The sequence below is a fragment of the Enterococcus sp. GPZ-007 genome, from assembly GCF_059374735.1.
Genome location: NZ_JCAFYN010000014.1, coordinates 1 through 83,620, shown reverse-complemented (window position 1 = coordinate 83,620; position 83,620 = coordinate 1). Strand labels below are relative to the sequence as shown.

Genomic DNA, 83,620 nt, shown 5'->3' with positions numbered 1-83,620 from the left:
AAGAAAAAAATTTTTTAACACATATTCGACTTTTATGGTTATTTGAAAATTGATTGATAACCGAAAACAATTGATTTATGCTGATTGAGAGAATGAAAAGCTACTTGATCTTTTTGAAACCAAAGAAAAAATCAGTACTTAATAGCACTTCTTTCTTTATAGAAGCATTCTGTTTACTTTAATCAGAAATTCAACGTTGGTATATAGCGAAAATCAGCAATGATACCCTGATCATTGCTGTGCTAAAAAAAGTAAAATTTTTAAACCGGTTGAACTAGCGGGGGGATTTTGCGAGGCTGATTTTGCGTAGTTTTTTTAACTATTTGCATAATAGTCAACGAGCCAAGTAATTTCCCTTTACCTTGAATCCTCAAACACTCCCCCAAATGTTCACTTCTTATTTTTCCTCATACCTGAGACTTTTCATCACGCTTTTTTTCACTTATACTGGAGCTATCGGATTTTATCTGACTTAGAATCGAAAATAGTTTTTTTAGAAATTGTTTAAAAATCTAGTTCATTGAATTTAAAAAATGAGTTCAATAGTAAGGAATAAGGAGCAGCCGAATGGGAGAACGGGCAGATATTTTTTTAAGTACCTTTAATCGGATTGAAAAAGAACTAAAACGCCAATTGGGCAATCCCGCGAATATGAGTTTTAGCGAAGCGGTTCGTCGTCTGTCTAAACGACGCGACAATATCATTGGTGGAAGTGAGAATGATTTATTGCAATTAGCACAATTACGTAATGCGATTGTGCATGATCAGGTAGCGGATGATTTTGTTATTGCTGAGCCAAATGAGTGGGCAGTCAAACGAATTAAACAAATTGAAGAGAGCTTGCTGCGTCCGGAAAAGGTGTTACCAAGGTTTGGCAAAAAGGTCACTGGATTTGAGCGAAGTCTGCCATTGGTAGAAATCATGAAAATTATCACGGAAAAACGGTTTTCGCAGTTCCCGGTCTATGACTCCGGGAAATTCATGGGCTTGATTACTTTGAGAACCATCGGATTTTATTTTGCGCAGGCCAGTTTGTCTGGTTCGGTCAGTCTTAAGGGACGGGTAGCTGAGGATTTATTACTGGCAAATGGCAAACGTGCGAATTTCAAATTTGTTTCTGCTGATACGAAAGTGTCTGAGGTAGAAAAAATGTTTCAAACAGAAGCCATTTTAGAAGCGATTTTGATTACCAAAGATGGAAATTCGGATGGCAATCTGCTGGGTATCATTCGTCCACGGGATATTTATAATCAAGAAGGGGAGCAATAAGCTTGTTAGTCATTTATTTATTATTAAGCGCAGGAATTATTGCGCTCGATCAATGGTTCAAATGGTGGATCGTCAATCAGTATAATTTTGGTGATAGCCAATCGATCATTCCAAATGTTTTGTCATTAACACATATCCGCAATACGGGCGGTGCGTTCAGTTTATTTGAAGGCCAGCAGATTTTCTTTATTATCATTACCATAGTAGCTGTCGTTGCGGTGCTTTACTATTTAGTCAAACATTTACATGAGAGTAAGTGGTTGACTCTAGGCTTAAGCTTCTTTTTGGCTGGTGCGATCGGTAATTTTATTGATCGTTTCCGCTTAGGTTATGTCGTGGATATGTTCCGCTTGGATTTTATCAACTTTCCGATTTTTAATATCGCTGACATGGCTTTAGTCGTTGGTGTCATCATGATTTTTATTTATATTCTATTAGATGAGAGAGACAAGAAAAATGGATAATCAAATTGAAGTAATTATTAAGGAAGAAACTGGTCGGATCGACAAAGTCTTAAATGACCGATTGGCTGATTTTTCCCGTTCACAGATTCAACAGTGGATCAAGGAGCAGCATGTTTCGATTGATAGTAAAGTTGTTAAAGCGAATTACAAGGTGAACGCAGGCGATAAAGTTCTGATCGAGATTCCTGAACCAGAGGAATTAGATCTTGTGCCGGAAAATCTTGATTTGGAGATCGTTTATGAAGATGATGATGTGGTTATTGTAAATAAACCTCAAGGCATGGTAGTCCATCCTTCAGCTGGTCATCCCAATGGTACGCTAGTAAATGGATTATTGTATCAAATCAAAAACCTTTCAACGATTAATGATGTGGTTCGTCCAGGAATCGTCCATCGGATTGATAAGGATACTTCTGGTTTATTGATGGTGGCGAAAAATGATCGCGCCCATGAAGCGTTGGCAAAACAGCTTAAGGACAAGACATCGCTAAGAAAATATGTAGCGCTGGTTCATGGCGAGATTCCTCATGAAAAAGGTCGCATCGAGGCTCCGATCGGTCGTTCGAAGGTTAATCGTAAGATGCAAGCTGTGATTGAAGACGGCAAACCGGCTGTGACACATTTCGAAGTTTTGAACCGTTTTGAAGGCTTCACATTGATCGAGTTACAGTTAGAAACGGGGCGGACGCACCAGATCAGAGTCCACATGCAATATATCGGTTACCCGGTTGCCGGCGATCCTTTATACGGACCAAAGAAAACCTTGAAGGGCAATGGGCAATTTTTACATGCGAAATTATTAGGCTTTGAACATCCGACAACCGGCGAGATGATGGTCTTTGAAGCACCGCTGCCAGAAATTTTCAAAAAAACTTTGAAGCAGTTAAAAGAAAAAGATTGATTTCTTAAATAAGGAATAGTATAGTGTCTGTAGTAAGAAATAAATAACTAAATAGTAATCCTTTAAGAGTAGTCCCGTGAGGCTAAGAAGGAAGTAGATAGTGATTTGGACTGGGTGCGCCTAGGTGAACACTATCATTTTGACGAAGTCGATAACATTCCTCCTACCTAAATACGGGTAGGAGTTTTTTTATTGGAAAATTTAAGGAGGAGACAGGATGCATAAAAAAGAAGTTGTAGATGAGGTAACAATGAAACGGGCATTGACTCGAATCACTTATGAGATCATCGAACGAAATAAAGGAGTTCAAGATATCGTCTTGATTGGGATCAAAACCCGCGGGATTTTTATTGCCCAACGAATTGCTGAACGTTTAAAACAACTGGAGCACATCGATGTACCAGTTGGAGAACTAGATATCACGTTGTATCGAGATGATGTGGATGTAGCAGAAGCTGAACCAGAATTGCATTCTTCAGACATTCCTTTCTCAATCGAGGGCAAGGAAGTGATCTTGGTTGACGATGTATTGTTCACCGGCAGAACGATTCGCGCAGCGCTAGATGCTGTCATTGACTTAGGACGTCCAAACCGTATCTCATTAGCCGTTCTAGTTGACCGCGGTCATCGTGAATTACCAATCCGCGCGGATTATGTTGGAAAAAATATTCCAACAGCATTAACGGAAGAGATCGTCGTTGAAATGGAAGAAAATGACGGACAAGATCGCATCTTAATTCAAAAAGAAGACTAATTAGACAACTGTTTAGATACTAGAAAGAGGAAGTTTCATGCAAGAGTTTCATAATGATGACGTTGTTTTAGATATCCACGACCGCCCAAGTGCAGGACACTGGGTAGGCTTAAGTATTCAACATTTGTTCACCATGTTTGGCGCGACTGTATTGGTACCGATCTTAGTTGGAATCAATCCGAGTATTGCACTGGTTAGTTCAGGGCTAGGAACACTGGTCTACCTAACTGTAACCAAAGGCAAAATCCCTGCCTACTTAGGCAGCAGCTTCGCTTTTATCGCAGCGATGAAATTATTGATGAAGAGTGACGGCTATCCAGCAGTCGCCCAAGGTGCTTTGACCTGCAGCTTGGTTTACCTGATCGTTTCCTTCATTATTAAAAAAATCGGATCTGGCTGGTTGGATAAAATCCTTCCGCCAATCGTCGTTGGACCAGTTGTCATGGTTATCGGCTTAGGTTTAGCCAGCAACGCCGCTCAAAATGCGATGTATAACAATGGTGAATACAGCTTCAAATATGTATTAGTCGCTTTGATTACTTTAGCTTTAACGATTTTCTTCAACATGTTCTTCACTGGATTTTTGGGCTTGATCCCAATCCTGTTAGGAATTGTTGGCGGCTATGTGACGGCAATGATCTTCGGCATCATCGATTATCAACCGATCATCGACGCCAAATGGTTGGCAATGCCCGCTTTCAGCGTACCATTTGCTACTTACCAGCCAAAACTGTACGTCAATGCGATTACCACGATGGCCCCCATCGCTTTTGTCACTATGACTGAGCATATTGGTCACTTGATGGTCTTGAACAAGCTAACAAAACGTAACTTCTTCGAAGATCCTGGTTTGGATCGTACCTTGATGGGCGATGGATTAGCGCAAATCGTCGCAGGTTTAGTTGGCGGACCGCCAGTAACCAGTTATGGCGAAAACATCGGTGTCCTTGCAATCACTCGCGTACACAGCGTGTTCGTTATCGGCGGTGCAGCAGTCTTCGCAGTCTTACTAGGATTTGTCGGCAAACTCAGTGCCTTGATCTTAAGTATCCCGGGGCCGGTGATCTCAGGTATCAGCTTCATCTTGTTCGGAGTCATCGCAGCCAGCGGATTGAAAATCTTAATTGAAAACAAAATTGACTTTGATAAGAAAAAGAATCTATTGATTGCTTCGACCATCCTTGTCATCGGTATTGGCGGTTTGGTCTTTGAAGCGGGGACCTTCACCTTATCTGCCATGGCGTTAGCCACAGTTTTAGGAATTATCTTGAACTTAATCTTGCCGGAACAGGCACGTAGCGAGAAATAATCACTTTATCTAGGAATTAAAGGAGGAAATTTCATGATCATCCAGTCTGAAGAGATCAGTCTGAAACATTTATTGACCGTCGAAGCTTTAACCGATCAAGAGGTAATGGGACTGATTCGCCGAGCGCAGCAGTTCAAACAAGGTGCGCGATGGACACCCCATAAGGACCAATATTTTGTCTCTAATCTTTTCTTTGAAAACAGTACCCGGACCCATAAAAGTTTTGAAGTCGCTGAGAAAAAACTCGGACTTGATGTGATTGATTTTGACGCCAAAACCAGCTCGGTTCAAAAGGGCGAGACATTGTACGATACTGTGTTAACAATGTCGGCACTAGGTGTTGACGTCGCGGTGATTCGTCACGGAGATGAAAATTACTACGATGAATTAATTCAAAGCAAAACGATTCAATGCTCGATCGTCAACGGCGGGGACGGAAGCGGGCAGCATCCAACGCAATGTTTGCTTGACCTAATGACGATTTATCAAGAATTTGGCCGCTTTGCCGGGTTGAAGGTCGCGATTGCAGGGGATATTACCCATTCGCGCGTCGCAAAATCTAATATGCAAATGCTGAAACGTCTAGGTGCAGAAGTATTCTTTTCTGGACCGGAAGAATGGTACGACGCAAGCTTTGATGTCTATGGGACTTATCGCTCATTGGATGAACTTGTACCTGAGGTGGATGTCATGATGCTCTTAAGAGTACAGCACGAACGGCATGATGGACAGGAAAGCTTTTCGAAAGAAGAGTACCATCAAAAATACGGATTAACGATCGAACGCGGCAAGCAATTGAAAGAAAAAGCGATCATCATGCATCCGGCACCTGTGAACCGTGATGTCGAAATTGCAGACAGTTTAGTTGAAAGTTTACAGTCACGAATCGTTCCACAAATGACCAATGGTGTCTATATTCGGATGGCTATTTTAGAAGCAGTACTTAACGGAAAAGCGTAAAGGGGCAGATAATATGAAAACATTAATTAAAAATGGAAAGATCGTAACAAAAGACAATCAAACAATGGCATGTGACCTTTGGCTGGAAGACGGGATTATCGTCGGTATCGGCAAAGATTTTTCGGACATTTCGTTTGATCAAGAGTACGATGCAAACAATCAATTAGTCACACCAGGTTTAGTTGATGTTCATGTTCATTTACGAGAACCAGGTTTTACCTATAAAGAAACCATCAAGGATGGCTCAAAAGCGGCAGCTCGCGGCGGCTACACAACAGTCTGCGCGATGCCGAATCTTGATCCAGTCCCTGACACCGTCGAAAAATTCAACGACGTAAAAGCGATCATTGATAAGGATGCAGTCGTAAAAGTCCATCAATACGCACCGATTACAGAAGAGCTTCGCAGCGAAACCTTAACCGATCAAAAAGGCTTGAAAGCCGCCGGCGCCTTCGCCTTCACGAACGATGGAGTAGGGGTACAAACAGCTGGAACCATGTACTTAGCGATGAAGGAAGCCGCGGAAAATAATATGGCGCTAGTCGCTCACACCGAAGATGAATCCTTATTATTCGGCGGCGTGATGCATCACGGAAAAATCAGTGAAAAGCTTGATTTACCAGGGATTTTAAGCGCGACTGAATCTTCGCAAATCGCTAGAGACTTGATCTTAGCAGAAGAAACCGGAGTTCACTACCATGTTTGCCACGTTTCTACTAAAGAAAGCGTGCGTGTTATCCGCGACGCGAAGAAAGCCGGTGTGCACGTAACCGCAGAGGTTTCTCCGCATCACTTGATCTTAGTCGATGAAAATATTCCAGAGGATCACGGCTACTGGAAAATGAATCCCCCGTTACGCGGGGTTGAGGATCGCGAAGCCTTGATCGAAGGTCTGCTTGACGGTACGATCGATTGCATCGCAACCGACCATGCGCCTCACGGCTTTGAAGAGAAGAATCAAAGCTTCTTGAAATCACCATTCGGAATCGTTGGCAGCGAAACGGCCTTCCAATTAATCTATACACACTTTGTTGAAACAGGACGCTTTACTTTAGAACAAGTGATTGATTGGATGGCAGTCAAGCCAGCAGAAATTTTCGGAATGACAGTGGGAACCTTAAACATTGGTCAGCCAGCGGACATCGCGGTATTTGACCTGAGTCACGAAGAAAAAATCGATGACAAAAAATTTGCTTCATTAGGAGTGAACACGCCTTTCACTGATTGGCCAGTCAAGGGTGCGACACTGATGACCTTCGTGGACGGTCAGTTGGTATACAACAAGGAGGACTAAGACGTTGAAAAGACTTTTAATATTAGAAGATGGCACAGTATTTGAAGGGGAAGGCTTCGGCGCTGAAGCAAATGTGGTCGGCGAAGTGGTTTTCACCACAAGTATGACCGGTTATCAAGAAACGATTACGGACCAAAGCTTCAATGGACAAATCATTACCTTCACCTATCCAATGGTCGGAAATTATGGCGTGAACCGCGATGATTATGAATCCATCGCGCCCACCTGTAAAGGCGTGATCGTAAAAGAACATGCCCGTTTAGCTAGCAACTGGCGCAACCAAATGACGCTAGATGAATTTTTGAAGCGTAAAGGGATTCCAGGGATTTCCGGAATTGACACTCGCGCATTAACAAAAAAATTACGCAGCGTTGGAACCATGAAAGGCAGCATTGTTGATCCAGCCGATCAGTTTGAACATTCGTTTGACCAACTAAAAGCAACAGTCTTACCAACGAATCAGGTTGCACAAGTTTCGACAGTTACGCCTTACCCAAGCCCAGGCGTAGGCCGCAATGTGGTCGTGATCGACTTCGGCTTAAAACACAGTATTCTGCGCGAATTGTCACGTCGAGAATGTAATTTGACTGTAATGCCTTATAACACAGATGCTCAAACGATTTTAGACCTTTGTCCAGATGGCGTGATGCTGACCAATGGCCCTGGAGATCCGAAAGATGTGCCAGAAGCAATCGAAATGGTTCAGCAGATTCAAGGAAAAGTGCCGATTTTCGGGATTTGTCTTGGACACCAGCTGTTCTCATTAGCTAACGGAGCGGATACTTATAAAATGAAATTTGGACACCGTGGATTGAATCATCCGGTGCGGGAAATCGCTACAGGTCGCATCGATTTTACTTCACAAAATCATGGATTTGCAGTGGATGAAAAAACAATTGATCCAGAAATATTAATGGTGACCCACGTAGAAGTCAATGACGGCACGGTTGAAGGTGTTCGTCATCGAAATTACCCAGCCTTCAGTGTTCAGTATCATCCTGATGCTGCGCCGGGACCACATGACGGGGTTCATTTATTTGATGAGTTTATGGAAATGATGGATGCATGGAAGGAGCAAGCATAAATGCCAAAACGTACAGATATTAAAAAGATCATGGTGATCGGTTCTGGACCTATCGTGATCGGACAAGCCGCGGAATTTGATTACGCCGGCACACAAGCTTGCTTAGCGTTAAAAGAAGAAGGCTATGAAGTTGTTCTGGTGAATTCAAACCCAGCAACAATCATGACCGACAAAGAAATCGCGGACAGTGTTTATATCGAACCAATCACGCTCGAATTTGTTTCTCGTATCCTGCGAAAAGAATTGCCAGATGCGATCCTGCCAACATTAGGCGGGCAAACTGGCTTGAACATGGCAATGGAATTAGCAGATTCAGGCATTTTAGATGAGTTAAAAATTGAATTGCTGGGAACAAAATTATCAGCGATCGATCAAGCAGAGGACCGCGACTTGTTTAAGCAATTGATGGAAGAGTTGAACCAACCAATTCCTGAATCTGAAATCGTGAATACTGTTGAAGAAGCGGTTGCCTTTGCCAATACCATCGGTTATCCGATCATCGTTCGTCCAGCCTTTACACTTGGTGGAACCGGCGGCGGGATGTGTGACAACGAAGAAGAGCTTCGGACTGTCGCTGAAAACGGCTTGAAGCTTTCACCAGCGACGCAGTGTTTGATTGAAAAATCAATCGCCGGCTTCAAGGAAATTGAATATGAAGTGATGCGAGATTCAGCGGACAATGCGATCGTGGTTTGTAACATGGAAAACTTTGACCCTGTTGGTATTCATACCGGCGATTCGATCGTCTTCGCACCAAGCCAAACATTATCTGACTACGAATATCAAATGCTGCGGGATGCGTCATTATCGATCATCCGCGCCTTGAAAATCGAAGGCGGCTGTAATGTACAGCTGGCCCTTGACCCACATAGCTTCAACTACTATGTAATCGAAGTAAATCCGCGAGTTTCTCGCTCATCCGCTCTAGCAAGTAAAGCAACGGGTTATCCAATTGCGAAGCTGGCAGCAAAAATCGCGGTAGGATTGACGCTGGATGAAATGAAAAATCCAGTAACAGAAACGACGTATGCAGAATTTGAACCGGCTCTAGACTATGTCGTTGCCAAAATTCCGCGTTGGCCCTTTGATAAATTCGAAAGCGGCGAACGTGTCTTAGGCACACAAATGAAAGCCACTGGTGAAGTCATGGCGATCGGCCGGAACATCGAAGAATCATTATTAAAGGCCGTGCGTTCATTAGAAATCGGAACCTATCATGCGGAATTACCAGAACTAAGCGAAGTTACCGATGATGAATTAACTGAAAAAATGGTCAAGGCACAAGATGATCGCTTATTCTATCTAACTGAAGCGATTCGTCGCGGCTATTCGATCGAGGAAATCAATGAGCTAACCAAAGTCGATCTTTTCTTCCTAGATAAGCTACTTCATATTGTTGAACTAGAAACAGCTTTGGCCCAAAACAAAAAAGATGTTGAGCTATTGAAGAAAGCCAAACAGAATGGTTTTGCGGATGTGAAGATCGCACAGCTTTGGGACATGACAGCCAATGAAGTGCGGGAATTCCGGACTGCCGAAAAAATTGTTCCAGTCTACAAGATGGTAGATACCTGTGCGGCAGAATTTGAATCCCAAACGCCATATTTTTACAGCACCTACGAATTTGAAAATGAAAGTGTTCGTTCTGATAAAGAATCTGTCTTGGTTCTTGGTTCAGGTCCGATCCGGATCGGACAGGGAGTGGAGTTTGACTATGCGACCGTTCACTCGGTAAAAGCCATTCAAGCAGCTGGTTATGAAGCGATCATTATGAACAGCAATCCAGAAACTGTTTCGACTGATTTCTCCATCTCAGACAAGCTCTATTTCGAGCCGTTAACCCTTGAAGATGTGATGAACGTAATTGAGTTAGAACAACCGATTGGCGTGATCGTCCAATTCGGTGGACAAACCGCGATTAATTTAGCTGAACCTTTAGTTAATAACGGGGTTAAAATTTTAGGAACAACCATCGAAGACTTAGACCGCGCGGAAGACCGTGATCAGTTCGAACAAGTGCTGAAAAGTCTATCCATTCCGCAACCGCCAGGTGATACAGCAACGAGCGCGGAGGAAGCAGTTAAGATCGCTGAAAGAATCGGTTATCCAGTCTTGGTTCGTCCAAGCTATGTCTTAGGCGGACGGGCGATGGAAATCGTTGAAAACCAATCCGATTTGGAAGACTATATGGCCCACGCGGTTAAAGCCTCTCCAGAACATCCTGTTTTAGTGGACAGCTATTTGGTTGGTAAAGAGTGTGAAGTAGATGCCATCTGTGACGGTGAAACCGTCTTGATTCCAGGAATAATGGAACATATCGAACGCGCAGGGGTACACTCAGGTGACTCAATGGCGGTCTATCCGCCACAAACCTTCTCCGATGAGTTGAAGGCAACGATTGAAGATTACACACGCCGGTTAGCATTAGGCATGAACTGCATCGGCATGATGAACATTCAGTTTGTCATCCATAACGATGAAGTCTTTGTCATCGAAGTCAATCCTCGTGCGAGTCGTACAGTGCCATTCTTGAGTAAAATCACGAATATCCCGATGGCGCAGATCGCAACAAAAGCAATCTTGGGCCAAAGCTTGAAGGAGCTTGGCTATGAAGATGGCCTTTATCCTGAAAGCGACATGGTTCACGTCAAGGCACCGGTCTTCAGCTTCACGAAGCTGCAAAAGGTCGATACTTACTTAGGGCCTGAAATGAAATCGACGGGTGAAGTCATGGGAACTGATCGTAATTTGGCAAAAGCTCTATATAAAGCCTTCGCAGCGTCTGGCTTGCATTTACCAGATTTCGGCGCAGTCCTATTCACGGTAGCTGATGAAAACAAGGATGAAGCGCTAGATTTGGCAAAACGCTTCAAGGCTGTCGGCTACAGTTTAGTTGCGACAGAAGGAACAGCCAATTTCTTAGAAGAAAACGGCTTGAGTGCGGAACGAATCGCAAAAATCTCTGAATCAGATGATCACAATGTGATTGAGTTGATTCGCACGGGCAAAGCACAAGTGGTCATCAATACGACCGATAAAAATCGCCAAAACTCATCCGAAGACGGCTTTATCATTCGCCGCGAAGCAGTTGAGCACGGTGTGCCATTGTTCACATCCTTAGACACAGCGGATGCCATCTTAAGAGTCATGGAATCACGTGCATTTTCAATCCAAGAAATTTAATTCATCCAGAGTGGAGCATGCTTCACTCTGGCGATTTATAGGGAGGCCGTTATGAAGCAGGAAATGATGACGATTGTTCGTCAACAAGAGTTAGCACCGAGAATCTATGAGCTGGTTTTAACCGGAGAATTAGTCAAAGAAATGACGATGCCTGGGCAGTTCTTGCATATTCGCGTACCAAGAAGTGATTTATTATTGCGCCGTCCCATTAGTATTAATCAATACGATCAATCCGCAGGCACCTGCACGATCATTTATCGTGTCGAAGGTGATGGGACCAGCTATTTTTCTGAAATGTCCGCTGGCGAACAGCTGGATGTGATGGGACCTCTGGGCCATGGCTTTGAGATCGACAGCTTGAATGCCGGAGACACTGCCTTTATCGTGGGTGGCGGGATCGGAGTTCCCCCTTTATACCAGCTTTCAAAAGAACTTAAGGCAAAAGGGGTAAAGGTCATCCATTTCTTAGGATTTGGGACACAGGAAGTGGTTTATTATGCGGATGAATTCCAAGCATTAGGTGAGACGCAATTTTCAACCGATGATGGAACGTTCGGTATCCAAGGCAATGTCGGTAATTTATTGTTGGCAGAAGAACGCCAACCAGACGCGGTCTTTGCTTGCGGCAATAACGGTCTTTTAAAAACAGTCGAACAATTATACAGCGAAGTCGCCAATGTGCAGCTTTCATTAGAATCCCGCATGGCTTGCGGGATGGGCGCCTGCTATGCATGCGTCTGTCATGTACCTGAGGATGAAAACAAGAGTGTCAAAGTATGTGAAGACGGGCCCGTTTTCCAAGCAGGGGAGGTCATCTTTTAATGAGTATTGCAGTGAAGTTACCCGGATTAGATCTGAAAAATCCGATTATGCCGGCAAGCGGATGCTTCGGATTTGGTAAGGAGTATGCGGATTACTATGATTTGAATCAATTGGGCGCCATCATGATCAAGGCGACTACACCAAAAGAACGCTTTGGAAATGCAACTCCGCGCGTAGCCGAAACACCAAGCGGGATGCTAAACGCGATTGGTCTGCAAAATCCCGGCATGGACGTCGTGCTAGAAGAGATCCTACCAAGTTTAGAAAAGTATCAAGAACTGCCCATCATTGCCAATGTGGCAGGTGCTTGCGAAGAAGACTATGTTGAAGTTTGCGCTAAAATCGGTGACGCACCAAACGTCAAAGCCATCGAATTAAATATTTCATGCCCAAATGTAAAACACGGCGGAATCGCTTTTGGGACCGATCCAGAGGTTGCTTATCGATTAACGAAGGCAGTTAAAGAAGTTGCCACTGTTCCCGTCTACGTCAAATTAAGTCCCAACGTGACCGATATTGTACCGATCGCTAAAGCCATTGAAAAAGGTGGAGCGGATGGTTTCACTATGATCAATACCTTACTTGGCATGCGGATCGATTTAAAAACGCGCCAACCAATCTTAGCCAATAGAACCGGCGGCTTATCCGGTCCAGCCATCAAACCAGTCGCAATCCGGCTGATCAACCAGGTGGCTGCCGTTAGCGAACTGCCGATTATCGGCATGGGCGGTGTGCAAACCGTTGATGATGTCTTAGAAATGTTTATGGCTGGAGCAAGTGCCGTAGCAGTTGGAACTGCCAACTTTACCGATCCATATATTTGTCCAAAACTAATCGACGAGCTGCCGATTCGCATGGCAGAGCTTGGGATCGAATCTTTGGAGCAGCTAAGACAAGAGATTAGAGGAGGGATCTAATGGAAAATCGACCAATTATTGCTTTTGACTTCGCTTCAAAACAGGAAATTGAAACCTTTTTAACCCATTTTCCCATCAGTGAAAAACTATTCGTGAAGATCGGGATGGAACTTTTTTATCAAGAAGGACCAGCAATCGTTAATTTTTTACGTAGTCAAGGACATGACATTTTCCTTGATTTGAAGCTTCACGACATTCCTAATACCGTACAAAAAGCAATGCGGGGGATTGCAAAGATGGGCGTGAAAATCACGAATGTTCACGCAGCCGGCGGTGTGGAAATGATGCAAGCAGCGAAGCAAGGGTTGACTGAAGGAACAAAAGAGAATCAAACAATTCCTGAATTAATCGCTGTCACACAATTAACCTCTACCAGCGAAGAACAAATGCATGAGGATCAGCTAATCGAGGTCAGTCTGCAAGAAAGCGTGCTGCATTATGCAAAATGTGCAGAAAAAGCTGGATTAGAGGGCGTGGTTTGTTCGGCCCATGAAGTAGAAAAAATCCATCAAGCAACAAATGTTAATTTTATCTGCTTAACCCCGGGAATCCGTCCGCAAGGTGCCAGTGTCGGCGACCAAAAACGCGTAATGACACCGGCTAAAGCCCGTGAGATCGGCTCAAATTATATCGTAGTTGGAAGACCCATCACGCAAGCTGAAAATCCTTATGAAAGTTATTTACAAATCAAAAAAGAATGGAACGGTGAAGCATAAATGATCGCAGAACAAATCGCTAAAGACTTATTATCAATCGAAGCAGTCTCTTTAAGCCCCGACGAGCCTTTTACTTGGGCAAGCGGACTCAAATCACCTATTTACTGTGATAACCGTGTAACGATGAGCTATCCAGAAGTACGCCGTGCAATCGCGCAAGGCTTAGCCGCAAAAATTAAAGAAGAATTCCCCAATGTTGAAGTCATCGCAGGAACAGCAACGGCAGGTATCCCGCATGCTGCTTGGGTAGCAGAAATCCTAGATTTACCAATGGTTTACATCCGCAGTAAGGCCAAAGATCACGGTCGCGGCAACCAAATCGAAGGCCGGATAACTGAAGGACAGAAGATGGTTGTGATTGAAGACTTAATCTCTACTGGTGGCAGTGTGCTAGAAGCTGCTGTTGCGGCAAAACGCGAAGGCGCAGATGTCTTAGGAGTTGCAGCAATCTTCACCTATGAGCTAACTAAGGGCAAGAAGAATTTCGAAGAGGCTAACACACCTTTGGTTACCTTAACCAACTACTCAACCTTGATTGAAAGTGCCTTACAAGAAAATTACATCAATCAGGAACAGCTTGAGCTGTTAAAAAAATGGCGGAAAGATCCTGAGAACTGGTTGAACTAACTAAAAAGCATCTTCGGGTGCTTTTTTTGCTCCACCTTGTATTGAAAAAGATGTTGTTTTATTCATCATATTAATGACCAGTAACAGGATTGTTACTGGTCTATTTTTAATTCCCTCATGCTATTTTCCTCTTATAAGTATATTAGAAGCCCAAAATAACGTTTAATGGTATAGTATTTTCAGTAGATTTTTAAACTAGCATGTCGTCAACTTTATTAGTTTGGATGGAAATAGTTTGCAGATTGAGAAATTTGCTATTGTTCTGTCCGACATGTAAGAAACACATTTAAATGAATAAGAGGGTTTAGTATGTACGAAAACTTTGTAGGCAATCTTCGTTTACGAAGATTCACGGTCTTAGCACTGGTTATCTTCATTTTATTTTTAGTTAGGGATTTTATGACACCGATATTGTTAACGTTCATTTTCACGTTGATCTCGGTCAAAATCGTCAAATTTGTTCAACGCTATATTAAAGCACCGACATTCTTACTGGCGACCATTCTTTATCTGTTTGAATTGTGGCTTTTGTATCTTTTAATCTCAAGATATTCAACTATTTTAATTGATCAAGTCATTTCAACCTACAATTCAATCGTTCATTTCTATCAACATAAAGAATTCAATTCTGACGTGGTAACGAACTTTATTTCTAGTTATTTTAAGAACCATAACTGGCAAGATAAGGTTGAAAGCGGTGCTGGAATCATTTTGGAACAACTTCAAAATGTTGGTCGCCTAGCCATCGCTTTTATTGTCTCGTTTATATTGAGCTTTTTCTTCATGGTAGAGAAGGAGAAAACGATCCTGTTTTCAAAGAATTTTCTGAGTAGTAATTATGCGTGGTTTTTCCAGGATTTGTTTTACTTTGCCAGAGTCTTCGTTGAAACATTCGGTGTTGTCGTGGAAGTACAATTACTGATTGCGATCGTCAATACAGTGATTACCACAGTTGGTTTAGGGCTGATTGGTTTTACGCAATTACCGACATTAGCGATCATGATTTTCTTCTTAAGCTTAATCCCTGTTGCTGGAGTGATTTTTTCTTGTATTCCGTTAACGCTGATTGCTTATTCAACCGGGGGAATACAGACCGTCATTTACGTATTGATTTTGATCGTGGTGGTTCATTGTATTGAGGCCTATATCTTGAATCCGAAGTTTATGTCGAGTCGGACAAAGCTGCCAATATTTTATACTTTCGTTATTTTACTAGTTAGTGAAAAATTCCTAGGTGTATGGGGATTGATCGTAGGTATTCCAATTTTCAATTTCTTCTTAGATATATTAGGGGTAAAAATTCGTACGAAATTGACACAAGGCTAGGACAAAAAAATGGAGCAGCCAGATTAGGCTGTTCCATTTTTTCGTAATTGCTCAACAACTGATTCTTCTGGGGTCACGAACAATGTCTTTTGATTTTCATATATCACAAATCCAGGCTTAGCACCATTCGGTTTATGAACATGTTTGACTGCGACATAATCAACAGGGACCTGTGCCGATTGCCGGAATTTTGAGAAGTAAGCCGCTAATTCAGCAGCTTCTAGCAACGTTTCTTCACTAGGGGTATCATTCTTTACAATGACGTGCGAGCCCGGAATATTTTTGGCATGCAGCCAAATATCGCTTTTCCGCGCTTGTTTCAAGGTCAATTGATCATTTTGCAGATTATTTTTTCCAACAAAGATTTCCGTTCCATCACTTGCAACAAAGCGTTCTGGCTTAGAAGGTGCCTGCTTGCGATTTTTCTTGCTGCGTTTCTTCTTTAAGTAGCCGCTGGCAATCAGCTCTTCTTTGATAACTTCAATATCCATTGGTCCAGCGATTTCTAATTGAGCTAAGACGGATTCGAGGTAGGCAATTTCATCCTTAGCCTCAGCAATTTGATCGTAAATCAATTTAACCGCATTTTTCAGCTTTTGGTATTTTTGGAAATACTTCTGTGCGTTTTGATTAGGGGTTAATGCGGGATTCAATTTGATCGTTATTGGCGCATTGTCCTCATAGTAATTCTGCAATTCAATGCTTTCCGCTCCCCGTGGCACTTGTGCCATGAAGGTGGTTAGTAATTCACCATCACGACGAAAATCTTCTGCATTCTCTGAATCTTTCAAAGTTTTTTCGCGTTTAGCTAACTTGGTTTGATTGCGCTTGATCTCATTTTCAACTTTACGAATCAAGTCATTTCCTAATTGCTTTACGCGATCCTTTTCTGCTTTTTCTCCATAAAAACCATCAAGTAAAGCGCTCAAGCTATTGTACGCGGTACTTTCTTCGAAGGTTTCAAAGTCCAGCGGCGCAAAAAATTCCTTGTTATTTTTGAGTCCCAACGTCGGTATAAGTTCGGATTGAACGGTATCCCAAAAATCAGCCCAAACAACCATTTTTTCATTAGGTCTTTTCTTTAAGCGATAAACCAGTTCTTCTGCAGTATCGCGACCCAATCCTTGGAAATTTTGCTGCAAATATCGTCCATCCAACGTTTCGGCAGTTGAAAGAATCTGGAACACTTGCTCCTTATTCACATGAAACGGATTCAGCTGCTGTTGCTTCGGCGGTTCAATATATTCGCTGCCAGGCAAGATAGAGCGGTAAGTATTCTGTGAATGCCCAATATGTTTGATGGCATCCAAAATTTTTCCCGTTTGCTTATTCAACAGGATAATCGTTGAGTGACGTCCCATTAATTCAACGATCAGAACGATATTTTGCAAATCACCTAATTCATCACGCTTACTGAAGGTAAAGTGAACCACACGATCATTTTCGACTTGATGAATATCCTCTAAAATTGCTCCTTCTAAATGTTTCCGCAACATCATCGCAAAATTAGGCGGATTATCAGGATTCGTATAGGCAATTTCAGTTAGTTGGATTCGAGCATAACTAGGATGCGCTGAGAGTAGTAACCGTCTATTTTTCCCTTGAGCGCGAATAACTAGTATAACCTCATTTTCATAGGGTTGGTGGATCTTAGATATTCTTCCAGTAACGAGTTGTTCTTTCAATTCGTGTACCATTGCATGGGTAAAAACTCCATCAAAGGACATTTTTTATCCCTCATTTCTATTCATTGTAGGTCTATTATAAACAAAAAAACGCCAGTGACCAAGCAAGTCACTGGCAAAATCCTAGACTGTAATTGTTTCCTTGTAATTATGAAGTTGATCTAATAGATATAGGAGCATTTGTTCTGCCTCATTTGGCAGGCGATCATAACCGCCTTGATAGGTCTTACGGGATTGAACAAATGCTAGTCGAGTCTCTAAACGAGTCATTAAATGAATCAAGTAGTGGTGGCTGTTAAAGTCTGGTTCATGTTTTTTTACTGGTAGATAACTAATACCTGAAAGTGGACCAAAAGGCTTGAAATCTGCAGAGCCGTCAATGATTTTCTCAATACTGCCGAGCGTCTCATCTGGCGTTACTTTTCTTCCTTTAAAATCACCAGTATTTAAGATATAGCAGTCAGTTTTCATTTTCTCAAACAATTCTTTGAAGTCTTGATAGTCTTCTTGCAAAGGATAACATCGGAACGGATTGGCAAATGGTTCGATAACTAACTGATCAGCTGTTTCACCAACCACATTTTCTGCGGTTGAACGTTTTGTAGCAAGAGTCGCACCAAATACAGCAGCAAGTGATGGATCTTCAATCTTGATTAGTGGCGGCAAGCTGTCATCTTTCATAATCCAAAATAGACCATCAACCTTTTCGGCAATGTGATCGACTCGATTTGGTGTAGCATAGCGGCTCTTGATACTGCGCCCATTACCATTACGGATATCTTCGGTCACTAGTACTTTTTTGTTTTCCTCATCCAAGGTGACACCGACATTTTGCGCAGTAACAATATATTTGATTTGTTCGCTAGACATCGGATAGTCCTGTGTCTTATCAAAATAAGCTGGTTCAAGAGCGGTAGTCGATCCTTTTTCTTTTGAAATAACAAAGGCATCATCATGAAGAACATGAACTTCTCCTTTATTTTTTGGTTTAGCTAAAGTAATAGTGGACTTGCCTGAGCCTGATAAACCAAATGCAGCCATTGTATATTTTTTCTTGTCAAGCAAATATTGTTTCATGCCACCGTGACAAGCAATAAAACCATTGCGATGTGCTGTTGCCCATGCTAACGTCAAAGTCGCCTTTTTTAATTCGCCAAAATAACGCAGTCCCAATATACCAGCACAATTATGCAGCGGATCAATCACAACTACGCCATCAGGGAAGTCAGGGTGGTGCCAGTCTGGATCCGCAAAAATAAAAATATCACCAGTATGAATCTCGTCAGATTCCTGATAAAACTGATGCTTTGCATCACCAATTTGAAAATTCAATAAATAAGAATAGAGGTTCGGACTATAATCTGCAGGGACCATCAAATGTGATTTGACGGTGAATTCCTCATCTAAACCTACGATGACTTCCCCGGAATAGAATTTTTTTGAACGTGCTTGAAAAACTGCTTCTCGCAGAAGCTCACTGTAAAAGTCCGCATCAATTCCCTGCTGACCGATGATTCTGCGCGCTGCTGCTGTTCGACCTACAATATTGCCATCATTAGTTACTAAAACCTTGGCGTCAGTAGGTAGCTGTAATCGGCTGGTGTAGGCGACATCAAGGTCAGTCGTAATCGTTCCAGGGCTGGACTTCGCTAATGCATAAGCATCTGTGAGATGCCGGATACGTGTCACGTTATTTCCGTAGAACGCTGTTTCGATTACACTGCGAATATTGGAAAACAGACGGTTCTTCTTGTTGATGTCTTTGTGCGAAAAATGTTCAATGCTGCTCATCATAAAACCTCCTCATAATAAGTTGTCATTATTATAATATCATTAAAATAAAACGCTCACAATCAAATATAGAACACGAAATTTTTTTGATTTACGCAAAAAAATCATTATGCTTGTTGCTGGTAGCGTTTTTAAGATAAAAATAATATAATGATAAGTAGGGAGGCGTTATCATGGAACGATATTTAGTATCAGTAAAAGAGAAAATGATTATATTTTGGCGTAAATTCATAATTATAGTATCTGAAAATGAACGTCGATCCTTAATCATAGCCGCAAGTTTAGTAATTTTTGCAGTAGTATTTTCAACATCTGCCGCCTTTGCTCAGAAAACGATTCGCCAAGATCAATTAGATGAATTAGTTTTTGATGCTTTAAAATCTGATCATTTGATTCCACTTGATTATCAAATGGTGGATAAAAAGATCCAAGATACTAAAGCAATTTCCATCATGTTCAGTCAGCCAGATGGGACATCTTTTAAGAATGTAATGACTATTCTTGACGACCCCAATCAAAAAATGATGTTGAATCGTAAATTCTATTATTATCCAGTCGTCTACGATAGTGAGACGATCGCAAAAAAGTATAAACTCGATCCTCGGCAAGTGACATTCATTTTCTTTCACAATGGGAAGGAAAAAAATCGCTTTGTCGTCGAAAGTTTAAAGGATTTAAACAACGAGTTTATTCCCGAACTTAACCGATTACCAATGTGGGACCTTAAAAATTAAAATGAGATTTCGAATAAAATAAATGAGTTTTTTTTAATAAAAAGAGTTGACAGCCGATTTTTTTTCCGCTAAACTAACTTCAACATAAAAAAAGAGGAGTGACATTCATGAGACATGCAAACTTATCTAATCAATTGAATAGCTGGCAAAACTGGCGTAGATAAGTTGTATTTATGAATTCACTCATAGATACAACGTTTAGACAACTTCTAAATTTTGTATCTATGCTGGATATTTTTCATGCTTATTCCCGCATAGAGACCATCTATGCGGTTTTTGTTTTTTTAAGACAACTACCGTGAAATTTTGGGTAGTTGTCTTTTTTGCGAGTTCCTCTTCGTGCTTTAGCAGGATTAGAGGAATCGTATGCGTACGAAAATAGAATTATTTTTCTGATTTGTAGAAAAATAATTTCCTTAGTTCTGAGCTAGCTTTCATCAAATCAGTGGAAAATCAAAAAAATCGGAGGAATAAACAATGAAAAATAAAGGAATTATTGGATCAATCATCGCATTAGCAGTTGTACTTATCGGAGTTTTTGCTTATCAAATGGGGTCACGACAGACAGGAGCCTCAACCGAAAAAGAAGAAATGAAAACAGTTGGAATTTTACAATATATCAGCCATCCATCGTTGGATCAAATCAAAGACGGCGTGATTCAAGGATTAAAGGACGAAGGATATGAAGAAGGTAAAAATATCAAGATTGAGTTTTTAAACGGTCAGGGAGATCAAAGTAAATTAAATAGTATGAGTCAACAACTACTGGAAAAAGATTCAGATGTTTTAGTTGGGGTCGCTACCCCAGCGGCAAAAGCGTTGGCAAACGCGACCAGCGACAAACCAATCATTATGGGAGCAATCAGTGATCCAATTGGTGCAGGCTTGGTCAGTGATCTGAAAAAGCCAGGGGGCAATGTTACTGGTGTTAACAACTTAACTCCAGTGGATCAGCAATTAGATATGGCTAAAGAGCTGTTTCCTGATGCAAAAACAGTTGGAATGATTTATTCATCTTCAGAAGAAAATTCAAAATCACAAATCGAACGAGCGGAAAAACGGGCGACAAAAGATGGCTTAACGGTTAAAAAATATGCAATCAGTTCAAGTAATGATATCGCTCAAATTACACAACAAGCTTGTCAGGAAGCCGATTACCTTTACATTCCGCAAGACAATACAATTGCCAGCGCGTTTCAAACGCTAATCAACGAATCAGATAAAGCGAAAAAACCAGTATTTGTCTCTGTTGACAACATGGCTAAAGAAGGCGGAATCGCTACAGTTGGACAAAATCAATTTGATTTGGGAGTTGAAACTGGAAAAATGGCTGCTGATGTTTTAAGCGGTAAATCTAACCCATCAGACACTCCAGTTAATGTAATTGATTATGGTGATATGATTATTAATGAAGACAAAGCTAAGGAATTAGGTATCACGATTCCAGAAAAAATTAAAGAGAAAGCAGAAGTAGTTAAAGGGGAGTAGACAGATGGTAATTTCAGCGATAGGACAAGGATTTTTATGGGGAATCTTAGGTTTGGGAATTTTCATGACGTACCGAATCTTAAATTTCCCGGATATGACAACAGAAGGTTCGTTCCCATTAGGTGGTGCAGTCTGCGTGACTGCCATCACTAATGGCGTATCTCCGTTTCTTGCAACTCTTTTAGGAATTGTTGCAGGAATGTGCGCCGGTTTTATTACCGGCATGCTTTATACAAAAGGAAAAATCCCGGTCATTTTAGCTGGAATTCTAGTCATGTCGGGACTGAACTCGGTGATGCTGTTCATCATGCAAACACCTAACCTTTCATTACTTAAGCAGCCTAAAATTCAAGATTTCTTTACAAGTTTAAACTTACCAGACCATTTTGATATCGTCTTGTTAGGCTTGATCGCAATTTTAATCATCATCGCGTTATTACTATTTTTCTTCTTCACCGATTTTGGACAGGCTTATATCGCTACTGGTGATAACGAAAACATGGCTCGCTCAATCGGTATCAATACTGATCGTATGAAGGTGATCGGTCTGACTTTGTCAAATGGTGTCATTGCTCTATCCGGTGCGTTGATTGCACAAAATGACGGTTATGCAGATATTGGTAAAGGAGTCGGCGTGATCGTTATCGGATTAGCTTCTATCATCATTGGTGAGGTATTGTATGGCGAAGTAACCTTCATTGAACGACTAGTTGCTATTGTTTTGGGTAGTATTATTTATCAATTATTGATCTTGCTCATCATCAAAGCTGGTTTAGACACGACTTACTTGAAGATTTTCTCTTCAATCATTTTAGCACTTTGCTTAATGATCCCTCGTCTAAAAGAAGCATTGAATTTGAAGACTGGGCTAGAGAAGGAGGAGTGATCGTATGAATGCAGTTGAAGTAAAAAAAGCAAACAAAACCATCAGCAATGGAATCAATGACAAACGGAAAATTTTGAATAATGTTGATTTAGCGATTGCTCCCGGCGAATTCGTCACTGTTTTAGGGGGGAATGGTGCTGGAAAAAGCACATTATTCAATAGCATTTCCGGCAGTCTGCAATTAGACAGCGGAACGGTCTCAGTGATGGGGAAGGATTTGACTAAACTCTCTGAAGAGCAGCGAGCGACATCAATATCCCGAGTGTTTCAAGATCCGAAAATGGGAACTGCACCGCGACTAACGGTAGCAGAGAATTTAGGCCTAGCAGAGAAACGCGGTAAAAAGCGCCGATTACGCCAACGTCAACTCAACCAGAAGAAAGAAATGTATCGGGAATTGTGTAAATTAGTTGGAAATGGACTAGAAAATCATCTCGATACGCCAACAGGATTTCTTTCCGGTGGTCAGCGGCAGGCCTTAAGCTTGTTGATGGCAACGATCACGAAACCAGATTTACTATTACTTGATGAACATACAGCTGCGCTAGATCCTAAGACGGCAAAACATTTAATGCTGCTGACGGATCAACGGATTAAAGAAGAAAATCTAACCTGTTTGATGGTCACCCATAAAATGGAAGATGCTTTACATTACGGCGATCGCGTGATCGTGATGGAAAAAGGGGAGATCATTAAAGATATCAGCGGAGAAGAGAAAATGCGCATGACGTTAGCGGATTTATTCCTGCTTTTTGAAGAGGGCGAAACAGTAGCTGAAGTAATGTAAATAAACTTTTTTTACAGAAAATTAAAATAATGGGTTGACTTATCGGAAAAACAAATCTATACTAAGTTCAATCTTAAATCAGTTTGGAGCGATTTTTATGAATACGAATAAGAGTACGCACACACAACTGAATAATTATTACTTTAGCTATTTTAGATAGGTTTGTGTTCATGATTCATGGATGCAAACGACAACAAGTTTGTATCTATGATGGCTAAGGATTTTAAGTTCGACTTAATGCCACATAGATGAAAATCTATAGTGGCTTTTTCTTTGGTATTATTTTGGGAGACTAGGCTCATTGTAGATTTTCTACAGTGGGCCTTTTTCGTTTTCAAAATGGCTGATTGAAGGTTGACTACTATTTATAATGAAGGAGTGAGGAAAGATGGAGAATGAAATTTCAGGAAAGACACGATTAGCCGGATTGTATGCACTACCTGCAAGACACAGTTTTTCACCAATCATGCACACAACAGCGTTTCAAGCAACAGGGGTGGATGCAGTTTATCTGAGCTTTGACGTACAGCCAGAGAGACTTGGCGATAGCATTCAAGCCATTCGTGATCTTGAAATGCTGGGAGTTAACTTATCGATGCCTCACAAGATGGCAGCCATCAACTATGTGGATGAGCTTAGTCAAGCTGCTCGTTTGATCGGAGCAATCAATACTATTGTGAATCAAGACGGGAAGTTAATTGGACACATCACCGATGGAATTGGGTGTATGAAAAGTTTAAAACAAAACGGTATTGAAATCATTGGTAAAAGAATGACGATTCTTGGTGCTGGTGGTGCTGCAACTGCGATCATCACTCAAGCAGCAATCGATGGTGTAAAAGCAATTGATGTTTTCAATATTAAAGATGATTTTTATCAAAAAATCGAACCCAAGCTTGCAATAATCGCTGAGGAAACAAATTGTCAGATTCAGCTACATGACTTAGCAGATGAACAGCAGTTATCCGACTCTTTAGCAGCAAGCAGCTTATTAGTCAATGGAACAAGCATTGGAATGGCGCCAAATACAGATCAAATGCCGTTACCTGATGCCACAATGTTAAGAAAAGACCTACCGGTGTTCGATGTCATTTATCATCCAGGCGAGACAAAACTCTTAAAAGCAGCAAAAGCGACTGGAGCAACTGCTGTTAACGGCTTAGGAATGTTGCTATTCCAAGGAGCTGCGTCTTTTGAATTATGGACCGGCAAGGAAATGCCAGTCGATCAAATCCAACCGTTATTGGAAAATGAACTAAAAAAATAAAAAGTGAAGGAAGTTATTATTATGATCTTAATTATTAAAAAAGGGATTCAAGAATCAGAATTATCTCCTATCTTATCTCGTATTAAAGAAGAGGGTTTAGGTGTACAAATCAATCATGGGAAAGATCGTTTAGTACTTGGTCTACTAGGTGATCCAAAAATTATTCAAAATGTACCTTTCCAAGCATACAGTGTGGTTGAACGAGCAGTAGCTATTTCAAATACCTACAAGATCACCTCAAGAGAATTCCATCCACAAGATACAGTTGTTGATGTAGATGGTGTAAAAATCGGTGATGGCAGCTTTGTAACAATGGCTGGTCCTTGTTCGGTTGAAGGTGAAGAACAAATCATGGAAACTGCTCGGATGGCAAAAGCTGGTGGCGCACAAATTCTACGTGGCGGAGCTTACAAACCTCGGACTTCTCCATACGCTTTCCAAGGATTAGGCGAAGAAGGATTGAAAATCATGCGTAAAGCTGCGGATGCTCACGGCTTGAAAGTAATCACAGAGGTGATGGATGAAGCCCACATTGATGTTGTCTGTCAATACGCGGATATTATCCAAATCGGTGCCCGCAACATGCAAAACTTCCGTCTTTTAGAAGCAGTTGGTAAAACCGGAAAACCAATTGGATTAAAACGGGGCATCTCAGGTACGATCCAAGAGTGGTTGAACGCTGCGGAGTACATTGCAGTTCAAGGAAATTCAAATATTATTTTCATTGAACGCGGGATTCGGACTTACGAAACGGCGACTCGGAATACGTTTGATTTAAGTGCTGTTCCATTGATTAAGAAATTGAGTCACTTCCCAATCATTGTTGACCCAAGTCATGGTACTGGTGTATGGGATCTAGTTGCACCGATGGCACGGGCAGGAGTTGCAGCTGGGGCAGATGGAATGATCGTGGAGATTCATCCAGACCCATTACACGCTTGGTCAGATGGAGAACAATCATTGAATGAGAAAAATTACCTGCAAATGATGAGCGAAGTTGAGATTATGGTAGATGCGATGAAGAAAATCAAAGAGTTAACTAAAGAAACGTCACTTATCTAGTCGGGAGGAAACCTTCATGGAAATTGTTTTACCAGATAAGAGCTATGAGATCATCGTAAAACGACACGGCTTAGATTCAGTTGGTGAATGGATTGCCTCACTTTGGCAAAATAAAAAAATCGCCATCATCAGCGATGAAAACGTCTTTCCAATCTACGGTGAGAAAATTCGCCAACAATTATCCGAATATGAGGTTTGTTATTACACGGTTCCAGCTGGCGAAAGCAGCAAATCATTAGAGATGGCAAATAATCTTTATGATTTTTTAGCTGATAACCAATTTACCCGCAGCGATGCAATCATCGCATTGGGTGGTGGGGTCGTTGGAGATTTGGCTAGTTTCGTCGCATCAACTTATATGCGAGGGATTGCTTTTGTACAAATTCCGACCTCTTTACTGGCTCAAGTCGATTCGAGTATTGGCGGGAAAACAGCCGTTAATTCTAGTAAAGCCAAAAATATGATTGGCACCTTTGCCCAACCAGATGGCGTTTTGATTGACCCAGAAACATTGAACTCTTTGCCGGAATTACGAGTACGAGAAGGAATTGCTGAAATCATCAAATGTGGTGCAATTAGTGATGCTTCACTATGGAAGGATCTTGAAAAACTAACAGGAATTCAAGATCTTCTGGAGCATAGTGAAGCGATTATTCAAAAAGCTTTACAGGTGAAGAAAACAGTCGTCGAGGAAGATGAATTTGATAATGGCTTGCGTTTGTTATTAAATTTCGGCCACACAATCGGACATGCAATTGAAAATACCGCAGGATATGGAGTAATTAGCCACGGAGAAGCTGTGGCGATCGGAATGGTAAAAATATCCCAAATAGCTGAAGAAAAAGGACTATCTCCGGTAGGAATGACAGAAAAAATTAAGATGATGAATCAAAAATATCACTTACCAAACGAGTACCAGCCTTGGGAAGCCGAAAAATATTTCAATGCGATCACCCATGATAAAAAAGCACGAGGAGATAGCTTGAACATCATCTTACTAAAAGAAATTGGACAGGCCTACATTCAGAAAATCAATATGACAGAAATCAAAGACTTTTTAGTAGAAGGGAAGTAGTTTATGCGTTACTTAACAGCTGGAGAATCTCATGGACCAGAATTAACGACGATCATCGAAGGTGTTCCAGCCGGACTTACACTTTCCGTTGAAGCGATCAATCAAGAGTTGTCTCGCAGACAAGGCGGTTACGGGCGCGGCGGGCGTATGAAGATCGAAAAAGATCAAGTTCGAATTACATCTGGCGTTCGTCACGGCAAGACATTGGGCTCCCCAATTACCATGATCGTAGAAAACCGTGACTGGAAAAATTGGCAGAAAGTCATGTCCGTTGAACCCGTCGAAGAAAAAGCGGAGAAATTACGGCGAGTAGCAAAACCACGACCAGGCCATGCTGATCTTGTTGGTGGCATGAAATACCATCACAGTGATCTGCGAAATGTATTGGAACGGTCATCTGCTAGAGAAACAACGATGCGGGTTGCTGTGGGTGCCTTAGCTAAACAAATACTGGCTGCCGTAGACATCGAAATCGTCAGTCATGTAGCAGTACTTGGCGGAATTGAAGCAACTGTACCAGAAAAACTAAGTGTTAAGGAAATCCAAGCTAAAACAGCCGTCTCTGAAGTCAATATGGTGGATGTAACGGTAGAAGAATCCGTCAAAGAATTGATCGATCAAACCAAAAAAGCGGGAGATACCATCGGTGGAGTTGTGGAGGTACGAACTGATAACGTACCAGCAGGACTAGGAAGCTACGTTCAATGGGATCGCAAGCTTGATGGCAAGATCGCACAAATCATGCTAAGCATCAATGCCTTTAAAGGAGTTGAATTCGGCATCGGATTTGAAGCAGCTCATCAACCTGGCTCTAAAGTCATGGATGAAATTGTTTGGGACGAAGGCTACAGCCGAACAAGCAATCATCTTGGTGGATTTGAAGGTGGGATGACTAATGGTGAGCAAATTATCGTTCGCGGTGTCATGAAGCCAATCCCAACATTATACAAGCCACTTATGAGTGTTGACATCGACACGAAAGAACCTTACAAAGCTAGTGTTGAACGTTCAGATAGTACTGCCGTTCCAGCTGCTTCAGTGGTAGCAGAACACGTCGTGGCAACCGTATTAGCGGAAGAAATTTTAGAAAAATTCTCATCAGATACAATCGATGAGCTACAGCAAGCAGTAGCTGAATATCGTCAAGCTATCAAAAACTTTTAAGAGAGAGGGTGCGTCTATGAGAAAGAAAGTGTTCGTCTTAGGACTTGGTTTAATCGGTGCTTCACTTTGCAGAGCAATCAAACATCCATCTATCGAATTGTTTGGCTGGGATTATTCAGAAGAAACCCGAGAAATTGCTCAAGAAGTCGGACTGGTGGATCAAATTGCTTCTATTGAAAGAGCACCTGAGATGGATGTCATTATTTTAGCCGTACCCGTCCTATCAACATTGCATTATTTACACGAACTGGCGCGATTACCGCTACGGCAATCTGTAATCGTTACTGATACCGGGAGTACAAAAAACGAGGTTATGAGATTAGCGAAAACATTGCCATTTACCTTCATCGGCGGACATCCAATGGCGGGATCCCATAAATCAGGGGTTAAGGCGGGAAATCCAAATCTTTTTGAAGAAGCCTACTATATTTTAACACCTCCTGAAGGAACTGATGTAGAACCCTTAATCGAACTGCTAGAACCAACGCGAGCAAAATTTGTTGTGATTGAACCAGACTCCCATGATGAAATCGTTGGTGTGCTAAGTCATTTACCACACATCGTGGCATCTGGTTTGGTAAAAATGAGTGATCAGTTAACAGAAACTCACCCGCGAGCAACACAACTTGCAGCCGGCGGGTTCCGTGACATCACAAGGATTGCTTCATCAGATCCGCAAATGTGGACGGATATCCTATTAACAAACCGTGAGATCTTATTGGAATTAATTTCAGGATGGCAGGCTGAAATGTCCAAGATACACGAAAGCTTATTGCAGGAAGATCAACCAGCAATTTATGACTTTTTCAGTCAGGCTAAACATTCTCGTGATCATTTGCCAACTAAAGATCGTGGTGTCATTCCAGCGTTCTATGATCTGTATGTTGATATTCCAGATATTGCAGGCGCAATTGCGAAAGTGATGACACTCATCAGCGAAGCGAATATCTCAATTATAAACTTAAAAATTCAAGAAACTCGTGAAGATATCTTTGGTGTTTTAGAGCTCTCATTTAAAAATCAAGCGGACTTGGAAAAAGGGCAAGCTTTAATAGAAAAAGCGGATTTTCGTTGTCGCAGAAGGAGTTGAACAAATGAAACTATTAAAAACAAAAGCAGGATTAACTGGAGAGTTGACTGTCCCAGCAGATAAATCTATATCGCATCGCAGTATCATGTTCGGCGCAATTAGTCATGGAAAGACGACTGTTCATAATTTTTTGAGAGCTGAGGATTGTCTGAGTACAGTTGCTGTTTTTAAAGCCCTTGGTGTCACCGTTCATGATGATGGCACAGATATTATTGTTGAAGGCAAAGGATTTGAACAGCTTCAAGCGCCAAATAATATGCTAGATGCTGGTAACTCTGGTACTACACTACGTTTGGTGCTAGGAATCTTAGCAGGACAACCATTTGATTCGAAAATCGCAGGAGACGCGTCTTTGAATCGCCGTCCAATGGAACGAGTGATGGGACCATTGCGAAAAATGGGAGGGAATCTTCAAGGAAAATCCGGAAGTGAATTCCCACCTATTGAAGTGCATGGAAGCGAGCTATTTGCTATTACTTATGAAATGACAATCGCAAGTGCGCAAGTAAAATCCGCGATTTTGTTGGCCGCATTACAAGCCGATGGTTTGACCACAATTATTGAGAAAGAAAAGTCACGCAATCATACAGAAGAAATGATCAAACAATTCGGCGGGGAAATTTTAGTAGAAGAAAAAACAATCACAGTATCCGGAGGACAGAAGTTAACAGGTCAGGAAGTAACTGTTCCGGGCGATATCTCTTCCGCTGCCTTTTACCTAGTAGCAGCAACTCTATTACCAGAAAGTGACCTTCGATTGAATCATGTCGGGGTAAATCCAACACGTACTGGAATTTTAGATGTTCTAGCGGAGATGGGGGCTGATATTCAACACGTTGCATTAGATAAAAAAAATCAGGCAGCCGATCTGTTAATTAAAACAGCCGCACTTAAAGGTACAGAGATCGGCGGGGAAATCATTCCACGCTTGATTGATGAATTGCCAATCATTGCTTTAGCGGCAACTCAAGCAGAAGGAACAACTGTGATTCGCGATGCGCAAGAACTGAAAGTCAAGGAAACGAATCGGATTGACGCAACTGCTCTGGAGTTAAACAAATTAGGAGCCAACATTGAAGCAACTGACGATGGAATGATTATCCATGGTCCAACCCCTTTACATGGAGGAGTCGTTGATAGTCACGGGGATCATCGTATTGGAATGATGCTGCAGATTGCGGCTCTACTAACAGATGAGAGTGTCGAGTTGAACAATCCTGAAGCTATCAATATTTCTTATCCGGATTTTTTTACTGATTTAAGCTCATTAATCTAGCTGTTTTAAAAATTGTTCACAATGAAATATCAATCGAGTCATTGGTATAAATAGTATATGGCACATTACAAGTATCTTCAAAAAGGAGAATGTTTTATGGAATCAATCGTCTTGATCGGTTTTATGGGAGCCGGAAAAACAACAATTAGTAAAGAACTTGCCACTACGTTAAACACGCATTCAGTAGATATGGACGATGTCTTAGTCGAACGAATCGGCCAACCAATCAGCGACTATTTTGATGATCATGGAGAAGCATCATTCCGTGAGCATGAGACTAATCTCTTGAAAGAAGCGTTAAATGAGGACTCAGTCATCGCTACTGGTGGTGGAGTAATTTTGCAAAAAGAAAATCAAGAAGTCCTATCAGATAAACTGGTGGTTTATTTAAAAGCTGACGCGAACATTCTCGTAAAACGGATTCGTGAAGATAAAATTAATATTCGACCACTAGCAATCAAAAATGATGACGGCGATCTAAAACGATTGTTCTTTTCAAGAGAAAAACTCTATGAGAAACTTGCAAAAATTACTGTGGATACTTCAGAGAAAACACCAAAGGAGATTGTCAACGAAATCATCCAACAGGTTGAGGTCGTATCCTAATGAAAGTTGGTTATTTAGGACCTAGAGGGTCATTCACCTACAGTGCGGCAACCAATTTTTTTGATGACAGTGTTTTGTTTCCTTATGAGTCTTTGACTGCACTGCTAGAAGAACAAAGAAAAGGAACACTAGATTATTGTGTCGTTCCAATCGAAAATACAATCGAAGGCTCTGTGCTGCCAACATTAGATTTGATTTTCCAAACACTGCCAACGATTCAAGCTGAAATTGTTTTGCCGATTCAACAACAGCTAATGGTTCATCCTGCACATGCGGATAGCTGGCAAGAAACAGAATTGATCTGCAGTCACCAGCAAGCTTTGGCACAATCACAGGTATTTTTAATGAATCACTTCCCGACTGTTAACATTGAACAAATGGGCTCGACTGCTCAAGGTGCCCAAAAAGTAGCCGATCATCCCGATAAAAGATATGCCGCAATTGGCTCAAGAGATGCGGCAGAACAATTTGGACTTACAATCGTGCAGGAAAATATCCAATCAATCGGTGAGAATGAGACGCGGTTTTGGGTGTTAGGCGGAATTCCAGTAGAAGGAAACTTAATTCAGGGGAAAAATAAAGCAACGGTGCTTTTTGATCTGGCAGCCGATCACCCAGGAGCGCTGTATCAGTGTTTAGCAAATTTTGCGTCAGAGAAAATCAATCTGACTAAAATCGAATCTCGTACCCAAAAAACTAAACTGGGGGAATACTTCTTTATTATTGATTTAGAAACACCAGAAGCTGGAAAACTACAAAAAGTTTTGCAGCAATTTAAAGAGCAAAACTTTACGGTCACGCTGATCGGAAATTATCCTACCTATATTCCAAACGTTAGAAAATCTTAGTGGTTAAGGTTTTCTAATTTTTTTGGTGAAAAATAAGACAAAGTCCAGATGATTTGCTATTTTAATAATAATAGTAACGAGATGAAGAGGTGCACTATGAGCCGGATGGATAAATATAAGAAGATTCACGAAGAGAGTCAGAAGGAAGAGAAAAAACCTTTTGGCTTTCGTCGTGAGATGAAGAAAGATGAACAGGTAGAACCAGAGAAACCTACGTACAAAGAAACTAGTTACGAAGAACCCCAAAAAACGTATCAAGAACCTGAAGAAGAGTTTTACTATGAAGATCATTATCAGGAGCCAAAGAAAAAACGATTCAATTTTAAACTTCCTGCATTTAAAAATCCATTTAAACAAAAACCAAAGAATCCATATGAACAAAAAAACAAAAAAAAGCGCAGTTGGAAAAGAATTCTAGTCATGATTTTGATCACGCTTTTAAGCTATTCTGTAGTTGCTTTTGGTGTGGGAAATTTTGTTGCAAAACATGATTCTTCGATGCCGAAAATGGAAACCCAAGAATTTAACGGAGCAGCGTCAGAAAATGGTACAAAAAATATTTTGCTTTTAGGTAGTGACACACGTGACAATATTAGTGGTCGATCAGATTCCATGATGGTGCTGCAGGTAGATGGTCGAGGAAAACCAAAATTAGTTTCTTTCATGCGGGACATGTACGTTAACATACCAGGTGTCGGAGAAAATAAACTGAATGCGGCTTATGCTTATGGCGGGGCTGATTTAGTTCGTCAAACCTTGAAGGAGAACTTTGGCATCGATTGTCGTTATTATGCAATGGTGGATTTCCAGACTTTCGAAAAAGGAGTGGACGCTCTATTTCCACGAGGGGTCCAGATTGATGCTGAAAAAGATATGAGCGCTTATATTGATGAACCAATCACTAAAGGACCGCAGCGGATGAATGGTCACACACTTTTGAATTATGCTCGTTTCCGGATGGATGAAGAAGGCGACTTCGGTCGTGTTCGGAGACAGCAGCAAGTGATGCAATCAGTCTTCAGTCAACTAAAAAATCCGCTGGTTCTTTTAAGAGGACCTTATGCGGCAGGAAAAATCTGGGGGTATTTGTCGACAGATATGCCAAATACTTTTGTTTTGGCTAATTTGTTTGGTTTCGCCAAAGCTGTAGGGGGAATCGACCGCTTGACTTTGCCAGTCGATGGCTCATGGTCCTATATCGATACAGCGAATGCCGGCAGTGCTCTAGCCGTTGATACAAACCAGAATGCACAAGCTGCTCAAGAGTTTTTAGGGAAGTAATAGGAATTTGATTCCCATGATTCTAGGAATATGCTATATTATACTTATTGTAAATTTTGATTGAAACGAGGAAGCGATTATGAAATTAGCGATTGTGACAGATAGTACCGCCTATCTGAATGAGCGCATACGCAATCATAAAGATCTATTTATCATCCCAATTCCGGTCATCATTGATGATCAGCCTTTTGAAGAAGGTGTAGATATCGGTTATGAAGAGTTTTATCAGAAGCTGAAAAATAGCAAAGACTTCCCAAAAACTTCACAGCCAGTACTTGGAGAAGTTTACCAGTTGTATCGCTCAATCAAAGAACAAGGTTATGATACTGTTATCAGTATTCATTTATCTGAAGGAATTTCTGGGTTTGTGCGTACGTTGACAGCCATAAAGGAAGATATCGAAGGACTGCAAGTCATTCCTTACGATTCGAAAATAACTAGTGTCCCGATGGGCTATATGGTAGAAAAGGCACTAGAAATGAGCGATGAAGGAAAATCTTTGGATGATGTTTTAGGCGCGATTGACGAAATTCGTGATACGACCAACGCTTATATCATAGTTGATGACCTAGACAACTTAGTTCGCGGCGGACGTTTGACGAATAGCGCAGCAATCATTGGTGGATTATTAAAAATCAAACCGATCCTTACTTTTGAGGATGGCAAAATTGTTTTAGCCGAAAAGATTCGTTCATTGAAGAAAGCTTTGCAGCGCACGGAAGAAATTATCGAAGAACGCCGTCTAGCAAATAATAATGACTTGCGAATCTTTGTAATTCACGGCAATAACCCTGATTTGGCTCAACAAGAGTATGATAAGCTAAGTCAAAAATATCCAGACGCAACAATCGATGTTGGAACATTTGGTCCAGTAATCGGCACTCATCTAGGTGATAAAGCAATCGCACTAGGAGTCGCAAGATAGTTTTAGTAATTGATTGTAAAGCATTTAATAAAAATACATTACGAAATGAAAGCCGAACAGGTATATTACTTTCCATTCAGAAAGTGTATGCCTGTTCGTTTTATTTGGCCCCATTTTGAACGTTTAAATGAAACACCGTATGTTTAACAAATACTGGGATAGAGCAGTTTAGTTTGACGATGCGCGCGAGGAAAAGATCACTTTTTTTGGAGGCTTAAAAAAAATGAAACCATTAATGGGAGTTAGTTGCAAAAATTGATTTTATTTCGTATTCTTTTTTCATTAGTAGTTTAGTAATTTACTAAATTAGTAAACATAACTAGGAGGAACAAAATATGAAAATACCAACAAATTTGAAGCATAAACCAGTCTTCTTAGTCGAAGATTACGATAAAATTGATGGACATCATGCATGGGATAGTGACGCAAAAGGTCTAACATTAGGTTTGGCACAATGGAATGATCGAGGACGTGTCGATATTTCTGGAAAAGTTTGGCGCCATACTGGTGAAAAGTGGTCACGTCAATCAGAGGAATTACCAATCACTCGTATCTTAGATTTAGCGATTTTGGTTGCGCAATCAAGTATTTACCTGCAAGATGCTTATCGTTATAAAAAATTTTATGATCCAGAAAACCCTAAAGTAGAGATCATTGGTTTGCAGGGCGGTAGAATGGAAGTTCAAGTAGATACCGAAAATCCAAAGATCGATGAAGATATCATTTTATTCAATGATACGATGAATAAAGATGGGGACTTGATCGCACAACGATATCGTACGTTGAAACGTCTTTTAGATGAACTAGGTTATTAAGTCATATTCGGAGGTGAGCAAAGATGAATCAACCTTTTGTCGTAACAGAAGGACGAACATTTACAAAAGTTGAAGAGCAAATGATCTGGCGGAAGCCGGCTAGTCATAAAACAAGTCAAGAAGAACTGAGAATCGCGACAGAGATAAAAAATAATTGGCTGGATCCAGAAATGAAGATTATGAATGTCTTATTAGAAGGCGATGCTGGTTCTGGCAAGACGCAGCTTGCACGAGCTTTGTCTGATGATCTACAGCTGCCATATACTAAGGTGACTTGTTTTGCTGATATGGATAAGACAGATGTGTTTGGTGCCCTATTGCCAGTAGTAACGGCGGATGATAGCGATGATCAGGAATTACTAGAAGCGATTTATCAGACGGACTCGTTACAAGACGTTCTCACAGTGATCGAAAATCACTTTCAGATCGATGCTTTTGAAGCAAAAGAACGTTTAAGTAAGTTGATTGAGCGAATTGATCAGGATGAGAATTCAACGATCGTCGAATATAAGTTTTACCCTTCAGAGATCGTTCGAGCAATGCAAAAAGGTTATTTGCTGGAAATCCAGGAACCAACCGTTATTCGCGATGCCTCAGTACTGGTAGCTTTGAATTCAGCCTTGGAACCAAATGGTTTGTTAAACATACCGACAGGGATTATCCGCCGTCATTCTGATTGTGTTGTAATCATCACAACGAATCGTAATTATCAAGGAAATCGACCTTTGAATGAATCTTTACGTGATCGAGTTCAGCATGCGGAAAAAATGGATCTTCCGACAATTGACGTGATGATCGACCGGGCAATTGCTAAAACCAACTTTACTGATCGAGATTATCTAGAAGTAATGGCGAAAATAATTCAGTTGTTGGATGAAACAGCTAAAGCAAATGCGATTAAAGGGGTCGCAGGTATGCGTTCATATTTCTTTTGGGTAAATAGCTTGAAACAAGGACAAAATCCTTTAGAAAGCATTTTTCCGAAGGTTTTGTATAAATTGACCACTGATGAAACTGAACTGAAAATACTACAGGACGCGCTAGAACAAAGTAGGCTGCTCACAGAATTTCAACAAGTGAAGAACCAGCAAAAATTTAATCAAGGCAGAAAAATTAGTCAAGCTGAAGCAGACCAACGTAATATTTTAGAAGAAGCTGAAAATGCTACATTAAAAAGCGAAATATTGGAGACAGAAACTTCCACTGAAAATGAAGATTCTGACTTAACTGAAGATACTTCTAATAATGAAGAGCAGCCAGAAGCTGCAACGATTGATGATGAAGCGACCAGAAGCGATTCCGAAGCTGAAAGTACATCTGCTTCACTGGACGAAGAAGACAAGATCGGATCAGCCATGTCATTAGACGAAATGACCGAGATTGATAAATCCAAGCGTAAAGAACTCAATCGCGAGATTCGTGAAACTCTAAAGGACACGATCCACGCAAAAGAAGGAACAATCCTTCATCGGCCAGTTATCAATGAGACAGCCATCAAAAATGGGCAAGAGTTGACGCAAAAGGTTCTACCTGAGGTTGAAAGTCTGAGTCGAGTGATCAACGATCTATTAAATAAAGAAGTCAGTAATGATTTTTCTAGCGGAAAGTATTATGGCGCTCGCTTTAACCCGAGTCACGTTGCTTATGGCGATTTGCGGAATTTCGATAAGAAAAATCCACCAAGTGAACAGCCGTCTTTAGCATTGGCAGTGAGAGTCGATGAGTCAGGTTCAATGTTACGAGATGATCGTATCCAAAATGCCAAGTTAGCAGCTGTAGCCCTAAGCTTGTTTGCCGAAAAAACAAGTATCCCTTTAATGCTTTATGGCGATTCAGCCGATCTCAGTCAACGAGAAAAAACTTCTATCTATTCTTATAAAGAATTCGACGATAGCTATGATTTCATGGCAGCTAAACTTTCTACGATGAAACCACGGCAAAACAATCGGGACGGTGTTCCGTTACGTTTGCTAGCGGAAAAACTTAGCCAGCAAGCTGCTGATACGAAAGTACTATTGTCCATCAGTGATGGACAGCCGAAAGCCTTGCCGGATTATACTGGAGAAAAAGCCAAGCAAGATATTCAGAATGTTTTGGCTGACTATGAGAGAAAAGGAATTCTTTTCATCGCTTGTGCCATCGGCGAAGACAAAGAACAGCTGCGGTCATTATATGGTGAGAATAACTTCGTAGATATTTCAGATATCTCAACATTGCCTCAGCAATTACTACAACTAATCGCCCGGTTCGTTTAAATAAAAAAGGCGAACGCCCATACACTTTCCTATTTGGAAAGAAATACGGGCGTTCGCTTTCTTTTTGTAAAGTTTTTATCGAAATTTCTTTATGATTATTATTGATCTAATAAGTCGCGCGGGGACCGCCAATATATTTTGGTCGACTCCGCAAAGCGGTGACATGCGCACCGCCCAGTTCCTTAATTGATGGGCGCACAGGAACCTGCACATATTTTACGTGCATGCCAATTGAAGTATCACCGATATCAATTCCAGCTTGTGCAACGATATGCTCAACTTCAACGGGATCAGCGAACTGTTCAAAAGCAGCTACGGAACAAGAGCCCCCAGCATGCAATGCAGGCTTGACTGAAACGATTTCCCAATCTTTTTTCTCAGCAATCTCCCGTTCAACTACTACAGCCCGATTGATATGCTCACAGCCCTGAACACCTAGATATATTTTTTGGGGATCAAGGATTGATTTCAATGTCTCAATCACCCATTGGCCGACTTCTTGACTAGAATTTTTACCGATCGTACCGCCGACAATTTCACTTGTGGTACAGCCGAGTACGAAAACATCGCCGGCTTTGAGATTTGCTTCGTTTAGCACATCATTGACGATCGTTGTTAGATCTTGTTGAATTTTTTCTTTTTCCATTTGAATGACTTCTTTCTATTTACTATTTATACTGAGGATGGCGTAAGACTCTCTGCAAAGCATGGAAAAGAGGGACTGTCACCGCGATACCGAAAATATTTTGAACGAGATTGCTTGGCAATGAAGCCAAACCTGCTGGCCAGCCGAATAGCAAGGCCGTCGCTAAGGCATAACCAATAATCATAAAGAGACTAGCAAATATAAATCCAAAGGTAAGACCCTTTTTATTCGGATGCTTATTATAAAGATAACCTAAAATCAATCCTTGGATACCATGAATAATAATCGAAAAAATTGCCCACTCAGGATAACCAGAGATCAAATCAATTAAACCGCCACTTAAAGCACCGACTAGAAAGCCGCCAGTTGGACCAAAAAGCATAGCGGAGGCATAAATTCCAACTTCACATAATGTCACGAATCCCTTGGTTGCTGGAATAGGGATGATAAACAAGATCGAAAGTGTTACAGTTAATGCAACCATCATTGCTATTTTTGTCATTTCTCTTGTTTTCATGTCCTAACCTCCGTCTTTATGCTATCCCCAAACCAAACATTTCCTTCGCCATTGCTTAAAACAACTCCGTTCTTAATTCCTTGATATACATATTCTTTACTATCATGAATTGCTGAAAGCAAATCCTTACCTAAAATAAGATTTGATGTAATAGCAGAAGCAAATGAACAGCCAGCCCCATTGATCGATACATTCGTCAGTTTTGGCTTGGAGAAGTATTCAAAATGGTCACCATCGTAGAATAGGTCGGATGCCAGATCACCGGAAAGTCTTTCTCCACCTTTTATAACAACGGATTTAGCGCCGAGGGCGAAGATCTTTTGAGCAGCTTGCTCCATCTCGGCTAGGTTGTTGATTTTTTGCTGACTTAAGATTTCGGCTTCCTTTAAGTTCGGAGTAATGATTGTAGCATAAGGAAACAATTCGATTAATTTCGCTCGATAAGTAGCGCTGTAAACACGATCAGTCTCTTTGAAAGCCATGACTGGATCCAATACAATTGGTCCAACAAAATCCCGTAGAAAATCCTTAACGATTTCAAGAGAGTCTAGCTGATGCACCAATCCGATCTTTATACCATCCAAAGAAAGACCTTCTTTAATGGTAGCTAGTTGGTCACTTAAAAGATTAGAGGGCAAATCATTAATTCTAAACTGATCATCTTTTATTACCGCAATACAAGTAATGGCGGTCAAACCAAATAAGTGGTGGTTCTCAAATGTTTTCAAGTCTGATTGCAGACCCCCGCCTGCTAAAGTATCAGAACCTGCGATAGTTAACGCTGTTCTTGTCATAGAAAAACTCCTCATTCTATTTAATGCCTTTTTCTTATAATTGAAAAAGCTCGATTTCAAAAACGATGTTAGAGTGTATAAAGCTGAATCACTTATAATATATTCGCTTGTGCCTCATTTCTTTGATTGCCATTAAGCGTAAAGAGAATAGATTGAGGGCTTTTTTTTGATTATCATTCCTAATCAATATTGTTAATGATTCTTATTATAAAGTTGCGAAATAAAAAGAAAACAGCCAATTGGTTGTTTTCTATCTCATCCAATTCCAAGTGAAAATAGTTGTTCCTTCAGAATAAATGCGGTAGCATATCCAATGAGAAAGGGGCTCGTTATCATGAAAATATTTATCGTTGGAGCAACTGGCAGAGTGGGCGAAGAGCTAATCAAAAACTTAGTCAAAAAAAGGTCATACTATTTATGCAGGCGCACGTCGTGACAAAGATATTGCAGGAAGCGAATCAGTTACACCAGTTCATTTAGATCTTCACGGCACAATAGACGAGATCGCAGACACATTGGCAGATGCCGAAGCAGTTTATTTTGTTGCTGGATCAAGAGGCAAGGATTTGCTACAAACAGATTTGTTTGGTGCTGTTAAACTGATGCAGGCTGTCGAACGGAAGGGAATCAAGCGCTACATTCACCTGAGTTCATTATTTGCTTTACAACCTGAGAAATGGAGAGGAACACTAACTGATTATAACATCTCAAAATTTTTCTCTGATAATTGACTGATTGATAAAACGAAGTTGGACTATACAATCCTTCAACCAGGAAGCTTGAAAGAAATACCAGGAAGTGGAAAAATAACTACTGACATCACTGAAGTATCAGAAAATTCGATTGAAAATGTTGCAGCTGTTTTAGCAGAATTACTTAGTCAAGATAACACTATAAAAAAAGTAAGTCTTATGGGAGATGGCGAAACACCCATCGAAGAAGCAGTAAAGAAAATATAAAAAAATGGTCCACTCGACGAGAATCCTAGTCTGAGTGGATTTCTCTTTTCTTAATTCAGACACGGCGAAAAATATTAAATAATTTCTTAGTCTTTCTACTAACTTAATGATAAAATAGAGACTGCCGAACAGAGAATTCCGTGATTAAGGAGAAGTCTTATGAATCTTCAAAATATCCATGATCTTAGAATCGAAGAGGGGGTTCAAATGATCAGAAAAAGGAAAATTACGAAATATTATATAAAAGAGCAAGGCTTCGATAAGAAAGAAGCACAGGAGACAGCCAAAAAATCACAGCCAGAGTTTACTGAAGCTCGAAGACTTTATCTCGCTTTGTTTTACGAAGCCAAACCAGTATTCGCCGACCGCAATGAAAAAGAGAAGGTGTTGAGAGTTTATCAGGTTTTCAGTTTTCTCGCTTTGATTTGCTTTGTTATTTGGTTATTTAGTAACGGATATTTAAATGGCTCGAATGTGACCGATAACTTTCTTTTAATTGCCTTAGTGATCAATTTTGCTATCATTAGTTATTTTGATGAAAAAATAACTGAGCGCATCCATGTGCGAAAAACAAAAGAGCTTTTGCGGCATGAACCAGATGCGATAGCCAAACTGGCACAAGTCGAAGAAATTAAACGTAATATTTTTCGTGCCGAGCATCGGGGAATCAAATTGGTTGAAGAGCAAAAAGAAGAAGCAGCTAAGAATCCAGAAACTTCATCGAAAGTAATTACTATTGATAAAATCAAAGCATTTCGCGGAAAAATCAAAAAATAGCCAACTGCGTTTAAGGAAAGCGTGATTGGCTATTTTTGTTTTCAATCATAAAGTAAGTTGCTTTTTCTCAAATGCTTTGCAATAATTCATTTCATAGATAGGTAAAGGGGGAGGCATTAATGATCAAAGCAATTGTTTTTGATATGGACGGAGTTATCGTTGATACAGAGTATCAAGATTTCAGAATCCAGCAAGAGTTTATAAAAAAAGAAAATCCCGCGATTAATACACATGAGACTGATTTTAGCGAATTGATCGGTCAATCATATGAGATGCTTTATCGAACGCTAAGAAAATTTATCGGCAGCAATGATACATTGACAGATATTAAGGATCGGTTTGAAGCGTATAATGAGACTGCTTATAAATCAATCAATTACCAGCAGCTATTCCGCAAAGATATTCATTTGATCTTGAATTGGGCCAAAGTCAATAATATTTTGCTAGCGGTCGCTTCATCTTCAACACATGAGCATATCCTCGAAGTTTTGGAATCCTGCGAGATTAAAGATTACTTTGATGTAATTTACAGCGGAGAATTTGTTGAGGAAAGCAAACCAAATCCAGCCATTTATCTAAACACATTAAAAAAATTAGCTGTGAAACCAAATGAGGCGATAGCAATTGAAGACTCATTTTACGGAATTAGCGCTTCAAAGGCAGCAGGTATCCCAACAATTGCTTATGAAGAGACACGTGCAGTAATCGACCAAAGCGCCGCAGACTATTTAGCTGCGGATATGGTAGAGATTTATCATCTCATCCAGACTTTAAATAGATAATAGGAGAGTGAAGTATGTTTGAAAAGGACCCGTTCATTTTCAAAAAAATATCCCTTGATGATTTTGATTTTCTAAAAAGTATTCTTCAGGATGAAGAACTAATGAAGCTTGGTTGGGGAAAAACTTATTGTGATCTTGAAGTAAAAGGGTGGATTAATAAAATCATTCAGCAATATGACAGTTACGGCTATAGCTATTTCATTGTTGAAGAAGCTGATAATAAAAGAATACTGGGAATTGCTGGTATCATCAAAACCACAATTAATTCAGCTACATTAAATGAAATCGCATACATTGTAAAAAAAGACTATCAAGGCTTAAGCTATGGAACCAAAATTGTTCAGCAGATCATCGATTTAGCATTTGATAATTTCAATTTGCTGCAAATCGTTGCGCAATTTATTCCTGAGAACATTGCATCAAAAAAAATACTTGAAAAAAATGGTTTTACATACGAATTTAGCTATCAGCGTAATCAAAATGGATTGTTAAAGGATCATTCAGTTTATCAATTGAAAAATCAATCTCTGAGTGAAGATAAAAAGAATATGCGTAATGAATTTTAAACAAAATCTGAGGAATAATATATAAATTCAGATAAATTAAGTAAGCTAAGATTAATACAAAGATCATCCGATTTAAAGTGATAATCGGAATGTTTTTAACTATGTAGCTTTTGTTAATGTATATTATGTAAACTAAAATAAAAATTTAAAGGAGCTATTGTTAAGCTCCTTATTTGTGTTTCTACCTTTTTATCTATGCTTTTTCTTGCAACATCTTAGAAATGTTTCCATAACCAAGTTCATTCGCATAATCTTTTGCTGATTTTCCATAATTATCGACAATGTTTGGATCTGCGCCGTGATTAAGTAATTCAGCGACTATATCTTGGTAAACTTGCGAACCGTCTCTTAATGCAACAGCTTCAATTAACGCTGTATAGCCGTAATCATTTTGATGATTGATATTTACTTGACCATCCATTAAAAGAATTTTTACATTTTCGAGATGACCTTTTTCTGCTGCGGGAATCAACGCATTTCCGCCAAAGCGGTTCGTAATTGCTTGATTTGGCGTACTTTTCGCTAACATATAGGATAAAATATCCGTTCGTCCTTCAGCTCCCGCAAACAAATATGGGCTATCCTGAATATTATCTTGTTGATTAACATTTGCACCGGCATCAATCAACTTTTTAGCGAGTTCAATTTGATTATTATGAACAGCGATCATTAAAGGCGTTTCCGCTTTTTCGTTCACTTCATCTATTTGATACGATTTATCTTTAAGAATCTCCTCTGCTTTTTTTAGATCGTTTGCTGAAGCCGCTTGCAGCAAACTTCCTGACGGATAAGTCACAGTACTCTCCTCCTTCGTCTGTTTTATACTAGATGTGTCAGATGTTCTCGAGCTAGATTGATTTATCGAAGAAGTATCCACTGATTCATTATTTTTTTGATTGAGCTGACAGCCACTAAAAATAAATAGACACATTGCTGCGATAATGATTTTTTTCATAATTCCCCACCTCAGATATCTTAATTCTTATAACTCTCCGGTCAAGAACTGCGCACGTCCAAAACCAAAGCTCCAATCTTCATCAGTGTTCACTGTAAGAGTGATCATGATATCTTCAATACGAATACCTAATTGTTCGTTTAATTCTTTGACTAGTTCTGAATAAAAGTTTTGTTTTTCCTCAGTAGTTCGCGGACGTGTTACTAAACTGAAGACAATTACTTGATCCGTTCGTTCAAAACCTAGTCCCGTATCAAGGATTTGCATTTCGTAGGGCTCATGTTGAGTAACTAGTTGATAGCGATCTCCATTTGGTGCATGAAAGGCCTTTAGCATTACCTGGTATGAAATATCTAAAATTTGCTTGATTTCATCTTCAGAGCGTCCTTTGATCATATCGATTTCCATTAATGGCATGGGTCATTCCTCTTTTCATTTTTTGTAATTATAGCATTCAAGAAATGATTCAGCAGTAAAGACAACTTCTAGGTTAAATAAGAATCATTTTAGCTCATCACCTGTGTTTATTAAGAATTATTTATATTCTATTAGATAACTAATAGAAAAGCTGGTATATCAGCGATTCTCACACTAATCAGTTTGACCTTCCTTAAAAAAACCGATAAACTATTTAAGTATATGAAAAATAAGTTTAAGGAGCATGAAAATGTCTCATTTAAAAAAATATAAAGACTTCATTAAAACTAGGATTGGCTTCTTCAGCCTGCTAATGGGCCTACTTTGGCTGAAAAATATGTTCGCGTATGTAGTCGATTTTCATTTAGGAATTCAGAGTCCAATGCAATTATTCATTCTATTAATCAATCCTCTGAGTGTTTCAATGCTGCTGCTTTGTATCGGGCTTTTTATTAAACGCTCAAAGGTGGCGTACACGACTCTATTTGTCATCTATGGTTTGCTGACGATCTGGCTCTTTTCGAATGCAGTATATTATCGCGAATTTACTGATTTTATTACGATAAATACGATGCTGGGTGCTGGCCAAGTTTCAACGGGTTTAGGTGAAAGTGCTGTAAGATTGTTCCGTTGGTACGATATTGTCTATATCCTAGATCTGTTGATTATTCCGATTCTTCTATTCAGAAAGAACATCCCATTGGACGATAAGTACCCTCGGTTTCGACAAGCAGCTGCTTTGTCTGCCCTTTCCTTGTTGATCAGTAGCGGAAATATATTCCTGGCTGAGATTGACCGATCCGGCTTATTAAGCAGACAATTTTCCCGAGAAAATTTGGTGAAATATCTCGGCGTGAATGCATTTACTGTTTATGATAGTTATCAGACGTATCAAAACAACCAAATTCGCGCTGAAGCAAGTCCCAACGATTTGAAAGAAGTGGAAAGCTATGTCAAGGATCACTATGCTGAGCCAAATGATTCAATGTTCGGTATTGCAAAGGGAAAAAATGTGGTCTACATTCATTTGGAAAGCTTCCAGCAGTTCTTAATTGACTATCAGCTACCAGATGAAAATGGTGAAAAACATACAGTAACACCATTTTTAAATAGCTTGTATCATGGCGAAAGTACTTATAGTTTTGATAACTTCTTTCATCAAGTCAAAGCTGGTAAAACATCCGATGCTGAAACACTAATGGAAAACTCACTATTTGGTTTGAATCAAGGAGCATTGTTCACCCAAATGGGCGATAAAAATACCTTTGAGGCAGCGCCGAATATCTTGAATCAAAAAGCTGGTTATACCTCAGCAGTGTTTCATGGACATTCAGCTTCATTTTGGAATCGCGACAAGACCTATAAACATTTAGGCTTTGATTATTTCTTTGATTCTTCCTATTACGATATTAATGATGACAACTCGTTCCAATACGGTATGCATGATAAACCATTCTTGAGTCAGTCTGTTCAGTACTTGGAGCGTCTACAACAGCCGTTTTACGCGAAGTTCATTACAGTTTCGAATCACTATCCGTATTCTCGTTTCAAAAATGAAGAAGATGGATTCCCGTTAGCGAATACCAAAGATGAAACGATTAATGGATATTTTGCTACGGCTAACTATTTGGATACAGCTTTAAAGGAATTCTTTGATTATATGAAGGCCAGTGGACTTTATGATAATTCAATCTTTGTCCTGTACGGCGATCACTACGGAATCTCTAATACACGGAATCGAGAACTGGCTCCGCTGCTCGGAAAAGATTCCGACAGTTGGACTGATTTCGATAATGCTCAATTGCAGCGAGTGCCATTTATGATTCATGTACCAGGTGCAACGAATGGCGGTGTCAATCACACTTATGGCGGACAAGTCGATGCCCTCCCTACTCTGCTTCATTTATTAGGGATTGACTCGAAGAAATATCTGCAGTTGGGACAAGATCTATTTTCATCTGAGCATAAGCAAGTCGTAGCCTTCCGCGATGGTGACTTTGTTACACCGCAATACACCTTCTATGGTGGAAAAATGTATGACAATCAAACAGCTCAAGTCATTGACGAGCCAACACCTGAACAAGAGCAGCTTTTCGTTGAATTAAATCAGGATGTTGATCAACAATTGATCACCTCTGATAAGATTACGAATAGTGATCTGCTGCGGTATTATCAAGACAGTGGATTAGATCCGATCGATCCGAGTTCATTTGATTATCGTGATCAAAAAGCTCGTTTAGAGGAAATCGAAGGGCAAAAAGGCTCGCGGTCTTCAAGCTTATATAGTGAAAACAACCAGAAGTCAACTGTTGGTTTGTATAAAACTAAAACATATCAACAATATGAATAATCAAAAACTCCTCCAGCGTTTTTACTGGAGGAGTTTTTTAATCTTGTCTTCTGTTTATGGCTTCTTTTCTTAATTTGCGTTGTGCTTTTTTCGATCCGCGATCGATATCGCGACGTTCTTTTCGAATATGGAAATCTTCAAATAAGTTTTCAATCTCATAATCCGCTGGATAAAGCTCAGATGCACGGAATTCAAGTTTGATTCGTCGTTTTGGAACTTCAATAAATTGATCTTCTAGGAATACTGTTACATTGTCAGTGAATGGTACCTCCTGATAGACGAGCGCAGATTTTTGTTGTTCTAATAAGAAAATTTTATCCCCTTTGAAATAAGTCATTTCAACAGCTTCAGTTAGCTGTTTTTTCATTTTCTTTTTAAAGATTTTCTTCTCTAGACTGTAATTGCGATCAGTAAAATAATTCTGCGCTTTAGTAATGATCTGCTCAGAAATCGCCATTTTTTTTGCAATCCATAACGCGTTACTTTCACCTGTTTGGCCAATTAGTAAGCGATACTTCGGTGTCAGATGCTCAGCGTCAAAATCCATAGCAGCAGTAATGAAATCTGGATGCTGTTCGGCAAATCGTTTGATTTCACCGTAATGCGTCGTAGTGATCAAGATACTGCCTTTTTGATAAAACTCCTCCATGATCGCAATTGCTAGTGCTGCTCCTTCATTTGGTTCAGTACCGCTGCCCAATTCATCCAATAAAATCAGACTATTCTTGCTTGTTTGTCGCAAGATATCCGAAATGTTCTGCATATGACCGGAAAAGGTACTCAAGGCATTCTCAATGCTTTGAGCGTCGCCGATATCTACAAAAATCTGATCAAAAATCGCGATCTCTGTTCCTTGTTTTGCAGGAATTTGTAGGCCGATCATAGTCATCAATGACATTAGGGCGACTGTTTTCAGCACAACTGTCTTTCCGCCAGCGTTTGGTCCAGTGATCGTCAATCCGCGGTACTCGTCACCAATTGTCAGATCAAGCGGTACAGCATTTTCAATCAATGGATGGGTCGCAGCTACTAGATGTATATAACCATCTGCATTTATCTCTGGCGTAATTCCTTTCAACTCACGACTAAACTTTCCGCGAGCAAAAATATGATCAAATTCAGCAATGATTTCGATGTTTTGTTGGATCAGCGGCAATGCTTCTGCTAATAAACCTGTTAACGTGGCCAAGATTTGATATACCTCTGCTTCTTCAACCATCTTATGATAAGCTAATTGCTCATTCCAGCGGCTAACATTGCTAGGTTCAATATATGCAGTAGTGCCTTTACTAGATAGTTCAACGATCGTTCCTTTGATTTGCTTCTTGTAAGCCGCTTTGATCGGCACAGTGAAAATATCATTTCGTTTAGTGATGATCGCTTCTTGCAATTTTTCCTTATTTTGCCGGATGAATTTCTTCAATAATTCTTGTATCTTGTCTTGTGTCTCAGCAATGTCTCGACGTGCTCGACGTAATTCGCGGCTGGCATCGTCAATGATTCTTCCGTTTCGAATTACTTGATAGATTTCAGCTTCGATCTCATTGAAGTCATTTAATCCTTGACCGTAACGATTCAATGTCGGTGCGATACTTTGATTTTTCTCGAAGAACTGTTGAATCAAGCGCAGGCTGCGCAAGAAATCCGCGTATTCTAATAATTCTTGCGGTGTTAAGACAAACCCTTTTTCAAGTTGGTTCGTAATATGTTCGATACTTTGCAACCCCATAAATGGAACATGCAAGTTACTATCTAATAATTGTTTTGCCTCAGTCGTCTCTGTGAGTCGTTTTTCTACTACTGACAGTTTTGAATGAGGTTTGGTAGCAGCGATTAATTTTTTTCCAAAACTGCTGATTGCATAACTGCTTAGTTGTAGTTTAATATCGTTAAATTGTGTTTTAATAAAAGTTTCGTTATTCATGGTCTCTTCCTTTCAATCTGAAAAGATACCTATCGAGGCCGGGGGAACTTAACAAGAAATATCAGATTATGAATTCTAGGTGCATACGTCTTCGTCAAACATGTTAGAAGTTTAAAATGCCTGACAGCTAGCTCACTCATAAGAATCAACTTTTTTTGACGAAAAAGTTGTACGCATACGTTTCCACTAGATGCGCTAAAGCGCATAGTGGAACTCGCAAAAAAGCTGTGAAGATTCCTCTTCACAGCTTGACTTCGAATTCATCAGCTTTGATAGGTATCATCTAATTTGGCATGCGAAATAAACCTGTGTTTACAGTCCATTTTCGCTATCTAGTTACTCCAAATTAAATATCTACACTCACCAAGACACCTCATAATTTTTGTTAAGTTTCCTTAGTAATAGTCTAACGTGACCTTTTACATTTGTCAATTCTAAATAAAATTTTACGCGATCGTGGCTGGTACTGGTTTTACCCCATCATTGATAAAGTAAACTTGGTACCAAGTCAAGAAGGTATAAATTGTCCAAATTTTACGACGACCATCGACTGCTCCCGCAAAGTTATCATCCAATAGTTTTACGATCTTCTCTTGATCAAAGAATTCGTTGACGAAATCTTGCGTGAATACATCACGAACAATCTGATAAAATTTCTCTTCGCGCAACCAATCTTTGATCGGCACTGGGAAGCCAAGTTTTTCACGGTTATACCATTCTTCAGGTAAATGCCGTGCTGCAGCTTGACGGAATGCAAATTTCGTATTTTCTGCATTAATCAAATATTTGGTAGGAACGATTTCAGATACCTTCATCATTTCCTTGTCTAACAATGGTACACGAACTTCTAATGAATTAGCCATTGCTAATTTATCAGCCTTCAATAGGATATCTTTCGGCATCCATTGATGCATATCCAAATATTGCATTTTTTTGATTTCAGACATATCCTGAACTTTTTCATAATGGACATCTACAATATCTTTGATCGTAGGACTCTGTTGAAATTCAGGCTGCAGATAATCAACAGCTTCATCTTCTTCAAAGACTTTTGCCTGTCCGATAAAGAATTCTTCTGCTGGAGCCAATGAAGTATACAAATGCAAGGCTCCTTTGAAGGTTTTACCCTTCAAACCTTTTGCGATTGAATAACGCATATTTTTGGGCAGTTTTTTCAAACCTTCGGCAACAACTTTAACAGCTTTTGATTTTGTATTCATACCATAGGCTTGATAGCCGGCAAATAATTCGTCAGCCCCCTCACCACTTAGTGCGACACGTACATCCCGGCTGGCAAGTTCAGTTAAGAAATATAGCGGAACACATGAAGGGTTTGAATCCGGCTCATCTAAGTGATATTGGATCAATGGGAAGTATTCAAAAGCTTCGTCTCCAGTAACCACACGAGAGGTATTGTTCAAGTCGATCAAATCGGCTAGTTTCTTCGCTTCAATTGATTCATTATAAGTTTTATCGCCAAAGCCGATCGAGTAAGAATGCTCAGGACGCAATACGGCTGTAACATAACTAGAATCAACCCCTGATGATAAGAATGAACCGACTTCAACATCAGCGATCCGATGAGCTTCGACTGATTTCACTACAGTATCATCAATCAAGTCGACCGTTTCTTCCAGCGTCATAGTTGTTTCTTGTTCTTTTACATCCCAGTATTGTTGGATGTCTAATTTGCCATCTTTGTAGGTAAAGTAATGTCCCTCTTTAATGCGGTACACATTTTTAAAGAATGTTTCGTCTAAGGCTGAATATTGGAAAGTCATATATGGTTTCAATGCTTCCTTATTCAATTCTTTGACAAAATTTGGGTGTTGCAGAAAACTCTTGATTTCCGAACCATACATAAAAGTACCGTTCATCATTGTATAATAAAGCGGCTTGATTCCAAAATGGTCACGAGCGCCGAATAATTCTTGTTTTTTTGTATCCCAGATTACAAATGCGAACATCCCACGGATTTTTTGTAATAAGTCAAGGCCGTATTCTTCATAGCCATGCAATAGTACTTCAGTATCCGCATGAGTGGTGAAAATATGCCCCTTAGCGATCAAATCTTCACGAATGGTTTGGTAATTATATATTTCTCCGTTAAAGGTAATAATTTTGGTACCATCTTCATTCTTGATTGGTTGCGTTCCACCTTCTAGGTCAATGATACTCAAACGACGAAAGCCTAAAGCAGCTCCCTCATCAATAAATTGTCCTGCACTATTAGGTCCGCGATGTACAATCGTATCCATCATATTTTTAACAATTTGTTCTTTTTGCGTTGTATTTGAACGGTCAATAAATCCTACTATTCCACACACAATCTCTACCCTCTTTCAAACATGGTAAACTTGATACTTCTTTCATATCAACTTTCAAAGTATATCATAGGATTTGCGGAGTTTCACGAGTGAACGTGATTTCCTACAAAAAAAGCTTGAAAAATTAATTTTTTTCAAAGAGAACAGCGTATGAAATGTATATTCCCAAGACATGAAGAGTGAGTTTTTTAAGTAAAACTACATCTGGAATACACGTATTCGGTCGATAAATATTTTGCAGTATTCAGCTTCAAGAAAACAACACCTGTTTACCAAGTAGCTTTGGTGCAACAGGTGTTGTTTCATAATTAATCATTAGTAATCGTTAGCGGCACTAAGAAAGGGTATGTGCCAAAGAACTCGATCAGCGATCTATTTTTGCGATCTGTATTCAATTTCAAGCTGCTGGATTCATCTTTAGAACTTTGTTCGATCGTCACCGTCTGATTACCATCTAAAGCGACCAGATAGCTGTTTTCTCCGACTTTCTTGAAGTCGTAATTGTCATTATTCATTGTCGTAATAAAGATTTTGTCCAATACATCGATTGGTGTTTTGTGATGAAGGTCTACTGACAGGTCTAAAGGCTTGCTGTTGTCCAGAAGGTTGTCATCAAAATCAAACCCTAACTCCTTCATGTGGGCCATCACGTCATTCATTTCACGACTGAACATAGAATTTTGACCGCTAGTATAGATATGCTTATTATAGCAATCCTTAAGCAAGGTTAAAACGGCGTCGTTCAGAACTGTTACAGTCATCGATTCTGGATAGACTTCCATCAGTTTGATCTTTTCATTACGGAATTTACCATCTGAGGTTGGCATCATGAAACTAAAATTAATGACATTCGCACTTGTTAATCGATAAGAAAGGTTAAAATGTTTGCTTTCCCAAGTAGAAAAATCATTCGTTGAAAGATGCAACCCGTAGTTTTCTAGCGGTTTGATCAATTCAAATGTAAAATATTCCAGCAAAGCTCCTTTTGCGATGGCGGAGATTGAAAACTCTTCATCAACAAAAATTTTCTTAAAGTAATCCAGCAATGTTGGAAAATCAGATTCCATCAAAACTTTTCTAAATTTCAGATCAGCAATCTCTTTTTCGGCATCCTCAATCAAGCGCAGCAGATCTTGATAATTTTCATTCCGATTATCATAGTAGGTTAGTGAAGGATCACTGACTGGTTTAGCTGATGGTACCGCCTTAAAAGTTTCAATTGATTCTTCCATTGGTTCTTCGGGGTGAAGAATTTCTTTTTCGCGAATGTTTAAACTTGGTTCTTCTGACTCGACCAGTGCATCGTAGATTTGATTGATTTTGTTCTTCTCTTCGGTCATTTACTCCGCCCCCCTGTTTAAAAAATCCTTGATAAAAATCTCAAGTGCGGCATCCATTTCTTCTAAACCGCCGAACCTTTTTTTGATCAAGCGCAATTCCTTCAATGCAACTGCTTGCTCTAACTCAAGACTGGCAATTTTACTTTCTAAAGCAATTTTTTGTGATTCGCCAGACAACTGATCCCCAACAAAAGGTGTCCATTCATTACGTTGTTTCTTCAGCTCTTTCAACTTACCGTCAATCACTTCGACTTCTTCTTCGATTTTTTTGCGGTTCATAAAAGTTTTCGTTTCTTCCAAATCCGCCTTCAGCTTTTCTTGATGAGCGATTTTTCCATTTATTTCCCGCAATTCCGATTGAGCCGCAATCGTCTTCGCATCAAAATTATCTTGCTGGTCTTGCAGCTCTGATAATTTTTCTTTATATTCGCCTTTTATGACCCTTTCCCATTGATCACGAATTTCAGGTAATATTTTTATAGTTGGTTGTGTCGCATCCACCTGCAATACCGAACGTTCGCGGTAATAGCTACCGATTTGGTAATTGATTAGAATTGGTGAAATGATATCCCGCATGATCATAAATGGGAACGTCCTTTGAATTTCTTGATCCAATTTGCTTGTCAAAAAATTATCGATTTCGTGATTCGCATTGCTGGATTGTTGGATTGAAGCGGGCAATTCATTCCAATAGATCTGGTACACGTCGCCCATACGCTCTTCCTTCATTGCTTCTTCCAACCGTTTGATCTGCCCCATCAACCCACCTAACACATCAGAAGCAGATTCCTTCACTGAATCAAATGATGTTTCAGTATGAAGTTCTTCCTGTTTTTCTGGAGTCTCCATCTAAGACCCTCCTTCATTTTAATAGTTAACTATATAATAAATATTACCATAATTATTATTGATCTTACTCTTGGAAAGATAAAAATATTATCATATCTCCTTGAGAATTAGACACCACTCCTCTATTTTACCCCAGTGGAGTCATAATGATAAGCATAAACTGTTGGAGGAAGTAAAAAAAGATTGTGTCTATCTGAAAATATGACACAATCTTTTTGATTAATTTGTTAATCCGCTAAAAAAGTCTTTAACTTGCTGCCATAAGTTTGCAAAAAATCCTTGATTCTCTTCTAAAGTACCTTTCAGTGAATCACCGAATTTTCCTAATTGATCGGATACTTTATTGACAGTTCCCTTGAAGTCGCTGCTGATTTTGTCTAGCTGCTCAATAGATTCTTTGTCTAATACACCATCAGTCGTTTGATACTGTTGTGCTAAGGTAACTAATTTACTGATATCATCTTTTGTAACATATTGTGATAAATTATTTTTTTCCAATGCGTCGTTAACAATTTTTTCGACGTCATCTTTAGTTGCCAATTCTCCTTGTTTTTCTTTGAGATCAGCTAACTCTTTCTTAATATCAACCAACGTTTGATTCAATTGCGCTTTATATGCTTCATCTGCTTTTTCTTTTTCACTGTCAGACAAGTTTTGATTTTGGCTCTGTTCATTCGCTTTATTGACAACCGATTGCGAAACATCTGATGTCGTATCAAGTTCAGTTTGAGCTAATTGTGCTCGCTCTGGATCGACAGTTTCACCATTTGATTCAAAAGCTTTATAAACACCAGTCAAAGCACTTTCACCTGTTACTTTTACGACACTGGCCACCTTCACTGTTGCATCAGTAATACCGGCAGTAACTAAAGGATTTTTGTATTGATCAGCAGTGATTTGGGTAATATTTTGTGGTGTCAGAATTTTAACATTGATCCCTTTTCCCTGATCTTCGCGATTCACCACGACAGAACTCAACATAACACTGTCATCACCGCTGCCGTAGCCTAAGTATTTTACCAAGTCAGCGCCAGTCGCTTTTTCCATCTTTACACTGTCTTGATTGATTCCTAATTTATTCATGGTTTCATCTAGTTGTGTTTGATTCAAGCCAGTTCCGGCGACAAACGTCGGCTTCCCCCACCGTTCGTTGATTGCTCCGTCCTCTGAATCAGCATGAGCGTTCGTACTGCTCAGCAATCCAGCTCCTAGTGCCAGACCTAATCCTGTTAGTAAAATGTATTTATGAAATTTCATAATATTGCCTCCTGTTTCTTGATATCCTCATTTTAGCCGATTTGGGTTCTTTTGCTAACTCAGAACACTTTTGCTTAACTATTTATTTACTAAACTTAGAATCTCTTAAGCTTTTTCTCGGTCTTAAGTTGGAGGTAAAAATTGGTCTTCTATGGTTTAAAAAAACTTCCCAACAAATTCTGTTGAGAAGTTCAAATACAACTATTTTTCTTTGGTCGTAAAATGAATCTTATCTTGATCGTCGCGTTCCAAGTAAGTCGTTTCCTTCAAATAACTGAAATGCAATTCTTTGATACTGGAATCTTCCAGCATCGTTTCGTAGCCTTCAAAAATAGCCCGAATGTATTGTTTGTATGCTTGTTTTTTTCGTTGTCGCTTGTTCATAAGACACCGTCCTTCTTGGTTATATTACCAAGCAACGGCTTTTCAGACAAGTATTTTATTGATACGTTTGATTCAAGTAGGTTAACAAGTCTTTCGATAGGTCAGTTGCTGAAGTTCCCTCTGGCTTATTTTCAAGGAATTCAACGACTGAATAATTTTGCTTTTCTGTGTCGAAAGCATATAAAAAACTATTTTCTTGCCCTTTTTCATCTTGTTTTTGTTTGATTTCTGCCGTTCCTGTTTTGGCAGCAAGTGGGATATTTAAAGCTGCTAAACTGTGAGCAGTACCGTTTTCGTCACTAACCACCGCCTGCATGTCATTAGCGACCGTTTCCGCTGAGCTTGTTTTGATTACTTCTTTTTTGTCCTTTGTCTCTTTGTCTGCGATCAGTTTAGGATAAACCATCGTTCCCTTATTTGGAAAAACTGAATAAGCGGTAATTTGCTGAATTGGACTCAATAGCAATTGCCCTTGCCCATAGCCTGTATCCGCTAATAGGATCTCGGAATTAAAACTCTTTTCATTTGAGATCTGCGACTTATTCATTGCGATCGGCAAATCAAAATCTTTTCCAAATTCGAATTTATCTAGACCCGCACGGAAAGTTTTTTCTCCCATTTTCAACGTCTCTTGAGCCATATAGATGTTGTCCGAATAGACTAATGCTGTCCGTAAATTGACAGGACTGACATCAGATACCCGCGTAACTTGATAGGAGCCCCATGAACTGTCTTTTTGCCATTTTAAACCATTGATTGCTAATTCTTCATCCGGATTCAAGGTGCCCGAGTCTAAACCAATTGCTGCTGTGATGGTTTTAAAGGTTGAACCAGGCGCATAACCTGTAGCGAAACGGCTCATGAAAGGCTGATTTTTATCGTTATTATAGGAATCATAATCTGATTGACTGATGCCGTTAGTCATTTTATTCGGATCAAAGCTTGGTGAACTAGCAGCTACTAACAAATCACCCGTTTTCGGTGCCATGACGACGCTGGACCCAGCCTGACCGTTCAATCCGTTATAAGCGATTTGCTGCGCGCGACTATCTATTGTTAATTTGACGTTTTCGCCATCTTTTTTTTCGATTTTTTGTAATACTTTCTTCTCATTGCCTTCACTGTCAGTGACTGCTAATGAGCCGCCATCTTTTCCTCGTAATTGTTTGTCTAAAGCCATCTCTAAGCCGCTGCGCCCAATCAAGCTGTCGCTTGCGAGATCATCATTCTTCTTCATATCTTCAGCAGTTACTTTACCCACATACCCAATCAATTGTGCCGCTGCTTCTTTTAATGGATAAGTCCGACCGGTTGTCTCTTTAACTTCTAAACCATCTGGCATATCTTTTGGAGCATCCGCTGTGGTCTTTAGTGGAACAAAGAAATCATCTTGTACCCAACCTTGTGTTAAAGCTGCTTCAATATCTTTAGTAGTAATGTCTAAGCTTTTAGCAATTGCCTCGATTTTTGCTGTACGATCATTTCCAGTACCAAGATTTTTCGGTACGATTCCTGACTGGTAGACTGTTCCGTTGGCTGCTATCGCCTGCCCATTACGATCAAGGATTTCCCCTCGTGTTGCTGGGTCCACTGAATAATTAATCTTATCCTTTCCAGACATGCCTGGAAAAATCAGATTTGGTTTCCAGTTAATCTCCTTGCCACCGTTTGTTAAAGTACCAGAATATTTTTGATTTTTTAATTGTCCAAAACCAGTGTTTATCGATAATTCATATGAAAATTGATACTGATCGTCTTTTTTCTCAACACTCAAATTTTTCATCTTGATATTTGATGCGCTGATACCGGAAAAGATTGATTGATATTTTTCTACGACTTGTTTACTTGTATAGCCACTATCTTTGATTGAGTCGGCATTTAAATTCTTTGGCAGCTGTTGATACTTGCCTTTTTCCAAACTCTTAACAAACGCGGATACTGTTGCTTCTCCTTGTTTTCTTTCTTGACTTGCTTGATAGGCGCGTACACCAAAGAAACCGGCGACAGCCAAAATGATAATACCGATAATAATAATCGGCAGTTTATTTGTTTGTTTTTTATTCCGTGTACTTCTCTCCATATAGGGTCCCCTCCCTAGCATCTTTTGTCCTCTTTCTTTATACTATAAAAAAGGACGTGATTAACTATGAATCATTGCTACTTATTCATTGGCCCGAGCGGTTCAGGAAAAACTAGTTTAGCTGAGAAAGCCTTTACTCCTGACCAAAAAATCATTTCTTATACGACACGTGCTCCACGCGATGGTGAGAAACACGGGCGTGACTACTTCTTTATCTCAAAAAAAGAATTCAAACAGATGGTGAATCGTGATCAATTCGCCGAATATGATGTGTATGATAACCATTTTTATGGCATTGCTAAAGAAACATTACAAGAAGCATTAGCCGCTGGCGATTGTTATGACCCAATCACAACAACAGGTTTTATTAATTTGTACCGTCTATTTGGTGATCAAATGGTACCTATCTGGATCAATATCTCACAAGAAACCATGATCGCACGTCTTGAAAAAAGAGCGACTGTTGAAGAGCTAGATCGACGACTAGCGATTTTTCAAGAAGACCAAGATAGTCTTGCTCGATTGAAAAAGTTTCCTAATCTAATCGAAATCAATGGCGAAGCATCATTAGATGACATGCTGGATCAGTTACGCCAAGCGCTGAATTAGCTGAAATGCTTTGCGTTCTCCATGTTCGAATGGGAAATGGATCATTCCGCAATACGTGAATCCGAGCTTATCGATTAATGAGAGCATCGGTTTGTTAGCTGGATATGTATCAATTCGAATGTCTTCAAAGCCTAGTGCTTGTGATTGCTTGATTGCTGCGGTCAATAACGCTTTACCCAAGCCGATCCCGCGATATTTTTGACTGACTGCCACATGATGCAAGGACACGTAAGGTTGGTCACCTTGCCATTTGCCCTCAATGGCTTCATAAACGGGATCTTTACCCGCAATCAATGCTGCGGTTCCAACAATCTCGCCTTTCAAAGTCAGTACATAGCTGGCTTTTTTTCGCATATCTTCACGAATCACTCCCTCATGAGGTTCATGCCCATCTTGCCATTGCGGTGATCCTTGTTCTTTTAAATATTGTTTCGCTTCGTTGACTATGACTCCGATGGCTGGTACGTCTTCTAACGTTGTTAAGCGAAAATCAAAATCTTGTCCCTTTAAATCACTAATCTTCGCCTCTTTGCCAAAAGATAAAAGACCTTCAGCATCTTTTTTACCCATTATACCGCCTAAGAGCTCTCCCATTTGCTTGGATTGTCTGACGATAAAATCTTCATCTTCATACCCCATTGTTTTTCCATCCTCTCTGCCAATGATCACCTTGTTCTAAAAAGGCACCAAGCAATTCTAAATGATGTGCTAGTGACCATTTTTTGATTGTTCCCAACCCAGGAAACTTTTTACTTTCCCGATAGTGTAATAACTCCTCTAAACCAAGTGTCAGTAGTAACTGATCTTGATTGCGGGAATACCATTCAAATAATTTTTCTAATGCCTCGAAAAATTTACCTCCTTGATCTTTTGCACTTTCATTATTGTCAGACACAAAATGTTTGATCCTTAAATTAAGATACGCATCAAAATAACTGATATGAATTGCGATTGCACGACTGGGACCACCTTTATCAAAATAACGACTACCTTCAATCGTGTAATCGCTAAAACCCTTTGATTTAGAATCTAAATAAAGGTGTTCGTCGCTATAAAAATCATCCATCTTTTCAGCATAATTGGCAACATTTTTTTTCATCTGAAAAGCTTCTCTGAGTAAAATTTTATTTGGTACATCTAAAATTCTAAATCTTCCTTGATCTGGGATAATGGATATATCAGCATCTTTGATATGTAACTGTTCCTGCTTTCGCGGAGAATGAGCATTGAATAAATAGAGATCTGCTAAAAATGGATTATCTCTGGTAATGATCTCTGCAGGCTTTACACTCGATCCTGAACTTAACTGCCACTCGAAACGTTTTTCAGCAAAAAGTTTTGCTGTACCTACCTGAGGATTTGTGATCAAATAACAATGATAATTATTTTGATCGAAGAGCTCGATCGTTTTTTTCAATGTCGCTGAATCTCGAACGGGTTCAATAATAGGGCGGATTCTTTCTGACCAGCGTGCTTCTTTGATCAAAGTATTTACCGCTAGCAAGTCGAATTGTTTGCCTCTTAGATATGGATAATACATAGCCTCACTCCAATGGTTCAGTTGGTCGACGTCGGACCTGTCTCTGTTGACGTAAAAACTCATAATCCTGTTCCAATGCCCGCAATTCTTCTTCCAAGCTTTCAATTCTAGCGGATTGGACATCTTCTATAAAACGCCGGTAATAATTATTTTCTTGCAAACTATCCTTTTCGTCCAAACGTTTGCGCAATTCTTTATAGAGCTGCTCTGTTGAGAAGAAACTCGGACCGTATGACATCCGTTTCGCCTTTTGAACCTCACGAAATAATGAGGCCATAAACCGTTGTGTTAAAGCGGTCTCTTCAACTTGAAGTTCTCTTCTCAATGGCTTTTTCGCGATGAAAAATGTTCCATTGGCTGGTAGATCCTCAGCCTGTGAATAAGGTCGATACACTAATACACCTATGTCACTGGGAATATCAGCTGATACTTTTCCATACAATTCTTCTGTCAAAACAAAATAATTATAATGACCAATAAAAGAAAGCTTAGCCTTCGAATAAAAATCAGCTTTGGTTACTTTTAGTTCATAGCAGCGCCATTCAGTAGAATTTGGTTTAAAAAAACAAGCCAAAGTATCAACGATGCCTTGTTCTTCAGGCATTGTGACTTCTTCTACGACGATTCCGCCAAGTTCGATACAATAATAATATAGAGCTTTTTCGATTTCTTGTGTTAGTGTTGTTTTCATTTTCTCACCATGGGAACGTATTTTCGTAAACTTTAGCATAATTGTATAAAAAAAAACAGAGGTTGCCCTCTGTTTTAAATAAAATATGAAAGATCACTGGCGGGACTCGGATACGCAAAGATATATTTCTCTACTTCTTCGTGAGTCATCTTCTTCGTCAGGATGATCAAAAGATAATTGATAACTTCATCAGCGAGCTGGCTTAAGCAAGTGATTGCGGCGATTTTATCTTCTTCATCATAAATAAATTTGATTTTTGCTCCTTGGTCATTAATTCGATGATACGTATACCAGCTAGAAAGTTCCATCGTTTGTGAATGATATTTTTCCGGATGGGCAGCAAGCTCTCTTTCACTCACACCGATCCTAGCTAACCGTTGATCGCCAAACACGATTGTTGGAATCATTGGATACTCTATTTCTTCTGATTCACCATCCATAGCTTTTACCACATAACCGGCTTCAAAACCTGCCACTGGTGTCAATTTAGGTTGGCTTTTTGCGACTACATCCCCACAGGCGAAAATATTTTGTTGTGACGTACGCAAATGATCGTCAACGCTTATTCCACGTTTGTCAAAGTTGACGCCAGCCTTCTCCAAATTCAATCCTTCGACATTAGGGACTCGACCGGTTGCGCCAATCACCATATCTACCGTTAATTCAATATTTTCTCCAGTAATACGATATTGTGGATGCAGCAACTCCACTGCTTTCGTGTTCACATTAAAATGAAATTGAATACCGTCTGACTTCATATGTTCAACTAAATCAGTCACTAAATCTTGATCGAATTCTTTCAATGGACGATCGTTATGATGGATAATGTGTACTTCTGAACCAGCAGCACTAGCAATTACCGCTAATTCAAAAGCGATATACCCCGCTCCGATAAAAGCAATCTTCTTAGGCAAATGCTCTAATTCCAAAAAGTCCGTACTACTTTGCAGCTGGTCTTGCCCGTCGATTGGCAATACTGAAGGACGCTGTCCAGTTGCAATCAAGAATTGATCCGCCGCTAAGTTTTGATCATCCACAACAATCTGATTGGCATCAATAAAGCTAGCTTGGCCTTGATAACGATCAATTTCTGCAGCATCTAGTCCATCCTTAGTATTTTGTGGAACACTATCGGTATAGCTTCGCTTGAAAGTCATCAAATCTTCCCAAACGATTTTTGGAGCTTTTTCAAAGCCCTTGCCGATCATCGTTTCGATCCGTTTTTGGGCTTCTACCCCGCTCATCAACATTTTCTTGGGGTCACAGCCGCGATTTGGACAAGTACCGCCCCATAAATCCGACTCGATGATTGCTACATTTTTCCCCTGTTCCTTTAAACCATAGGCCGCGGAATTTCCGGCTGGTCCGCTGCCGATCACGATTGCATCATATTTTTTCAATGTTACCCCTCCTGACTTAAGTAACGGAAGACATCGCTCCGGTTGATGATGCCGATAACTTTCCCGTCCTGTTTCATGGCAAATGCATCATGCTCAGCCAATAGATCAAAAACTTCACTCAAACTTGTATCTACCTCTAAGGTCAACAATGCTGAATCCGCAGTTTCTGATTTTTGATAGTAACCGCCATTATATAAGGTCTCCAGCGTTTGAGTATAGACTTCATCTGTAGTTTCGTCGAAGAATTCTTCAACAAATTTGTTTGCAGGATGTTTTTGGATTTCTTCCGGTGTATCACATTGAATCAACTTTCCTTCGTGCATCACGGCTATGCGGCTGCCGATCTTCATAGCTTCTTTCATATTGTGCGTGACAAAGATAACCGTATTGCCCAATTTTTGATGAAGCTCTAAGACAAGGTCCTGCAAGCTAGCACGAGAAATTGGGTCTAAAGCGCTGAATGGTTCATCCATCAATACAATATCTGGCTCTGAAGCGAGTGCACGAATAATTCCAATTCGCTGCTGTTGTCCGCCAGAGAGTTCGCTAGGCATCCGATCTCTGAATTGTTCTGGATCCATGTCTACTTCCTTCAACAATTCATCTACACGTTTGTTGCGTCGTTCCTTATCCCAACCCAGCATATCAGGGATTACCTCTATGTTTTCCTTGACACTCATTGTTGGGAATAATGCGATCTGTTGTAGCACATAACCGATCTGCCAGCGCAGCTTTTGGATATTATAATCTTTGATTCGTTTTTCCTTAAAGTATAGATTGCCGTCCGTTGGTTCGATCAAGCCATTGATCATTTTCAACGAAGTAGTTTTGCCACTTCCAGAAGGACCAACTAGAACAAAAATCTCACCTTTGCGAACTTGAAAGTTCAAATCTTTTAAGACAACATTTCCTTCGAACTCTTTACTAACATCTTTAAATTCAATAATTGGTTCCATCTATTTCTCCTCCCCAATGATCTTTTCTTTCACTAAGAAGTCATGAGCAACTTTTGCTGGCTGTTCTTTCTCCACGTTAACCAGATAGTTCATTTCGATCATTTGATCTTCTGTGATTTTTCCAGCCAAACGATTCAAGGCTTTGACAATATTTGGATGCTTGTCGGCAAATTCCTTCTTCATCAAAGGTGCACCTTGGTACGGAGGAAAGAGATGCTGATCGTCTTCTAGCGTCACTAAGTCATATTGTTTAATCTCGCTATCGGTCGAATAAGCATCAATCACATCGACATCCCCATTATTGATAGCTTGGTACCGCAACGCTGGTTCCATACTTTGAACCGAGCTTAATTTCACACCATACTTATCTTGAATCCCGCGATAGCCATCTTGACGATCGATGAATTCAAGAGTAAAGCCGGCTTTCAATTGATCTTGCTGTCCTTGTAATTGAGAAATTTTTGTGATACCCCGTTTTTCAACTTCGTTTTTCTTCATTGCTAAAGCATAGGTATTTTCATAATCCATCGGTTTTAGCAAGCGCATATCAAATTGCGCATCTAATAATTTATTCGCCTCTTGATAGGTTTTCTCTGGTGACAAATCATCGGGTGTATTTTTCGGAACTTTAACCAAACTTTCTAGTACGGTTCCAGTAAACTCAGGATAGATATCGATCTGATCGCTCTTCACGGCACTAAACAAGAAGCTTGTTTTCCCAAAATTCGGCTTTAGTTCGACATTAATCGACGAATCTTCATCCTTGATGACCTCTTTGTACATATTGATCAAAATATCTGGCTCTGAACCTAGCTTTCCTGCGATCGTTACTGTTTCAGTACCCATCGGATTATTCTGAGCAAAGAAAATACCGCCGATACTTAGACAGATTATTCCTAGCGCAATTAATGTGACCTTCCCGCTACGATTTTGTAGAAAACGGATCAACGTACTAAAAATAATTGCCAGCAATGCTGAACTGATCGCACCGATTAAGGTCAAGTTGGGATCGTTCCGATCGATTCCTAACAAAATAAATGTACCTAGCCCGCCAGCTCCAATTAAAGCGGCTAATGTCGCAGTACCAATAATCAATACTAACGCTGTCCGAACACCAGAAATAATCACTGGCATAGCCATCGGTAATTCAACGCGCATTAGTTTTCTCATTCGGGACATTCCAAATGCATCGGCAGCTTCTTCGATTGATGGATCAATCTCGGCTAATCCAATATAAGTATTTTGGAAAATTGGTAATAGCGCATAGACCACTAAGGCAATCAGCGCTGGGACAGTACCAATACCTACAAAAGGAATTAATAATCCCAGTAAAGCTAACGAAGGGATCGTCTGCAAAATACTTGTAATCTGCAAAACAACCTCGGCTAATTTTTTCCGTTGACTTAATAATATCGCTAGCGGAATTGCGATCACTATGGCAATCAGTAAGGCGCTCAAAGAAATTGCTAAATGTTCAAAGATCGCCGATAATAAATCGACTTTTCTTTCACTAAATGTATTAATTAATTCATTCATAAAAAATCCTCTCAAAATTATGACTTATTCTCAGTATAACTTAATCAAAAAAGTAGACAAAAAGATCGGCTCGTATAAAAAGTAGTATAATGATGAATAGATTATCCGATAAAATCGACACTTATAGAAATTCTTCTTTAGCGCAAGTCTTTCCTACATCAGGTCGACAGTTGTTATTTTATATAGGATTGAAACTGACTCAAGTTCGTATTCTAAAAAAAACAAAAACGAAAGCAGGAAAATTGATGAAAACAATCGACGATTTAAAAAAAATTCAACGCGAGGACAAAAGCAACACGTACTCATATTTAAATTCTCACCATTATAATTGGTTCAAAGCGATTGATTTGAATTTGCTAAATAGTGACGGCTTTACTAATTATTTCTCGCGTATGAAACAAAATGAACCAGACGTATTTGAGGCAGTACAAGAAAAAGTTTTGAACGCAACCATCACAGCCTTTCAGCAAGACCTCTCTGATTCAGATAGTTTTGTTTTGGTGACTGCGGCATGGGCAAATGGGTTCGTACCTGAAAAAGCTGCTTCTGCCCTACAGGATTTTGATCGGTATTTGACTAATTACACTATTCAAAAAGACCCGTTGATCGGGATCAATCAAATGAACGCTGACTTCAATCAAGTATTGCTACAGCATCTGCCAAAAGTACGCCGTCAGGACTTACGCTTAATCTATCGATTGCTCCTATTGAAAGAAGCTTCATCAAATGAGATTGGCACAGAATTAGAATCGTTAAACGAACCGACCAGAAGAAGAACTGAAGCTATGATGAAACTGTTCCAAGGTCTTTAAAGCAAAAAGAAACGACCACCCAACCGTCGTTTCTTTTTTATTACTTCTCTGTTGGCATAACCATTACATACCACTGCTTTAACTCATAACGATATACCCCGCCCTGAAACACCGGATCAGCCTCCGAAATCGCCTTCGCTTCAGCTAAATTTTCCGCTTCAAAAATGATCATCGCGCCATCAATCTCCTCATTGGCCATATCACCAAATACTCCTGCTGTTAAGTAGCGTTCTTCTGAAAGCTTCTTCAAATATGCGGCAGAATCCATCGCTACTTGTTCGCTAACCTCGCCTTCTCCAGTCCGATAATCGGTTCGCACGAAAAGCATACTTCCTTCTTTCATTTTATTTCCCCTCTCCTATAGTAAATAATTATTTTCTTTATTAGCAACTTGCAACCTATGAAGTTCATAAGTAGCATACCTTGCGACAATCAAAGGCTCTTTTTGACAAATCGCCTCTGCTTCTTCATAGCTTTTTGCCTTGAGAATGAACATTCCGGCCATTCCAGGAAATCCCTTAAATGCTCCAGCTAGCTCAATGTTCCCCGCTTCGTCCAGCTTCCGCAGATTTTCGACATGCTCTGTCACTCCTGCTTTATTCAATCGACGGTACTCTTTTGTTTTCTTGATCATCATGACAAACAACCATTCTTCCATTAGTCTTCCTCCCTTTTTATGTACTGATGCGCGATTTTATTTGCACGTTTTTTTAATTCAATCCGGGCTGCAGCTGGTTCGAGTACTTCAACATACGTCCCAAACGAAAGCAACCGATGATAGGTCCATTCGTTTAAAGGATACTGAACAGTCACTAAGTAGCTTCCATCAGGACAACGTTCAACCTGATCCTCGTGAAATTCATCGAATAATCGGTAAGACATCTCAGCAGCAATAAGTAATTTGAAAGATACAAATTCAATAGTATAAGTTGATTCATCCAACGAAAAATCCTCTGATAGTATTCGTTCAAAATGTGCATTCGTGACATTGAGCCTTTTCATACGAGATAAACGAAAAACCCTGATTGCTTTATTCGTGTGGCAATAACCCACGATATACCATGCGTGTGATTTGAAAATCAAACGCAGCGGATCAATCATTCGTTCAGAGCGCTGCAGCTCAGAATTGAAATACTCAAAAGTCAGTACATACTTTTCGGTAATGGCTCGGCGTAATTCTGAGATCGTGATTTTCTCATCGTCGCTGCTGCCCCAGTGACTAAAATCAATTTCCAGCCAGTCATTGATTAATGGCTGATCAAAAAGGGCACCGATTTTATTTAAAGCCTGTTCAGCATCCGGATAATTTGAAGCCTGAAGAATTTGCAGACCTTGATAAATCTGGACTTGCTCATCATTCGTCAGAAAAGACTTATTTAGAGCATATCCATCCATCAATGAAATACCACCACCAGTTCCTTTCTTTGAAATAATCGGGATTCCGGCCAAAGTCAGCGTCGTGATATCCCGATAAATGATGCGAGTCGAAACACTGAAGTAATCCGCCAGCTCTTTTGCAGTGACCTGTTTACGGCTAACGATATAAAAGATCATTTGCACCAACCGTTCGATCTGCATATCTTTCCTTCCTTTCTTCCAAAACTATATCAATGCTAATGGGACAATAAGCTGTCATATTAAAAAAGAAAAAACAGATGCAAAACACATTTTTTATGTTCTGCATCTGTTTTTAAGACAATCTAGTAATTTCTCGCTCAATCAAAGCAAGTGAAAGTCTCAGAGCCTTCACTCGTTCCCGCGATAAGGTAATTTGAGCCTTCATGTTTCGCCCAGCGGCTTGCTTCTCCTCTAGCGAAATAATTGCCTGCTCAATTTTATGCAATGTTGAAGCCAATGATTTCTTTGCGGCTAGATAATCTACTAGTTGATAATCTTCCATCTTAGTCTCGCTCCTTTACTCGATTATAACAAAAACAGTCTCCTCTTTAAAAAAGAGGAGACAGATTCTTTGTTAAATTAACGTATTCCTAAAGCAATTCGTGCGTAACGGCTCATTTTATCCGTTGTCCATGCGGGATACCATACGAGCTTCACTTCTACATTCGTTACCTCTGGAATCTCAGACAATGCTGATTGGATATTGTCTGTTAAGATGTCTGCTAACGGACAGCCCATAGTGGTCAAGGTCATCTTGATCACAGTGTTCCCACTTTGTTCGAAGTCAACTTCGTAAATCAAACCAAGGTTGACGATATCAATACCTAACTCTGGGTCAATAACTGACTCTAAAGCGGTCAAAATAGTTTCTTTGATTTCTGCTACTTCTGCATCGGTCCATTTTTGTGTGTTCTCTTCCACCTGCTCCACTCCCTTTCGAGTTTCAAGATGTATTTTACTCTATCTCAAGGCTTTTGTAAATGAGAATTGAAACCCATTTATTCTCATTTAAGAATCCTTATTTATTATTTTGTGAATTTTTTATTTGTAGTTGTTCGTCGTGAGTCAAGAAAGTCCCTACTACAGAATCAGTTGCCACGATATTTGTAAATGAGTGTGGATCTACATCCGCTACCACTTGTTTCAGCGTATATAATTCATAGCGAGTGAAAACGATCATGATCATTTCTCGTTCACTAGAACTAAATCCTCCACGTGCCTGGATGACTGTCATTCCTCGAAGCAGTTCGTTGCTCAGGGCTGCTCGCATTTCGACGCTTTTATCTGTAGTAACAAAGGCAGTCATTTTCTGATGGCTAGTATGAACATAATCAACAACAGTACTCATAGTAAATATCGTAATAATCGTATATAAGGCGCTTTCCCAAGTAAAGAAGAAACCTGCCACCACTACAATCACACCATTTAAGAGCATCATATAATTTCCGACTGTTCGACCAGTCGTTTTGGATAATAGTAAGGATACGATGTCTAAGCCGCCTGTAGTAAAACCAAACTTCAAAGAAAACCCTGCTCCGATGCCCAGTAATACACCACCAGTAATGGCATTCATCAAAACATTATCTGTTACTTGACCAACAGGCACTAGGGTCGTGAAAACTGACATTGAGATGACGTTGGCAAAACTTAAAATCATGGCAGATTTTCCTAATTTAATGAATCCTAAGATAAATACCGGAACGTTCAGAAGAAAGATCAAAATCCCGGTATCAATGGATAAACCAGTATTTGACAGTAAATGCTCAACGATTTGAGCAATTCCGGTCATCCCGGCTGAAAAAACATTTGCTGGAATCAAGAAATAGTTCAAGCCGACCGCGCCAGTCAGCCCGGTAAATAAAATGACAAGGATTTTTTTCGTCAAATCCTTAGATGTATAATTGATAACCTTCTGCATCCGATAATTCCTCCTTTAATTCAAACCTATAATAGAGTAACAGGTTCACTCAGCAATAATCAATCGTTTTCAATAATTGATTGGAGAATAATCATAGCTTTCTTAGCGTTTTTTGATAAACTATAAGAAAGGGATCAGAATGTCGGTTCAACGTTGTAATTGCTCCGGTTGAACAATGCTGATATTTGGATCGAATTGAATAAGGAGGGTGTCTATGGCAAAGGATGCAAGCTTTGATATCGTTTCAGAACTGAATAAAGAGGAAGTCAAAAATGGTGTGCAAATTGCCCTAAAGGAATTAAAAAATCGTTTTGATTTTAAAGGAAGCCTATTTGATATCAAGTTAGAGGGAAATCAACTGGTGGTTAAGGCTGAGGATGAATATAAAGTTGAGCAAGTCAAGGATGTTTTGTTCGGCAAGTTGATCAAGCGTGGGGTCCCGCTAAAGAATATCCAATTTTCTGATTCTGAACATGCGCTAGGTGGAAATGCCCGTCAAACCGCAGAATTAGTAAATGGCATTGATAAAGAAAGTGCCAAAAAGATTACAACAGCGATTAAAAACAGCAAAATCAAAGTGAAAGCTCAGATTCAAGAAGATCGCCTACGAGTTACGGGGAAAAGCCGCGATGATTTACAGCAAGTAATCGCGTTAGTAAAGAATATCGATTTACCCATTGATGTTCAATTTATAAATTATCGTTAAAAAAAGCCGACAGAAAATGTCGGCTTTTAGTTTGATCTCTTCTAGGGCTGTTTATGTGCTAATTACTTTAATAAAGATGTCTTATAAATATTTTATATGCGATATTTTAATTTTGTTTTTTCGTGATAAAAACTCTCGTTTAGCCATTTTACCTATTTTTCGATTGCCAAAAATCCTGTGCTGTTCTTTCAACTTCTTCTGCACCGTAGACAACTTTGCGATCCGACCAACTAATCGGTAGCAGGTTTTGATAATGTGGATTCGTGTAGCGCTGATCTAACAATAAGATGATCCCTCGATCTTCCATCGTTCGGATCACTCGACCGGCAGCTTGGATGACTTTGTTCATCCCCGGCAGCTGATAAGCGTAACTAAATCCCTGGTTGCGTTTTTCATCATAATACTCTTTGATCAATTCTTGTTCATGATTGATTTGCGGTAAGCCTACACCAACAACGACTGTACCAATTAAGCGTTCGCCAACTAAATCAATGCCTTCTGAAAAAATCCCCCCCAGTACACAAAACCCGATCAACGTTTTATCGGGTTGATCCACAAAAGCGGCTAAAAATTCTTCTCTTTCCGTCTCATTTAATTTTGATCCTTGAATCTGGATCGCATAATCTGGATAAACATCATGAAAATAATCTGCGACCTGATCCAAATACTGGAATGATGGGAAGAAAACCAGATAATTCCCTGTCTTAGTTTTTACAAGGCGTTCAATCGATGCTGCAATTTTTGGGATGCTCTGGGTTCGTTTTTGATAGGTCGTCTGAATACTGGCATCTACTAAAACTAACCGATTTTCATTCGGGAAAGGGCTTGGCAAACGATAAGTCAAGCTATCTTCTCCCCCGCCTAAAACTTCCTGATAATAATCCAAAGGAGAAAAACTAGCTGAGAATAGAATACTACTTCCAACCTTCTCCATCGTTTGTTCTAAAAACCATGCTGGATCGATGCAATACTCTTTGACAATCAGATCATAACTTTTATGCTCAACTGTCGTTTCATAATGATCATCATAAAACTCACTCATCCGTGTAAAGCGAATAATCTCAAAATAGACTGGCAGCATCTTTTGTTGAGCCGGATGATCAGGATGTTCTGCCAACCATTCTTTGATCTGTTCCTGCAATTTGAACAAACTGTTGATCAAGCTTTCCGGGGCTGCTTTTTGATGAAGATAGGCTTCTCCATCTAATGCTTGATGGATCAATTCAAACTCATTGTCGACTCGAGTAAACGCACGATTCAGTTTTTTGAAGGATTTGTCTAATTCCTTCTGCATCTGAGTGATATTCTCTCTGGAAATACTGGCAGAATACATCTCTTTTGATCGATTGACTAAATTGTGGGATTCGTCAACTAAGACTAGATTCGTTTTGTTTTCTTCTTCAAAAAAACGGCGTAAATAAACAGTGGGATCAAATAAGTAGTTATAATCACCAACAACTAAATCACAGAATCGGCTCACGTCCAAGGACAGTTCAAAAGGACATAGTTCGTGTTTTCGGGCGTATTCTTCAATCACTGGTCGCGTATACTGATCATCATTATTCAACATATCCCAAAGACCATCGTTCACCCGATCGTAAAACCCTTTCGCAAAAGGGCAATGCTCTGGTGTACAATTACGTTCTGTTAAAAAACAAATTTTATCCTTTGCTGTTAAGGTGACACTTTTAACTCGCGCTTCTTTTTTCGTTATCTTCGTAACTGTTTCTTCAGCAACCTGTCGCGTGATCGTTTTAGCGGTCAGATAAAAAATGCGCTCCCCTAGTCCTTCTCCCATCGCCTTGAATGCAGGAAAAAGTGTCGACATGGTCTTACCTGTCCCAGTAGGTGCCTCAACGTATAGCTTTTGCTGTGCATGAATCGTTTTATAGACTGCCGCAGCCAACTCTCTTTGTCCAGCCCGATACGTATTAAAAGGAAATGCTAAAGCTTTTAATGAATCGTTCCGAGTTTCTCGCCATTGTAGCTGGAAGACTAACCAGTTTTCATACTGTTCGATCAAATCGTTAAAAAAATCAGTCAACTCTGCAAAGGTAAACGTACGAACCTGACGTGTGATTTTTTCTTCAGTAGTTTGAAAATAAGTCAAACGAGTACCGATTTCTGTTAATTCTTCTTGCTCACTGTAGATATAGGCATAAACCATCGCTTGATAAAAATATAAATCAATGATTCCTGCCTCAAGTTCCTCAAAAGGTGTTTCCGACGTTTTAATTTCGTCGATGTAGACTCTATCTTCTTCTATATAAATACCATCAGCTCGCCCTTCAATTTGAACGACTGTTTCCGCAATCTCGATCGGCTTCTTCAACCAAACTTCTTTTTGATACCCTTCTCCTGCTTCTTTTTGCAATTTACGGTGAATCCGTGCGCCTTCTTGAGGTGTATGATTGCTGTTTTTTCCTTCATCAATACTTCCGCTTCGTAAAATAAATTCTACTAGTTCACGAATCGCAATTTTTTTGACTGCCATTTTGCCACCTCGTTCTTTGCTTCATTGTAGGATGTTAAAATCATTGCGCTGTTTCACCATAGAAGATTTTCTGGCCTTCGTCAAGTTTTATTCGTCTATAATTTCTCCTTCTTATCGATGAAGTCATTTTGACAAATGCTGATTCGAAACATCAAAATCGTTCAGGGAAGCCACAATTTTTTTACTTTTAAGGTATAATGAAGAAGGAATTTATGATTCTGGTTTTCCTACTGTCTTGTTCTTCAAGATTAGGTACATGAATCAAAGCAAAGTAAGATAATTTATAGTTTTCAGGGGGAAAATAATGATTCGAATTGAAGGTTTTGTTACTGGTATCGCGCAAGAAAATTGCTATTTGATTCATAATGAGCATCATTTACTGATTGTTGATCCGGGCTCAGAAGGCGACCGCTTGATCAATGAAATCAAACGGATTGGCAAAACGCCGCGAGCGATTCTTTTGACTCATGCCCATTACGATCACATTGGTGCTGTTGAACAGCTGAGAAATAAATATGGGATACCTGTTTATATTAGTCCTCTAGAACAGACTTGGCTGGGAGATCCAATTTTGAACCTTTCCGGCTTGGGTCGTCACGATAATATGCCTGACCTGATCGTTCAACCAGCTGAGAATGAGTTTGAGATGAAAGAATACACGATTGGGGATATGACATTCCAAGTTGTACCGACACCAGGTCATTCGATCGGCAGTGTCAGCTTCATCTTTGATAACTTTGTCGTAGTCGGCGATGCCTTATTCAAAGGAAGTATCGGCCGGACAGACCTCTATACAGGCGATATGCAGCAATTGCTATACAGCATTAAAAACTATCTTTTCACCCTGCCGCGAGAGCTTCCCGTTTATCCGGGACATGGTGAAGCAACAACCATCGGTCATGAGATCGATACAAATCCGTTCTTTAATTAAACAACTATTTTGGAGGTTTTAAATATGGCAGAAACAAATCTTTATATTGTTCGACATGGTAAAACAATGTTCAATACGTTGGCTCGTGTACAAGGCTGGTGTGATACGCCGTTAACTCAAAGCGGGCGTGAGGGTATTCATTACGTTGGCTTAGGCTTGCAAGACACTAAATTTGAAGAGGCCTATTCAAGCGATTCTGGTCGGGCAATTGAAACGATGCGGATTCTTTTAGGCGAACATCCTGATGGGAAAGACATTCCCTATCACGTTGATCCACGCATTCGCGAATGGTGTTTTGGTTCATTAGAAGGTGGTTATGACGCAGAGATGTGGGGCGTTTTGCCACGAGTGTTGAATTTTAAGACCGAAGATGAGCTCTTTGCTACTGAAGTGAGCTTTGAAGAAATCGCCAATGCCGTGTTCGCCGCGGACACAGCAAACTGGGCAGAACCCTATGAAAAATTACGTGATCGTGTATGGCAAGGTTTTGAAGACATCGCGCAACATCGCGAAAAAAATGGCGGTGGAAATGTTCTGATCGTTTCTCATGGCTTAACAATTGCTTTCTTGTTAAGTTTGATTGATTCAAAACAGCCTGTTCGAGCAAACTTGTTAAATGGCAGTATCAACCGCCTGCGTTATGAAAACGGCGAATTTTCGATCCGCGCGATCAATGACATTAGTTATATGGAACGGGGTCAAATGATTTCTGATCAAGTTAATGATTAATATTTAGGACTGTCGACATTTGTCGGCAGTTTTTTTCTTATAAAAAGCTTAGCCTTTTTTCAATGGTCATTTCAATGGTGAAACGGTATACTAATTATTGTTATTAATTTGAAAGGACGTATACTATGCTTATTGCCAATATTTTTAAAGCAATTATTCTTGGGATCGTCGAAGGGATCACCGAGTGGTTGCCGATTTCTTCTACCGGTCATTTGATCTTAGCGGACGAGTTCATCAAAATGAATATGAGTTCTGCTTTTACCGAAATGTTTAATGTTGTGATCCAATTAGGAGCAATCCTAGCTGTGGTGGTTTTATACTTCAGCAAGCTTAACCCCTTTGCTCCTAGTAAAACAGATGAGGAGAAAAAAGATACCTGGACATTGTGGTTCAAGGTGATCATCGCCTGTTTACCCGCTGCAGTGATCGGCTTGCCGTTGGATGACTTTTTGGAGGCTCATTTCCACAAATTCTTACCTGTAGCAATCATGCTAATCGTTTATGGGATCGCCTTTATCGTGGTGGAGAAACGCCACAAAAATGTAGCTCCAAAATGTACAAATTTGAACGATTTTACTTATAAAGCTGCTTTGATTGTTGGAGGTTTCCAACTACTGTCATTGATTCCCGGAACCTCACGTTCAGGAGCAACGATTCTTGGAGCGATTATTATTGGTTCATCCCGTTTCGTCGCAACCGAATTTTCTTTCTTCCTTGGTATTCCAGTCATGTTCGGTGCCAGTGGTTTGAAGATCGTGAAATTCCTGATGCATGGCAATACCTTTGGCGTTTCTGAAATTATTGTTTTATTAGTCGGTATGGTCACAGCTTTTGTTGTATCAATCATCGCTATCAAGTTCTTATTGGATTACATCAAAAGAAACGATTTCACCGTGTTTGGATGGTATCGAATCGTTCTAGGGATTATCTTAATTGGATATTGGCTAATCGCTATGTAAGATCTGCATTTTTGCAGGTCTTTTTTGTCAGTTTTTCTATACGCTTCAGCGTATTAGAAAAATGATATGCGCACGAAAATTGACTTATTTTTCTGGTTTTTAGAAAAATAAGTTCTTTACTCCTGAGCTAGCTGCGAGTTCATCTTCCCGTCTTTAGCGCGATTAGTGGAATCGTAAGCGTGGCACTGACCATATTTTTTTGAAAAACACCTCACTTCCTCTGAGAAAGATTTAGTTTCCTTGCATGCAATAAAATTTTCGCCTCTCAAAACTTATCCATTTCGTTTATTCCACTATTTCAATATCCGAAAACCACTGATAAAAATACAAATTAAATTAATTCTAATTTAGAATAAAAGAGAATTCATCGCTATTATTGTTGATATGAAAACATTTCCCATTTCAACTACTAATGAAAGTCATTCTCATCTCTAATTGATAATTACTTTCGTTCTCAATTAGCTGATTTCATTATCATTTACCATTGATACTGTGCTATTATTAAGGTGAAGAAAGCCAATGATGTAACGTAGTTCCCATGTAGTTAAGCAAAAAAAGCACATGTAGAGTCTATGTTTATGAACCATGGCACTATTTGAGAAAGGAGGAAAAGTGATGAGTAAGAAAGAACGTAATGCTTTTCTCTCTACCCTTTTCTGTTTAACATTTTTAATCGCCGGTAAAATTCTCATGGAGTTTTCTCAATCGATCTTTCCCCTCTTTTTCGTTCTGGCTATTATCAGCGGTGGTTGGAAGCAAACCTATGAAGGAATGAATGAATTGATCCATGAACGAACCTTAAATGTGGATTTATTGATGGCTCTAGCTGCAATCGGTGCTTGTCTGATTGGCAACTGGTTTGAAGGCGCGATGCTGACCTTCATTTTTTGCTTGAGCGGTGCGTTGGAGGAATATGCTACTAACAAGAGTACGAAGGAAATTACTGCTTTGATGAATGTAGCACCTAATGAAGCCCTAAAGATCATCAATGGTGAGCATGTCACTGTGCCCGTGGAAGAACTCAAGCTGGGGGATTTAGTTTTCGTACCAAAAGGTCAAGCTGTACCAATTGACGGCCGGATGCTAGGTGCATCTTTGATCGACGAGTCCGCTATCTCTGGAGAATCTGTGCCCGTAGAAAAAGCCTTGCATGATGAAGCTTTCGGCGGAACGATCAATTTGGGGCAGGCTTTTACGTTAGAAGTAACGAAAAGCAGCAGTGATACCTTATTCGCTCAAATTTTACGCCTCGTTGAAAATGCTCAAAACGAGCAAAGTGCGACTGCAACATTTATTGAAAAGATCGAAAATATTTATGTCAAAATCGTCTTGATTGCTGTTCCATTAATGATCCTGTTCACTCATTTCTTGTTAGGCTGGAGCTTTACTGAAAGCTTTTATCGTGGAATGGTTCTGTTGGTTGTCGCCTCCCCTTGTGCTTTAGTTGCCTCAGCAACGCCTGCAACGCTGGCGGCGATTTCTAATGGCGCAAAAAAAGGAATTCTATTCAAATCGGGAAAAACATTGGAAAAATTGGCAGATTTGAGAGCAATCTCATTTGATAAAACAGGGACTCTGACCCAAGGAAAACCTCGTGTAACAGATTATAAAACTTTTTCAGATGATTCTGTGATTCCGCAAATGTTCTACTCGATGGAACGACATTCGACCCATCCTTTAGCAGTGGCGATCACAAATTTCTTTAAAGACGAGGAGGCGCTTTCTCTGCAGGTTGAAGAGAAAGCTGGTTTCGGGTTAGAAACGACCTATCTTGATCAAGTTTGGCAGCTAGGAAAGCCTACAAAAAAACAACAGCATCAATTGATTGAGACCTGGCACGAAGAAGGCAAAACCGTGGTTGTCCTTAGTCGAAATGAGCAGATTATTGCTCTGCTTGCATTGATGGATTTGCCAAAACCTTACACGAACGACGTTATTTCATACTTCCATGAGCAAAATGTGGAAACAGTCATGCTTACCGGAGACAATATTGGGGCAGCAAAATATGTTGCTCTGCAACTTGGCCTAGATGATTATCACGGCGGTTGTCTTCCTGCCGATAAAACCGAATTAGTCAAGCAGCAGCAGGAAGACTATACCGTCAATGCTATGGTCGGCGATGGGATCAACGATGCCCCTGCTCTAGCAACAGCTAGTATCGGAATCGCGATGGGAGAAGGAACAGATGTCGCGATGGAGGTTTCTGACATGGTATTGATGAAAAATGATCTGACTAAACTAATGTATAGTCACCGTTTAGCAAAAAAAATGAAGCAGATCGTGCGGCAAAACATCGTCTTCTCTTTAATTGTTATCGCAATTCTGATTGCCAGCAATTTTATGCAATTTCTGAGCCTTCCCCTTGGTGTTGTTGGTCACGAAGGAAGCACCATTTTAGTGATTCTGAACGGCTTACGAATGCTAGTGCCGCTGAAGGAACTTAATCATTTAGACGAAACCAAATGTACCACATGTCCACTCTATAAAGCTACGCGTTAAAATTAGGCAGGATCACCTATGATCCTGCCTAATTTTTTTCTACGAATTTTTGATAACCAGTCCCTCAATTACATCAGCGGCTGCTTCACAAGCATCAGTAATCATTTCAAGATGATTATAGATATCTCGCCACTTTATGACTTCAATCGGATCCTCTTCATGCGCAAACAAGTTTTTCACCAATGCGCTGTACAACTCATCCGCTTCTGATTCAGTTTCATTTACCTGATCAATATAATGCTTTAAAACTTTTGAGTGCTTGAATTTAGCAAATTCCTTTGTGGCACTGACCACATCAGATGTAGCTGTCACTATGAGCTGAAGAAATTGATCTGTATTTGGACGAATCGTATAAATGAGTAAGTTCTCAAATAGATAGGTCGTCGCGTTTAGTTCGTCTAAGATATCATCTAATCGATTCGTGATCAATACGATGTCTTCTCGATCGATCGGCGTAATAAAAGCATCATAAAGCTCTGTCATGATTTCCTTAGAAATACGGTCCCCCAGCCCTTCCAAGCGATGGATTTCTTCAGATTTATCAAGAAATTTTTCGGTAGAGTAATCCAAGATCAAATCCAATAATAAGGCAGCTGATTCAGAAGAATACTGTGCCATTTGCTCTAATTTACCAAAATAGTCAAATTGTTTTTTTCTAGCCATTGTTTGATCCCCTTTTTTAAAAAATTGCTACAAATATTTTTGCCATGATAAACGCAATTGCACCGCAGCCGGGAAATGTTAATACCCATGCACTGATCATTTCTTTGACGATACTCCAATCGACACTCGACTTGCGTTTAGCTGCCCCTGCCCCCATGATCGCAGTTGTTTTTGTATGGGTGGTTGATACCGGAACTCCAAATACAGAAGCAAGGAATAGACAAATAGCCGCACTCAAATCCGCAGCAAATCCTTGATACCGTTCTAATTTAACCATGTCCATTCCTACTGATTTGATGATCTTCATTCCGCCGACAGAAGTTCCTAAACCCATAGTTAATGAACAAAGCACCATGACCCACAGCGGAATGACAAAGCCATTGCCAGTTTTTTCAGCTAAATCATTGTAGAATAGACCAAGCATAAAGACACCCATGAATTTTTGACCGTCTTGTGCTCCATGTAAGAAGGCATTCATCGCAGCACTGATCGCTTGTCCGACTGTAAACACGTGATTGGCGATTCTTCGAGAAACGCCTTGAAAGATCAGCGCGATCAGCTTGGTAACAATCCAGCCGCCGCCAAAACCCATAATCGTCGAGACAACCAACCCAACGATCACCTTTGTCCATTCAGCTCCGCTAACCGCTTCCAATCCACCCATCGCCATTGCTGACCCGGTCAAGCCGGCAATTAGTGCATGTGATTCACTGGTAGGGATTCCAAAATACCAGGCAGCCACTGCCCATACCACAATAGCAAATAGAGACGCAGCTAGAGCGACCTGGGCGGCATTTCCTGCTCCTTCAAAGGTTACAATGTTGCTGATTGTTTCCGCAACCTGTGCATTGAAATACGTCATTACCAGTGCACCAAAAAAATTCATCGCAACCGCTATCCAAATAGCGACATTTGGCTTTAAAACTCTAGTAGATACTGCTGTGGCAATCGCATTTGGCGCATCTGTCCAGCCATTGACAAAAACTACACCCATCACTAATGTTATTGTAACAACTAAAGCTATACTCATATTTCACCACCATTTTTTATTTCCATTCCAATGATAGCATAACCGTTAATAAAGCGCCTTTTTTGTCTCCGCTCATACTGCTGTTTTTTTTATTTTCTGTTAAGGAAAAAAACTTGTCACGATTTTATTGCATTGAAAAGCTGCTTTATGTATAATGAGTAATGTTGAATTGTACGGCTATAACCGTATAAGACTGAATTCGGAGGTGAAATCCATGCCAAACATTGAATCTGCAATCAAACGTGTTCGCACTAGCGAAGCTGCTAACGCTAAAAACTCATCACAAATGAGCGCAATGCGTACTACTGTTAAGAAATTTGAAGAAGCTGCTGCCGCTGGCGCTGAAAATATGAACGATCTTTACAAAGAAGCTTCTAAAGCCATCGATATGGCTGAATCAAAAGGTTTGATTCACAAAAACAAAGCGAGCCGCGATAAAGCACGTCTTGCAAAAAAATTAGCTAAATAATAAAAACCGATCATTTGATCGGTTTTTTTATTTGCCCTCACAAAAAAATAGCGCCGATACAAAACGTACCGACGCTACCTTTTTATTTATTCGTTAATTCCTCGTAGCTTTTCGCCCGTTCTTCCATATCTTCTACTGTTTGATTCAGCATTTCTTCTACTAAAGCATCATCCTTCTTGATGTTATGCAGTGCAGAGAAGCGTGTTTGCCCTTCTAAGAAGGCGTTCATCTTACTGAAGTCAGTTTTCTTGAAGTCGATACGCATAGGCTCTTTGCCCTTTTGCGCGCGAACTGGATCGAAACGATAAAGTGGCCAATATCCAGATTCCACTGCTTTCACAGATTCTTCGATTGATTTGCTCATACCTCCACGAATACCGTGATTGATACATGGTGTATAACCAATTACTAGCGAAGGTCCTGGGTAAGCTTCCGCTTCTTGAATAGCCTTCAATGCTTGTGTTGGATTCGCTTCGATCGCTACCTGCGCAACATAAACATCGCGGTAAGTCATAGCGATCATACCAAGATCTTTCTTCTTCGTCTTCTTACCGCCGGCAGCGAATTTCGCAATTGCTGCTGATGGCGTTGCTTTCGACATTTGTCCGCCGGTATTGGCATAGACTTCATTATCCATCACTAAGATATTTACATCTTCGCCAGAAGCTAATACATGATCGATTCCGCTGAAGCCGATATCATAGGCCCAACCATCCCCACCAATGATCCATTGGCTAGGTTTCACAAACATTTCATTGTCAGCAAGAATGGATTGCAAGTCTTCATCTGTCTCTTGACTTAAGACAGCACGTAATTTGGCTGCGCGTTGCTGGCTACCTTCACCTTCTGCCATATGATCCAACCAATCTTGCAGTAAAACTCTCGTTGCCTCAGAGCCAATACCTTTTTCAAGTGCTGACGTAACTTTGTTTGCTAGGCGATTTCGTTTAGTTTCATTCGCCACGTGCATTCCCAAGCCATATTCAGCATTATCTTCAAATAGTGAATTGCTCCATGCTGGACCGCGACCGTCTTTATCAACAGTATATGGTGTCGCTGGTGCTGAACCGCCCCAGATTGAAGAACAGCCAGTAGTGTTCGCGATCATCATGCGATTACCGAACAATTGAGTCAATAATTTCACATAAGGCGTTTCCCCACAGCCTGCACAGGCTCCTGAGAACTCAAGCAATGGTTGTTCAAATTGAGAACCCTTAACAGAGAATTTCTTCGCTGGGTTTTCTTTTTGACGTAATGTCATGGCGAACGCCCAGTTCATTGCTTGTTCTTTTTGATCTTCATAAGACTTCATGACTAATGCTTTTTCCTTCGCAGGACAAGCTTCAACACAAAGCCCACAACCAGTACAGTCTTCCAATGAAACTTGGATACGATATTTGAATCCGTCTTTTCCACGCATGTCGCGAGTGATAAAGCCTTCAGGTGCTGCTTCCATCTCTTCTTCGTCAGCTAGGAATGGGCGAATCGCCGCATGTGGACAAATAAAGGCACATTCATTACACATCGTACAAGCTTCAGGAATCCACTCAGGAACTTCCAAAGCAATTCCGCGTTTCTCATAAGCTGCTGTACCAGAAGGCATTACGCCGCCTAGCATGCCGTTTTCGATCAAATCATTCACTGAAAGCTGATTGCCCTCTTGACGATTGATTGGTTCAAGAATATTACGGATGTATTCTGGTTTGTCTTGGCTTTTTCCATTAAACAACGGTTGTACTTCGATTTCAGCCCATTCAGCCGGAATCTCAAATTTCTTCAATTCCGCTACTGTTGCATCAATCGCTTGCCAGTTCCGTTCAACGATCGTTCTAGATTTTTTACCATAGGCTGCATCTACTTCTGCTTTAAGCAATGGCAAGTAGGTTTCATGATCCATGATATCCGTCAATTCGAAGAAAGCTGTCGACATCACTTGATTGATACGGCCGCCTAAGCCCGTTTTTTGAGCTATCTCCATCGCATTGATGATATAGAAATTGATATTATGCTCTGCCAAATAGCGTTTGATTCGGCTTGGTAATAATTGTTTGACTTTCTCTTCATCCCAAACAGTGTTCAGCAAGAAGGTCCCGCCATCTTTCAAGCCTTTAACTAAATCGTATTGATGAATATAGGCGCTGTTATGACAGCCGACAAAATCAGCTGCTTCTACATTGTAAGTAGAAAGGATCGGTTCCTTCCCGAAACGCAAGTGAGAATTCGTCAACCCGCCTGATTTCTTAGAGTCATAAGAGAAGTATGCTTGCGCGTAATAATCTGTATTATTACCGATAATCTTGATTGCTTGTTTGTTGGCACCAACAGTCCCATCGGAACCAAGTCCCCAGAATTTTGCTTGGAAGGTTGATTTCGGTGTCAAATCTAAGACTTCACCCATTGGCAAGGATAGATTCGTCACATCATCAATAATCCCGATAGTAAAGCGTTGTTTCATGTCAGCAGCTGGTAACAATAGATGGTCATAGACAGCTACGATTTGGTCTGGAGTCACATCCTTAGAGGCGATTCCGTAACGACCGCCGATAACAATCGGACGATTCGTGTGACGATAAAGCACACTTTGAACATCCAGTAATAATGGTTCGCCGTCTGATCCAGGTTCTTTTGTACGATCCAAAACAGCTACTTTCTCAACTGTTGCCGGTAATTTCGCCAACAAGTTTTCAGCTGGGAATGGACGGTATAAATGAATATCAAGGAATCCGACTTTGCGTCCATTGGCGTTCAAATAATCCACTGTTTGCTGGATTGTAGGTGAAGCAGAGCCCATCGCGATGATTACTTCTGTGGCTTCTGGATCACCATAGTAATTCGTCAAATCATAATCTGTACCGCGCAGATCATTGATTTTCTTCATGTATTTTTGCACAATCGCTGGCATTTCATCATAATAGCGATTGACTGTTTCTCTTTGCTGGAAGTGAATATCCGGGTTTTGCGCCGTACCAGAAACATTCGGACGATTTGGGTTCATTCCTAATCTTCTGAAATCAGCCAACGCTTCCCAGTTCATCATCGCCTTCAAATCATCGTAATCAATCACTTCGATTTTTTGGAGTTCATGACTGGTTCTAAAGCCGTCAAAGAAATTCATAAATGGCAACTTGCCTTCGATACTCGCTAAATGAGCGACCGCGGACAAATCCATCACTTCTTGAACGCCGCCTTCAGCCAACATACAAAAGCCTGTTTGGCGGGCAGCCATCACATCGCTGTGATCGCCGAAGATACTTAGCGCATTGGTGGATACCGCACGTGCTGCTACGTGGAAAACCGTTGGCAATAATTCACCAGCAATTTTAAACATATTTGGAATCATCAATAGCAAACCTTGTGAAGCTGTGTAAGTCGTGGTTAAAACGCCTGTTTTCAAGGAACCATGGACCGTTCCAGCGGCACCGGCTTCTGATTGCATCTCAACAACTTTTACTGTTTCATTGAAAATGTTTTTGCGACCTTGTTCTGCCCACTCATCAACGACTTCCGCCATCGTTGAACTAGGAGTGATCGGATAGATTCCGGCAACTTCAGTAAATGCGTAAGAGATATGCGCTGCTGCTGTATTTCCATCCATTGTTTTCATAGTTTTCATCATTTGCACCTCGCTTAAACCAATTGCTCCTGCTTTGTCTTTTGAATGTATTGATCAATCTCATTTGCTGCAATTTTTCCGGCACCCATAGCTAAAATAACGGTTGCTGCTCCTGTAACGATATCTCCTCCAGCAAAAACACCCGGAATCGAAGTCGCACACGTTTCCTCATCCGCATCGATATAGCCCCACTTATTCAGTGCCAGTTCAGGGAATGTGTCTAGTAAAACTTTATTGGCCCCTTGTCCGATGGCTTCGATGGCGGTGTCTGCTTCAATAATGAATTCACTGCCAGGGATCACGATCGGTCGGCGACGACCAGATTCATCTGGTTCGCCTAATTCCATCTGAACACATTTAACAGCTGTCAATCGGCCATTACCATCGTCCATGTATTCGATTGGGTTGCTTAACCAGTGGTATTCAATCCCCTCTTCAACTGAATGATGGTATTCTTCTTCACGAGCAGGCAGTTCTTCAACAGAACGTCGATAAACGATCGATACTTTGTCTGCTCCTAAACGTTTGGCTGATCGTGCTGCATCCATCGCAACATTTCCGCCGCCAATGACAACGACATTTTTAGATTTTTGAACAGGGGTATCGTATTCAGGAAATTGATATCCGTGCATCAAATTGACGCGAGTCAAATACTCGCTGGATGAATAAACACCATTTAGTGATGTTCCCTTGATTCCTTGGAATCTTGGTGCACCTGCACCAACTGATAAGTAGCAGGCATCAAATTCTTCAATGATTTCATCCATAGTGATTGTTTTACCAACGACAACGTTTGTTTCGATCTTCACACCTTGCGCAACAATACGTTCAATTTCTTGCTTAACAATGCGTTTTGGCAAACGGAACTCAGGAATTCCATAAGTCAAAACACCGCCCGGCGAATGCAACGCTTCGTAAACCGTCACATCATAGCCTAGTTTCGCAAGGTCGCCAGCAGTGGTCAGTCCAGAAGGTCCTGAACCAATAACCGCTACTCGACCTTTATCGCCGCTGACTTCTTTGTATTCAAATGGCTGCTGAAGCGCCCAGTCTGCAACTAATCGTTCTAGCTTTCCGATAGCCACTGGTTCAAACTTCTTAGAGCGTCCTAAACGGCAAACCATTTCACATTGTTTTTCTTGTGGACAAACACGTCCGCAAATCGCTGGCAAATTCGTATATCGGCCTAAGATTTCATAGGCTAACGGCATGTCGCCTTCTTCAATCGCTTTGATAAAACCAGGAATGTCAATCATAACTGGACATTCTGTAATACAAGGAGCGTTTTTACATTGCAGACAGCGACTTGCCTCAAGCTGTCCTTCTTCCAATGTATAGCCCAATGCTACCTCATCAAAATTCTGATTGCGGATTTCTGGTGCTTGTTCCTTCATTGGGGTTTTAGTATAGCTGCGTTTAGCCATTTGAACTCACCTGCTTTTCATATCTTTCATTAGCCAGTAATTCTTCCGGACGATACTGCTGCATCCGATTGACAAATTCATCCCAATCGACTTCTTCGCCTAGAAATTCCGGTCCATCCACGCAAGCGAATTTAATGGAGTCACCAACTGTCACCCGACAGCCGCCACACATCCCTGTCCCATCGATCATAATTGGATTTAATGAAACATAGATTGGCACATCATGCTTCTGTGCAGTGAGCGTACAGAACTTCATCATGATACTCGGTCCGATCGCCCAGGCCATCGAAATTTTTTCACGCTTGAAAACGTCCTCCATTGCATCTGTTACCAACCCTTTTTGTCCCAAGGAGCCATCATCTGTCATTAGAATCAGCTCATCAGAATATTTCGCGCAATCCTCTTGCAGAATCAATAAATCCTTATTTTTCGCCCCAAGGACAGTGATTACACGATTGCCTGCTTCCTTCAATCCCTTAACGATCGGGAATAACGCTGCTATTCCAACACCGCCTCCTACCAAGAGAACGGTACCATAATTCTCAATATCTGTAGCTTTACCTAAGGGGCCTACAATATCCGTCAGGGCTTCACCAGCCATAACAGTAGCGAGCTGGGCTGTCGATTTGCCGATCACTTGAAAGATTAAGCGTACCCAACCCGCTTCTTTGTCCGTATCAACGACAGTCAGCGGGATACGCTCACCGTATTCGTCGATTCGCAAGATCACAAATTGCCCTGGTTGCGCTTTACTGGCGATTCGCGGTGCATCAACCAAAATTTCAAACTCAGTTGGTGCCAGCTCCTTGCGTTCTAATACTTTAAACAAATTCTCACTCCGTTCTTTCAATGTGATTCCTTACTCCGCTGCGTCAATCAGCGTTTTAACAAAAGCCTTCAATACTTCTTCGTCATCATCGTCTGCTTCGTTTTCAATTTTCACAGTTTCAGCTGCTTTAGTCGCACCTGTTTTAGCAAAAGCTTCATCAAATGCAATCGCTGCATGACAGAAATAATCTGGGTAGAGCTCGCTGTCTCCGCTTCCTACTACACCATACACTTTCCCTGATAGATCTTCTTCCGGCAGTTCTTCATGAAAATCTTCTAAATCGAATGGAATCTCGCCATCTCCATCAGTATAGGTAGCTAGGACACAGATATCTGCATCTTCATAAATATCTGATTCCGCATCATCAGCATCAACGCGTTCTACGTCGATTCCATTTGCTTCAAAAGCGTCCTCAAGAATTTCAGAGATTCCTTCTGTGTTGCCTGTGTTAGTTGCATAAACGATCTTTGCTAGTGTCATGTTGTTCATCCTTCCTTTTTATCTGATTTTGTATAAATAAAGCCAAAATAAATTGGCAATTATTCTGTTAAGAACAAAAGTACTTTTTACTGCTAAGCAAAATACTTTAACTAAATATTAGAAGTTTGCCACTTTTATCATAACTCAAAACTGTGAATTAATGAACATTTTATCGGGATTTTTATTCGTTAATTTTTTAATAAAACATGTTTTTCTGTTGTTTTTTGAGTTCTGACGACTCTAATTGAGAAAGCTTTTCATTTAGCGTTGTTTTTTTGGAACTATCAGATAAATAAAACAAAAAACTAGCAGGACGGGATCGTCATACTAGTTTTAATGATTGGATAAT

At 40.2% G+C, this 83,620-nt stretch carries 75 protein-coding genes and 1 pseudogene; 43 read left to right on the top strand and 33 right to left on the bottom strand.

All coding sequences use genetic code 11. From position 1 onward, the window contains the following. Window positions 1-567: 567 nt before the first annotated feature. The 14 genes from AC4J95_RS09475 (at window position 568) to AC4J95_RS09410 (ending at window position 15,626) form a co-directional block, all read left to right on the top strand. Window positions 568-1,269: a CBS domain-containing protein gene (locus AC4J95_RS09475; protein ID WP_494549669.1), complete on the top strand. Its 702-nt coding sequence runs from the start codon at window positions 568-570 to the stop codon at window positions 1,267-1,269. Window positions 1,270-1,271: 2 nt separating this feature from the next. Next, window positions 1,272-1,733, top strand: a complete 462-nt coding sequence (gene lspA / locus AC4J95_RS09470) for a signal peptidase II (RefSeq protein WP_438787310.1) — start codon at window positions 1,272-1,274, stop codon at window positions 1,731-1,733. Further along, the gene (locus AC4J95_RS09465) at window positions 1,726-2,634 is read left to right on the top strand and encodes an RluA family pseudouridine synthase (protein ID WP_494549668.1); all 909 of its coding nucleotides are present in this window, start codon (window positions 1,726-1,728) and stop codon (window positions 2,632-2,634) included. Before lspA ends, AC4J95_RS09465 begins: the two co-directional genes overlap by 8 nt. A gap of 217 nt (window positions 2,635-2,851) precedes the next feature. Then, window positions 2,852-3,388, top strand: coding sequence for a bifunctional pyr operon transcriptional regulator/uracil phosphoribosyltransferase PyrR (gene pyrR / locus AC4J95_RS09460; protein WP_316404019.1), 537 nt, complete (start codon window positions 2,852-2,854; stop codon window positions 3,386-3,388). Window positions 3,389-3,425: 37 nt separating this feature from the next. Continuing rightward, window positions 3,426-4,697 carry a solute carrier family 23 protein gene (locus AC4J95_RS09455; RefSeq protein ID WP_494549667.1) on the top strand — a complete coding sequence of 424 codons (1,272 nt, stop codon included), beginning with the start codon at window positions 3,426-3,428 and terminating at the stop codon, window positions 4,695-4,697. A gap of 33 nt (window positions 4,698-4,730) precedes the next feature. Continuing rightward, complete coding sequence (locus tag AC4J95_RS09450) at window positions 4,731-5,657, top strand: aspartate carbamoyltransferase catalytic subunit (protein ID WP_494549666.1); 927 nt, start codon at window positions 4,731-4,733, stop codon at window positions 5,655-5,657. A gap of 13 nt (window positions 5,658-5,670) precedes the next feature. Further along, entirely contained in the window at window positions 5,671-6,951 is a 1,281-nt protein-coding gene (gene pyrC, locus AC4J95_RS09445) for a dihydroorotase (protein ID WP_494549665.1), read from the top strand. Window positions 6,952-6,955: 4 nt separating this feature from the next. Continuing rightward, window positions 6,956-8,035, top strand: a complete 1,080-nt coding sequence (locus tag AC4J95_RS09440; RefSeq protein WP_494549664.1) for a carbamoyl phosphate synthase small subunit — start codon at window positions 6,956-6,958, stop codon at window positions 8,033-8,035. Continuing rightward, window positions 8,036-11,218, top strand: coding sequence for a carbamoyl-phosphate synthase large subunit (gene carB / locus AC4J95_RS09435; RefSeq protein WP_494549663.1), 3,183 nt, complete (start codon window positions 8,036-8,038; stop codon window positions 11,216-11,218). A gap of 33 nt (window positions 11,219-11,251) precedes the next feature. Beyond that, window positions 11,252-12,040 carry a dihydroorotate dehydrogenase electron transfer subunit gene (locus AC4J95_RS09430; protein WP_494549670.1) on the top strand — a complete coding sequence of 263 codons (789 nt, stop codon included), beginning with the start codon at window positions 11,252-11,254 and terminating at the stop codon, window positions 12,038-12,040. Then, window positions 12,040-12,957 carry a dihydroorotate dehydrogenase gene (locus tag AC4J95_RS09425; RefSeq protein ID WP_494549662.1) on the top strand — a complete coding sequence of 306 codons (918 nt, stop codon included), beginning with the start codon at window positions 12,040-12,042 and terminating at the stop codon, window positions 12,955-12,957. The genes AC4J95_RS09430 and AC4J95_RS09425 overlap by 1 nt, the downstream gene beginning before the upstream one ends. Next, window positions 12,957-13,673: an orotidine-5'-phosphate decarboxylase gene (gene pyrF / locus AC4J95_RS09420; RefSeq protein WP_494549661.1), complete on the top strand. Its 717-nt coding sequence runs from the start codon at window positions 12,957-12,959 to the stop codon at window positions 13,671-13,673. Before AC4J95_RS09425 ends, pyrF begins: the two co-directional genes overlap by 1 nt. Further along, complete coding sequence (gene pyrE, locus AC4J95_RS09415) at window positions 13,674-14,300, top strand: orotate phosphoribosyltransferase (RefSeq protein WP_494549660.1); 627 nt, start codon at window positions 13,674-13,676, stop codon at window positions 14,298-14,300. A gap of 309 nt (window positions 14,301-14,609) precedes the next feature. Beyond that, window positions 14,610-15,626, top strand: a complete 1,017-nt coding sequence (locus tag AC4J95_RS09410; protein ID WP_494549659.1) for an AI-2E family transporter — start codon at window positions 14,610-14,612, stop codon at window positions 15,624-15,626. Between the two features lie 23 nt (window positions 15,627-15,649). On the opposite strand, the gene efbA is transcribed toward AC4J95_RS09410, so the two are convergent. After that, a complete protein-coding gene (efbA, locus tag AC4J95_RS09405) occupies window positions 15,650-17,353 on the bottom strand; it encodes a fibronectin-binding protein EfbA (protein ID WP_494549658.1) in 1,704 nt (567 codons plus the stop codon). A gap of 81 nt (window positions 17,354-17,434) precedes the next feature. Then, complete coding sequence (locus tag AC4J95_RS09400) at window positions 17,435-19,102, bottom strand: phosphoenolpyruvate carboxykinase (ATP) (RefSeq protein ID WP_494549657.1); 1,668 nt, start codon at window positions 19,100-19,102, stop codon at window positions 17,435-17,437. Window positions 19,103-19,275: 173 nt separating this feature from the next. On the opposite strand from AC4J95_RS09400, the gene AC4J95_RS09395 reads away from it, so the two are divergent. The 16 genes from AC4J95_RS09395 (at window position 19,276) to AC4J95_RS09320 (ending at window position 36,661) form a co-directional block, all read left to right on the top strand. Continuing rightward, window positions 19,276-19,836 (top strand): homeobox domain-containing protein, encoded by a 561-nt coding sequence (locus tag AC4J95_RS09395; RefSeq protein WP_316403611.1) that lies wholly within the window; start codon window positions 19,276-19,278, stop codon window positions 19,834-19,836. A 477-nt stretch (window positions 19,837-20,313) separates the two neighbouring features. Further along, window positions 20,314-21,324 (top strand): tryptophan ABC transporter substrate-binding protein, encoded by a 1,011-nt coding sequence (trpX, locus tag AC4J95_RS09390; protein ID WP_494549656.1) that lies wholly within the window; start codon window positions 20,314-20,316, stop codon window positions 21,322-21,324. 4 nt (window positions 21,325-21,328) lie between these two features. Further along, window positions 21,329-22,210, top strand: coding sequence for an ABC transporter permease (locus AC4J95_RS09385; protein WP_494549655.1), 882 nt, complete (start codon window positions 21,329-21,331; stop codon window positions 22,208-22,210). 4 nt (window positions 22,211-22,214) lie between these two features. Beyond that, window positions 22,215-22,997: an ABC transporter ATP-binding protein gene (locus AC4J95_RS09380; RefSeq protein ID WP_494549654.1), complete on the top strand. Its 783-nt coding sequence runs from the start codon at window positions 22,215-22,217 to the stop codon at window positions 22,995-22,997. 388 nt (window positions 22,998-23,385) lie between these two features. Further along, window positions 23,386-24,264: a shikimate dehydrogenase gene (locus tag AC4J95_RS09375; protein WP_494549653.1), complete on the top strand. Its 879-nt coding sequence runs from the start codon at window positions 23,386-23,388 to the stop codon at window positions 24,262-24,264. A gap of 21 nt (window positions 24,265-24,285) precedes the next feature. Continuing rightward, a complete protein-coding gene (aroF, locus tag AC4J95_RS09370) occupies window positions 24,286-25,326 on the top strand; it encodes a 3-deoxy-7-phosphoheptulonate synthase (RefSeq protein ID WP_316403616.1) in 1,041 nt (346 codons plus the stop codon). Window positions 25,327-25,342: 16 nt separating this feature from the next. Beyond that, window positions 25,343-26,401, top strand: a complete 1,059-nt coding sequence (gene aroB / locus AC4J95_RS09365) for a 3-dehydroquinate synthase (protein ID WP_494549652.1) — start codon at window positions 25,343-25,345, stop codon at window positions 26,399-26,401. A 3-nt stretch (window positions 26,402-26,404) separates the two neighbouring features. After that, window positions 26,405-27,565, top strand: coding sequence for a chorismate synthase (gene aroC, locus AC4J95_RS09360; RefSeq protein ID WP_494549651.1), 1,161 nt, complete (start codon window positions 26,405-26,407; stop codon window positions 27,563-27,565). 16 nt (window positions 27,566-27,581) lie between these two features. Continuing rightward, window positions 27,582-28,655 (top strand): prephenate dehydrogenase, encoded by a 1,074-nt coding sequence (locus AC4J95_RS09355; protein ID WP_494549650.1) that lies wholly within the window; start codon window positions 27,582-27,584, stop codon window positions 28,653-28,655. A gap of 4 nt (window positions 28,656-28,659) precedes the next feature. Next, the gene (gene aroA, locus AC4J95_RS09350; RefSeq protein WP_494549649.1) at window positions 28,660-29,931 is read left to right on the top strand and encodes a 3-phosphoshikimate 1-carboxyvinyltransferase; all 1,272 of its coding nucleotides are present in this window, start codon (window positions 28,660-28,662) and stop codon (window positions 29,929-29,931) included. A gap of 96 nt (window positions 29,932-30,027) precedes the next feature. Continuing rightward, window positions 30,028-30,537 carry a shikimate kinase gene (locus AC4J95_RS09345; protein WP_316403621.1) on the top strand — a complete coding sequence of 170 codons (510 nt, stop codon included), beginning with the start codon at window positions 30,028-30,030 and terminating at the stop codon, window positions 30,535-30,537. After that, entirely contained in the window at window positions 30,537-31,385 is an 849-nt protein-coding gene (pheA, locus tag AC4J95_RS09340; protein ID WP_494549648.1) for a prephenate dehydratase, read from the top strand. Before AC4J95_RS09345 ends, pheA begins: the two co-directional genes overlap by 1 nt. A 96-nt stretch (window positions 31,386-31,481) precedes the next feature. Continuing rightward, complete coding sequence (locus tag AC4J95_RS09335; RefSeq protein WP_494549647.1) at window positions 31,482-32,666, top strand: LCP family protein; 1,185 nt, start codon at window positions 31,482-31,484, stop codon at window positions 32,664-32,666. Between the two features lie 79 nt (window positions 32,667-32,745). Next, entirely contained in the window at window positions 32,746-33,591 is an 846-nt protein-coding gene (locus AC4J95_RS09330; protein ID WP_494549646.1) for a DegV family protein, read from the top strand. 335 nt (window positions 33,592-33,926) lie between these two features. Further along, entirely contained in the window at window positions 33,927-34,406 is a 480-nt protein-coding gene (locus AC4J95_RS09325) for a DUF6530 family protein (RefSeq protein ID WP_494549645.1), read from the top strand. A 23-nt stretch (window positions 34,407-34,429) separates the two neighbouring features. Further along, window positions 34,430-36,661 (top strand): AAA family ATPase, encoded by a 2,232-nt coding sequence (locus AC4J95_RS09320; RefSeq protein ID WP_494549644.1) that lies wholly within the window; start codon window positions 34,430-34,432, stop codon window positions 36,659-36,661. A 106-nt stretch (window positions 36,662-36,767) separates the two neighbouring features. Here the strand turns inward: AC4J95_RS09320 and AC4J95_RS09315 are convergent, their stop codons facing one another. From AC4J95_RS09315 to AC4J95_RS09305, 3 genes are read right to left on the bottom strand one after another with little or no spacing between them, the layout of a single operon-like run. Then, window positions 36,768-37,307, bottom strand: a complete 540-nt coding sequence (locus AC4J95_RS09315; protein ID WP_494549643.1) for a TIGR01440 family protein — start codon at window positions 37,305-37,307, stop codon at window positions 36,768-36,770. A 22-nt stretch (window positions 37,308-37,329) separates the two neighbouring features. Continuing rightward, on the bottom strand, window positions 37,330-37,824 hold the full coding sequence (locus AC4J95_RS09310; protein ID WP_494549642.1) for an ECF transporter S component: 495 nt from the start codon (window positions 37,822-37,824) through the stop codon (window positions 37,330-37,332). Then, window positions 37,821-38,618 (bottom strand): bifunctional hydroxymethylpyrimidine kinase/phosphomethylpyrimidine kinase, encoded by a 798-nt coding sequence (locus AC4J95_RS09305; protein ID WP_494549641.1) that lies wholly within the window; start codon window positions 38,616-38,618, stop codon window positions 37,821-37,823. Before AC4J95_RS09305 ends, AC4J95_RS09310 begins: the two co-directional genes overlap by 4 nt. A gap of 334 nt (window positions 38,619-38,952) precedes the next feature. Between AC4J95_RS09305 and AC4J95_RS09300 the strand changes: the two are divergent. The 4 genes and pseudogenes from AC4J95_RS09300 (at window position 38,953) to AC4J95_RS09285 (ending at window position 41,702) form a co-directional block, all read left to right on the top strand. Further along, window positions 38,953-39,577: pseudogene (locus tag AC4J95_RS09300) on the top strand (NAD(P)H-binding protein). A 159-nt stretch (window positions 39,578-39,736) separates the two neighbouring features. Further along, window positions 39,737-40,354, top strand: a complete 618-nt coding sequence (locus tag AC4J95_RS09295; RefSeq protein WP_494549640.1) for a hypothetical protein — start codon at window positions 39,737-39,739, stop codon at window positions 40,352-40,354. Window positions 40,355-40,473: 119 nt separating this feature from the next. After that, window positions 40,474-41,136: an HAD family hydrolase gene (locus tag AC4J95_RS09290; protein ID WP_494549639.1), complete on the top strand. Its 663-nt coding sequence runs from the start codon at window positions 40,474-40,476 to the stop codon at window positions 41,134-41,136. A gap of 14 nt (window positions 41,137-41,150) precedes the next feature. Beyond that, window positions 41,151-41,702 (top strand): GNAT family N-acetyltransferase, encoded by a 552-nt coding sequence (locus AC4J95_RS09285; protein ID WP_494549638.1) that lies wholly within the window; start codon window positions 41,151-41,153, stop codon window positions 41,700-41,702. A gap of 193 nt (window positions 41,703-41,895) precedes the next feature. On the opposite strand, the gene AC4J95_RS09280 is transcribed toward AC4J95_RS09285, so the two are convergent. Further along, window positions 41,896-42,657, bottom strand: coding sequence for an ankyrin repeat domain-containing protein (locus AC4J95_RS09280; protein ID WP_494549637.1), 762 nt, complete (start codon window positions 42,655-42,657; stop codon window positions 41,896-41,898). A 27-nt stretch (window positions 42,658-42,684) separates the two neighbouring features. Beyond that, window positions 42,685-43,074, bottom strand: a complete 390-nt coding sequence (locus AC4J95_RS09275; RefSeq protein ID WP_494549636.1) for a tautomerase family protein — start codon at window positions 43,072-43,074, stop codon at window positions 42,685-42,687. Between the two features lie 250 nt (window positions 43,075-43,324). On the opposite strand from AC4J95_RS09275, the gene AC4J95_RS09270 reads away from it, so the two are divergent. Continuing rightward, window positions 43,325-45,424 (top strand): LTA synthase family protein, encoded by a 2,100-nt coding sequence (locus AC4J95_RS09270; RefSeq protein ID WP_494549635.1) that lies wholly within the window; start codon window positions 43,325-43,327, stop codon window positions 45,422-45,424. Between the two features lie 37 nt (window positions 45,425-45,461). Here the strand turns inward: AC4J95_RS09270 and AC4J95_RS09265 are convergent, their stop codons facing one another. From AC4J95_RS09265 to pbp4, 7 genes are all read right to left on the bottom strand, one after another. After that, window positions 45,462-47,348: an endonuclease MutS2 gene (locus AC4J95_RS09265; RefSeq protein WP_494549634.1), complete on the bottom strand. Its 1,887-nt coding sequence runs from the start codon at window positions 47,346-47,348 to the stop codon at window positions 45,462-45,464. A gap of 446 nt (window positions 47,349-47,794) precedes the next feature. Further along, a complete protein-coding gene (gene asnB / locus AC4J95_RS09260) occupies window positions 47,795-49,675 on the bottom strand; it encodes an asparagine synthase (glutamine-hydrolyzing) (protein WP_494549633.1) in 1,881 nt (626 codons plus the stop codon). 308 nt (window positions 49,676-49,983) lie between these two features. After that, entirely contained in the window at window positions 49,984-51,015 is a 1,032-nt protein-coding gene (locus tag AC4J95_RS09255; protein ID WP_494549632.1) for a hypothetical protein, read from the bottom strand. Continuing rightward, the gene (locus AC4J95_RS09250; protein ID WP_494549631.1) at window positions 51,016-51,864 is read right to left on the bottom strand and encodes a hypothetical protein; all 849 of its coding nucleotides are present in this window, start codon (window positions 51,862-51,864) and stop codon (window positions 51,016-51,018) included. It lies immediately after the preceding gene. A 219-nt stretch (window positions 51,865-52,083) separates the two neighbouring features. Further along, window positions 52,084-53,121, bottom strand: a complete 1,038-nt coding sequence (locus AC4J95_RS09245) for a DUF1002 domain-containing protein (protein WP_494549630.1) — start codon at window positions 53,119-53,121, stop codon at window positions 52,084-52,086. Window positions 53,122-53,322: 201 nt separating this feature from the next. Further along, window positions 53,323-53,505, bottom strand: coding sequence for a hypothetical protein (locus AC4J95_RS09240; RefSeq protein WP_316403639.1), 183 nt, complete (start codon window positions 53,503-53,505; stop codon window positions 53,323-53,325). A 55-nt stretch (window positions 53,506-53,560) separates the two neighbouring features. Further along, on the bottom strand, window positions 53,561-55,585 hold the full coding sequence (pbp4, locus tag AC4J95_RS09235; RefSeq protein WP_494549629.1) for a penicillin-binding protein PBP4(5): 2,025 nt from the start codon (window positions 55,583-55,585) through the stop codon (window positions 53,561-53,563). 66 nt (window positions 55,586-55,651) lie between these two features. On the opposite strand from pbp4, the gene AC4J95_RS09230 reads away from it, so the two are divergent. Then, complete coding sequence (locus tag AC4J95_RS09230; protein WP_494549628.1) at window positions 55,652-56,194, top strand: guanylate kinase; 543 nt, start codon at window positions 55,652-55,654, stop codon at window positions 56,192-56,194. Here the strand turns inward: AC4J95_RS09230 and AC4J95_RS09225 are convergent. From AC4J95_RS09225 to AC4J95_RS09200, 6 genes are all read right to left on the bottom strand, one after another. Further along, window positions 56,174-56,833: a GNAT family N-acetyltransferase gene (locus tag AC4J95_RS09225; protein ID WP_494549627.1), complete on the bottom strand. Its 660-nt coding sequence runs from the start codon at window positions 56,831-56,833 to the stop codon at window positions 56,174-56,176. The genes AC4J95_RS09230 and AC4J95_RS09225 overlap by 21 nt on opposite strands. Beyond that, window positions 56,823-57,734 carry a sce7725 family protein gene (locus AC4J95_RS09220; RefSeq protein WP_494549626.1) on the bottom strand — a complete coding sequence of 304 codons (912 nt, stop codon included), beginning with the start codon at window positions 57,732-57,734 and terminating at the stop codon, window positions 56,823-56,825. Before AC4J95_RS09220 ends, AC4J95_RS09225 begins: the two co-directional genes overlap by 11 nt. Window positions 57,735-57,738: 4 nt before the next feature. Next, window positions 57,739-58,425: a hypothetical protein gene (locus AC4J95_RS09215; RefSeq protein ID WP_494549625.1), complete on the bottom strand. Its 687-nt coding sequence runs from the start codon at window positions 58,423-58,425 to the stop codon at window positions 57,739-57,741. A gap of 74 nt (window positions 58,426-58,499) precedes the next feature. Then, on the bottom strand, window positions 58,500-59,825 hold the full coding sequence (locus AC4J95_RS09210; RefSeq protein ID WP_494549624.1) for a dihydrolipoyl dehydrogenase family protein: 1,326 nt from the start codon (window positions 59,823-59,825) through the stop codon (window positions 58,500-58,502). A gap of 2 nt (window positions 59,826-59,827) precedes the next feature. After that, a complete protein-coding gene (locus AC4J95_RS09205; RefSeq protein WP_494549623.1) occupies window positions 59,828-60,781 on the bottom strand; it encodes an ABC transporter ATP-binding protein in 954 nt (317 codons plus the stop codon). Further along, on the bottom strand, window positions 60,782-62,317 hold the full coding sequence (locus tag AC4J95_RS09200) for an ABC transporter permease/substrate-binding protein (RefSeq protein ID WP_494549622.1): 1,536 nt from the start codon (window positions 62,315-62,317) through the stop codon (window positions 60,782-60,784). 245 nt (window positions 62,318-62,562) lie between these two features. On the opposite strand from AC4J95_RS09200, the gene AC4J95_RS09195 reads away from it, so the two are divergent. Further along, window positions 62,563-63,129 (top strand): hypothetical protein, encoded by a 567-nt coding sequence (locus AC4J95_RS09195; protein ID WP_494549621.1) that lies wholly within the window; start codon window positions 62,563-62,565, stop codon window positions 63,127-63,129. Window positions 63,130-63,169: 40 nt separating this feature from the next. On the opposite strand, the gene AC4J95_RS09190 is transcribed toward AC4J95_RS09195, so the two are convergent. From AC4J95_RS09190 to AC4J95_RS09165, 6 genes are all read right to left on the bottom strand, one after another. Then, window positions 63,170-63,472: a YciI family protein gene (locus tag AC4J95_RS09190; protein WP_494549620.1), complete on the bottom strand. Its 303-nt coding sequence runs from the start codon at window positions 63,470-63,472 to the stop codon at window positions 63,170-63,172. Window positions 63,473-63,487: 15 nt separating this feature from the next. Continuing rightward, complete coding sequence (locus tag AC4J95_RS09185) at window positions 63,488-63,787, bottom strand: YciI family protein (protein WP_494549619.1); 300 nt, start codon at window positions 63,785-63,787, stop codon at window positions 63,488-63,490. After that, window positions 63,787-64,707, bottom strand: a complete 921-nt coding sequence (locus tag AC4J95_RS09180; RefSeq protein ID WP_494549618.1) for a helix-turn-helix transcriptional regulator — start codon at window positions 64,705-64,707, stop codon at window positions 63,787-63,789. Before AC4J95_RS09180 ends, AC4J95_RS09185 begins: the two co-directional genes overlap by 1 nt. 112 nt (window positions 64,708-64,819) lie before the next feature. Beyond that, complete coding sequence (locus tag AC4J95_RS09175) at window positions 64,820-65,029, bottom strand: hypothetical protein (protein ID WP_494549617.1); 210 nt, start codon at window positions 65,027-65,029, stop codon at window positions 64,820-64,822. Between the two features lie 77 nt (window positions 65,030-65,106). Beyond that, window positions 65,107-65,448 carry a metal-sulfur cluster assembly factor gene (locus AC4J95_RS09170; RefSeq protein ID WP_494549616.1) on the bottom strand — a complete coding sequence of 114 codons (342 nt, stop codon included), beginning with the start codon at window positions 65,446-65,448 and terminating at the stop codon, window positions 65,107-65,109. A gap of 97 nt (window positions 65,449-65,545) precedes the next feature. Beyond that, window positions 65,546-66,445 (bottom strand): YitT family protein, encoded by a 900-nt coding sequence (locus tag AC4J95_RS09165; RefSeq protein ID WP_316403653.1) that lies wholly within the window; start codon window positions 66,443-66,445, stop codon window positions 65,546-65,548. Window positions 66,446-66,659: 214 nt separating this feature from the next. Between AC4J95_RS09165 and AC4J95_RS09160 the strand changes: the two genes are divergently transcribed. Continuing rightward, window positions 66,660-67,151 carry a YajQ family cyclic di-GMP-binding protein gene (locus AC4J95_RS09160; protein ID WP_494549615.1) on the top strand — a complete coding sequence of 164 codons (492 nt, stop codon included), beginning with the start codon at window positions 66,660-66,662 and terminating at the stop codon, window positions 67,149-67,151. A gap of 148 nt (window positions 67,152-67,299) precedes the next feature. Here the strand turns inward: AC4J95_RS09160 and AC4J95_RS09155 are convergent, their stop codons facing one another. Continuing rightward, window positions 67,300-69,645, bottom strand: coding sequence for a helicase C-terminal domain-containing protein (locus tag AC4J95_RS09155; protein WP_494549614.1), 2,346 nt, complete (start codon window positions 69,643-69,645; stop codon window positions 67,300-67,302). A 304-nt stretch (window positions 69,646-69,949) separates the two neighbouring features. On the opposite strand from AC4J95_RS09155, the gene AC4J95_RS09150 reads away from it, so the two are divergent. From AC4J95_RS09150 to AC4J95_RS09135, 4 genes are all read left to right on the top strand, one after another. After that, window positions 69,950-70,576: an MBL fold metallo-hydrolase gene (locus AC4J95_RS09150; RefSeq protein WP_494549613.1), complete on the top strand. Its 627-nt coding sequence runs from the start codon at window positions 69,950-69,952 to the stop codon at window positions 70,574-70,576. 24 nt (window positions 70,577-70,600) lie between these two features. Continuing rightward, window positions 70,601-71,305 carry a histidine phosphatase family protein gene (locus AC4J95_RS09145; RefSeq protein WP_494549612.1) on the top strand — a complete coding sequence of 235 codons (705 nt, stop codon included), beginning with the start codon at window positions 70,601-70,603 and terminating at the stop codon, window positions 71,303-71,305. A gap of 125 nt (window positions 71,306-71,430) precedes the next feature. Then, a complete protein-coding gene (locus tag AC4J95_RS09140; RefSeq protein WP_494549611.1) occupies window positions 71,431-72,264 on the top strand; it encodes an undecaprenyl-diphosphate phosphatase in 834 nt (277 codons plus the stop codon). Between the two features lie 615 nt (window positions 72,265-72,879). Then, window positions 72,880-74,763: a heavy metal translocating P-type ATPase gene (locus tag AC4J95_RS09135; RefSeq protein WP_494549610.1), complete on the top strand. Its 1,884-nt coding sequence runs from the start codon at window positions 72,880-72,882 to the stop codon at window positions 74,761-74,763. A gap of 39 nt (window positions 74,764-74,802) precedes the next feature. Here AC4J95_RS09135 and AC4J95_RS09130 read toward each other — a convergent pair whose 3' ends face one another. Both AC4J95_RS09130 and AC4J95_RS09125 read right to left on the bottom strand, forming a co-directional pair. Then, a complete protein-coding gene (locus tag AC4J95_RS09130) occupies window positions 74,803-75,426 on the bottom strand; it encodes a DUF47 domain-containing protein (RefSeq protein ID WP_494549609.1) in 624 nt (207 codons plus the stop codon). A 16-nt stretch (window positions 75,427-75,442) separates the two neighbouring features. Further along, the gene (locus AC4J95_RS09125; protein WP_494549608.1) at window positions 75,443-76,456 is read right to left on the bottom strand and encodes an inorganic phosphate transporter; all 1,014 of its coding nucleotides are present in this window, start codon (window positions 76,454-76,456) and stop codon (window positions 75,443-75,445) included. A 214-nt stretch (window positions 76,457-76,670) separates the two neighbouring features. Here AC4J95_RS09125 and rpsT point away from each other — a divergent pair, with 214 nt between their 5' ends. After that, window positions 76,671-76,925, top strand: a complete 255-nt coding sequence (rpsT, locus tag AC4J95_RS09120; RefSeq protein ID WP_316403662.1) for a 30S ribosomal protein S20 — start codon at window positions 76,671-76,673, stop codon at window positions 76,923-76,925. Between the two features lie 82 nt (window positions 76,926-77,007). Here rpsT and nifJ read toward each other — a convergent pair whose 3' ends face one another. The 4 genes from nifJ to AC4J95_RS09100 are packed head-to-tail and all read right to left on the bottom strand — an operon-like array spanning window position 77,008 to window position 83,271. Then, the gene (gene nifJ / locus AC4J95_RS09115; RefSeq protein WP_494549607.1) at window positions 77,008-80,541 is read right to left on the bottom strand and encodes a pyruvate:ferredoxin (flavodoxin) oxidoreductase; all 3,534 of its coding nucleotides are present in this window, start codon (window positions 80,539-80,541) and stop codon (window positions 77,008-77,010) included. 11 nt (window positions 80,542-80,552) lie between these two features. Beyond that, window positions 80,553-81,962 carry an NADPH-dependent glutamate synthase gene (gene gltA / locus AC4J95_RS09110; RefSeq protein WP_494549606.1) on the bottom strand — a complete coding sequence of 470 codons (1,410 nt, stop codon included), beginning with the start codon at window positions 81,960-81,962 and terminating at the stop codon, window positions 80,553-80,555. Continuing rightward, a complete protein-coding gene (locus AC4J95_RS09105; RefSeq protein WP_494549605.1) occupies window positions 81,955-82,791 on the bottom strand; it encodes a sulfide/dihydroorotate dehydrogenase-like FAD/NAD-binding protein in 837 nt (278 codons plus the stop codon). The genes gltA and AC4J95_RS09105 overlap by 8 nt, the downstream gene beginning before the upstream one ends. 30 nt (window positions 82,792-82,821) lie before the next feature. After that, window positions 82,822-83,271, bottom strand: coding sequence for a flavodoxin (locus tag AC4J95_RS09100; RefSeq protein ID WP_316403666.1), 450 nt, complete (start codon window positions 83,269-83,271; stop codon window positions 82,822-82,824). Between the last annotated feature and the right edge of the window lie 349 nt (window positions 83,272-83,620).

Bases quoted from the DNA above. Each gene is read 5' to 3' on its own strand.
- AC4J95_RS09475 (WP_494549669.1), top strand. From the start codon at position 568: ATGGGAGAACGGGCAGATATTTTTTTAAGTACCTTTAATCGGATTGAA.
- AC4J95_RS09465 (WP_494549668.1), top strand. From the start codon at position 1,726: ATGGATAATCAAATTGAAGTAATTATTAAGGAAGAAACTGGTCGGATC.
- pyrR (WP_316404019.1), top strand. From the start codon at position 2,852: ATGCATAAAAAAGAAGTTGTAGATGAGGTAACAATGAAACGGGCATTG.
- AC4J95_RS09455 (WP_494549667.1), top strand. From the start codon at position 3,426: ATGCAAGAGTTTCATAATGATGACGTTGTTTTAGATATCCACGACCGC.
- AC4J95_RS09450 (WP_494549666.1), top strand. From the start codon at position 4,731: ATGATCATCCAGTCTGAAGAGATCAGTCTGAAACATTTATTGACCGTC.
- pyrC (WP_494549665.1), top strand. From the start codon at position 5,671: ATGAAAACATTAATTAAAAATGGAAAGATCGTAACAAAAGACAATCAA.
- carB (WP_494549663.1), top strand. From the start codon at position 8,036: ATGCCAAAACGTACAGATATTAAAAAGATCATGGTGATCGGTTCTGGA.
- AC4J95_RS09425 (WP_494549662.1), top strand. From the start codon at position 12,040: ATGAGTATTGCAGTGAAGTTACCCGGATTAGATCTGAAAAATCCGATT.
- pyrF (WP_494549661.1), top strand. From the start codon at position 12,957: ATGGAAAATCGACCAATTATTGCTTTTGACTTCGCTTCAAAACAGGAA.
- pyrE (WP_494549660.1), top strand. From the start codon at position 13,674: ATGATCGCAGAACAAATCGCTAAAGACTTATTATCAATCGAAGCAGTC.
- AC4J95_RS09410 (WP_494549659.1), top strand. From the start codon at position 14,610: ATGTACGAAAACTTTGTAGGCAATCTTCGTTTACGAAGATTCACGGTC.
- efbA (WP_494549658.1), bottom strand. From the start codon at position 17,353: ATGTCCTTTGATGGAGTTTTTACCCATGCAATGGTACACGAATTGAAA.
- AC4J95_RS09400 (WP_494549657.1), bottom strand. From the start codon at position 19,102: ATGAGCAGCATTGAACATTTTTCGCACAAAGACATCAACAAGAAGAAC.
- AC4J95_RS09395 (WP_316403611.1), top strand. From the start codon at position 19,276: ATGGAACGATATTTAGTATCAGTAAAAGAGAAAATGATTATATTTTGG.
- trpX (WP_494549656.1), top strand. From the start codon at position 20,314: ATGAAAAATAAAGGAATTATTGGATCAATCATCGCATTAGCAGTTGTA.
- AC4J95_RS09385 (WP_494549655.1), top strand. From the start codon at position 21,329: ATGGTAATTTCAGCGATAGGACAAGGATTTTTATGGGGAATCTTAGGT.
- AC4J95_RS09380 (WP_494549654.1), top strand. From the start codon at position 22,215: ATGAATGCAGTTGAAGTAAAAAAAGCAAACAAAACCATCAGCAATGGA.
- AC4J95_RS09375 (WP_494549653.1), top strand. From the start codon at position 23,386: ATGGAGAATGAAATTTCAGGAAAGACACGATTAGCCGGATTGTATGCA.
- aroF (WP_316403616.1), top strand. From the start codon at position 24,286: ATGATCTTAATTATTAAAAAAGGGATTCAAGAATCAGAATTATCTCCT.
- aroB (WP_494549652.1), top strand. From the start codon at position 25,343: ATGGAAATTGTTTTACCAGATAAGAGCTATGAGATCATCGTAAAACGA.
- aroC (WP_494549651.1), top strand. From the start codon at position 26,405: ATGCGTTACTTAACAGCTGGAGAATCTCATGGACCAGAATTAACGACG.
- AC4J95_RS09355 (WP_494549650.1), top strand. From the start codon at position 27,582: ATGAGAAAGAAAGTGTTCGTCTTAGGACTTGGTTTAATCGGTGCTTCA.
- aroA (WP_494549649.1), top strand. From the start codon at position 28,660: ATGAAACTATTAAAAACAAAAGCAGGATTAACTGGAGAGTTGACTGTC.
- AC4J95_RS09345 (WP_316403621.1), top strand. From the start codon at position 30,028: ATGGAATCAATCGTCTTGATCGGTTTTATGGGAGCCGGAAAAACAACA.
- pheA (WP_494549648.1), top strand. From the start codon at position 30,537: ATGAAAGTTGGTTATTTAGGACCTAGAGGGTCATTCACCTACAGTGCG.
- AC4J95_RS09335 (WP_494549647.1), top strand. From the start codon at position 31,482: ATGAGCCGGATGGATAAATATAAGAAGATTCACGAAGAGAGTCAGAAG.
- AC4J95_RS09330 (WP_494549646.1), top strand. From the start codon at position 32,746: ATGAAATTAGCGATTGTGACAGATAGTACCGCCTATCTGAATGAGCGC.
- AC4J95_RS09325 (WP_494549645.1), top strand. From the start codon at position 33,927: ATGAAAATACCAACAAATTTGAAGCATAAACCAGTCTTCTTAGTCGAA.
- AC4J95_RS09320 (WP_494549644.1), top strand. From the start codon at position 34,430: ATGAATCAACCTTTTGTCGTAACAGAAGGACGAACATTTACAAAAGTT.
- AC4J95_RS09315 (WP_494549643.1), bottom strand. From the start codon at position 37,307: ATGGAAAAAGAAAAAATTCAACAAGATCTAACAACGATCGTCAATGAT.
- AC4J95_RS09310 (WP_494549642.1), bottom strand. From the start codon at position 37,824: ATGAAAACAAGAGAAATGACAAAAATAGCAATGATGGTTGCATTAACT.
- AC4J95_RS09305 (WP_494549641.1), bottom strand. From the start codon at position 38,618: ATGACAAGAACAGCGTTAACTATCGCAGGTTCTGATACTTTAGCAGGC.
- AC4J95_RS09295 (WP_494549640.1), top strand. From the start codon at position 39,737: ATGAATCTTCAAAATATCCATGATCTTAGAATCGAAGAGGGGGTTCAA.
- AC4J95_RS09290 (WP_494549639.1), top strand. From the start codon at position 40,474: ATGATCAAAGCAATTGTTTTTGATATGGACGGAGTTATCGTTGATACA.
- AC4J95_RS09285 (WP_494549638.1), top strand. From the start codon at position 41,151: ATGTTTGAAAAGGACCCGTTCATTTTCAAAAAAATATCCCTTGATGAT.
- AC4J95_RS09280 (WP_494549637.1), bottom strand. From the start codon at position 42,657: ATGAAAAAAATCATTATCGCAGCAATGTGTCTATTTATTTTTAGTGGC.
- AC4J95_RS09275 (WP_494549636.1), bottom strand. From the start codon at position 43,074: ATGCCATTAATGGAAATCGATATGATCAAAGGACGCTCTGAAGATGAA.
- AC4J95_RS09270 (WP_494549635.1), top strand. From the start codon at position 43,325: ATGTCTCATTTAAAAAAATATAAAGACTTCATTAAAACTAGGATTGGC.
- AC4J95_RS09265 (WP_494549634.1), bottom strand. From the start codon at position 47,348: ATGAATAACGAAACTTTTATTAAAACACAATTTAACGATATTAAACTA.
- AC4J95_RS09255 (WP_494549632.1), bottom strand. From the start codon at position 51,015: ATGACCGAAGAGAAGAACAAAATCAATCAAATCTACGATGCACTGGTC.
- AC4J95_RS09250 (WP_494549631.1), bottom strand. From the start codon at position 51,864: ATGGAGACTCCAGAAAAACAGGAAGAACTTCATACTGAAACATCATTT.
- AC4J95_RS09245 (WP_494549630.1), bottom strand. From the start codon at position 53,121: ATGAAATTTCATAAATACATTTTACTAACAGGATTAGGTCTGGCACTA.
- AC4J95_RS09240 (WP_316403639.1), bottom strand. From the start codon at position 53,505: ATGAACAAGCGACAACGAAAAAAACAAGCATACAAACAATACATTCGG.
- pbp4 (WP_494549629.1), bottom strand. From the start codon at position 55,585: ATGGAGAGAAGTACACGGAATAAAAAACAAACAAATAAACTGCCGATT.
- AC4J95_RS09230 (WP_494549628.1), top strand. From the start codon at position 55,652: ATGAATCATTGCTACTTATTCATTGGCCCGAGCGGTTCAGGAAAAACT.
- AC4J95_RS09225 (WP_494549627.1), bottom strand. From the start codon at position 56,833: ATGGGGTATGAAGATGAAGATTTTATCGTCAGACAATCCAAGCAAATG.
- AC4J95_RS09220 (WP_494549626.1), bottom strand. From the start codon at position 57,734: ATGTATTATCCATATCTAAGAGGCAAACAATTCGACTTGCTAGCGGTA.
- AC4J95_RS09215 (WP_494549625.1), bottom strand. From the start codon at position 58,425: ATGAAAACAACACTAACACAAGAAATCGAAAAAGCTCTATATTATTAT.
- AC4J95_RS09205 (WP_494549623.1), bottom strand. From the start codon at position 60,781: ATGGAACCAATTATTGAATTTAAAGATGTTAGTAAAGAGTTCGAAGGA.
- AC4J95_RS09200 (WP_494549622.1), bottom strand. From the start codon at position 62,317: ATGAATGAATTAATTAATACATTTAGTGAAAGAAAAGTCGATTTATTA.
- AC4J95_RS09195 (WP_494549621.1), top strand. From the start codon at position 62,563: ATGAAAACAATCGACGATTTAAAAAAAATTCAACGCGAGGACAAAAGC.
- AC4J95_RS09190 (WP_494549620.1), bottom strand. From the start codon at position 63,472: ATGAAAGAAGGAAGTATGCTTTTCGTGCGAACCGATTATCGGACTGGA.
- AC4J95_RS09185 (WP_494549619.1), bottom strand. From the start codon at position 63,787: ATGGAAGAATGGTTGTTTGTCATGATGATCAAGAAAACAAAAGAGTAC.
- AC4J95_RS09180 (WP_494549618.1), bottom strand. From the start codon at position 64,707: ATGCAGATCGAACGGTTGGTGCAAATGATCTTTTATATCGTTAGCCGT.
- AC4J95_RS09175 (WP_494549617.1), bottom strand. From the start codon at position 65,029: ATGGAAGATTATCAACTAGTAGATTATCTAGCCGCAAAGAAATCATTG.
- AC4J95_RS09165 (WP_316403653.1), bottom strand. From the start codon at position 66,445: ATGCAGAAGGTTATCAATTATACATCTAAGGATTTGACGAAAAAAATC.
- AC4J95_RS09160 (WP_494549615.1), top strand. From the start codon at position 66,660: ATGGCAAAGGATGCAAGCTTTGATATCGTTTCAGAACTGAATAAAGAG.
- AC4J95_RS09155 (WP_494549614.1), bottom strand. From the start codon at position 69,645: ATGGCAGTCAAAAAAATTGCGATTCGTGAACTAGTAGAATTTATTTTA.
- AC4J95_RS09150 (WP_494549613.1), top strand. From the start codon at position 69,950: ATGATTCGAATTGAAGGTTTTGTTACTGGTATCGCGCAAGAAAATTGC.
- AC4J95_RS09145 (WP_494549612.1), top strand. From the start codon at position 70,601: ATGGCAGAAACAAATCTTTATATTGTTCGACATGGTAAAACAATGTTC.
- AC4J95_RS09140 (WP_494549611.1), top strand. From the start codon at position 71,431: ATGCTTATTGCCAATATTTTTAAAGCAATTATTCTTGGGATCGTCGAA.
- AC4J95_RS09135 (WP_494549610.1), top strand. From the start codon at position 72,880: ATGAGTAAGAAAGAACGTAATGCTTTTCTCTCTACCCTTTTCTGTTTA.
- AC4J95_RS09130 (WP_494549609.1), bottom strand. From the start codon at position 75,426: ATGGCTAGAAAAAAACAATTTGACTATTTTGGTAAATTAGAGCAAATG.
- AC4J95_RS09125 (WP_494549608.1), bottom strand. From the start codon at position 76,456: ATGAGTATAGCTTTAGTTGTTACAATAACATTAGTGATGGGTGTAGTT.
- rpsT (WP_316403662.1), top strand. From the start codon at position 76,671: ATGCCAAACATTGAATCTGCAATCAAACGTGTTCGCACTAGCGAAGCT.
- nifJ (WP_494549607.1), bottom strand. From the start codon at position 80,541: ATGATGAAAACTATGAAAACAATGGATGGAAATACAGCAGCAGCGCAT.
- gltA (WP_494549606.1), bottom strand. From the start codon at position 81,962: ATGGCTAAACGCAGCTATACTAAAACCCCAATGAAGGAACAAGCACCA.
- AC4J95_RS09100 (WP_316403666.1), bottom strand. From the start codon at position 83,271: ATGACACTAGCAAAGATCGTTTATGCAACTAACACAGGCAACACAGAA.